This window comes from Acuticoccus yangtzensis, assembly GCF_001927245.1.
Classification (GTDB): Bacteria; Pseudomonadota; Alphaproteobacteria; order Rhizobiales; family Amorphaceae; genus Acuticoccus; species Acuticoccus yangtzensis.
The window spans coordinates 115,343-228,710 of record NZ_MJUX01000005.1 but is presented as its reverse complement, the minus strand read 5'-3'; the positions used below and the strand labels follow the sequence as shown (position 1 = coordinate 228,710).

At 69.0% G+C, this 113,368-nt stretch carries 104 protein-coding genes and 1 tRNA gene (1 of these 105 only partly in view); 32 read left to right on the top strand and 73 right to left on the bottom strand.

Annotation, left to right across the window (positions count from 1 at the left end; all coding sequences use genetic code 11):
* From pqqE to BIX52_RS14415, 7 genes are all read right to left on the bottom strand, one after another.
* Positions 1-65: the 5' portion of a pyrroloquinoline quinone biosynthesis protein PqqE gene (pqqE, locus tag BIX52_RS14445; protein WP_075221783.1), read on the bottom strand. Its footprint begins 1,090 nt before the window's first position; 65 of the gene's 1,155 nt are visible here — the first part of the coding sequence; the start codon lies at positions 63-65; the stop codon falls past the left edge of the window.
* A complete protein-coding gene (locus BIX52_RS14440) occupies positions 43-330 on the bottom strand; it encodes a PqqD family protein (RefSeq protein ID WP_075221782.1) in 288 nt (95 codons plus the stop codon). The genes pqqE and BIX52_RS14440 overlap by 23 nt, the downstream gene beginning before the upstream one ends.
* A gap of 99 nt (positions 331-429) precedes the next feature.
* On the bottom strand, positions 430-513 hold the full coding sequence (gene pqqA, locus BIX52_RS24075; RefSeq protein WP_075221781.1) for a pyrroloquinoline quinone precursor peptide PqqA: 84 nt from the start codon (positions 511-513) through the stop codon (positions 430-432).
* Positions 514-650: 137 nt separating this feature from the next.
* Entirely contained in the window at positions 651-1,694 is a 1,044-nt protein-coding gene (locus BIX52_RS14430; RefSeq protein ID WP_075221780.1) for a LysR family transcriptional regulator, read from the bottom strand.
* 112 nt (positions 1,695-1,806) lie between these two features.
* Positions 1,807-2,460 carry a uracil phosphoribosyltransferase gene (gene upp, locus BIX52_RS14425; RefSeq protein ID WP_075221779.1) on the bottom strand — a complete coding sequence of 218 codons (654 nt, stop codon included), beginning with the start codon at positions 2,458-2,460 and terminating at the stop codon, positions 1,807-1,809.
* 443 nt (positions 2,461-2,903) lie between these two features.
* Positions 2,904-4,163 (bottom strand): DUF1688 family protein, encoded by a 1,260-nt coding sequence (locus BIX52_RS14420; RefSeq protein ID WP_075221778.1) that lies wholly within the window; start codon positions 4,161-4,163, stop codon positions 2,904-2,906.
* Entirely contained in the window at positions 4,156-5,409 is a 1,254-nt protein-coding gene (locus tag BIX52_RS14415; protein ID WP_075221777.1) for a GTP cyclohydrolase II, read from the bottom strand. The genes BIX52_RS14420 and BIX52_RS14415 overlap by 8 nt, the downstream gene beginning before the upstream one ends.
* Before the next feature lie 189 nt (positions 5,410-5,598).
* Here BIX52_RS14415 and glk point away from each other — a divergent pair, with 189 nt between their 5' ends.
* The gene (gene glk / locus BIX52_RS14410; RefSeq protein WP_075221776.1) at positions 5,599-6,624 is read left to right on the top strand and encodes a glucokinase; all 1,026 of its coding nucleotides are present in this window, start codon (positions 5,599-5,601) and stop codon (positions 6,622-6,624) included.
* A 166-nt stretch (positions 6,625-6,790) separates the two neighbouring features.
* A tRNA-Gly gene (locus tag BIX52_RS14405) sits at positions 6,791-6,865 on the top strand.
* A gap of 434 nt (positions 6,866-7,299) precedes the next feature.
* On the opposite strand, the gene BIX52_RS14400 is transcribed toward BIX52_RS14405, so the two are convergent.
* The 10 genes from BIX52_RS14400 to BIX52_RS14355 form a co-directional block, all read right to left on the bottom strand.
* A complete protein-coding gene (locus BIX52_RS14400) occupies positions 7,300-7,749 on the bottom strand; it encodes a MarR family winged helix-turn-helix transcriptional regulator (RefSeq protein ID WP_075221775.1) in 450 nt (149 codons plus the stop codon).
* Positions 7,746-8,447 (bottom strand): ABC transporter ATP-binding protein, encoded by a 702-nt coding sequence (locus BIX52_RS14395; protein WP_075221774.1) that lies wholly within the window; start codon positions 8,445-8,447, stop codon positions 7,746-7,748. Before BIX52_RS14395 ends, BIX52_RS14400 begins: the two co-directional genes overlap by 4 nt.
* Positions 8,448-8,528: 81 nt before the next feature.
* Positions 8,529-9,323: an ABC transporter ATP-binding protein gene (locus tag BIX52_RS14390; RefSeq protein WP_075221773.1), complete on the bottom strand. Its 795-nt coding sequence runs from the start codon at positions 9,321-9,323 to the stop codon at positions 8,529-8,531.
* Positions 9,320-11,161 (bottom strand): ABC transporter permease, encoded by a 1,842-nt coding sequence (locus tag BIX52_RS14385; RefSeq protein WP_075221874.1) that lies wholly within the window; start codon positions 11,159-11,161, stop codon positions 9,320-9,322. Before BIX52_RS14385 ends, BIX52_RS14390 begins: the two co-directional genes overlap by 4 nt.
* A 148-nt stretch (positions 11,162-11,309) precedes the next feature.
* Positions 11,310-12,539, bottom strand: a complete 1,230-nt coding sequence (locus BIX52_RS14380) for an ABC transporter substrate-binding protein (protein WP_075221772.1) — start codon at positions 12,537-12,539, stop codon at positions 11,310-11,312.
* Between the two features lie 143 nt (positions 12,540-12,682).
* The gene (locus BIX52_RS14375) at positions 12,683-12,865 is read right to left on the bottom strand and encodes a hypothetical protein (RefSeq protein ID WP_075221771.1); all 183 of its coding nucleotides are present in this window, start codon (positions 12,863-12,865) and stop codon (positions 12,683-12,685) included.
* Positions 12,862-13,743, bottom strand: coding sequence for a UPF0280 family protein (locus tag BIX52_RS14370; protein WP_075221770.1), 882 nt, complete (start codon positions 13,741-13,743; stop codon positions 12,862-12,864). The genes BIX52_RS14375 and BIX52_RS14370 overlap by 4 nt, the downstream gene beginning before the upstream one ends.
* A complete protein-coding gene (locus BIX52_RS14365; protein ID WP_075221769.1) occupies positions 13,740-15,230 on the bottom strand; it encodes a 6-hydroxynicotinate reductase in 1,491 nt (496 codons plus the stop codon). Before BIX52_RS14365 ends, BIX52_RS14370 begins: the two co-directional genes overlap by 4 nt.
* Positions 15,227-17,977: a molybdopterin-dependent oxidoreductase gene (locus tag BIX52_RS14360; RefSeq protein WP_083660275.1), complete on the bottom strand. Its 2,751-nt coding sequence runs from the start codon at positions 17,975-17,977 to the stop codon at positions 15,227-15,229. The genes BIX52_RS14365 and BIX52_RS14360 overlap by 4 nt, the downstream gene beginning before the upstream one ends.
* The gene (locus BIX52_RS14355; protein WP_075221768.1) at positions 17,974-18,810 is read right to left on the bottom strand and encodes an FAD binding domain-containing protein; all 837 of its coding nucleotides are present in this window, start codon (positions 18,808-18,810) and stop codon (positions 17,974-17,976) included. Before BIX52_RS14355 ends, BIX52_RS14360 begins: the two co-directional genes overlap by 4 nt.
* Positions 18,811-19,045: 235 nt before the next feature.
* Here BIX52_RS14355 and BIX52_RS14350 point away from each other — a divergent pair, with 235 nt between their 5' ends.
* Positions 19,046-20,590 carry an acetolactate synthase large subunit gene (locus tag BIX52_RS14350; protein WP_075221767.1) on the top strand — a complete coding sequence of 515 codons (1,545 nt, stop codon included), beginning with the start codon at positions 19,046-19,048 and terminating at the stop codon, positions 20,588-20,590.
* Positions 20,591-20,624: 34 nt separating this feature from the next.
* On the opposite strand, the gene BIX52_RS14345 is transcribed toward BIX52_RS14350, so the two are convergent.
* Positions 20,625-21,620 carry a KpsF/GutQ family sugar-phosphate isomerase gene (locus tag BIX52_RS14345; RefSeq protein ID WP_075221766.1) on the bottom strand — a complete coding sequence of 332 codons (996 nt, stop codon included), beginning with the start codon at positions 21,618-21,620 and terminating at the stop codon, positions 20,625-20,627.
* A 170-nt stretch (positions 21,621-21,790) separates the two neighbouring features.
* On the opposite strand from BIX52_RS14345, the gene BIX52_RS14340 reads away from it, so the two are divergent.
* The 7 genes from BIX52_RS14340 to BIX52_RS14310 all read left to right on the top strand — a co-directional run bounded on the left by BIX52_RS14340 (position 21,791) and on the right by BIX52_RS14310 (position 31,683).
* Complete coding sequence (locus tag BIX52_RS14340; protein WP_075221765.1) at positions 21,791-23,002, top strand: lytic murein transglycosylase; 1,212 nt, start codon at positions 21,791-21,793, stop codon at positions 23,000-23,002.
* A gap of 165 nt (positions 23,003-23,167) precedes the next feature.
* The gene (locus tag BIX52_RS14335; RefSeq protein ID WP_075221764.1) at positions 23,168-24,691 is read left to right on the top strand and encodes a CAP domain-containing protein; all 1,524 of its coding nucleotides are present in this window, start codon (positions 23,168-23,170) and stop codon (positions 24,689-24,691) included.
* 185 nt (positions 24,692-24,876) lie between these two features.
* Positions 24,877-25,491: a GNAT family N-acetyltransferase gene (locus BIX52_RS14330; RefSeq protein ID WP_083660274.1), complete on the top strand. Its 615-nt coding sequence runs from the start codon at positions 24,877-24,879 to the stop codon at positions 25,489-25,491.
* Between the two features lie 185 nt (positions 25,492-25,676).
* Positions 25,677-27,554: an ABC transporter ATP-binding protein gene (locus BIX52_RS14325; RefSeq protein WP_075221762.1), complete on the top strand. Its 1,878-nt coding sequence runs from the start codon at positions 25,677-25,679 to the stop codon at positions 27,552-27,554.
* Positions 27,551-29,443, top strand: coding sequence for an ABC transporter substrate-binding protein (locus BIX52_RS14320; RefSeq protein ID WP_075221761.1), 1,893 nt, complete (start codon positions 27,551-27,553; stop codon positions 29,441-29,443). Before BIX52_RS14325 ends, BIX52_RS14320 begins: the two co-directional genes overlap by 4 nt.
* 21 nt (positions 29,444-29,464) lie before the next feature.
* Positions 29,465-30,493, top strand: coding sequence for an ABC transporter permease (locus tag BIX52_RS14315; RefSeq protein WP_075221760.1), 1,029 nt, complete (start codon positions 29,465-29,467; stop codon positions 30,491-30,493).
* Complete coding sequence (locus tag BIX52_RS14310; protein ID WP_108676585.1) at positions 30,490-31,683, top strand: ABC transporter permease; 1,194 nt, start codon at positions 30,490-30,492, stop codon at positions 31,681-31,683. The genes BIX52_RS14315 and BIX52_RS14310 overlap by 4 nt, the downstream gene beginning before the upstream one ends.
* 7 nt (positions 31,684-31,690) lie before the next feature.
* On the opposite strand, the gene BIX52_RS14305 is transcribed toward BIX52_RS14310, so the two are convergent.
* Both BIX52_RS14305 and BIX52_RS14300 read right to left on the bottom strand, forming a co-directional pair.
* Complete coding sequence (locus BIX52_RS14305) at positions 31,691-32,215, bottom strand: cupin domain-containing protein (RefSeq protein ID WP_075221759.1); 525 nt, start codon at positions 32,213-32,215, stop codon at positions 31,691-31,693.
* Positions 32,216-32,261: 46 nt separating this feature from the next.
* The gene (locus BIX52_RS14300) at positions 32,262-32,465 is read right to left on the bottom strand and encodes a hypothetical protein (protein ID WP_075221758.1); all 204 of its coding nucleotides are present in this window, start codon (positions 32,463-32,465) and stop codon (positions 32,262-32,264) included.
* 141 nt (positions 32,466-32,606) lie between these two features.
* On the opposite strand from BIX52_RS14300, the gene gatC reads away from it, so the two are divergent.
* Positions 32,607-32,894 (top strand): Asp-tRNA(Asn)/Glu-tRNA(Gln) amidotransferase subunit GatC, encoded by a 288-nt coding sequence (gene gatC, locus BIX52_RS14295; protein ID WP_075221757.1) that lies wholly within the window; start codon positions 32,607-32,609, stop codon positions 32,892-32,894.
* Positions 32,891-34,345 (top strand): Asp-tRNA(Asn)/Glu-tRNA(Gln) amidotransferase subunit GatA, encoded by a 1,455-nt coding sequence (gene gatA, locus BIX52_RS14290; RefSeq protein ID WP_075221756.1) that lies wholly within the window; start codon positions 32,891-32,893, stop codon positions 34,343-34,345. The genes gatC and gatA overlap by 4 nt, the downstream gene beginning before the upstream one ends.
* Before the next feature lie 115 nt (positions 34,346-34,460).
* Here the strand turns inward: gatA and BIX52_RS14285 are convergent, their stop codons facing one another.
* Together BIX52_RS14285 and msrA are read right to left on the bottom strand one after the other, a co-directional pair.
* A complete protein-coding gene (locus tag BIX52_RS14285) occupies positions 34,461-34,934 on the bottom strand; it encodes an SRPBCC family protein (protein ID WP_075221755.1) in 474 nt (157 codons plus the stop codon).
* 119 nt (positions 34,935-35,053) lie between these two features.
* Positions 35,054-35,707 carry a peptide-methionine (S)-S-oxide reductase MsrA gene (gene msrA / locus BIX52_RS14280; RefSeq protein WP_075221754.1) on the bottom strand — a complete coding sequence of 218 codons (654 nt, stop codon included), beginning with the start codon at positions 35,705-35,707 and terminating at the stop codon, positions 35,054-35,056.
* A gap of 216 nt (positions 35,708-35,923) precedes the next feature.
* On the opposite strand from msrA, the gene BIX52_RS14275 reads away from it, so the two are divergent.
* From BIX52_RS14275 to BIX52_RS14265, 3 genes are read left to right on the top strand one after another with little or no spacing between them, the layout of a single operon-like run.
* The gene (locus tag BIX52_RS14275; protein ID WP_075221753.1) at positions 35,924-36,868 is read left to right on the top strand and encodes an ABC transporter ATP-binding protein; all 945 of its coding nucleotides are present in this window, start codon (positions 35,924-35,926) and stop codon (positions 36,866-36,868) included.
* Positions 36,868-37,629, top strand: a complete 762-nt coding sequence (locus tag BIX52_RS14270; RefSeq protein ID WP_075221752.1) for an ABC transporter permease — start codon at positions 36,868-36,870, stop codon at positions 37,627-37,629. Before BIX52_RS14275 ends, BIX52_RS14270 begins: the two co-directional genes overlap by 1 nt.
* A complete protein-coding gene (locus BIX52_RS14265; RefSeq protein ID WP_075221751.1) occupies positions 37,622-38,755 on the top strand; it encodes a glycosyltransferase family 2 protein in 1,134 nt (377 codons plus the stop codon). Before BIX52_RS14270 ends, BIX52_RS14265 begins: the two co-directional genes overlap by 8 nt.
* 9 nt (positions 38,756-38,764) lie before the next feature.
* Here the strand turns inward: BIX52_RS14265 and BIX52_RS14260 are convergent, their stop codons facing one another.
* Positions 38,765-39,328: a dTDP-4-dehydrorhamnose 3,5-epimerase family protein gene (locus tag BIX52_RS14260; RefSeq protein ID WP_075221750.1), complete on the bottom strand. Its 564-nt coding sequence runs from the start codon at positions 39,326-39,328 to the stop codon at positions 38,765-38,767.
* A 115-nt stretch (positions 39,329-39,443) separates the two neighbouring features.
* Here BIX52_RS14260 and BIX52_RS14255 point away from each other — a divergent pair, with 115 nt between their 5' ends.
* Positions 39,444-40,748: a hypothetical protein gene (locus BIX52_RS14255; protein WP_075221749.1), complete on the top strand. Its 1,305-nt coding sequence runs from the start codon at positions 39,444-39,446 to the stop codon at positions 40,746-40,748.
* Between the two features lie 17 nt (positions 40,749-40,765).
* Here the strand turns inward: BIX52_RS14255 and BIX52_RS14250 are convergent, their stop codons facing one another.
* The 19 genes from BIX52_RS14250 to BIX52_RS14160 form a co-directional block, all read right to left on the bottom strand.
* Entirely contained in the window at positions 40,766-41,659 is an 894-nt protein-coding gene (locus BIX52_RS14250) for a hypothetical protein (protein ID WP_108676584.1), read from the bottom strand.
* A gap of 378 nt (positions 41,660-42,037) precedes the next feature.
* Positions 42,038-42,376 (bottom strand): Grx4 family monothiol glutaredoxin, encoded by a 339-nt coding sequence (gene grxD, locus BIX52_RS14245; RefSeq protein ID WP_075221747.1) that lies wholly within the window; start codon positions 42,374-42,376, stop codon positions 42,038-42,040.
* Between the two features lie 274 nt (positions 42,377-42,650).
* Positions 42,651-42,887, bottom strand: a complete 237-nt coding sequence (locus BIX52_RS14240; protein WP_075221746.1) for a BolA family protein — start codon at positions 42,885-42,887, stop codon at positions 42,651-42,653.
* Positions 42,888-42,950: 63 nt separating this feature from the next.
* Positions 42,951-45,131 (bottom strand): phosphoribosylformylglycinamidine synthase subunit PurL, encoded by a 2,181-nt coding sequence (purL, locus tag BIX52_RS14235; protein WP_075221745.1) that lies wholly within the window; start codon positions 45,129-45,131, stop codon positions 42,951-42,953.
* A gap of 134 nt (positions 45,132-45,265) precedes the next feature.
* Positions 45,266-45,874, bottom strand: coding sequence for a cytidine/deoxycytidylate deaminase family protein (locus BIX52_RS14230; RefSeq protein ID WP_075221744.1), 609 nt, complete (start codon positions 45,872-45,874; stop codon positions 45,266-45,268).
* Between the two features lie 206 nt (positions 45,875-46,080).
* Positions 46,081-47,829: a flagellar hook-length control protein FliK gene (gene fliK, locus BIX52_RS14225; protein ID WP_075221743.1), complete on the bottom strand. Its 1,749-nt coding sequence runs from the start codon at positions 47,827-47,829 to the stop codon at positions 46,081-46,083.
* On the bottom strand, positions 47,826-50,753 hold the full coding sequence (locus tag BIX52_RS14220; RefSeq protein WP_157956266.1) for a hypothetical protein: 2,928 nt from the start codon (positions 50,751-50,753) through the stop codon (positions 47,826-47,828). The genes fliK and BIX52_RS14220 overlap by 4 nt, the downstream gene beginning before the upstream one ends.
* Positions 50,750-52,135, bottom strand: coding sequence for a flagellar motor protein MotB (locus BIX52_RS14215; protein ID WP_075221741.1), 1,386 nt, complete (start codon positions 52,133-52,135; stop codon positions 50,750-50,752). The genes BIX52_RS14220 and BIX52_RS14215 overlap by 4 nt, the downstream gene beginning before the upstream one ends.
* The gene (locus BIX52_RS14210) at positions 52,128-53,135 is read right to left on the bottom strand and encodes a hypothetical protein (protein ID WP_075221740.1); all 1,008 of its coding nucleotides are present in this window, start codon (positions 53,133-53,135) and stop codon (positions 52,128-52,130) included. The genes BIX52_RS14215 and BIX52_RS14210 overlap by 8 nt, the downstream gene beginning before the upstream one ends.
* Positions 53,135-54,766: a flagellar basal-body MS-ring/collar protein FliF gene (gene fliF / locus BIX52_RS14205; RefSeq protein ID WP_075221739.1), complete on the bottom strand. Its 1,632-nt coding sequence runs from the start codon at positions 54,764-54,766 to the stop codon at positions 53,135-53,137. The genes BIX52_RS14210 and fliF overlap by 1 nt, the downstream gene beginning before the upstream one ends.
* A gap of 629 nt (positions 54,767-55,395) precedes the next feature.
* Positions 55,396-56,346, bottom strand: coding sequence for a flagellin N-terminal helical domain-containing protein (locus BIX52_RS14200; RefSeq protein ID WP_075221738.1), 951 nt, complete (start codon positions 56,344-56,346; stop codon positions 55,396-55,398).
* 452 nt (positions 56,347-56,798) lie between these two features.
* Entirely contained in the window at positions 56,799-57,797 is a 999-nt protein-coding gene (locus BIX52_RS14195) for a flagellin N-terminal helical domain-containing protein (RefSeq protein ID WP_075221737.1), read from the bottom strand.
* A gap of 366 nt (positions 57,798-58,163) precedes the next feature.
* Positions 58,164-59,168 (bottom strand): flagellin N-terminal helical domain-containing protein, encoded by a 1,005-nt coding sequence (locus BIX52_RS14190; RefSeq protein ID WP_075221736.1) that lies wholly within the window; start codon positions 59,166-59,168, stop codon positions 58,164-58,166.
* 285 nt (positions 59,169-59,453) lie between these two features.
* Positions 59,454-60,386: a flagellin N-terminal helical domain-containing protein gene (locus tag BIX52_RS14185; protein WP_075221735.1), complete on the bottom strand. Its 933-nt coding sequence runs from the start codon at positions 60,384-60,386 to the stop codon at positions 59,454-59,456.
* 298 nt (positions 60,387-60,684) lie between these two features.
* The gene (locus tag BIX52_RS14180; protein WP_075221734.1) at positions 60,685-61,599 is read right to left on the bottom strand and encodes a flagellin N-terminal helical domain-containing protein; all 915 of its coding nucleotides are present in this window, start codon (positions 61,597-61,599) and stop codon (positions 60,685-60,687) included.
* A 71-nt stretch (positions 61,600-61,670) separates the two neighbouring features.
* Positions 61,671-61,928 carry a hypothetical protein gene (locus BIX52_RS14175; RefSeq protein ID WP_075221733.1) on the bottom strand — a complete coding sequence of 86 codons (258 nt, stop codon included), beginning with the start codon at positions 61,926-61,928 and terminating at the stop codon, positions 61,671-61,673.
* A gap of 413 nt (positions 61,929-62,341) precedes the next feature.
* Positions 62,342-62,842, bottom strand: a complete 501-nt coding sequence (locus tag BIX52_RS14170; protein ID WP_075221732.1) for a hypothetical protein — start codon at positions 62,840-62,842, stop codon at positions 62,342-62,344.
* 198 nt (positions 62,843-63,040) lie between these two features.
* On the bottom strand, positions 63,041-63,538 hold the full coding sequence (locus BIX52_RS14165) for a hypothetical protein (protein ID WP_075221731.1): 498 nt from the start codon (positions 63,536-63,538) through the stop codon (positions 63,041-63,043).
* 365 nt (positions 63,539-63,903) lie between these two features.
* Entirely contained in the window at positions 63,904-64,800 is an 897-nt protein-coding gene (locus tag BIX52_RS14160; RefSeq protein ID WP_075221730.1) for a flagellin N-terminal helical domain-containing protein, read from the bottom strand.
* A gap of 373 nt (positions 64,801-65,173) precedes the next feature.
* Between BIX52_RS14160 and budC the strand changes: the two genes are divergently transcribed.
* Positions 65,174-65,938, top strand: coding sequence for a meso-2,3-butanediol dehydrogenase (gene budC / locus BIX52_RS14155; RefSeq protein ID WP_075221729.1), 765 nt, complete (start codon positions 65,174-65,176; stop codon positions 65,936-65,938).
* 41 nt (positions 65,939-65,979) lie between these two features.
* On the opposite strand, the gene fliP is transcribed toward budC, so the two are convergent.
* The 19 genes from fliP to BIX52_RS14060 form a co-directional block, all read right to left on the bottom strand.
* Positions 65,980-66,771 (bottom strand): flagellar type III secretion system pore protein FliP, encoded by a 792-nt coding sequence (gene fliP / locus BIX52_RS14150; protein ID WP_083660273.1) that lies wholly within the window; start codon positions 66,769-66,771, stop codon positions 65,980-65,982.
* A gap of 16 nt (positions 66,772-66,787) precedes the next feature.
* Positions 66,788-67,300, bottom strand: a complete 513-nt coding sequence (locus BIX52_RS14145; protein ID WP_075221728.1) for a flagellar basal body-associated FliL family protein — start codon at positions 67,298-67,300, stop codon at positions 66,788-66,790.
* Entirely contained in the window at positions 67,300-68,010 is a 711-nt protein-coding gene (locus tag BIX52_RS14140) for a flagellar basal body L-ring protein FlgH (protein ID WP_075221727.1), read from the bottom strand. Before BIX52_RS14140 ends, BIX52_RS14145 begins: the two co-directional genes overlap by 1 nt.
* On the bottom strand, positions 68,007-68,513 hold the full coding sequence (locus tag BIX52_RS14135) for a MotE family protein (RefSeq protein ID WP_075221726.1): 507 nt from the start codon (positions 68,511-68,513) through the stop codon (positions 68,007-68,009). The genes BIX52_RS14140 and BIX52_RS14135 overlap by 4 nt, the downstream gene beginning before the upstream one ends.
* A complete protein-coding gene (gene flgI, locus BIX52_RS14130) occupies positions 68,510-69,655 on the bottom strand; it encodes a flagellar basal body P-ring protein FlgI (protein ID WP_075221725.1) in 1,146 nt (381 codons plus the stop codon). The genes BIX52_RS14135 and flgI overlap by 4 nt, the downstream gene beginning before the upstream one ends.
* On the bottom strand, positions 69,652-70,131 hold the full coding sequence (flgA, locus tag BIX52_RS14125) for a flagellar basal body P-ring formation chaperone FlgA (protein ID WP_075221724.1): 480 nt from the start codon (positions 70,129-70,131) through the stop codon (positions 69,652-69,654). Before flgA ends, flgI begins: the two co-directional genes overlap by 4 nt.
* Positions 70,131-70,919, bottom strand: a complete 789-nt coding sequence (gene flgG, locus BIX52_RS14120) for a flagellar basal-body rod protein FlgG (protein ID WP_075221723.1) — start codon at positions 70,917-70,919, stop codon at positions 70,131-70,133. The genes flgA and flgG overlap by 1 nt, the downstream gene beginning before the upstream one ends.
* Positions 70,920-71,115: 196 nt before the next feature.
* Positions 71,116-71,418, bottom strand: coding sequence for a flagellar hook-basal body complex protein FliE (gene fliE / locus BIX52_RS14115; RefSeq protein ID WP_075221722.1), 303 nt, complete (start codon positions 71,416-71,418; stop codon positions 71,116-71,118).
* The gene (gene flgC / locus BIX52_RS14110; protein WP_075221721.1) at positions 71,415-71,843 is read right to left on the bottom strand and encodes a flagellar basal body rod protein FlgC; all 429 of its coding nucleotides are present in this window, start codon (positions 71,841-71,843) and stop codon (positions 71,415-71,417) included. The genes fliE and flgC overlap by 4 nt, the downstream gene beginning before the upstream one ends.
* Positions 71,840-72,259 (bottom strand): flagellar basal body protein, encoded by a 420-nt coding sequence (locus BIX52_RS14105; RefSeq protein WP_075221720.1) that lies wholly within the window; start codon positions 72,257-72,259, stop codon positions 71,840-71,842. Before BIX52_RS14105 ends, flgC begins: the two co-directional genes overlap by 4 nt.
* Before the next feature lie 424 nt (positions 72,260-72,683).
* Positions 72,684-73,778 carry a flagellar biosynthesis protein FlhB gene (gene flhB, locus BIX52_RS14100; protein ID WP_075221719.1) on the bottom strand — a complete coding sequence of 365 codons (1,095 nt, stop codon included), beginning with the start codon at positions 73,776-73,778 and terminating at the stop codon, positions 72,684-72,686.
* Positions 73,779-74,115: 337 nt separating this feature from the next.
* Entirely contained in the window at positions 74,116-75,159 is a 1,044-nt protein-coding gene (locus BIX52_RS14095; RefSeq protein ID WP_075221718.1) for a flagellar motor switch protein FliG, read from the bottom strand.
* A 3-nt stretch (positions 75,160-75,162) separates the two neighbouring features.
* Positions 75,163-75,453, bottom strand: a complete 291-nt coding sequence (gene fliN, locus BIX52_RS14090; RefSeq protein WP_245803206.1) for a flagellar motor switch protein FliN — start codon at positions 75,451-75,453, stop codon at positions 75,163-75,165.
* Between the two features lie 138 nt (positions 75,454-75,591).
* A complete protein-coding gene (locus BIX52_RS23285; RefSeq protein WP_157956265.1) occupies positions 75,592-76,875 on the bottom strand; it encodes a hypothetical protein in 1,284 nt (427 codons plus the stop codon).
* Positions 76,856-77,782, bottom strand: coding sequence for a flagellar motor switch protein FliM (locus BIX52_RS14080; RefSeq protein ID WP_075221716.1), 927 nt, complete (start codon positions 77,780-77,782; stop codon positions 76,856-76,858). The genes BIX52_RS23285 and BIX52_RS14080 overlap by 20 nt, the downstream gene beginning before the upstream one ends.
* Before the next feature lie 8 nt (positions 77,783-77,790).
* On the bottom strand, positions 77,791-78,690 hold the full coding sequence (gene motA, locus BIX52_RS14075) for a flagellar motor stator protein MotA (protein ID WP_075221715.1): 900 nt from the start codon (positions 78,688-78,690) through the stop codon (positions 77,791-77,793).
* Between the two features lie 460 nt (positions 78,691-79,150).
* On the bottom strand, positions 79,151-80,380 hold the full coding sequence (locus tag BIX52_RS14070; protein ID WP_211098184.1) for an MFS transporter: 1,230 nt from the start codon (positions 80,378-80,380) through the stop codon (positions 79,151-79,153).
* 214 nt (positions 80,381-80,594) lie between these two features.
* Entirely contained in the window at positions 80,595-81,497 is a 903-nt protein-coding gene (locus tag BIX52_RS14065; RefSeq protein WP_075221714.1) for a transglutaminase-like domain-containing protein, read from the bottom strand.
* Positions 81,498-81,982: 485 nt separating this feature from the next.
* Positions 81,983-82,528, bottom strand: coding sequence for a MarR family winged helix-turn-helix transcriptional regulator (locus BIX52_RS14060; RefSeq protein WP_157956264.1), 546 nt, complete (start codon positions 82,526-82,528; stop codon positions 81,983-81,985).
* Between the two features lie 205 nt (positions 82,529-82,733).
* Between BIX52_RS14060 and BIX52_RS14055 the strand changes: the two genes are divergently transcribed.
* The 9 genes from BIX52_RS14055 (at position 82,734) to BIX52_RS14015 (ending at position 91,243) form a co-directional block, all read left to right on the top strand.
* Positions 82,734-83,834, top strand: a complete 1,101-nt coding sequence (locus tag BIX52_RS14055) for an ABC transporter substrate-binding protein (protein WP_245803203.1) — start codon at positions 82,734-82,736, stop codon at positions 83,832-83,834.
* A 1-nt stretch (position 83,835) separates the two neighbouring features.
* On the top strand, positions 83,836-84,924 hold the full coding sequence (locus BIX52_RS14050; protein ID WP_075221713.1) for an ABC transporter ATP-binding protein: 1,089 nt from the start codon (positions 83,836-83,838) through the stop codon (positions 84,922-84,924).
* On the top strand, positions 84,921-85,769 hold the full coding sequence (locus BIX52_RS14045) for an ABC transporter permease (protein WP_075221712.1): 849 nt from the start codon (positions 84,921-84,923) through the stop codon (positions 85,767-85,769). The genes BIX52_RS14050 and BIX52_RS14045 overlap by 4 nt, the downstream gene beginning before the upstream one ends.
* On the top strand, positions 85,766-86,551 hold the full coding sequence (locus BIX52_RS14040) for an ABC transporter permease (RefSeq protein WP_075221711.1): 786 nt from the start codon (positions 85,766-85,768) through the stop codon (positions 86,549-86,551). The genes BIX52_RS14045 and BIX52_RS14040 overlap by 4 nt, the downstream gene beginning before the upstream one ends.
* 10 nt (positions 86,552-86,561) lie before the next feature.
* Positions 86,562-87,377, top strand: coding sequence for a polysaccharide deacetylase family protein (locus tag BIX52_RS14035; RefSeq protein WP_075221710.1), 816 nt, complete (start codon positions 86,562-86,564; stop codon positions 87,375-87,377).
* On the top strand, positions 87,374-88,096 hold the full coding sequence (locus BIX52_RS14030; protein WP_075221709.1) for an SDR family NAD(P)-dependent oxidoreductase: 723 nt from the start codon (positions 87,374-87,376) through the stop codon (positions 88,094-88,096). The genes BIX52_RS14035 and BIX52_RS14030 overlap by 4 nt, the downstream gene beginning before the upstream one ends.
* A complete protein-coding gene (locus tag BIX52_RS14025; RefSeq protein ID WP_075221708.1) occupies positions 88,093-88,839 on the top strand; it encodes an SDR family NAD(P)-dependent oxidoreductase in 747 nt (248 codons plus the stop codon). The genes BIX52_RS14030 and BIX52_RS14025 overlap by 4 nt, the downstream gene beginning before the upstream one ends.
* Positions 88,839-90,260: an amidase gene (locus BIX52_RS14020; RefSeq protein ID WP_075221707.1), complete on the top strand. Its 1,422-nt coding sequence runs from the start codon at positions 88,839-88,841 to the stop codon at positions 90,258-90,260. The genes BIX52_RS14025 and BIX52_RS14020 overlap by 1 nt, the downstream gene beginning before the upstream one ends.
* 89 nt (positions 90,261-90,349) lie before the next feature.
* Entirely contained in the window at positions 90,350-91,243 is an 894-nt protein-coding gene (locus tag BIX52_RS14015) for an NAD-dependent epimerase/dehydratase family protein (RefSeq protein ID WP_075221706.1), read from the top strand.
* Between the two features lie 28 nt (positions 91,244-91,271).
* On the opposite strand, the gene BIX52_RS14010 is transcribed toward BIX52_RS14015, so the two are convergent.
* The 6 genes from BIX52_RS14010 to BIX52_RS13985 all read right to left on the bottom strand — a co-directional run bounded on the left by BIX52_RS14010 (position 91,272) and on the right by BIX52_RS13985 (position 98,917).
* Positions 91,272-91,574 (bottom strand): hypothetical protein, encoded by a 303-nt coding sequence (locus tag BIX52_RS14010; protein ID WP_075221705.1) that lies wholly within the window; start codon positions 91,572-91,574, stop codon positions 91,272-91,274.
* 79 nt (positions 91,575-91,653) lie between these two features.
* Complete coding sequence (locus BIX52_RS14005; protein ID WP_075221704.1) at positions 91,654-92,631, bottom strand: ABC transporter ATP-binding protein; 978 nt, start codon at positions 92,629-92,631, stop codon at positions 91,654-91,656.
* Positions 92,628-94,553: a dipeptide/oligopeptide/nickel ABC transporter permease/ATP-binding protein gene (locus BIX52_RS14000; RefSeq protein ID WP_075221703.1), complete on the bottom strand. Its 1,926-nt coding sequence runs from the start codon at positions 94,551-94,553 to the stop codon at positions 92,628-92,630. Before BIX52_RS14000 ends, BIX52_RS14005 begins: the two co-directional genes overlap by 4 nt.
* On the bottom strand, positions 94,553-95,497 hold the full coding sequence (locus BIX52_RS13995; RefSeq protein WP_075221702.1) for an ABC transporter permease: 945 nt from the start codon (positions 95,495-95,497) through the stop codon (positions 94,553-94,555). The genes BIX52_RS14000 and BIX52_RS13995 overlap by 1 nt, the downstream gene beginning before the upstream one ends.
* A gap of 66 nt (positions 95,498-95,563) precedes the next feature.
* The gene (locus BIX52_RS13990; protein ID WP_075221701.1) at positions 95,564-97,135 is read right to left on the bottom strand and encodes an ABC transporter substrate-binding protein; all 1,572 of its coding nucleotides are present in this window, start codon (positions 97,133-97,135) and stop codon (positions 95,564-95,566) included.
* 135 nt (positions 97,136-97,270) lie between these two features.
* Complete coding sequence (locus BIX52_RS13985) at positions 97,271-98,917, bottom strand: hypothetical protein (protein WP_075221700.1); 1,647 nt, start codon at positions 98,915-98,917, stop codon at positions 97,271-97,273.
* Positions 98,918-99,313: 396 nt separating this feature from the next.
* Between BIX52_RS13985 and BIX52_RS13980 the strand changes: the two genes are divergently transcribed.
* Positions 99,314-100,015 carry a Crp/Fnr family transcriptional regulator gene (locus tag BIX52_RS13980; RefSeq protein ID WP_075221699.1) on the top strand — a complete coding sequence of 234 codons (702 nt, stop codon included), beginning with the start codon at positions 99,314-99,316 and terminating at the stop codon, positions 100,013-100,015.
* Between the two features lie 84 nt (positions 100,016-100,099).
* Positions 100,100-102,187 carry a CHASE2 domain-containing protein gene (locus tag BIX52_RS13975; RefSeq protein WP_075221698.1) on the top strand — a complete coding sequence of 696 codons (2,088 nt, stop codon included), beginning with the start codon at positions 100,100-100,102 and terminating at the stop codon, positions 102,185-102,187.
* A gap of 100 nt (positions 102,188-102,287) precedes the next feature.
* On the opposite strand, the gene BIX52_RS13970 is transcribed toward BIX52_RS13975, so the two are convergent.
* Positions 102,288-102,908, bottom strand: coding sequence for a FecR domain-containing protein (locus tag BIX52_RS13970; protein WP_075221697.1), 621 nt, complete (start codon positions 102,906-102,908; stop codon positions 102,288-102,290).
* A 233-nt stretch (positions 102,909-103,141) separates the two neighbouring features.
* On the opposite strand from BIX52_RS13970, the gene BIX52_RS13965 reads away from it, so the two are divergent.
* Entirely contained in the window at positions 103,142-103,744 is a 603-nt protein-coding gene (locus BIX52_RS13965; protein ID WP_075221696.1) for a methyltransferase domain-containing protein, read from the top strand.
* Positions 103,745-103,928: 184 nt separating this feature from the next.
* On the opposite strand, the gene BIX52_RS13960 is transcribed toward BIX52_RS13965, so the two are convergent.
* The 5 genes from BIX52_RS13960 to BIX52_RS13940 all read right to left on the bottom strand — a co-directional run bounded on the left by BIX52_RS13960 (position 103,929) and on the right by BIX52_RS13940 (position 110,599).
* On the bottom strand, positions 103,929-107,024 hold the full coding sequence (locus tag BIX52_RS13960; protein ID WP_211098183.1) for an efflux RND transporter permease subunit: 3,096 nt from the start codon (positions 107,022-107,024) through the stop codon (positions 103,929-103,931).
* Positions 107,024-108,217 (bottom strand): efflux RND transporter periplasmic adaptor subunit, encoded by a 1,194-nt coding sequence (locus tag BIX52_RS13955; RefSeq protein ID WP_075221694.1) that lies wholly within the window; start codon positions 108,215-108,217, stop codon positions 107,024-107,026. Before BIX52_RS13955 ends, BIX52_RS13960 begins: the two co-directional genes overlap by 1 nt.
* A gap of 226 nt (positions 108,218-108,443) precedes the next feature.
* A complete protein-coding gene (locus BIX52_RS13950; protein ID WP_075221693.1) occupies positions 108,444-109,430 on the bottom strand; it encodes an ELM1/GtrOC1 family putative glycosyltransferase in 987 nt (328 codons plus the stop codon).
* The gene (locus BIX52_RS13945) at positions 109,421-110,167 is read right to left on the bottom strand and encodes a hypothetical protein (RefSeq protein ID WP_083660269.1); all 747 of its coding nucleotides are present in this window, start codon (positions 110,165-110,167) and stop codon (positions 109,421-109,423) included. Before BIX52_RS13945 ends, BIX52_RS13950 begins: the two co-directional genes overlap by 10 nt.
* An 81-nt stretch (positions 110,168-110,248) precedes the next feature.
* Entirely contained in the window at positions 110,249-110,599 is a 351-nt protein-coding gene (locus BIX52_RS13940) for a helix-turn-helix domain-containing protein (protein WP_075221692.1), read from the bottom strand.
* A 489-nt stretch (positions 110,600-111,088) separates the two neighbouring features.
* Between BIX52_RS13940 and purB the strand changes: the two genes are divergently transcribed.
* From purB to BIX52_RS13925, 3 genes are all read left to right on the top strand, one after another.
* The gene (gene purB, locus BIX52_RS13935) at positions 111,089-112,393 is read left to right on the top strand and encodes an adenylosuccinate lyase (protein ID WP_075221691.1); all 1,305 of its coding nucleotides are present in this window, start codon (positions 111,089-111,091) and stop codon (positions 112,391-112,393) included.
* A 105-nt stretch (positions 112,394-112,498) separates the two neighbouring features.
* Entirely contained in the window at positions 112,499-112,819 is a 321-nt protein-coding gene (locus BIX52_RS13930; RefSeq protein WP_075221690.1) for a hypothetical protein, read from the top strand.
* 67 nt (positions 112,820-112,886) lie between these two features.
* Positions 112,887-113,210, top strand: a complete 324-nt coding sequence (locus BIX52_RS13925; protein ID WP_075221689.1) for a hypothetical protein — start codon at positions 112,887-112,889, stop codon at positions 113,208-113,210.
* Positions 113,211-113,368 lie beyond the last annotated feature (158 nt).

Sequence of the window (113,368 nt, the reverse complement as noted above, 5' to 3'; positions counted from 1 at the left end):
ACGGGGGTCTCAGCGGCGGGGCGGTCCGTATCGGCCGGGCGCTCAAGCGTCGATGCGTCGGACATAACCTTGCTCCAGAAGGCCGGAGACGAGCGGTGTGAGGTCCGTCTCGATCACGTCGGCCGGCGCGTCATAGTCGGCGGCGAGCGCGTCGATCACGGCGCCGTAAAGGGTGGGGCTTTCCAACCGCTCCAGCACCTCGACGGTGGTGGGGCAGGGGTAAAGCACCTGCTCAGGCACGAGGAGGACCGGGTGGCCGCGGACCTTGCACGCCTTCAGCCGCGCCCAGGAGGGGCGGACGAGGATGTCGTTGCGGGTCAAAGGTTGCATATCGGCTCAGCTCGGCGGCTCGGCGATGGGGGCGTACGGAGGTGCCGCGAAAGGTGGCCTCCGGCGCGGCGCACGGGGCGCGCGCCGGAGGCCTACGCGTTAGAGCGTGGCGGTGATGTAAGCCGTGACTTCCATACCGGCCGGCTTCTGAGCGATCGCGGGCTTGTTCCAGGTCTTCTTCATGTCTTAGCTCCCTATGTCGTCCTGTCGGGGACAGGATCGGTGTCACCTGTCGGGCAGGTGTGAATGAATGTCTCGTCCGCCCCCCTGATCCGCAACCGATAGCGCGCATAGGACGCGCCTATGCTGCAGGCGCACACTCACCCCAGCGCGGTAGGGAATTCATATGGCTCGGCCCCGGACGCGGCACTCTCTTCGAGCCCGCTCGACCTGACGAAGGCCGGGATAGGCCGGGTTTCCAACGGTTCCAGGCTCGCCGCGGCGTCTTTGAGCGCGGCTTCCAGAGCGGCGATGCTGGGCAGGCGCGCGGTCTGAAAGGGCGTCAGGAGGATGGTCTGGCGCGGTGGTAGACCAAGGTCGTACAGCGTGACGTCGAACAGGAGCCTGCCCTTTTGCCGCACGGCGAGCTCCGGGACGATCGCCACCCCCTCGCCCTCCTCGACGAAAGCGAGGGCGCTTTCGAAGGTGCGGCAGCGCAACGTGGCGTCGGACTGCGGCAGAAGCCGCTCGTACCATGCGGTCACCCGTTCGGTGTGGGCCGACCCGAAGGCGTAGCGGGCGGTGCGGTTCATGATGCCGAGCGCATCAGCCGCGAGATCGCGGGCGGGGGATTGGATGTCGCCGAGGTCCGGCAGGGCGCGCGGCACGGCGAGCAACTGGCGGTCCGCCATGATGGGCACCGAGCGCAGCCCCTGGACGGTGCCATCGGCATAATCGGACAGAACTGCAGCGTCGAACAGGCGTCCGTTGAGTTGCTCTCTGGCCTCGCGCGGGGTGACTTCGGCGAGGTCCATCACGTAGCCAGGATGCTCCCGGCGCAGGCGGACGAAGGCGGGCGCGACGATATTGCGGGCGAGCGACGGTAGGGCACCGACGGTGAGCTGGCTCCTGACCCCTTCGAAATATTCGTTGAGGCCGGCGCTGGCGCGGTCGACCGCTTCCAGGATGGCGCCGGTCTCGGCCAGCAGGAACTCGCCCGCGGCGGTGAGGCGCAGCTCGTTGTTCACGTAGCGGATCAGCTTGCCGCCGATCTGATGCTCCATGCGCGAGAGTTGCTGCGAGATGGACGGCTGGCGCACGTCGAGCTGTTTGGCGGCCCGTGTCAGCGAGCGCGATTGGGCGACCGCCCAGAAGATCTGCAACTGGCGCAGGGTGAACTGATGCGATGTGACCTTGGAGTCCATCGCATCAGCATAGTCTGCTCAAATGATGGCCGACAACGGCCGGCTTCGGCGCCACGTCCGGCCGCGGGCCCGACGAAAGCCGGTCTTGACCGGCGGTGCGGGCGCGAGGGGGTTATTTCGTCCCGAACATCCGGTCGCCGGCATCGCCGAGGCCGGGGACGATGTAGCCGTGTTCGTTCAGCCTCTCGTCCACCGCGGCGGCGACGATCGGCACGTCCGGATGGTTGCCGGACAGGTTGTCGACGCCTTCGGGCGCGGCGAGCAGGCAGACGAACTTCATGTCCGTGGCGCCGGCTTCCTTGAGGCGGTCGATGGCGGCGATGGCGCTGTTGGCGGTGGCCAGCATCGGGTCAAGGACGATGACGCGGCGGTTGCCCATGTCCTCGGGCGCCTTGAAATAATATTCCACGGCCGAGAGGGTCTTGGGGTCGCGGTAGAGGCCGACATGGGCGACGCGGGCGGCGGGGACGAGGTCGAGCATACCGTCGAGCAGGCCCTCACCGGCGCGCAGGATGGAGGCGAAGACGAGCTTCTTGCCGGACAGGACGGGCGCCTGCATCGGCTGGATCGGGGTGTCGATTTCGACGTTCTCGATCTCGAGGTCGCGGGTGGCCTCGTAGCACAATAGCATGGCGATTTCGCGCAGGAGCTGGCGGAAGCTGGCGGTGGAGGTATCCCGGCGGCGCATGATCGTCAGCTTGTGCTGGACCAGCGGGTGGTCGATCACGGTGACGTTGGGGTGGAGCTTCGACGGATCGGTGGGCATGGTCGCGAACTGGTCTCCTGGGCGCTGCGGACCGGGACCGGCCGTGCCACGCCGTGAACGATGCGCCCGTTGGGCACGGGAAATGACTTTAGGCGGCCCGCTGCCATGGAGGCAAACGGGGCCACTTCGATCGCCTGACCGCATGCAGGTTAGAGGCCGCGTCACGCCTGCTCGGCGCTGACGAGCCGCCCCGCCGTAGCCTGACCGCTGGAGCCGCCGTCGCCCCAATCCCTTGGCGGGCCCGGTGGAGCCTTGCCAAGGAGCCGGAGGCCGGCTTTAGCCGCTTGTCCTTGGCAAGGTGCCGCCGGGTCTGCCATGCGGTGCAGGGGTGATGGCGGTTCCGGCGGTCAGGCGGGCCCTGACCGTGGGAGGGTCCTGAGCCCGCCGGAGGCTGAGGCGCTGCCCCCGGCGGCGACCTCAGGTAACGGTCTTGCATGACGACCTTAAAACACCGTCCCGTCGCTGATGATGGCGATCGGGGGTGTCTTGTCGGGGCGTTTCTCGGCGGCCAGCAGCCGGCCGGTGGCCCAGGTGCCGCCTTCGAGGACCGAGGCGAGGGGCAGGGTGTCGGGGGTGACGTCGAGCCGCTCGCGCACCATCGGGGCGATCGTGTCCAGCAGCGTCACCGTGGCGGCCCGCCATTCGACGATCAGCGGATGGTCGACGGGGAGCGGTGCAGCGGGAGGCTGCACCAGGGTCAATGCGCCGCCGTCAACGAACAGGCCGCCGTTGCGGTATTCGGCGAGGCCGGGCAGGGCGTCGAGGTCGACGACATCGACACCGCGCACGATCAGGGGCTCGACCAGCGACAGCGAGAGCCATGTCGACAGCTTGTGGAAGGGGACGATGTCGGACCCGATGGTGCCGTCGCCGAGCGCCGGATGGCGCCAGGCGTCGCCGAGGGCGATGCCGCCGAGGGTGAGGCGCGAGGGCCAGATCGGGGCGAGACCCTCCAGCACCATCTCGAGGATGGTGGCGGCGGGAAGACGCCCGTCGACGGCTTCGGCGGCGAGGGCGTCGACGAGGCCGCCCGGCCGCGGATCGTCCTCGGTGGCGAAGAGGTCGGGCGCTGAGCGGGTCGCTTCGGCGAGACGGGCGAGGAGGGCGCGGCGCCCTTCGGCACCGTCGAGCGGGTTGTCCGCTGAAATCTGGAAGCCGGAGGCGAACTCCTCTTCGCCGACGAGTTCCAGCGCGGCGGCGTCGGCCCGCAGCGGATCGGCCGGGACGGCCGAGAAGGAGCCGCCGGCGAACATCGCGAAGGAGGCGAGCGCCAGCCCCTCGGAGCGGCCGGCCACCTCGCCCGTCGCCGCCTCGCGGTAGCGCCATGCGGGACCGGCCCCGGCGTCGAGCAGCACGGAGACGATGGCAAGATCGCCCATCGCCCGCGCGGCCTCCTCGGGGGTCGCCCACTCACGCACGGCGGCGAGGCTGGCGAAGCGGTCGAGGCCGGGGCTCTCGAAATGGCGGAACCGGGCGTGGAGCGGCACGGCGAGGTCCGGATAACGCTCGCGCGTCACCGCGGCGACGCGGTCGGCGAGCGCCGGCATCGCGGCAGAATCGTAGCGGAAATGCTCGGACTTGCCGTCCGCGATCCGCGCGAAGAGGGCCGCCGACCGCTCGCGCACGGCCTTGGCGGTCAGGAGGTCGCGCGCGGCCTCCTGCTCGGGCGTCAGCTCCGGGGCGTCGGTGTCGATGTCACTCATCGATGCCGCGGCCCTTCACCGTCCCGAGGTCCGCCGTCACGCCGCTCTCCGAGTAATAACCGGCCGCCTTCTTGGCCTCGATCTCGACGGCGGCGTCGGCGGGGATCAGCTCGTCGGGGATCGAGATGCGCTCGCCGATCTCGATGCCGGAGCCGGTGATGGCGTCGTACTTCATGTTGCTCATGGAGATGAAGCGGTGGATCTTGGTCACGCCGAGCCAGTGGAGCACGTCCGGCATCAGCTCCTGGAAGCGCGCGTCCTGGACGCCGGCGACGCACTCGGTGCGCTCGAAATAGTCCGCCGCGGTGTCGCCGCCGACCTGGCGCTTGCGGGCATTGTAGACGAGGAACTTCGTCACTTCGCCGAGCGCCCGGCCTTCCTTGCGGTTATAGACCACGAGGCCGACGCCGCCCTTCTGCGCCTCGGCCACGCATTCCTCGATGCCATGAATGAGGTAGGGGCGGCAGGTGCAGATGTCCGAGCCGAACACGTCCGAGCCGTTGCACTCGTCGTGGACGCGGCAGGTGAGGCGACGGGACGGGTCGGCGAGGGCTGCCGGATCACCGAAGATGTAGACGCTGATCGAGCCGATGGGCGGCAGGAAGGCGGCAAGGTCCGGCCGGGTGACGAGCTCGGGATACATGCCGCCCGTCTGCTCGAACAAAACGCGGCGCAGGCGCGTTTCCTCCACGCCGAAGCGTGCGGCGATGCCGGGCAGATACCACACCGGCTCGATGGCGGCTTTCGTCACCGCGACGTCGCCGCCCTGTTTGACGATCGTCCCGTCGACGGGCAGGCGGCCTTTGGCGATCGCGTCGTTCAGCTCGGCCATCGTCAGGTGGGCGCGGGTGACGGCGATCGTCGGGCGGATGTCGACCCCCTCGGCGATCAGCGGCGCGAAGGCGTCGGCGGCGACGTGGCCGAACGGGTCCAGCGAGACGATGCGCGCCGGGTCGGACCACGACGGGTGCGGGCCGATCGGCACGACGGGGGAGGTGTTGTGAAGGTCGGGCCGGCGGATCGGGTTCAGCGAGCCCGAGGTGACGGCGAGGGCACGGTAGAGCGAATAGGACCCGCCGTGCGTCCCGATCGCGTTGCGGTCGCCCGTCTCCGTCACGGTGCCGACGATCGGACCGCGTGTCACCGGGTCCGTCGCGCCCCATGTCAGGGGGAAGCGAAGAGCACGGCCGTTTCCGGGGTGCGAGGTGAGGCGAATGTGAGTGTTGCGATTGGTCTGATCGCCCATGGCGTGCTCCTGGGGCACTTCAAAGCGAGAAAATAGGGTCTCGGCTCCAAAAATGCCCGCCCTTAACGCGAAGGAAGGGCGCCCTTTGCCACATCTTTGTTAAGACTGTCACCACCGGATCGTGCCCTAAATGGTTGAAGGAGCGTGAGCGTGTCGCAAAAAGGGGAAATCAAAATACCCCGTAGAAGAATGGGTGACATACGCCCGCTGTCTTTCCCGGTGCTGATTGCAGATATCGGCGGCACGAATGTGCGGCTTGGGGTTCTGCCCGAAGCGCATAGTCCCGTGCGCAACTTCCCGACCGTGTCGACGAGTGCGTTTCCGGATTTCGTGACTGCGGCCGAGGCCACGGTTTTCGCGCAGACGGCGATGATGCCCCGATCGCTGCTGATCGCGATCGCCGGGCCGATCTCGGGCAGCGCCATCAAGCTCACCAATGCGGACTGGGTGATCGAGCCGCAAACGCTGTGCAAGGCGCTGGGTCTCGACCATCTGATTCTCTTCAACGATTTCGAGGCGCTGGCCCTGTCGCTGCCTTATCTCACCAGCGACCAGGTGTTGCAGGTCGGCGGAGGCGAGGTGTTGCCGCGCTCGCCGCGGGTGGTGATCGGGCCGGGCACCGGGCTCGGTGTCGCCGCGCTTGTCTATGCCGACCGCTGCTTCACGCCGCTGGCCGGTGAAGGCGGCCACGTGACGATGGCGCCGGAGACCGACCGCGACTTTCAGATCTGGCCGCATATCGACCGCTTTCATGGGCGCATCAGCGGGGAGACGCTGCTGTCCGGCCGTGGCCTCGCGCGGCTCTACAGGGCGATCGCGCGGGCGGATGGGAAGGATCCCTGGTGCCGTGAGGGTCGCGACGTCGCCGAGGGGCTGGCGGCAGGTGACGTGGTGGCCGAGGAGGCGGTGGACCTCTTCCTCACCTATCTCGGCCGTTTGGCGGGAGACCTGGCGCTGACGATGCTAGCCAAGGGCGGCGTCTATATCGGCGGGGGCATCGTGCCGCGGTTCGCCGACCGGATCGAAGCGAGCGGCTTCCGCAAGGCGTTCGAGGCGAAGGCGCCGCACACGGCGATCATGGAGCAGATCCCGACCTTCCTGATCACCGACCCCAAGCCCGCGGTGGCGGGGATGGCGAGCTTTGCCACTCTGCCGGAGCGCTTTTCCGTCGACCTCACCGGACGACGCTTCGACGACGGCGGTCTGGCGGGCTGACGGGAAGGGGCTGGGCGGAAAAATGCCCAGCTTCTGCTGGCTTTTGGCGAGAAAATGCACAGCCTGTGGAAAAGCTCGCCAGAAGGGGCTTGCGTTCCCCCCGGCAATCGTTCATATCACCGCCACACGCCGCGGGGCACTACGGAGCGCCGCAGCGGTACGGAGTGCGGGTGTAGCTCAGGGGTAGAGCACAACCTTGCCAAGGTTGGGGTCGTGGGTTCGAATCCCATCGCCCGCTCCAATCAGCCCGCGCTGGTATGGACGACGCCTCCGGTCTTTCCTTCCGATCAAATGTCCGGCGCCAAGTCCACGGCGCATTCGTTCTCATCCTGCTGCGTGATCCGCTGCGGGATTTTTTGCGTTCGGTCATCGGGTTCGTGGGCGGCGAGGCCGCAAATGATGCTGGACCTCTGGTGGCGCTGCGCCCCGACGTGAGGCACGTCGCGCGGTGTGCTGCCGTAGGGTGCGATCTCAGGCGCCGCGAAATTCGATCGACGCCGTACACCCGATGAATGTGTCCGTCTGGAAGGCTTTGGATCGGGGGCACCACCCGCCGACCGAACTTCGGGCCGAACCCGCGCGCGGGAGGCGTCTATAGCGGCGAGACGCCGTCACGCGGCGGAAAAACAGCAAACGCATTATGGGAATGGCGCAGCGGCAGCGGTCGCGCCCGCCTCAGGCCAGCTTGCGCAGCAGCCTGATCACCGTGTCGCGCTCGCGACTCGTCAGCGGCTTCAGCGTTTCGGCGGTGATCGCCCGGCCGCAACGGTGCAGCTCGGGAATGAGCGCCTCGCCCGCCGGCGACAGGGAGACGATGCGCAGCCGCCCGTCCGACGGGTCGGGCGCCAAGGTGACGTATCCCTTTGCGGCAAGCCGATCCACCACACCCTTCACCGTCGCCACGTCCAGCGCGGCGAGGCGGCCGAGATGGTTCTGCGAACTCGGCCCCACCTCGGCCAAGCGGTTGAGAAGGGCGAACTGTGTCGGCGTCAATCCGTCTGACATCCGGTCCTGAAAGATCGCCGTGTGACGCTGCGTCGCCAGGCGCATCAGATAACCGATCTGATCGTCGAGGACGTAGCCGGGGTCGCTGTCGGACCCGGCCTGCGAACGTTCCTCGCTCATAGTGCGAGTGTCTCCCGTGCAATCTCCGGCGCGGCGTCGAGGGCGGCGAAGGTCCCCTCGAAGCGGACCTCGCCCTTCTCGATGATCACCGCGCGGTCCGCCACCAGGCGCGCAAAATGAAGGTTCTGCTCGGACACCATGACCGCGAGGCCACGAGATTTCATCTCGCCGATCACCTGTGCCATCTGCTCCACGATGAGGGGTGAGATCCCCTCGGACGGCTCGTCCAGCAGGATCAGCCGCGGATTGCCCATCAAGGTGCGGGCGATGGTCAGCATCTGCTGCTCGCCGCCCGAAAGGCGCCCGGCGGCCGTCCCGCGCCGCTCGGCAAGGTTGGGGAAGAGGCCGAAGAGCTGATCGACACTCCACGAGGGAGCATCCGGCCGCGCCTCGCGCCGCCCGACCTCGAGGTTTTCGGCCACCGTCAGCTCGCGGAACACACGCCGGTCCTCCGGCACGTAGCCGAGGCCCGCCCGGCACGCCTTGTAGGGTGCAGCGCCCGTCATGTCCGCCCCGGCGAAGGTGACGCGGCCGGAGCGCGGGCGCACCAGCCCCATGACCGAACGCATGGTGGTCGACTTGCCGGCGCCGTTGCGGCCGAGCAGCGCCAGCACCTCGTGCGGGCCGACGGCGAGCGTCACGTCCCGCAGGATGTGCGCGCCGCCATAGAATGTGTTGAGTGCGGTGACCTCAAGCATGGTCCGTCACCTTGCCGGTTGCAGGATAACCAACCACGACGTGCATGGCCTTGCACGTCATTCCTGGCGTTGGACGGGCGCTCATGGCGAAACTCCACCGTTCTGAGGCGGCGTGGCCCCGAACGACGACAAGGTCCCGCCGCCCAGATAGACCGCCTGGACGGTCGCATTCGCCCGGATCTCTTCGCCCGTCCCTTCGGCGATCAGCTCGCCCCGATTGAGGACGAGGACGCGGTGAGCGTGATTGAAGACCACGTCCATGTCATGCTCGGTGAAGAGCACGCTGAGCCCTTCGGCGGCGACGATGTCGGCCACCAGCGCCATCAGCGCCGTGCGCTCGGCCTGGGCCATGCCGGCGGTCGGCTCGTCCATCAGGAGTACGGTGGGGGCGTGGGCGAGCGCCACCGCCAGCTCCAGCCGCTTCAGGTCGCCATAGGCGAGGGCGGTGGCGGCGCGGTCCGCCTCGCCCAGCATGCCGACGCGCGACAGCAGCGCCTCCGCCTCCGCGCGGTAGAGGCGGCTTGCGCGCGAGAACAGGTCCAGCGTGCGCCTGTGGTGGGAGATCAGCGCCATCTGCACGTTCTCCGCCACCGTCATCGAGGCGAAGGTCTGCGTGATCTGGAACGTTCGCCCGACGCCGAGCCGCCACACCGCGCGCGGGGCAAGCCCGGTGATCGGCCGGCCCTTCAGCGCGACGGTGCCGCCGTCCGGCTTGATGTAGCCGTTCAGCATGTTGAAGCAGGTCGTCTTGCCCGCCCCGTTCGGGCCGATGAGTGCCAGAAACTCGCCCGCCTTCAGCGCGAAGGACACGTCCGACACCGCCGTCAGCCCGCCGAACCGTTTGGTCAGCTTGTCGATGGTCAGAACGGCGCTCATGCCGGCCTCCGCAGGCGCAGGAGGGTGAGGAGCCGTCCGACCCCGCCGGCGATCCCGTCCGGCGCCAGAAGCACGATGGCGAGGATGATGACGCCGAAGATGGCCCGCCAATGGTCGAGGCGCATCACCCAATCCTCGATGAGCACGAAGGCGGCCGCGCCGAAGAGGGGGCCGAGCAGCGACTGCACGCCGCCGAGGAGCACCATGATGAGCCCGTCCACCGAGTGGCCGATGGCGAGCGTGTCGGGAAAGACGGAGCCCTTGGAGAAGACGAAGACCGACCCCGCGACCCCCGCCAGCGCGCCCGCCAGGATGAAGCCCAGCCACTGATGCGCCTTCAGGTCGATGCCGATCGCCTCCGCCCGCAGCGCCGAATCGCGGCCGCCGCGCAGGACATAGCCGAAGGGCGAGTGGGCGATCCGGCGGATGATCAAGAGCCCCGCCCCGCACAGCGCGAGGGCGATGTAGAAGTAGACCGCGCGGTCTGACGCCCACCGTGCGGGCCAGACGCCCAGAATGCCGTCGTCACCGCCGGTGACGCTCTGCCACTGGAAGGTGATGCCCCACAGGATTTGCGCCGCCGCCAAGGTCAGCATGGCGAGGTAGACGCCCGACAGGCGCACGCAGAACCAGCCGAACACCATGGCCCCGAACGCGGCCGCGACCGGGCCGAGCAGCATCGCCGGCAGCATCGGCAGGCCGAGCGATTTGACCGCCAGCGCGGCCGCATAGGCGCCGAGGCCGAAGTAGGCTGCGTGGCCGAAGGAGACCATGCCGCCGACACCCATGAGAAGGTGCAGGCTGGCCGCGAAGAGCATGGCGACGAGAAGGTCGATCCCGAGCACCAGAAGAAACCCGTCGTCGGCGAGCGGCAACAGCGCCGCGCCGACCGCGACGATGGCCGCCACGGCGATGCCCGCCGGGGGCATCGCCCGCAGCGGCGCTTCGGGAACGCTCGCCCCATGCGCCGAGGCGGGCGTTCCGAACAGGCCGTATGGCCGCACGATGAGGACAACCGCCATGACGAGGAAGGGCAGGATCAGCGAGATCTGCGGCCACACCAGCACCCCGAAGGCGTTGGCGACGGAGATGATGACGGCCGCCACGAAGGCCCCGGTCACCGAGCCCATGCCGCCGATCACCACCACCACGAAGGCCTGGCCGATGATGTTGAGGTCCATCAACAAGTTGACCGATTCGCGCGGCACCTGCAGCGCCCCGCCGAGCCCGGCGAGAAACGAGCCGACCATGAAGGTGGACGTGAAGAGGACGTGCTGATTGACGCCGAGGGCGCCGACCATCTCGCGGTCCTGCGTTGCGGCGCGTACCAGGATGCCCCACCGTGTGCGCTGGAAGAGCAGCCAGATGAGGCCGAGCACAACCGGCCCGATGACGATGAGGGCGAGGTCGTATTCGGGGATCGGCTCACCGAAGATGCGCACGGCCCGGTCGAGCAGCGGAGCGCGGGGGCCGAGAAGGTCCTCCGAACCCCAGATGGCGAGCGCCGCATCCTGCACGATGAGGACGACGCCGAAGGTGGCGACGAGCTGGAAGAGCTCAGGTGAGTGATAGATGCGCCGCAGGATCAGAATCTCGATCGCCGCGCCGATGAAGGCGGTGGCGACGGCGGCCAGGATGACGCCCGTCCAGAAGCCGAACACCCCCGGCAGGGTCGTCACCAGCGAATAGGCGATGTAGGCGCCCAGCATGTAGAGCGAGCCGTGGGCGAAGTTCACGACGCGCGTCACGCCGAAGATGATCGACAGCCCGGACGCGATGAGGAAGAGCGAGGAGGCGTTGGCAAGCCCGGTGAGGAGCTGGGCGAAATAGAAGCCCATCATGCGGCGGGTCTGGCTCCATGGTTCGGGACGGCGTGGCGGGGGATCGGCGGGCAGGCGGCACGGTCGGCAAAGTGGCGCGGCAGCGGATGGGCCGCGCCGGATAAAGGAACGGCGCGGCCCCGAGGACCGCGCCGTCCGTCTCGGCTTACTGGTTTTCCGGGCGCAGTTTCAGCGCGTCGGCTTCGGAGGGGAGGTAGTCCTCGCCGTCCGCATAGTGCCAGTCGACCATCACCGGGGCGCCGTCGACGATGCCGGTCTTGCCGACCCAGGCGCCCATGGTGGCCTGGTTGTCGACCGGGCGGAACAGGAAGTCGCCCGTCGGCGCGGTGACGCGAAGCCCTTCCATCGTGGTCAGCAGCGTCTCGGTCTCGAGGTTAGGTGCCTTCTCCAGAAGCGCCTTGATGGTCATCATGGAGTTGTAGCCGACGATGGAACCGGTCTTCGGCGCCTCGCCCCACTTGGCCTGGTAGGCCTCGGCGAAGGGCGTGTGCTCGGGCGTGTCGACGTCCATTCCGGGATAGCCGGTGACGATCCAGCCCTCGGGCGCCTCGGCCCCCAGCGGCTCCAGATATTCCGGCTCGCCGGAGAGAAGCGAGACCACGACGCGGTCGTCGAACAGGCCGCGCAGCGAGCCTTCGCGCACGAACTTGGCGAGGTCACCGCCGAAGGTGACGTTGAAGATGCCGTCGGGCTTGGACTGCTCCAGCGCGCGCACGGTGGACCCGGCGTCGATGTTGAAGAGGGGCGGCCACTGCTCCTCGACGAACTTCACGTCCGGCTTCAGCTTGGTCAGCTCGCGCTTGAAGGCCTCCACCGCGTCGGTGCCATAGGCGTAGTTCGGGGCGATGACGGCCCAGGTCATGGCGTCGGTCTTGGCGGCCTGCTCGGCCAGCATGGCGGCCTGCATGTGGGTGCCGGGCCGCAGCCGGTAGGTGTAGCGGTTGCCCGATGCCCAGATCAGCTCGTCCGTCAGCGGCTCGGACGCGATGAACAGCGTCTGGCTCTGGTTGGCGAAGTCCGACACCGCAAGGCCGATATTGGACAGGAAGGTGCCGAAGATCAGCGAGACGTTCTCGCGGTTGACGAGCTCGTCGGCGATGCGGATGGCGGTCGCCGGATCGCCGCCGTCGTCCCGCGACAGCACCTCGATGGGACGGCCTTTGATGCCCCCGGCGGCGTTGATCTCCTCGAGCGCCAGCTCCCAGCCCTTCTTGTAGGGCTCGGTGAAGGCGGCCATGCGCGTGTAGGAGTTGATCTCGCCGACCTTGATCGGCGCGCCGTCCTGAGCCAACGCCGCCGGGGCAAAGGCGGCCGGCGTGACGGCAAGGGCCAGCGCGGCAATGCCGGCCCGGAAAGTTGCGCGTCGCGTGAGCATGTCAGTCCTCTCGTCGTGGCAGCGAAGAGGATCTTCGCCATCGGGTGAAGTCATAACCCGTTAACGGGTCCTCACAAGTCCGGATGTTGCGGCGAAAAGGTCAGATGCGCCGCAGGGATAGGCTGGACGGGGTGAGCCCGCCCTCAGTCGGTGGCCAGGCGGGCGGGCAGATCCGGCCGAATGCGTTCCGGGCCAAGGCGGATGTCGGCCGGGGCGAGGCGGCCGGGCACGGGCGTGTCGGCCGCCTCGCCCCGGCGGCCGAAGCCGGCGATGGCGACCCGCGCCGGGCCGCGTGCGGGGAGCCCGTTCGGGACCGTCTCGCTCACCCTTCGTCCTCGTGATCGTCAGGCAGGGTGTTGCGGCTGATGGAATCGCCCCAGCCGAGCGACCGCGCCTCGCCCTGCAGGTAGAACGCGACGCCGCGGATGGTGCCATCGGCCAGCATCTGCCGCGCCAGGCGGGCGCCCTTGCCGATAGCGATCTTCTTGTCCGCCGTCGTCAGTGTGCCGCAGCCGGTGGTGACGAGGCGCGAGCCGAGGTCCGAATCGGGGTCGATGGTTTCGGCCGGTGCCCGCTCCACCGCGGGATGCCCGGGAAGGTCGACGGCGTTGGCGAGGAGCGTCGCCGCCGCGTCCGCCTCCGCCGCTGAGGCGGCGAGCACCGTCACCGAATCGGCGATCCCCAGCGACAGGCTGCGCCCCGTGCGGCCGGACGTGGCGATGCCGCCGATGCCGTCGCCCGAGCGCAGCCGGACCGTGCCGAGGTGGGTGTTGTCGTGGGCGGCGATGCGCGCATGGGCGGTCTGCCCGCCGGAGAGGTGAACCGCGATATCGCCGCCATTGTTGACGAAGGCGCGGGTCAAGGGGGCGGCCGCGGTCATGGTGTCGAGGATCTCGTCGGCGACAGCGCCCGCGACGGCGGCCATCGGCGTGATGAAGGTGTCGGACGCGAAGGGGCGCACCGCCTTCGTCATGCGTGATGCGACGAGGCCCTGCATCTCGGTATCGGAGCGTGCGGGCAGGCGCAGCTCGGAAAGCTCCTCGACGATCTCGGTCAGCACCGTGGCGAAGCGCCCGGCTGCGGCGGTGAAGGCGGCCTCCACCGCCGTCTCGCTGCCGTCGGCCGAGACGATGACGTCGATCGGCCCGTGTTGCAGGTGAAGGCGGCCGTCGGGAAGAAGTGCTGCGGTCGGGTCGGTCATCATGCGGCCTTTCCTCTTCTGTCACCGGCGCGGGTGGGGCCGCCCGGTACTGTGCGAAGGCCCTTGGCTTCCGCTTCACGAATAACGTCGGCGAGCGGCCGGACCTCGTCCACATGCCCGCCGAGCGCGGCATAGTCCGCCGCGCGCATGGTGAATTCGATCGGCGCCACGAGCGCAGGCGTCGGCACCGAGCCGAAGGCGTTGGTCGGCATCTGGATCACGTCCACCATGAAGGTGATCCCGCCGCCCGGCCAAAGGTAGGCCTGCGCACCGCCGCATGTCACGCGCGTTAAAGCCTCGCGCACCGAACGGGTGAGGGCGATGGGGTTTTCCGTCACCCCTGCACGCAGCGATCCGCCCGCGCCGCCCATGAAAAGTACGGACGCCACCGCCGGCTCACAATTTTCCGCGATCCGCTCCACCACCGCCAACAGGGGACCCGGCAGCGGGGCGGGCCGCGGAACGAGCGCCTCGTCGAGCACGAAATAGGCCGATTGCTCTCCGGTGGTGGAGACCATCAGCAGGGTGAGGCCGGGGCGCGCCTTCTTGGGGTCGAACGCGCCGAGGATGGTGAGCGGGTCGGTGATGTCGGTTCCGCCCCAGGCCGTCCCCGGTCCGGCCACCTGGAAGTAGCGGCCGGGTGTGGAGCGGCGGCCTTTGATGCGAATGCCGCTCGGCGTCAGGTCGAGCATGCGGCCGGACTGGTGCTCGGAGAGGACGCCGGTGATGTGGTCGTCCACCACCACCACCTCGTCGACGAGGCCCACCCACTGCTTGGCGAACATGCCGATGGTGGCCGAGCCACAGCCGACGCGCATCCGCGCCTCTGTCACGCCGTTGACGATCGGCGCCTCGTCGGCGGTGATGACGAGGTCGGCCCCGTCGTCGATCCGCATTTCCACCGGCTCGCGGTTGCACAGGGCCAGCAGCGCGTCGCAGGTGACGCGGCCCTCCTTCTTGGTGCCGCCGGTGAGATGCTCGACCCCGCCCAGCGAGAGCATCTTGGAGCCGTATTCGCCGGTGGTGACGTGGCCGATCGGCTCGCCCGCCACCCGCACCGTCGCCCGCTCGGGGCCGATGTGGCGGTCGGTGTCGATCTTCACCTTGGCGCCGCAATAGCTGAAGATCCCCTCCGTCACGACGGTGACCATGTCTTCGTCGCCCAGCGGCTGGGAGATGATGAAGGGGGCGGGCTTGTAGTCCGGATAGGTGGTACCCGCGCCGATGGCGGTGACGAAGGTGCGCTCGGTGCCCAGAACGTCCCAGTTCTCGGCGTGGCGCGGCAGGAAGGGGACGAGCTTGTCGGTGCCGTTTTCGATCACCGTCAGCGGGTCGAGCCGGACGAGGGTTCCGGCGCGGTTGGCGTAGCGGTCGCAGGCGCCTGTGCGCCCGTCGGCGATGTAGCAGAGCACGGGGCAGGCGTCGCAGCGGATCTTGGCGGCGGGGGCGCCGGGATCCGGCGATGCGGCGGGCGGGATAATCTCGGTCATGGCGTGGCCTTTGCCGCTGGGCTGATGGCGGCGAGAACGCGGGCGGGTGTCGCGGGCACCTCGGTCAGCCGGGCGCCCGTGGCGTGGCGGATGGCGCCGAGGATCGCCGGGGCCGTGGGGATGAGCGCATGCTCGCCGAGGCCCTTGGCGCCGAATGGGCCGTGCGCGTCCGCCTCCTCCACGATGAGGGACTGGATCGGCGGAATGTCGCCGATGGTGGGGATGAGATAATCGTGCAGGTTCTCGGTCCGGCCGGGGATGTACTCTTCCATCAGCGCCATGCCGGCGCCCTGGGCGATGCCGCCGGCGATCTGCCCCTCCACCAGCACGGGGTTGATGGCGCGGCCGACGTCGTGCGCCGCCGTCACCTTCAGGAGCCGCACGGTGCCGAGCTCGGTGTCCACGGTGAGCTCCACCATGTGCGCCGCGTAGCCGTAGACGGCGTAGGGCGCGCCCTGGCCGTTCTCGTCCAGCGGCGCGGTCGGCGGGTCGTAGGTCTCCGCCGCCTCCAGCGCGTAATCGCCCAGCCTGCCGGAGAGGTCCACCACCTGCCGCCGCCCTTGGTCGACCACGGCGAGACCATCCGCGGTGTCGATCACGGCGTCTTCGCCCGCGTTGGCGAGGCGCAGGATGGCGGCGCGCAACGTGAGCGCGGTGAGCCGGGCGGCATTGCCGGACACGAAGGTCTGGCGCGAGGCCGACGTCTTGCCCGCGTCCGGCGTGACCGCGGTGTCCGGGCCGACGATTTCGACCGCCGCCAGTGGCACGCCGAGCGTGGTGGCGAAGATTTGCGCGATGACGGTGTTCGATCCTTGGCCGATGTCGACAGCGCCCTGGTGGAGGACGATCGTCCCGTCCGCCCGCACCCCGGCGCGGATCGTCGACGGGTTGGGCATCGACGTGTTGCCGCAGCCGTACCAGCCGGCCGCGATGCCGACGCCGCGCTTCACCGTTCCCGCCTGCGCCGCTTCGGCCTCGGCGGTGGCGCGCGCCCAGTGCGGCGCCAGCGCGTCGAGACAGGCGCCGATGCCGACGCCCTGGGCGAACACCTGGCCGCAGACGGTGGGGGCGCCGTTGGTGAGAGCGTTGCGGCGGCGGAAGGCGAGCCGGTCCATGCCGAGCGCCAGGGCGAGATCGTCGAACAGCACTTCCTGGGCGATGGCGGACTGGGGCACGCCGAAGCCGCGGAAGGCGCCCGCGGGCGGGTTGTTGGTGTGCACCGCGCGGCTCGTCGCCCGGTAGTCGGCGATGCTGTAGGGGCCGGAGGCGTGGACGGGCACGCGGTTGGCGACCGTCGGGCCCCAACTGGCGTAGGCGCCGGTGTCGAAGGTGCCGGCGAAGTCGAAGCCGCACAGGGTGCCGTCCGCGGTCGCACCCACCGTCAGCGTGATGTCGGAGGGGTGGCGCTTGGTGGTCGACTGCATCGATTCGGCGCGGCTATAGGCGGCGCGCACGGGGCGGCCGGTGACGAGCGCCGCCAGCGCCAGGAAGGGCTGGATGGAAAGGTCCAGCTTGGAGCCGAAGCCGCCGCCGCACGCGGTGGGCACGATGCGCACCTTGTCCGGCGCGAGGTCCAGGATCTCGGCGAGGCTGTCGCGGTCCATGATCGGCGCCTGGGTTGAGGCGTGGACCTCGAGCGTTCCGTCCACCAGCGCCGCGTAACCGGCCTCGGGCTCGATGTAGGCGTGCTCCACGAAGGGCGACCTGAAGCGGCCCGTGGCGGTGACGGCGGCGCGGGCGAGGGCGGCCGCAGCGTCGCCCCGCACCACGCGCCCTTCGCACATCAGGTTGCCGGGGCGCCCCTCGTGCAGCGGAGGCGCGTCGGCGGCTTCCTCCGGTGTCATGGCGGCGGGTAGGGCGGTGAAGGCGATGGGCACGGCAGAAAGGTCCAGCGCCGCTATCGCGTCCGCCTCGCCGACGATGGCGGCCACGGCCTCGCCCCGGTGCCGCGTCTCCCCGGCGGCGAACACCGGCTGATCGGCGAAGGCGGGGATGACGCCGAAGCGGTTCGCGCCCGGAATGTCGGCGGCGGTGAGGACGGTGGTGACGCCCGGCGTCGTCGCGGCGAATGCGGCGAGCTCGCCAAGGGTAACCGCCGCGCGGGCGAAGGGGGAGCGCACAACGCGCAGCGCGAGCGCGCCCGCCGGGGCCACGTCGTCGCCGAAGCGCTCGGCGCCGGTCACCTTGGCGCGGCCGTCGATACGCGGGACGGCGGCGCCGACACTGTCCTCAGCGGGGGAGGGGCGGAGCGCACCCATCACGGCGTCGATGATCGCCCGGTAGCCGGTGCAGCGGCACAGGACGCCGCCGAGCGCGTCCTTCACCTCGGCCTCGGTCGGGGTCTTGGTGCGGGCGAGGAGGGCAGCGGCGCTCACCATCATCCCCGGCGTGCAGATGCCGCACTGGGCGGCGTTCAGGCGGTGGAAGGCGTCCGCCAGGCGCTGGACGGCGGGGTCGCCGAGGAGGCCGGTGAGCGTCGTCACCGTGCGGCCGTCAGCCTGCGTGGCGCCGACGAGGCAGGCGCACACGGGGTCGCCGTCCAGAAGCACGGTGCAGGCGCCGCAGTCGCCCGCGTTGCAGCCGACCTTCACGTCGAGCGCGCCGAGGCGGCGGAGCGCGTCGGAGAGGCGCTCCCCGTCGCGGGCGTCCAGCGCCACGCTGGCGCCGTTGAGGATCAGCGTGTCGTCGTCTCCGGCGAGAAGCGTGGCGCGGGGTGTTTCGGCGCGGGTATCGGCGGTGAGGCTCATGGCGCCAGCCTTCCGGCCGCCTCGGCCAAGGCGCGGCGCACCAGGACGAGCGCGGCCTCGCGCCGATAGGAGGCGGTGGCGCGCACGTCGTCGATCGGGCTGAGCGGGACGAGATCGTCCGCCTCGGCGCAGGCGGCCGCGAGCTCCAACGGTGCGCCGACGAGCTTCGCCTCCAGCCCCGCCAGCCGCATCGCCACGGGCGAGCAGGCGCCGACGGCGATCCGCGCGTCGGTGATCCGGCCGCCCTCCGCCGCCAGCATCACCGCCACCATGGCGATGGAGATCACGAGATAATGCCGCGCTCCAAGCTTGTGGAACACTGCGGCGGCGCCCTCCGGCTGGGGCGGGACCAGGATCGCCGTCACCATTTCGCCCGGTTGCAGCGCGGTGCGGCGCGGGCCGAGGATGAAGTCGGCGAGCGGCAGGCGGCGGCGCCGTCCGGCCGCGGCCACCTCGACCGCGGCGTTCAGAGCGAGGAGGGCGGGCACACCGTCCGCGGCGGGCGAGGCGTTGCACAGGTTGCCGGCGAGGGTCGCGCGGTTCTGGATCTGCACCGAGCCGACCTCCGCGGCGGCGGCCTTCAGGGCGTCGAACGCAGAGGGAAGCGGGGCGGCGCGAAGGGCCGACCAGGTGACGCCGGCGCCGATGCGCCAGCCGTCCGCCCCCGCCTCGATCGTCGACAGGCCGGCGACGCGCGACAGGTCCACCACCGGTCCCGCAAGGCGCGGCCCCGCGGCGGCGTAAACGTCGGTCCCGCCTGCCAAGAGCTTGCCCGGCCCGGCCGCCAGCGCGGCCAGGGCATCGTCGATCGTCACCGGGCGGAGCGTTGCCATACGCGAAACCCACCTGTCGTTGATGCATCGCGACGGGACGCATCGTTGGTATGCGAACGGTATCGCGCCTGCCGTCAATGTCAATTCTTTGGGCGTGCCTGCGTTTTGTGCTGGTCTGCTCTGCAGTTAAACCGCGCTGTTGCCAAAGTCTCCGCGGCTTGGAAGGATCGGCCCCGCGCGCCGCTCCCGGTCGCGACCGCCGACACCCGGCGGCAGTCCAAGCCATGGAGTGGCCATGAACGGCGCTGAAAGCCTCGTACGAACACTGTCCGGCGGCGGGGTCGACGTCTGCTTCGCCAACCCCGGCACGTCCGAAATGCAGTTCGTCGACGCGCTCGACCGCACGCGCCTCATGCGCTGTATTCTCGGCCTCTTCGAAGGCGTCGTCACCGGTGCGGCCGACGGCTATGCGCGGATGTCCGGCCGGCCTGCCGCAACGCTGCTTCACCTCGCCCCCGGTTTAGCCAACGCCTCGGCCAACCTGCACAACGCCAAGAAGGCGCGGGTGCCGATCGTCAACATCGTCGGCGACCATGCGCTGCGCCACCAGGCCTACGACGCGCCGCTGTCGGCCGACGTGGAGGGGGCAGCGCTCCCGTTCAGCGACTTCGTGCGCATCACCCGTTCCGCCGCCGAGATCGGCGCCGACGGGGCCGAGACGCTGGCCGCCGCGAAGAGTGCGCCCGGCCGCATCGCCACCCTCATCGCCCCCTCCGACACGGGGTGGGACGAGGGCGGCGTCGTCGCCGAGCCGCGCCGCCCGCAGGGTCCGGCGCGGATCGATTCCAGCGCGCTCGACCAGGCGGTGGCGGCCCTCGCCTTCGGCAAGGAGACGATGATTCTGGCCGGCGATTCGATCCTTGAGCAGGACGAGACGCTGGCGCTGCTGGCCGGGATCGCCGAGAAGACCGGCTGCCGGGTGGCGCTCCCCTCGGCCAACCGGCGCATCGAGCGCGGTCGCGGCCGGGCGAATTTCCCGAAGATCCCGTTCGCCGTGGACCTCGCGCTCGAGATGCTGAAGGACGTGCGCCACGTCATCCTGATCATGGCGCGTCAGCCGGTCGCCTTCTTCGCCTATCCGGGGAAGCCCTCGACGCTGCTGCCCGACGCCTGCAGCCGCCTGACCCTTGCCGACATGCACGAGGACGGCCCCGACGCGGTGCGCCAGCTCGCCGACCGCGTCGGTGCGCGGCCGGCCAAGGTGAAGGATGCACCGCGCCCGGTCGATCCGCAGGCGATCCCGATCGACTATCTGGCGCTGGAGGCGGCCATCGCCGCAGCCCTTCCCGAGAACGCCATCGTGGTGGACGAGGGGCTGACGTCGGGCCGCGGCATCTACGACGCGACGCCGGGCGCGGCGCCGATGAGCTGGATCGCCATCACCGGCGGCTCCATCGGCATCGGCCCGCCGATGGCGCTGGGGGCGGCGATCGCCTGTCCCGACCGCCCGGTGGTGGCGCTGCAGGCGGACGGCTCGGCGATGTACACGATTCAGGCGCTGTGGAGCCAGGCGCGCGAGGGCGCCAACGTCACCACGGTGATCTTCGCCAACGGCACCTACGAGATTTTGAAGCAGGAGCTCTTCCGCGTCGGCGCCAATCCCGGCCGCAGCGCGCTCGACATGCTGGAGATCAACCGTCCGGCGCTCGACTTCGTGTCGATCGCCAAGGGGATGGGTGTGCCGGGCGTGCGCGTGTCGGACGCGGCGGCGCTGGTGCGGGCGATCCGCGACAGCGTCCGCGAGCCGGGCCCGAAGCTGATCGAGGCGACGATCGTCTGACGCGCCGCCTGGCGGGTGCGGGCGCGTGCGCCGTTCAGGCGACGCCGGCGCGCAGCAGGTCGTGCATGTGGAGGAGGCCGACGAGCTTGCCGCCGTCGGTGACGAACAGGGACGAGATCTTCGCCGAGTTCATCGTCTCCAGCGCGACGCCGACGAGGACGTCCTTCTCCACCGTCTTTGGCGCCTTGCTCATGACGTATTCCACCGGCTGGCGGAGGATCTCGTCGTTGAGGTGACGGCGCAGGTCGCCGTCGGTGATGACGCCGACGAGGCGGTCACCGTCCACCACGCCCACCGCGCCGAAGCCCTTGGCGCTCATGGTGATGATGGCCTCGCTCATCGGCGTGCCCACGGCGGCCAGCGGCACCCGCTCGCCGGTGTGCATCAGCCCCGCCACGAATTGCAGGCGGGCGCCCAGCTTGCCGCCGGGGTGGAAGGTGTGGAACTGCGTCGGCGTGAGGCCGCGGCGTTCCAAGAGGGCGACGGCGAGCGCGTCCGCCATGGCGAGCTGCGCCACCGCCGAGGATGTGGGGGCGAGGCCGAGCGGGCAGGCCTCCGCGCCCACCGGCAGGGCGAGCGCCACGTCCGCCGCGCGGCCCAGCGTGGAGGCCGCGTTGGACGTGATGGCGATCACCGTCACCTTGAAGCGCTTGGCATAGGTGAGGATGGAGGCGAGCTCCTTCGTCTCGCCGGACCAGGAGAGGGCGAGCACCACGTCGGACGCGGTGATCATGCCGAGGTCGCCGTGGCTCGCCTCGGCCGGGTGGACGAACTGGGCCGGTGTGCCGGTGGAGGCGAGCGTCGCCGCAGCCTTTGCGGCAATGTGTCCCGACTTTCCCATTCCGGTGACGATGATGCGTCCCTGGCAGGCGGCCATCAGGTCCACGGCGCGCGCCACATCGCGGCCCAGGTTGCCGGACAGCGCGTCGGCGAGGAGGGCCATGGCGCTGATCTCGGTGCGGATCGTGCGCTCGGCCGAGGCCTTGACGTCGGCCTCGTTCGGGCTCCCTCTCAACTCAACGACGGACATCGTCACCTTCCTTACGCAGCATCACATCTTCGCGGCCAAGGGTCCGCGATTACGCTTAAGCGGCCGGTCAGACAAGCCGGGAGGGTTGCCAGACAAGGTGAGGATGGCCTTAACGGTTTGAGAGCGATCGTCAGATAGAGGCCCTTACACGAGTTCTGGAGTTGGGACCCATGCCCCGAGCCATCACCCTTTGCCGCGCCTTCACCTTTGCCGCCATTGCCGCGGCGTCCCTCGCCGTGCCGCAGACGGCGCGGGCGGACGCCTTCACCTCGTGTGTCGCCTCCAAGTGGCCGGCCGCCCGGTCCGCCGGCGTCACCCGCGCCACGTTCGATGCGGCGACGCGCGGGATGCGGCCCGATCCCGACACGGTGCGCCTGTCCAACAACCAGTCGGAGTTCGTGAAGCCGATCTGGGAATATCTGGAGACGGCGGTTTCCGACAAGCGCGTGCGGGACGGGCGGGCGATGCTCGCCCGCTACCGCACCACGCTGGAGGCGGTGGGCGAGCGCTATAGCGTGGACCCCGAGGTCGTGCTCGCGATCTGGGGCATGGAGACGAGCTACGGCTCCTATATGGGCGACCACAACGCCGTGCGCGCCGCGGCGACACTCGCTTGCAACGGCCGCCGCCGCTCGGACTTCTGGACCCAGCAGTTCGCCGCCGCGCTGAAGATCGCCCAGGACGGCCACGTGCCGCTCGACCAGATGAAATCGTCCTGGGGCGCTGCGATGGGCCACACCCAGTTCATTCCGACGAGCTGGCAGGCCTACGCCGCGGACTTCGACGGTGACGGCAAGCGCGACGTGTGGCGCTCCATCCCCGACGCCTTCGCCTCCACCGCCAACTACCTGCACAAGCACGGCTGGAACTATCACGAGACGTGGGGTTACGAGGTCGTCGTCCCGCGCAACTTCGACCACAAGCGCGCTGACGGGAAGCAGAAGCGCACGCTCGCCCAGTGGGAGGCGCTCGGGATCACCCGCGCCGGCGGTGGCTCCTGGCCCCGGCCGGACGATCAGGCCTATCTGCTTTACCCCGCAGGCGCGAACGGCCCGGCCTTTCTGATGCTGCGCAATTTCGACGTCATCAAGCGCTACAACAATGCCGATGCCTATGCTCTGGCGGTGGGGCATCTGGCGGACCGGATCATCGGCGGCGGCGACTTCATTCAGAGCTGGCCGACCAACGAGCGGCCCCTGACGCGCACCCAGGTGAAGGAGATGCAATCGCTGTTGACCCGCCGCGGGTTCTCCACCGGCGGTATCGACGGGCAGGTCGGGCCGATGACGCGCGAGGCGATCCGCGGCTTCCAGACGGCGAGCGGCAAGGTGCCGGACGGCTATGCCTCCACCCAGCTCCTTCAGGACCTTCAGCGCCGCTGACCTGAGCGGGATTGGATATTTGCAAAGCTCTGCGTCTTCAAGTGGGTGGCGCTTTTGCATTTTTGGAATGGGGTGCCACAACGAAAAGTGATGGTCCGAACACAGCCGTGCTTGCTATAGCGGGCGTCCGCATGTGCTGGATTGGACCAAGGAGAAGCTGAGGTCATGGCCACAGTCACCGCATTTGAGCAATATCTGGTCGAACTCATCAACCGTGCCCGCAGCGATCCGGCGGGGGAGGCGGCCCGTTACGGGATTTCGCTCAATGACGGCCTGCCCGCCGGCACCCTCTCGCCGACCCCGCTGGCGCCGCTCGCGGTGATGCCGACATTGTCGGACTCGGCCGACGCTCATTCGGCCGACATGCTGGCCAACAGCTACTTTTCCCACACCGGCCTCAACGGGTCATCGGCGACCGAGCGTATGCTGGCGGCCGGTTGGGCGCCTGAACCTGGCGTCGGCTGGGCGACGGGCGAGAACATCTCCTACCGCTCGAAATATCCGGCCACGGTCTCGCAGGCGACGATCGACAGCCACCACGAGGGGCTGTTCCGCTCGTCCGGCCACCGCACCAACATCCTGTCCGACCTGTTCAGCGAGCTGGGTGTCGGCCAGGCGATCGGCGCCTACGGGACCAACGGTTACGAATCCTACGTGACGCAGAACTTCGCCGAGGGCGGGCGCACCTACATCACCGGCGTCGCGCTCGACGATGCGGACGATGACGGGTTCTACGATGTCGGCGAGGGGCTGGGCGGCGTCACGGTCGCCTATAGCGGAGACGGCGGTTCGGGTACCGCGGTGACCTTCGCCGGCGGCGGATATGCCTTCGAGGTGGCCCCTGGCACCTATGAGGTGACATTTTCGGGGCCGGGCCTGGACGGAACGGTGACACGGTCCGTCACCGTGGGGTCCGACAACGTGAAGCTTGACGCATTCGCCGATGATGCCGTGTCGTCCGGCGGCGGCGGCGGCGGCGGTGGCGGCACGACCGACCCTGACCCCGAGCCCGAGCCCGACGTCGTGGTCGTCGAGGCGCGGCTCGCCGGTAACAGAGACCCCAACCGCCTCGTCGGCGAAGGGACGAACGACGAGATCGTGGGGGGCGGCGGCAACGACACGCTGATCGGCAACGGCGGCCGGGACCTGATGAACGGCGGGCCGGGCGACGATCGCATCAACGGCGGCGCGGCCGCAGACACCCTGCAAGGCGCAGGCGGCGCGGACACCCTGAACGGCAGCACCGGAGCGGACGAACTCTACGGCGGCGGCGCCAACGATTTCCTCGTCGGCGACAATGGCGGCGACTCGCTCTACGGCGGTGGCGGCGCCGACCGGCTGAACGGCAACAACGGTCATGACAGGCTGTTCGGCCAGAACGGTGCCGACGCGCTTTATGGTGGCGGCGGGATCGATACGCTCTCCGGCGGCGGCGGCAACGACTTCATGGACGGTGGCGGCGGCGCGGACCTCTATATGTTCGACGGCGGCGTGGACACGATCCGCATCACCGGCGCCGATCGAATCGATCTCGGCCGCTTCGATTTCACCGATTTCGACACCGATATCGCCCCCAATCTCACGAACCGGGCCAACGGGACGACCTACCTCGACCTGCCGGGACAGCACGCCATCATCTTTGAGACGATTCCCAAAGGCGGCTTCGACGCGGGGGATTTCATCCTATAATCTCAGTCACTTGACGCCGGGACCACGGCACGTTTCGTGGTCCGCGGCGGCATGGTTGGCTGTTGACATATCCGTTATGAGTCAGGGGGTTGGGAGGGTTCCAGCAGGGCAGCTCTGCACAATGCCACATGGCTGAAATCGGCCATGTGCTCCATCTTTCTTTTCCTTGAGCAAAGGAAGGCGAGATGGCGCCAGTCAGTATGAGTGCGGTGTCACCGTTTCGGTCGGTGGTGGTTCGGCGGTTGCGCCGGTCCGAGACGAGGCTCGTCGCCGAGCATCTGTTGAGGCTCGACGAGGAAAGCCGTCGCCGGCGCTTCTGCCGTCCCGTGAACGACGCTTATCTCAGAGCTTACGCGATGGGTGAGAAGGACCGCTCCGGTCATATCGAGGGCGTGTTCGTGAACGGCGTTCTGCGCGGTATCGCCGAGCTTCGTCCGCTGGGCGGCGACTATCGCGGCCATGCCGAAGCGGCCTTCAGTGTCGAATACGAGTTTCAGCGCCGCGGGCTCGGGGCGCGGCTGTTCGAGCACCTGGTGCTGAGGGCCCGTAACACGGGCATCCACACCCTCACCATGTCGTGTCTGCCGGAGAACCGGGCGATGCAACGTCTGGCGCGCCGTCTCGGCGGATCGCTCGTCCGCTGGCCGGGCGAGATGCACTCCACCGTGATGGAGGATCCGCCGACTTTCTTCTCCATCGCGCGCGAAGCTGCCGTGGACATGGCCGGCAGCGCTTATGCGACAATGGATTGGTGGGCTCGCAATGAAGTGACCGGGCTCTTCTCACGCCGCGCAGCCTGATCCTCGCCGCAGGGGACCGCCGTCTCGATGACGCCGCGGCAGGGTGACGCAGAGGGCTAATGCGCCCCGTCCCTGCCGCACTGTTAACAAAACCTGTCGAGCGGGTTTGAATTTTCCGAATTTTGTCGTCACGGTGTCGTCTGGCATGACCACAGGTGTGGTCGTGTGGATCGACGAGAGGCCCCGTGACCGTCCTCGACGTGCGTAACCTTGTGGTGGAGTACCATGCGGACGGCCTCGTTCGTGCGGTGGACGATGTGTCGTTCTCGATCCCCGAGGGCAAGACCGTCGCCGTCGTCGGCGAATCGGGCTCCGGCAAGTCGACGATCAGCCAAGCCGTCATGGGTCTGCTTCCGCCGCCTGCGCGGATCGCCGGCGGCTCGCTTTATTTTCGCGACAACCGGCCCGCTGCGGACGGTGAGGCGGCAACGGCCGGGACGGTGGATCTCGCCGCACTGCCGCGTGACAGCGCCGCGATGCGTGACATTCGCGGCAACCGCATCGCGATGATCTTTCAGGAGCCGATGACGAGCCTGTCACCGCTCCACACCATCGGCGATCAGATCGGCGAGGCCGGGCGCCTGCACCGCGGCATGGACGCCGCCGCCGCCCGCGAGGCGACGCGCGACATGCTGCGTCTCGTGCGCTTCCCCGACCCGGACCGCGCGCTCGACGCCTATCCGTTCGAGCTCTCCGGCGGCCTCAGGCAGCGCGCGATGATCGCCATGGCGATGATGTGCCGCCCCGCGCTCCTCATCGCCGACGAACCGACAACCGCACTCGACGTCACCATCCAGGCCGAGATCCTGAAGCTCTTGCGCGACGTCCAGGGCGAACTCGGCATGTCGATCCTGCTCATCACCCACGATTTCGGCGTGGTGGCGAACATGGCGGACGAGATCGTCGTCGTTTACCACGGCCGCGTGGTGGAGCGCGGATCGGCGCGCGAGATCTTCACCAAGCCCGAACACCCTTACCTGAAGGCGCTGCTCCACGCGGTGCCGACCTTCGACATGAAGGAGCGTCTCTCGCCCATCCGGCCGATCACGCCGAAGCTGGACGGGTTCGGCGAGCGCTGCGGCGGCACACCGGGCGAACCGCTGATCAAGGTCGACAGCGTGGTGAAGAGTTTCCGGCTGAAGAAGCGCGGTCTGTTCGCGCCGCCCAAATCCGTCCGCGCCATCGACCAGGTGTCCTTCACCATCAACACCGGCGAGTGTCTCGGCCTCGTCGGCGAATCGGGGTCGGGCAAGACGACGATGGCGATGGCCATCATGCGCGCCTTCGCCCCCACCTCCGGCACGGTGAGCGTGCGTGAGGGGGAGGGCTGGCGCGATCTCGCCACGCTCTCCGGCGCCGATCTTCTCGCCTACCGCCGCCGCGTTCAGCTCGTCTTCCAGGACCCGTTCTCCTCGCTCAATCCGCGCATGTCGGTGAACGAGCTGATCGGCGAGCCGATGGTGATCCACGACGCCGGCACCAAGGGGAGCCGCGCGGCACGGGTGCGCGACCTGATGGAGCTCGTCGGTCTCGACCCGAAGTTCCTGCGCCGCTATCCGCACTCGCTGTCCGGCGGGCAGCGCCAGCGGGTCGGCATCGCCCGCGCTCTTGCGCTGCGGCCGGACCTTCTGGTGTGCGACGAGCCGGTGTCCGCGCTCGACGTTTCGGTTCAGGCGCAGGTGCTGAACCTTCTCGCCGATCTCCAGCGCGAGCTGAACCTCACCTACCTCTTCGTCAGCCACAATCTGGCGGTCGTCGACTATCTCGCCACCCGCATCGCGGTGATGTGCCATGGCCGGCTCGTCGAGCTGGGACCGACGCGCGCGGTGATCGACAATCCGCTTCATCCCTACACCCAGGCGCTCTTGACCGCGGTGCCCGATGCCAATCTGGATCGCCCGCTGGACTTTGCGCGTTTGTCGGCAGGGCGTGCCTCGGATCCGTCGGCGTGGCCCGAACCCTACCGGCTGGAGCCGGGGGCGGTGCCCGTGATGGTCGAGCCCGAACCGGGACATTTTGTCTGTGCGCCGCAGATGGCGCGCGTTGTGAAGGACGCTGCATGATCCGTACGCTTGCCGCATTGGCCATGATGGCGCTCATCGGCGGGCCGGCTCTGGGACAGAGCCCGGCCTTGGTCGAGACCGAGACCCTGGCGCGCACCCACAGCGACCTTCCGCCGGTCGCCGAGCGTGTGCCGTCCGAGCCGCTGGTGGTGGACCTTTCCGCGAAGGGACGAACCGAGGGGCGCCATGGCGGCGACCTCTCCACCCTCATCGGCCGGTCCAAGGATGTTCGGCTGATCAACGTGTGGGGATATGCCCGTCTGGTCGGATATGACGAGCACTATGCGCTGCAGCCCGACATTCTGAAGGCGGTCGACGACGAGGAGGGGAGGATCTTCACCTTCCACCTGCGCCCCGGCCACAAATGGTCGGACGGCGAGCCCTTCACCGCCGAAGATTTCCGCTACTGGTTCGAGGACATCCTCACCAACACGGACCTGACGCCGACGCCGGACCCCTTCATGCTGGTGGAGGGCAAGCTTCCCACATTCGAGGTGATCGACGAGACCACGGTCCGCTTCACCTGGGACGGGCCGAACCCGCGTTTCCTTCCGACGCTGGCGCAGGCGCGTCCGCCCTTCATGTACCGCCCCGCCCACTACATGAAGCAGTTCAACCCGAAATATGGCGACGAGACCGAGATCGCCCGGTTGGTGGAGGAAGCACGCGTGCGCTCCTGGGCGCCGCTCCACAACCTGAAGGACGAGATGTACGACGCGACGAACCCGGACCTGCCCTCGCTGCAGCCCTGGGTTCCCTCGGCCGAATCGGACGACCGCCGTGCGGTCATGGTGCGCAACCCCTTCTTCCACCGCGTGACCAGCGAGGGGCATCAGCTTCCCTTCATCGACCGGGTGGTGATGAGCGTGGTGGACGGCGGGCTGATCGCCACCAAGGTGCAGGCCGGTGACGCGGACCTTCAGGCGCGCGGCCTCGCCTTCAGCGATCTTCCGGTTCTGAAGCGCGGCGAGAAGAACCGGGGCTACACCGCCGCCCTGTGGCCGCAGGCGAACGCGTCGGCCATCGCGATCTACCCGAACCTCACCGTCGCCGATCCCGTTTTGCGCACGCTCTTCCGCGACCGGCGCTTCCGTGAGGCGCTGTCGCTCGCCTGCGACCGCACCCTCATCAACCGCGTCCTCTATTTCGGGCTCGGTCAGCCCTCCGCCAACATCGTCCTGCCATCGAGCCCGCTCTACACCGAGGCGACCGCCGGCGCGCTGCCCTTCGACCCCGCCAAGGCGAACGCGCTTCTGGACGAGGTGGGCCTCACGAAGCGCAACGGTGAGGGCATCCGCCTTCTGCCAGACGGGCGGCCGCTCGAGCTGATCGTCGAGACCGCGGGCGAGGACCCGATCGAGATCGACGCGCTGGAGCTGATCAAGGACGGGTGGAAGGATATCGGCGTGGCCCTGTTCCCGCGCCCGTCTCAGCGTGATGTTCTGCGCAACCGCGCCTTCTCCGGCGAGCTCGCGATGAGTGTGTGGCTCGGCTACGACAACGGCATTCCGTCGGCCGACATGCCGCCGGACGAGCGCGTGCCGACCTCCGAGCAGTTTCTGACCGGCCCGGCCTGGGGCGCCTGGTTCACCTCCGGCGGCACCACGGGGGAGAAGCCGGACTACGAGCCGATCGTGCAGGTGATGGACGCTTACGACGCGTGGATGCATTCCGAATCGGGGGCCGAGCGCGAGGCGGCGTGGACCGAGATCCTGAAGGTCCACAGCGAGGAGGTGCTGACGATCGGCACCGTGGAGGGCGTGGTGCAGCCTGTCGTGATCTCGGACCGACTGAAGAACGTCCCGCTGAAGGCGACCTATGGTTGGGACCCCGGCGCACAGTTCGGCCTGTACCGTCCGGACGAATTCTACTTCGCCGACGGCCAATAAGACGGAACTCGAGGGACGACCATGCTCGCCTACATCTTACGCCGCATGGCGGGCATGGTCCCGACGCTGCTGATCATTTCCATCCTGATCTTCTTCATCATCGAGCTTCCGCCCGGTGATTATCTCTCCAATCAGATCGACCAGCTCCGGGCGCAGGGCGAGTCGGCCTCCATCGCCCAGCTCGAGTTCCTGCGCCGCGAGTTCGCGCTGGATGCGCCCTTCTGGGAGCGGTATGCGGTCTGGGTCGGGCTGTGGCCGGGGCCGAGCGGGCATCTGAACGGCATCCTTCAAGGCAATTACGGCTGGTCGTTCGAGTATTCCAAGCCGGTCGATCAGGTGGTGTCGGGCACGCTGCTTTTGACGGTGGTTCTCAACTTCGCCACCATCCTCTTCGTCTACATCGTGTCCTTCCCGATCGGCATTTATTCGGCCACGCGGCAATATTCGTGGGGGGACTACGGCTTCACCTTCCTCGGCTATATCGGCCTCGCTACGCCGAACTTCCTGCTCGGCCTCATCCTCCTCTTCCTGATGAACGAATATTTCGGCGTATCCATCGGCGGGCTGATGGCGCCGCAGTTCGTCGGCCAGCCGCTCAGTGTCGACAAGATGCTCTCCGTTCTCGCCCATCTCGTCGTGCCCACCATCGTCATCGGCACGGCGGGCACAGCGGCGATGATCCGCCGCCTGCGCGCCAACCTGCTGGACGAGCTGCACCGCCAATACGTCACCACCGCGCGGGCCAAGGGCCTGTCCGAGCGCAAGGTGATCCTGAAATATCCGCTGCGCATGGCGCTGAACCCGTTCATCGCCGATATCGGCAATCTCATCCCGTCGCTGGTGTCCGGATCGGTCATCGTCTCGGTGGTGCTCAACCTGCCCACGGTGGGGCCGGTTCTCCTCGGCGCGCTCCAGTCTCAGGACCAATATCTTGCCGGTTTCATCCTGCTCTTCGTCGCCGTGCTGACGCTCATCGGCATGCTGGTGTCGGACATCCTGCTGGCGATGCTCGACCCGCGCATCCGGCTCGGCCAGGAGACCGCGTCGTGAGGGAGCGCGAGCGCGTCGACCCGTTCCGCAACGTCGAGCCGCTGCCGGATCGCTTCACCGATGCCGCGCCGTTCGACCCCAGCGACGTCGAGCGGCTGACACCGGAGCAGGAGCGCTATTTTCAGGCCTCGCAGTGGCGCATCATCTGGTGGCGTTTCCGCCGCCACAAGATCGCCGTCGCCTCGTTGGTGGTGCTGGCGCTCTTCTACCTGTGCGTTCCGTTCGCCGAGCCGATCGCGCCGTACGACCCCAACGGGCGCAACGCCGAATATCTGTTCGCGCCGCCGCAGATGCCCCGCGTGCTGCACGAGGGTGGGATCCGCGCCCCGTTCGTCTATCCGCTGACGGCCGAACTGAACCTCGAAACGCTCACCTGGGAGTACGTCGAGGACCGCACGGACCCGCGGCCGATCCGCTTCCTGTGCCTGGGCGACGCCTACACCCTGTGGGGCGTCCTGTCGGGGCGCTTCCACCTCATCTGCCCGCCGGAGGGGGCGACGATGTTCTTCGCCGGCACGGACCGGCTGGGGCGCGACGTCTTTTCCGGGCTGATCCACGGGGCGCGCATCTCGTTGACGGTGGGCCTCGTCGGCATCGCCATCTCGATCGTGCTCGGCATGTTCTTCGGCGGCATCGCGGGCTATTTCGGCGGCATCGTCGACACGCTGATCATGCGGCTGATCGAGATCCTGCGCTCGCTGCCGGAGCTTCCTTTGTGGATGGCGCTGTCGGCGGCGCTGCCGGTGACGTGGCCGCCGCTCTGGATCTATTTCGGCATCACGATCATCCTGGGCCTGCTCGACTGGCCGGGCCTGGCGCGCGCCGTCCGGTCGAAGCTCCTGTCGCTTCGCGAAGAGGACTACGCCAAGGCGGCGGTGCTGATGGGCGCGTCGCCCAAGCGTATCATCGGCCGGCATCTGCTGCCGGGCTTCTCGAGCCATCTCATCGCCTCGGCCACGCTGTCGATCCCGACCATGATCCTCGGCGAGACGGCGCTCTCGTTCCTGAACCTCGGCTTGCAGCGGCCGGCGATTTCGTGGGGCGTGCTCCTCAACGAGGCGCAGAACATCACCGTGGTGACGATCTATCCCTGGCTGATGGCGCCGGTTATCCCGATCATCATCGTCGTGCTCGCCTTCAACTTCCTCGGCGACGGGCTGCGCGACGCGGCGGACCCTTACAAGGCCTGACCGGCGCTCACCGGGCGAGGCCCCAGGCGGCGGCGAGCGGACCGCCGGCGCCGAAGACGGGGTCCATCCGGGGGAGGGGCACGGCGGCGATGCGGCGGGCGGCCTCGTCCAGCGGCAGCTCGCCCGCGCGGCAGGTGGAATAGTCCTCCTGACCGGCGGGATAGGCGCCGCAGACGCTGAAATCGTCGCTCGAGGTGATGCGGCAATGGCCGTAACCGGCGGGCAGAACCATCACGTCGCCGGCCTCCACGGCCACCGTGTCCCCCGCGGGGCCGCCCAGCATCACCTCGGCGTTGCCGGCGACGCAGGCCAAGGCCTCGTGCGCATCGGGATGATAGTGGTGGTAACGGAAGATGCTCCACTGCCACATGCCGCCCCAACCGTGCGCCGCGAAGAGGCGACGCAGCGCGGCTGGAGACGGCTCGGCCGCGCCACGCATGACGACGGCGGGGAGGGCGGGGTTGTTCGGCACCCCCTCGGCGGCGGGGGCACTGAGGCGGACGATCTCCGCCGGGGCCGGTTGGTCCTGCATCGCGCGGCTCCTTCGAGGTTCCGTCGCGGTGAAGATGGGGCCGCGGTCAGGGTTGGCGAGGCGCGGTCAGGGCCAACATCTTGCGCGCGACGACGATCGACAACGGCAGCGACAGCACAGCCCCAGCCACGGCGCCCGTGATGATCCAGAACCCGGTGCCATAACCCGGCACGACCAGCGCGACGACGATGAGAAGCCCCATCACCGTCGGCGCGACGATGGTATGGACGATGGCGGTGAGACGGAACATCGGTCGATCCTTCCGGCTTTTGCGGCGAGTGTGGACCGGGCCTCCGGCGCGCGCCTTGACCCAGCGCAAGAGCGCCCGCGCTCGCCCGTTGCGCGCCGCGCGCAAGCGGTGCTAGGCGATCGGGCGAGTGTTGGAGCCGCCATGTCAGTCGATACCCAAACCGTGCGCCGCGTGGCGCATCTCGCACGCCTCAAGATGGACGAGGCGGAGATCGAGCGCCTCAAAGGCGACATGAATCAGATCCTCGGCTTCGTCGAGCAACTGGCCGAAGTGAACGTCGACGGTGTGGAGCCGATGACCTCCGTGGTCGACGCCGTCTTGAAGCAGCGCGACGACGTGATCACCGACGGCGGCTATCCCGACCGCGTTCTCGCCAATGCGCCCGAGGCGGCGGACGGTTTCTTCCTGGTGCCGAGGGTGGTCGAATGAGCCTCACCGATCTGACGCTGGCCGAAGCGCGCGACAAGCTCGCCGCCAAGGAGATCCGCTCGGCCGAGCTGACCGAGGCCTATATCGGCGCGATCGAGGCCACCCGGTCGCTGAACGCCTACATTTTGCCGACGCCGGACAAGGCGCGGGAGATGGCCAAGGCGTCGGACGCCAAGCTCGAGACGGGCAAGGGCGGCCCCCTGGAGGGCGTGCCGCTCGGCATCAAGGACCTCTTCTGCACCGAGGGCGTGCGTACGACCGCCTGCTCCAAGATCCTGGGCGAGTTCATCCCGCCCTACGAGTCCACCGTGACCCGCAATCTGTGGGATGCGGGCGCCGTCTGCCTCGGCAAGCTCAACCTCGACGAGTTCGCCATGGGCTCCTCCAACGAGACGAGCGCCTTCGGCCCGGTGATGAACCCCTGGGGGTCGGACAACCAGCGCCTGACGCCGGGCGGCTCGTCGGGCGGCTCGTCCGCTGCGGTGGCGGCGCACCTGTGCGTGGCGGCGACGGGGACGGACACCGGCGGCTCCATCCGCCAGCCGGCCGCGCTCACCGGCACGGTGGGGCTGAAGCCGACCTATGGACGTTGCTCGCGCTGGGGCATCGTCGCTTTCGCCTCGTCGCTGGACCAGGCCGGGCCGATCACCCGCACCGTGCGGGACGCTGCGATCATGCTCACCCACATGGCCTCTGTGGACGACAAGGATTCCACGTCCGTCGACGTGCCGGTGGAGGATTACGAGGCGGCGCTGGAACGCGGCGTGAAGGGCAAGAAGATCGGCATTCCGAAGGAATATAGCGTCGATCCGATGCCCGAGGCGCTCGCCGCCTTCTGGAAGCAGGGCGAGGAATGGCTTCGCGACGCGGGGGCGGAGATCGTCCACGTCTCGCTGCCGCACACCAAGTACGCGCTGGCGGCCTACTACATCGTTGCGCCGGCGGAGGCGTCCTCCAACCTCGCGCGCTATGACGGCGTGCGCTACGGCGCGCGTGTGCCGGGCGACGACATCATCGACATGTACGAGGCGACCCGCGCGGCCGGCTTCGGCGACGAGGTGAAGCGGCGCATCATGATCGGCACCTACGTGCTGTCGGCGGGGTACTATGACGCCTACTACCTCCGCGCCCAGAAGGTCCGCACGCTGATCAAGCGCGACTTCGAGAACGTCTTCGCCCAAGGCGTGGACGCGCTGCTGACGCCGACCACGCCCGGCCCGGCGTTCGAGCTCGGCGGCAAGCAGGACCCGGTGGAGATGTACCTGAACGACATCTTCACCGTCCCGGTGAACATGGCGGGTCTGCCGGGCATCTCCGTGCCTGCGGGCCTTGCGAACGGGCTGCCGCTGGGCCTGCAGCTCATCGGCAAACCGTTCGACGAGGCGGGGCTCATGTCCATCGCCCGCACGCTGGAAGAGGCCGCCGGAAGCTTCGCTCCGCCCGCCCGCTGAGGCCGCGACGCGGGCCGGGCGCCCCGCGCGCAGGCGATGGCCTCACGCGGGCGGACACCCGCCCGCTGGTGACAGCGTTGCGCAGGCGGATATCCGCCCGCGCGAGGCGCGACTTTTACTGGCCCGCCGCCTCGGCGATCCCGGTCAGGCCGGCATCGTAGACGCCTTGCATGACGCCGACGGCATCGCCCTCGCTCATGCCCTTGGGGTCGAAGGTGCCGGTCCAATCCACCCGCGCCCCGTCCGCCGTCGAGGTGACCTTGATGGTCGACTCGTAGTTGTCGACCGGCAGCGGGCTCTCGATGATGCGGTAGGTGTAGGCCATGTCCGCGTCGTCCCAGGCGACGAGGTCTTCAACGATCGTGCTGCCGTCGCCCAGCGTCAGCGTGCGCCGCTTGGTGCCGCCGTGGTCTTCCATGCTGCAGGCGGTCACCGCCGGGTGCCACGCTTCGATGCCGCAGAAGTCGCCGAGAGCCGCCCACGCGGCCTTCGCGTCGGCGGTGGTGGTGACGGTGCCGGACACGTCGGCCGCGAAAGCGTAGCCCGGCAGGGCGAGCAGCGCTGCGATCGCGAGGGTCGTTGTTTTCATGATTTGTCCTCCCAACGGCGCGCCGGACAACTGCCGCGCGCTCATCAGGCCGGACTATCCTCCCGCTGCGGCCGCCCCCACAACCGAGGCTTTAGGAGGACCGCGGCGACGCAAGCGGCTCAGGACGCCGATTTGGCGGCGCCCCAAAGCTCTTTGACCCGCGCATCACGCCCGCAGCTCCAGCGGTAGTACTGATACTTCAGCGGGTTCTTCTCGTAATAATCCTGGTGGTAGGTCTCGGCCTTGTAGAACGGCGCGGCGTCCAGCACCGGGGTGACGATCGGCTGGCCCAGCGCCTCGCCCGCGGCGGTCTTGGCCGCTTCGGCCTCCGCCTTCTCCTCGGCGCTGTGGGTGAAGATCGCGGTGCGGTAGCTCTCGCCCCGGTCGCAGAACTGGCCGCCTGCGTCCACCGGGTCCACCGTGCGGAAGAAGTGGTCCACCAGCATCCGGTAGCTCACCTTGGCGGGGTCGTAGGTCACCTCGACCGCTTCATAATGGCCGGTGTCCTCGCGCACCACGTCCTCGTAGGTCGGGTTGGCGAGGTGGCCGCCTGTGTAGCCGGACACGGTGGAGAGGACGCCGTCCACCTTGTCGAAGTCGGCCTCCACGCACCAGAAGCAGCCGCCGGCGAAGATCGCCGTCGCGGTCGCGGCCGGGGCGGCGACGGGCGGGCCGGAATTCTCGGCCGCCGCATCGCGGCTGGTGAGGATGCCGATGGTCAGTCCCGTGACCAGCGCGAGGACCGTAATAAAGGCTCGGGCAATCGTGGTCATACGCGGCGCTCCATCATGGCCGTCCACATGGTGACGGTTCAGCAGCAACGAAAGCTTTTTGTACGATATTGTGTCGAATTCACGCGGTATATTCCCGGAGCGTGATCAAAAACCCGCGAGGTCCGACCATTCCGGTCCGGGGGCTGGCCATCGGTCACCGGGATGTCCATGTAGCGGCTCGGGCCGGTGCCGCACGCCGGCACCAGCGGAGAGACCATGGACACCATCCTATCGGTCGAGGGGCTCGGCAAGACCTACGCCTCCGGCCACACCGCCCTGGAATCGGTGTCGCTCGACATCAAGCGCGGCGAAATCCTCGCCCTTCTCGGACCCAACGGCGCGGGCAAGACCACGCTGATCTCGGTCATCTGCGGCCTCGTCACGCCGACGGCAGGGCGCGTCACCGTCGACGGCGCGGACATCGTGCAGGACTACCGGCGCGCGCGCAGCCTCATCGGCCTGGTGCCGCAGGAGGTGGTGCTGGAGCCGTTCGAGAAGGTGGCGAACGATGTCGCCTTCTCGCGCGGCCTCTACGGCAAGCGCACCGACCCGGCCTTCATGGAAAAGCTCTTGCGCACCCTGTCGCTGTGGGACAAGCGCGACGCGCCCATCCTCACCCTGTCGGGCGGGATGAAGCGCCGCGTCCTCATCGCCAAGGCGCTGGCGCACGAGCCGCGCATCCTGTTCCTGGACGAGCCGACCGCCGGCGTCGACGTGGAGCTGCGCAAGGAGATGTGGGAGACCGTGGCGGAGCTGAAGCGCCAGGGCGTCACCATCATCCTCACCACGCACTACATCGAGGAGGCGGAGGCGATCGCCGACCGCATCGGCATCATCTCGGGCGGCGAACTGCTGCTGGTGGAGGAGAAGGCGGCGCTGATGGCGCGCATGGGCCGCCGCCAGCTCACCTTGACGCTGGCCGAGCCCGTGGCGCGCTTGCCGGCGAGCCTCGCGCCCTACGATCTGGCGCTGGAGGACGAGGGGCGCTCCCTGGTCTGGAGCGAGGGGGGCGACGTCATGGCGGGTGACGTCCTCGCCGCCGTCGCCAAGGCGGGGCTGAGCGTGCGCGACGTCGCCACCCACCAGCGCTCGCTGGAGGAGATTTTCGTGGCGCTGGTCGCCGAAGACGGGCAGGCCCGCAAGAACCGTGAGGCCGCCTGATGAACACCTACGCCATCTGGGCCATCTACCGTCACGAAATGGCCCGCGCCTTCCGCACCACGCTGCAATCGCTCATCGCCCCGGTGATCACGACCTCGCTCTATTTCGTGGTCTTCGGCGGGGCCATCGGCTCGCGGATCGCCGAGGTCGAGGGGGTCTCCTATGCCTCGTTCATCGTCCCAGGCCTCATCATGCTGACGGTGTTGACCCAGTCGGTCACCAACGCCGCCTTCGGGATCTTCTTCCCCAAATTCATCGGCTCGATCTACGAGTATCTCACAGCGCCGATCTCGTTCTACGAGCTCGTCATCGGCTTCGTCGGCGCGGCGGCCACCAAGTCGTTTCTGATCGGCCTCATCATCCTCGCGACGGCGACCTTGTTCGTCGACGTGTCGGTGGCGCACCCGGCGGCGATGGTGCTCCTTCTTCTGGTGACGTGCATCGTCTTCGCGCTGTTCGGGTTCATCATCGGCATCTGGTCGAAGAACTTCGAGCAGTTGCAGCTCGTGCCGCTCCTCATCATCACCCCGCTCGTCTTCCTGGGGGGCAGCTTCTACTCGGTGTCGATGCTGCCGGACACGTGGCAGACGGTGACGCTGTTCAATCCGGTCGTCTATCTCGTCTCGGCCTTCCGGTGGAGCTTCTTCGGCGCGGCGGATGTGAACCTCGCCTTCTCGCTCGCCATGATCGGGCTGTTCGCGGCGGTCTGCCTCGCGATCATCGGGTGGATGTTCCGCACGGGGTATCGCCTGCGTGCCTGAGGCGGCGGGGCAGGCGGCGGGAGGACCGTCGACGCTGATCCTGTGCCCGACGCACGATCATGCCGACGCGCTCTTGATGTCCATCGCCTCGGTGCGGGCGCAGAGCGTGACGGACTGGCGCATGGTCGTCATCTGCGACGGGGCGCCCGCGCGCACGGTGGAGATCCTGCAGGCGATCGAGGCGGACGACCCGCGCGTCACCCACCGCGTGTTTCCGAAGGGCGCACGCTATGGCGAGGCCTACCGCGACATCGTGCTGAGGGAGGCGGACGAGGACATCGTCTGCCACCTCAGCGACGACGACCTGTGGACGGCGGGCCACCTTGGCGCCATGCACCGCCTGCTGGCCCCAGACCGCCACGGCCAACAGGCGGACTGGGGCCGGCAGGGGGTGATGGCGCTGCCCGCCGGGGCGGATGTGATGCGCTGGCGCTTCGCCAACGTGGGTACCGCCGCCGCCCGGCGGGTGGTGGCCGACATGGGGCCGCTGGCGTCCGGCCTCAACAACGTTGCCTACCGCCGCGCGGCCTATCTGGCGCTGCCGGAGGGGTGGACGGATGCGCCCGAGCCGCGACCGTCCGATGTCTTCATGTGGGCGAAATTCTTCCGCGCGGAGGGGCTGCGCGTGGCCGCCACCGCCGAGGCGACGGCACTGAAGCTGCCGAGCCGCGGCAAGCGCGAAACGCTGACGCCGACGGAGCGCGCGGCAACGCTGGGGCCGTGGCTGGCGCGGATCAACGCTCCGGGGATGGTGGCCGAGGAGGTGCGCAAGGCGGAAGTCGTGCGCGGTCTCGTCGCCCTGTTCGCCTTCAGCCCCATCGCTGAGGCGAGAGGGGTCGACGAAGCGCTGGCCCTGTGCGGTCTCGCCCCGGCCGGGCCGGACGCCCCGTTCGACGTCGCCCTGGACGGTGCGGCCATGACCGTTCCCATGACGCGGCGGCAGCGGCGCCAGACGGAGGCCGCCTTCCTCGCGGTAAAGGCCGCCGTCACGCTGGATGCCGCGGCCGTCGCCGCCTGCCGCGCCTTCGCCGAGGAGAACGGCAAGCTCACCCGCCGCGCGCTACGGGACCTTGCGACGCTGCCGCCGCCCTTTCCTGAACGAGCCGCGCGGGTGCTGGGCGGCTGAGGCGCCGGGTCAGCCGCCGCGCCAGCGCCGCACGGCCGGGTGATCGGGGAACTGGTCACTGAGGCGGGCGAGGCCTTGGTCCGCGGCGGAGAGCATCGGCGAGCGATCCGGCCACTCGACACCGAGGAACGGGTCGTCCCAGGCGAAGCCGCCGCGTGTCCTGGGGTTGAACTCCTCGGAGACGTCGTTGGCGTAGTCCACGGGGGTGAAGGTATAGAAGGCGTTGCCGCAGCCGGCCGGGACGAACACGCGGTCGCGCCGCCCCGGCGGGTCGCCGAGCTCGATCGCGACGTGGGCGCCGAAGGTGGGACTGTCCGCCCGCCCGTCCGCCACCACGATCAAGGCGCGCCCGGAGTAGACCGCGACCAGCTTGTCCCACGGCTCGGCATGGAAGCCGCGCAGCACCCCGGCGCGCGAGCGCGAGTGGTTGCCCTGGGCGAAGCGGTGCGGCCGTCCCAGCGCCTCGGTCAACGCCGATTGCTTATAGGTTTCTAGGAAGAAGCCGCGCTCATCTTCAAGAACCCGCGTTCGGACGATCACGCACCCGTCGACCGCAGTCTTTTCGATCTGCATCAGAAACTCTCAAGCTCTCGTTACGGACGGACCGACGCAGGCGGCGTTCAAAGGGTTGAGTTCCCCCGCCATTCGCCGCAGTCTGGTATTTCACGGATCAACCGCGGGACTGTGGATGCGCCTTCCTGGGTTCGTCACTCTGGCCTTTCTAACCGCGATGGTAACGTTTGCCCATGCGGCGGAGATCCGTGTCGACCAGTCCGCCACGGACGCGAAGGGGGAGCGCCCGCGCGTCTTCGTGACCGGCGAGATCGAGCTGGGCGATGCCGCACGCTTCCGCAGCGCCACCTACGGCCTTCCCCCCGCGATCATCTATCTCGATGGGCCGGGCGGCAAACTCATCGACGCACTCACCATCGGCGACCGCCTGCGCGAGCGCGGGGATTTCACAGCCGTCGCGTCGAACGCACATTGCACCTCGGCGTGCGCGCTCATCTGGGTCGCGGGGGTGGAACGCTCGTGGCAGGACGGCGGGGCCATAGGCTTCCACGCCGCCGCCGCCCGCCAGGGGGACGAGGTGCGCATGACCGCCAGCGGCAACGCCATCGTCGGCGCCTATCTCACACGGCTCGGTTATCCGCTCAGCGTGGTGGTCATGGCGACGGAGGCCGATCACACGTCGATGTCCTATCTCACCGCCGATCTCGCCGCGCGCTCCGGCCTCGGCTACAGGCGTGTGCCGCGGGGGACGGACGAGATTGCGGTGGCGAGCGCGGCGCGCACGGCCCACCGTTCGGCAGAGGGCCAGACCGGCAGCTTGCGCCACCGCATGGCCCGTCAGCGGACCGAGAGCCGCCGGTCCGAGCCGCGCGGGGAGGCGGTCCGCCAGGCGCGCCAGTTCATCGACTTCTATTTCGCCAGCGCCAACGCCTCGCCGGAGGCGCTGCGCACCTTGGCCGGGCGCGTTTATGCCGACGAGGTGGATTCGTTCGGCGACCGGGTGAGCCGGGCCGAGCTGATCCGCCGCCGCGCCGCCTATGCCGAGCGTTGGCCAGACTACGCACTGCGCAAAGCGGGTCAGCCGGCGATCACCTGCACCACGGCGGGCGAGGCGTGCACCGTCGTCGGCGAGGCGGATGTGGACGCGGCGAACCCCGCCACCGGCGCCACCCTGAAGGGCACGCTGCAATATACGGTCAAGCTGGCGCGCGAGGGCGCAGGCTACCGCGTCTTCCACGAGGAGTCGGCCGTGGTGGCGAGCCGGGAGACGGCATTGACACGGCAGATCCAGGCGGCCCTGAGCGCGGCGGGCTGCGCGCCGGGGCCGATCGACGGTCTGTGGGGCAGGCGCACGCAGTCCGCCCTGTCGCGCTACATGACGGCGGGCGGCCTCGTCGTCGACACTGCGCGCCCCAGTTATGATGCGCTGGCGCTCATCGTCGTCGCGGGTGGACGCGGCTGCCGCCCCGGCCAGGCCTGACGGCGCGGCGCTGCGGCTCAGGCCGGATGGACGGGGGCGGTTCCGGCGCGGTCGGTCGCTGCGCCAGACGTCGCGGTTTCGCCCAGCATCCACGCATGGGGCGTATCCGCGAGGGCGTTCGCGACGTCGTCGAAATTGCGAAGCGTTCGGCTGAGAGGCGCCGTGTTGATGCGCTGATAAGCCGGCGTGACGGCAAGCGCGGGCCGGCCCAGGAAGTGGCAGACCCTCTCGAAGGCGACGCGCGGATCGCTCTCGATATGGTCCTCGTAGGTCAGCTCGAGCACGGTGTAGCCGCGCGACTCCAGCTCTGCGTGCAACGTCCGGTAACCGTTCGCGATCGTGTCGATGAGGTCGACCAGTCCGAACGTGGCGTGGCCGAGCGTCAATCCGCTGAGGGGCAGCGTGATCTCGGGCAGCTCGACCGTGCTGCCGCGCTGATCGAAGAAGCGACCGCGACGCACGGCGATCTGTGTGGAGACGATGCGGCGCAGGATATTGCGCCGGCTGAGTACGATGGCCCGCTCGGTTCCGAACTGGTGCTCGGTGAAATCGAGATAGCCCGGAAGACCCGTCCCGAAGTGCGCCATGTCGAGGGAGGGCAGAAACTTGACCTCGTAGACATAGGGAACGCCCTCGCCGAGGCCCTGCGTCTGCCGCGTGATGCGCGACGTCGTGAACGCTTCGGCCGCCGCTGTGGGGTCGCCGGCGGGGGCGCTTTCGCCGGTGGCCGCCGCCTGCTCGCGGGTGTGGATGCCGTAGATCTCGGTGTCGGCGAAGACGCTGCCCGATTTCAGCAACATGGTCTGCAAGACGGTGCTGCCACAGCGGCCGACGTGGAACATGGGGCACACGTGGATGCCTCGGCGGGACAGATCGTCCCGCAGCGGGGAGGGCGGCCAGGAATGCGTCAACGCGGAGTCTCGTGCGATCGGCACCGCTCGGCCGGTGCCGACGGGCGCAGCACCAGGCGGCCAGCGCCGCGGTTGAAGGGCACCGGCGAGCGGTGCGCGGTTGAAAAGGCGGCCAGGCGATGCCGGGCTAGAGGTTCAGAATGGGCGCCGGCCCGGGGCGCAGACCAGCAGCCGGATCATTCGTCCGAACCCAACGCTGCCGAACGGCCGGACCCGGCGCGCCGGGACGCAGCGGGCCGGCGGACGACCGTCGGCCGCTCTGCACCGGCGTCACCGCATCCCGCCGAGCGGCACGCGTCCGCCCGACCGGCAGTCACGGATGATGCGCAGGTGCGCTTCCGGCCCGTCCCCCCGCGCCGCGTCGTCGGACGCGCGGCCTCAGGCGGCCGTGTCGCGCAGGGCGATGCCGTTCTCGCTCATGTGCGTCTGCAACTCGCCCGCCTGGAACATCTCGCGGATGATGTCGCAGCCGCCGATGAACTCACCCTTCACATAAAGCTGGGGGATGGTCGGCCAGTTGGAATAATCCTTGATGCCGTTGCGGATGGCGTCGTCTTCCAGAACGTTCATCGTGGTGTATTCGACGCCGAGATAGTCGAGGATCTGCACGACCTGGCCGGAGAACCCGCACTGCGGGAACTGCTTGGTGCCCTTCATGAAGAGCATCACGTCGTTGGACTTCACGGCGTTGTCGATCGTCGTCTTTGCGTCGCTCATAGGTTCATCCTGTCGCGTGTGGGGGTGAAAACCACCGGGTTGCCGGGCCGTCCCTGGCGGACTGGCCGCAATTTATCATCCCGAAACGTGTGGTAGCAAACGTCTTGCGAGGCGGCTGCGCCGCGGGCAAGCGCGGCGTCGTGCCAGGTCCTGGGCCGGCTCCGAGTCTGCAGTCAGGTAAGTGGCCGCGGCGCTGGTGCAATATGCAAACTGCACCAGCAGGGCGGCGCGCCAGCCGGGCGATGCGCTCGGTGGTGGGATCGCGCGCAGGGCGTCAGGTCTGCGGGGCGGAGGTCTGCAAAGCGAGGGCGTGAAGCTCGCCCCCCATGCGGCCCTTCAGGGCGTCGTAGACGATCTTGTGCTGCATCACGCGCGTCTTGCCGCGGAAGGATTCGGAGACCACAACCGCCGCATAATGATCGCCGTCGCCGGCGAGATCGCGGATCTCCACCGTCGCGTCGGGCAACGCCTCGCGGATGAGGCGTTCGATCTCGTGGGCGTCCATCGCCATATTGGTTCTCCGTCGCTTGGCCGTCCACGATAAAGCCCCGCGGCGGCCGAGACAAATGCCGCGTCAGGGGTGCGCCATCAGCGCCGGAAGCGTCGCCTCGTGCGCCTCTTTCAAGGCGGCGACGCTGAGCGAGAGGCGTCCGGGAACCTCCAGCATGTCGCCGCCGGCGATGCCGATCGGCGCGATCGCGATGCCGGCATTGGCGGCGGCCAGGATGAGCGCATCGGTCTTGCGGGTGGCGAGAACGTAGCGGCCCTGGTCCTCGGCGAAGAGGTGGACGTGGAGCGGGTCCGGGATGTCGAGCCGGGCGCCGATGCCGGACGCCATCGCCATCTCGGCCAGCGCCGCGCCGAGGCCGCCGGACGACACGTCGTGGCAAGCCGTCACGATGCCGTCCTCGATCGCCTTGCGCACCACGGCGCCGTGGGCCTTTTCGCGGGCGAGGTCCACCGGCGGCGGCGCGCCGACGCGCCGGCCCAGAATCACGTCGAGGTACAGCGACTGGCCGAGGTGGTCGCCATGGCCGCCGACGAGGAAGAGCGTGTCGCCCGAGGTCCACGCCACCGTGGCGCGGCGGTTGACGTCGCTGAGCTTACCGACGCCGCCGATCGCCGGGGTCGGCAGGATCGAGACGCCGTCCGTCTGGTTGTAGAGCGACACGTTGCCGGAGACGACGGGGAAGTCGAGCGCGCGCGCCGCCTCGCCGATCCCGTGGATCGCGCGGACGAACTGGCCCATGATCTCGGGGTTCGTGGCGGCGCCGAAGTTGAGGTTGTCGGTCAGCGCCAAGGGCGTCGCGCCGACGGCGGTGAGGTTGCGCCAGGCTTCGGCGACGGCCTGTTTGCCGCCCTCGAACGGGTCGGCCTGGCAGTAGCGCGGCGACACGTCGACGGTCATGGCGAGCGCCTTCGGACCGTCGCCGATGCGCACCACCGCCGAATCGCCGCCGGGGCCGCCGACGACGTTGCCGGAAATCACGTGGTCATACTGCTCCCACACCCAGCGGCGCGAACAGCCGTTGGGGCTGGCGATCAGCGCCGTCAGCGCGGCGCCGACGTCGGCCGGGGCCGCAAGATCGGCGTCGGTCAGCGGGGCGGGGGCGGGGCTTTCCACCCAAGGGCGGTCGTAGATCGGCGCCTCGTCGCCCAGCTCCTTGATCGGCAGGTTCGCCTCTTCCACGCCCTTGTGCCAGACGCGGAACCTGAGGTCGTCCGTGGTCTCGCCGACGATGGCCGATTCCAGCTCCCACTTGTCGAAGATCGCCCGCGCCTCGTCCCAATGGTCGGGGTTCAGCACCATGAGCATGCGCTCCTGGCTTTCCGACAGCATCATCTCGTAGGCGGTCATGCCGGTTTCGCGGCAGGGCACGTTGTCGAGGTCGAGGCGGATGCCGAGGTTGCCCTTGGCGCCCATCTCCACGGCGGAGGAGGTCAGCCCCGCCGCGCCCATGTCCTGGATGGCGATGACGGCGCCGGTCTTCATCAGCTCCAGGCACGCTTCCAGGAGGCGCTTTTCGGCATAGGGGTCGCCGACCTGCACGGTGGAGCGTTCGGACTGGTCGTCGCTGTCGAACGAGGCCGAGGCCATGGTGGCGCCGTGGATGCCGTCGCGCCCGGTCTTGGAGCCGAGATAGACGATCGGCCGGCCGACGCCCTCGGCCTTGGAGAGGAAGATGCCGTCGTGCCGGGCAAGGCCCACCGCCATGGCGTTGACCAGCGGATTGCCGTTGTAGGACGGGTCGAACTCCACTTCGCCGCCCACGGTCGGGACGCCGAAGGCGTTGCCGTAGCCGCCGATGCCGGCGACGACGCCGGACACCAAATGGCGCGTCTTCGGATGGTCAGGTGCGCCGAAGCGGATTGCGTTGAGGCAGGCGATGGGACGCGCGCCCATGGTGAACACGTCGCGCAGGATGCCGCCGACGCCCGTCGTCGCGCCCTGGTAGGGCTCGATGTAGGACGGGTGGTTGTGGCTCTCCATCTTGAACACAACGGCCATGCCGTCGCCGATGTCGACCACGCCGGCATTTTCGCCGGGGCCGTGGATGACGTTCTCGCCGGTGGTGGGCATGGTGCGCAGATGGATGCGCGAGGACTTGTAGGAGCAGTGCTCGTTCCACATGGCCGAGACGATGCCGAGCTCGGTCAGGGTCGGCGTGCGGCCGATGAGGTCGCAGAAGCGCTCATATTCGTCCGCCGTCAGCCCGTGCTTCGCCACGAGTTCCGGCGTGATGTCGACGGCCATTCTGTCCCCCATTTGGCACCCGGCCGCCCCTAGGCCGCAGCGCACGGCCCGTCAAGTCCGGGGCGCGCGGTGGCAGGGTCGCGCGCGCCGATCCGTGCCGCTTGTCCCGCCAAAAGGGGCGGCCGCTGGGCGCTTCAGGCGAGCGGGATCGCGTTGCCGGATTTGTTCGCCTGGTACTGGTCCGACAGGGCGGCGTAGCGGGTGCGGATCGCCTCGGCCTCGGCCTCCAGCGCCTGCGCCTCGGGCACGGCGGCGGCGAGGTCCATGATGCTGCGGGCGCTCCAGAAGGCGTTGTCCTGGCGGTAGGCGCCGTCCGCTACGCCGAACACCTCGGCCATGATCTTGAGATCGTGCGGGATGGAAAAGGCGTCGCGGCTGTCTTCGTAGGTGAAGAAATAGGTGATGGTGTCGTAGCCGGCCCATGTGATCGCGGCGAGGCACATGGGGCACGGCTCGTGCGTCGACAGGAACACGAAGTCGGTCGGCGCACGACGCGACAGCACCGGGTCTTCGCGCACGGTTTTGAGGAGATGCACCTCGCCGTGCCAGAGCGGGTTCTCGATCTCGTTGTTCGTGGCGACGAAGGCAGTGGAGAGATCCGCCTTTTCGAGGAGCGCGGCGCCGAAGATCTTGTTGCCGGCGGCGACGCTCTTCTCGGTCATCGGCAGGACGTCATGTGCCAGGCAGGCGAGGCAGCGCCCCGGAAGGCGCGGATCGGCGAGGAGGGCGGCGCGGTCGGTCATGATGTCAGCCGTGGGTCGGGAGGTCAGCGATTGGCCGGGCCGATGGCCGGCCGGTCGGCGCGGCGTCATGCTCGCACGGTGCATGCCCGCCGCCTACCCGTCTTCGCGCCGTCGTCCCCGGCGTGCCGTTACCCGCCCGGCCTTCACCTGCGTCCACTGCGGCCGCCGCCTCGCCCCATCGGCCCGCGACCGGTGGCGCCGTCCGATCAGACGTTGACGCTGCGGCTGGTGCGCGTCTCGGTCACCGTCCCGCGTGGCGGGGCGGGCTCGTCGTCCGGCGTGTAGAAGAAGCCGCCGCGACGACCGCCGCCGCCAGTCGAGGCGTCGCCTTCGCCCTCACCGCCACCGCTGGGTGCACTCGCCGCCTCGACGGTGATTTCGCTCGCCTCGTATCCGGCGCGCCGGATGAGCTGCGTCAACTCGGAGCGGTCTTCGCTGAGGCGGGCCGCGGTCTCCTTCACGCTCGCCACGACGCTGACTTTGAGCCCGGACCCGGAGAGGCGCATCGTCACCGTGAGACTGCCGAGCGCTGCGGGCTGAAGCTGGATCTCAACCACCCGCACAGGCCCGGCCGATTGCGGCGGCTGAGCCTTGGCGACCTGGCTGGCGGCCTGCATCTGCGACGGTGCGCGCCCGTCCAGCGCCGCCCGCAGCTCGGGCAGGGTCCGCTCGATCAGGCGGCCGAGCTGGTCCGTCGCCAAGCGCCCATCGGCCGGAGTGCCGCCGCTGTCGTCCATCGGCGGGGCAGTGTCGATGCCGATCGACTGGCCCAACGGCAGGCCGCCGGAGCGCTGCGGCATCATGACGGGAGCGAAATGTGTCTCGCGCCGGGTCACGGTGGTGTTGAGCTGCTCGGACGCGGCGTGGCGCTCTTCGGCGCGGAAGGCGGGCATGCGGCGGCGCTGCTCGGCGGCGAGGTCGTCGGCAGCGTAGGGGGTCACGTTGCCGATCATCTCGGCGCGGCTCAGATGCGGCCGGCCGGGCGCATCGTGAGACGCGCCCCGTTCCGCCTGCTGTCGCGGTTCGGCCTTCGCCGCGGGCGACGCGGTTTCGGCCTCAGCCGCCACCGGCCCGGCCCTCAGCGCCTGGTCGACGGCGCGCACACTCGCCATCGTGCGAAGGCGCATGTCGGCGGTGAGCGGCCCGTCCTTCGCGGCGGCGCGGCCTTCTGCGCCGGGCATCGTGGCCTCACCGGGGCCGGTCAGCGTTCGTGCGTCATTGGCGGCGCTGCCGGTCATGGTCCGCAAGCGCTCCCGCACGGTGGTGCGCGCCTCCTGCACCGGGTCCAGACGCGGTGCGGCGGCGCGGGCGGCAGTCTCGGCCGATGCGGCCGCGGCCGCGGCGGCGCCAGCGACGTTCGGCGTCTCGGCGGCGCGCATCTCCCTTGCGCGTTCCGCCGGCCGCTCCAACGCCTGCGGAGAGGGGGCGCGGCCGGGCGTGCGGGGCTGATCGCCGCCCGCCACCGCGTCCGGGTCGCCGTCGAACGGGCCGAACGCACCGTGATGAACGTCGGCTCGTGACGGGTCGGCCGCCTCGCGTCCGTCGCGGATGCGGCTCAGCGTGCCGTAACGTTCATCGAGCCGCGCCGTGATCTTGGCGAGGGCGTCCACCGCATTCGCGCGCGGCGTTCGCTCGCCCGTCTCACCGGTGGCCGCGCGGCGCGGGGTGAGCAGCAGGTCCGAGATGTCGATGCGCGAACCGGCTTCTCCGGCGCGCTTGGCCTCCGCTTCCAGGTGCGTGGCCTTGCCCGGCTCACCGCGCCCCTTGCGACCGGCACCCAGTGCCGGATCCGGCTCGGCATCGGCCGCCGGACCGGCGCCGGCGGCCAGCTCCTCGCCGAGGGCGGCGGCGATCGCCTGCTGGAAGGCGAGCGAGAAACCCGGCCCGGCCTGGTCCTGACGCTGCGGACCGAGGTGCGGGGCCGAGAGAGACGACTCTGCGCCAATCCGGGTCATTGCGAATTCTCCAATAGGGCATCAATCGAGGAGACGGCGTCGGCAACGCGCCGTTCGACATCCAGGGGCGGCCCGAGCGGATCGTCCGGGTCAGCCGCCTCGTCGGGAGAGACGGCCGCGGCGGCGGTGGACGGCACCACGCCTCCACCATCCGCGCCCGCCGGGCCGCCGGCGCTCATCGCCCCGCCGGTCGTCCCGTCCAGCGCTCCGGCCAGCGGATCATCCGCGCCGGAGACGTCCGCCGGGGCGGTATCCGCCGAAGTGTGGCCGCTCAGCATCGGGGCGGCCATGTCGTCGTCGTAAGCGGGGCCGGGCAGGGTGGCCACGCTCTTCGACAAGGTCAGCGCGGCGGCCAGGATGGCGCGGTCGTCTTCCGGCAACTCGGCCGCCTTGCTGAGGCGCTCCAGCTCTTTGGTGGCGTCCTCCAGCTTGCCGGTGTCCACCACCTCCGCCGCCGCGCGGTAGAGCTCGGCCCTGTTATAGTCGAGCGAGCCTTCCCCGGCGGTGTCGAGTACGCGGGTCGCGGCGGTCTGCGCCGCCTTGTGGCTGCCGTTCTCGATCGCCGCGCGGGCGATCAGCAGGTAGAGTTCCTGCCGTCCGCCAGCGGTCATCGGCTCGAACAGCGGCGCCAGACGCTCGATCGCGCTTGGATCGTTGATGAAGCTCATGTGCGTCAGCGCCGAGGCGAGGCGGCGGCGGAAGTTGCCGGCATAGACCGATCCGCGGAACTTGCGCAGATAGCGGCTCACCATGCTCTGGAAGGCCGGAAAATCGTCACTCTCGGCGGCGAGGAGGATGGCGCGGCGCAGCGCGGCCTCTTCGACCAGCGTTCCCGGCGCGCTCATCCGCGCATCGTCGAGATAGTCCATCGTCTTGGCGCGGTCCTTGCCGACGGCGAGTGCCGCTTGGGCCAGCCGGACCGAGCCGAAGACCGAATGGGCGATGTCGCTGTCCGGCACGGCTGCGAAGTGGCGCGCGGCGTCGTCGACGCGGCCTTCCATGAAGGCGAGGGCGCCTGCGGCGAGGCTCATGTAGGTCTCGGTCAGCCAGGCGTCGGCCAGCACGTCGCGCACCACGCTGGGGTCACCGCCCGACAGCCCGTAGGTGACGAGGGCGCGACCGTTCGCAGGGTCCTCCCACTCGCGCGGGGCGGAGGCGCGGAAGCGCTCCCCGATGCGGCGGGAGAGGACGCGCTGCGCCTGCAGCGCGGTGGAGGAGCCGCGGGCGATGTCGTCCTGCAATGCCGTCATCATGCGCACGAGCTGGAACGGCGTCGGCCCCGGCGGGATCGGCGTGGTGTCGACCCGTTGGGGCGCCTCTTCGCCTTCGCTTTCGCCATCGGCGCTTTCGGCGTGCTCGTCTCCTCCGTCGCCGTCGCCGTCACCGTCGGCATGGTCGTCGCCGCTCCCCGCGGCCGCCGCCTCGGCGGCGTGGGCCGACCCGGCGTCGGCCGCCGCGGGAGGGGGACCGCCCGCACCGCCGGCGTCATCTTGCGGCGTCCCGGCCGGGCTTGCCGCGGACGCAGCTCCGCTCGCGCGGTCAGCGGCATCCGCGCCGGTGCTGCCGTGCGCATCAGAAGGCGCCGCGCCGGTCCGGTGGCTCGCCTCATCGCCAAGATGAGCGGACCCGCCACCGGGCGCAGCCGCCGCGTGTTGCGCCGCTCCATCGTCCGCCGCAGCGTTCGTGTCAGCGCCCGCGCCGTGTGGCGCGCCGGTACCGGAAGGCCCGGCCCCGCTCGCGGTGTCGCCCGCAGCAGCCGCGTCAGTGTCCGCCGGATCATACGGCTCTGCCGCGGGGCGGTAAGGCGCCTGCGAACGATCCTCTTGCGCGCCATCGGCCGAACCCTCCTGTGCTGATGCGCTCCCTGTGGACGTGGCGGAGCCGCCGTTGTGGGCGGCGAGGGCGGTGACGGGGGTGGACCCGGCCTGATCCTGCGTCCCGGCCGCGTCGGCGTCGATCACGACCACCTCGGGCAGCGCGTCGGCGAAGGGCAAGACGGCGGTCGTCTGAGCGCGGCGCGGATTGAGGCGCGGCACGTCGGGCCGCAGCGGCAGCATTGCGGCCTCCGCGTCCAGCGTGACGGTCGCGGCAGCCGGGGCGGCAGCGGCCGCGACCGTTGTCGCGGTCGGCGTGGCGCGCCGCGGCGCGGGCGGCGGCACGGGAACCGCGCGGCCCGCGACCGTGCGGCCCGGCGCGGCATCGCCAGGCGCCGCGGTGCCGTTGGCCCCCGCCACGCCGCTGCGGCCCACGCCGGAGCGCCCTGCGGTCGAGACCGCGTCGCGCGCTGCGGACGGACCGTCCGCGACACGGCCCGGCACAGTGCCGGCGCCCGGCACGACGCGCACGCCCGCCGCGCCGAGGGGCGAACCCTCCGCGCCGCGTGAACCGGTGGGCTCCGACGTCTCGTAACGCGGCCGGTTCGACCGGGCGCGAATGTTGAAGCTCGGCTTGAACTGAACACGGTCCCGGCGCTTGGGCTTGGGCGGCTCATCCGTCAGGAGCTGGGCGAGCTCGGTGCGCAGCCCATGGCTGTCCGCCGTCCCGATGATGCGCGGACGGGCCGCCTGCTGCGCGGTCCGCTCGGCCGCCGAGGCGACGCCGAATGAAGGCGTGGTGCGCGTGTCCGCAGCGTCCGCCGCGTCTGCCGGGCGCGGCTCGCCCGGAGTGCGATCTGCGACCTGACCCGCGACCTGACCCGCGATCGCGCGGACGAGGGCGCCGGGGCGAAGGTCCAGCGGTGCGCCGGGCTTGGCGCCGGTCTCGGCGCGTCTGGACGCGTCGGACCCGCCGTTGCCCGTTCCCCACGACATGTGCCCCGGATGCGTGACCATCAGGTTCAGCCGCTCCGAATCCGCCGCGACGGGCGCGGCGGACACGAGCGCGATGGCCGTGGTGAGGGCCAGACGATACGTCAAACGGTTCACTGAGACACCTCGGCGGGCTCATAGAGGATTTCGATGCGGCGATTTTCGTCCGCAAATGGGTCGCCCGGGTTGGACGGCTCGCGGTCGGCAAGACCCTCCACGCGGGCGATCCGGTTTTCAGCCACCCCGTTGGCCACGAGGGCCTGCTTGGTGGCGTGGGCCCGCTCGAACGAAAGCATCCAGTTGTCCGACGCGCCCGACGAGAAGGGCCGTGCATCCGTGTGGCCGCGCACCACGATGTTGCCGTCGAGCGTGGCGAGCGCCTGCGCCACACGGGCGAACAGCGCCTCGGTCTGCCCGTTCGGCCGCGCCGAGCCGACGGCGAACATCGAGAAGGGACCGTCGTCCGTCAGCGAGATGAGGACGCTGGTCTCGCCCGCCGTCACGCCGATGTCGGCACCGCTGCCGGAGAGCGCCTCGGCAATCCCCTCCGCCGCTGCGGCGAGGGCCTGCGCGCGCGGGTCGGCTTCGTCGACCGGCTGGTCCTGCACGGCGGGCTGCTGGCCTTGAGAGGCCGGCGCAGCGGCGGCGTCCCCAGGCGCGGGCGGATCGCCATAGATCGCCAGCACCGCCTCGGCGAGCGAGGAGCGCGGACCCACGGACGGGCGAGGCCGAGGCGCCGAATGGGCCGCGAGTGCCGTCTGGGACGGGTCCGCCGGGGCCCCGTCGTTCGGCTCGTCGCTGGCGGCGTCCTCGTCGGTCGGCGTGCGGTCGGCGGCGTCGATCTGGCGCTGGTTGGGCACCGCGCCGGGTGTGTCCCGTTCGCCCGGCCGCAGCGAACGTGCCGGGTTCGGCGACGTCGTCTGCCAATAGGCCGGGTCGAACGGATCGCGCGGGCTGTCGTCCATCGAGGTTTCGCCCGTGTCGCCGATGTTGGACTGCGGCACGTCCACCGCGACCGGATCCTCGGGCGCGATCTCGGCCGCGGCCGAGGTCATCACCGCATAGGGGTCGTGGAAGGCGGCGCCGGCGCTCTCGCTGTTGACACCGGAGGAGTCCATGCGGTTCTCGTTGCCGACCTCGACATTGCCGCCGCCCTGTGCCGACCCGCCTTCACCGGGCGAAGCCGATCCCATCGGCCGGTTGCCCGCGGGCTGGCCGTTTTCGTCGCCGGCGGTGGGAGGGCTGACATCCTTCGTCGGATCCTCGATGCCGCGCATGTCCGTCGGCGCGGCCATCAAGTTCATCGGGTTGAAGTAGTTGGCGATGGACTTCTTGATTTCCTCGTCCGTGGCGTTGACGAGCCACATGATGAGGAAGAAGGCCATCATGGCGGTCATGAAGTCGGCGTGCGCCACCTTCCAGGCCCCGCCCTTCTTGACCTCCGCCTCGTCCTCGACTCGCTTGAGGATGATGAGTTCCTGAGTGACTTTATCAGACATCGTCCCCACCGATTGCGCGTTGCAGCGTGTCCGCCCAGGCTGCGATGGTCGTCTGGAGGGTCGTCTCGTCGACGGTGACGGTGAGTTCGGTCTCGCCCTCCACCTCCTCGAATGCGATGCCGTTGTCGCCCGAGGCTTGCCGCAAGGCGTCGATCAGCTGGGCCGGACCTTTGACGGTGATGGCCGCACCCTCGGCGGACGGGCCGACAAGATCGTCCAGGACGGCAGCGAAACGGCGCACCGCCGCATCACGGATCGCCGCTTGGGCGATCGGCGCGAGCGCCTGGCCGAAGGCATCGGACAGCTTCTGATGCAGAGCGTCGAAGGCGTCGGCCGTTCGCGCGGCGAACGCGGTGCCTTCCTCGTCACACCATTTCTTGCGCGCGTCGGCCACCGCACGGGCGGCCACGTCACGCTCGACCTTGCGGGCGAATTCGACGGCGGCGGTCTTTTCCGCCTCCGCCTCCCGCCTGGCATCGGCGACGGCGGCCCCGATCTGCGCCTCGATCGACATCTTCCCCCCCGCGCTGGACGCGGAGGTGACGAAGGGGGGTACGACCTGGGCCGCGCTGCGCGTCGCGGGTCGGGCCATCGCGCGGCGGCTCGGGTCGGCGGCCGGGTCGGTCGAGGTTCCGCCGACTGCGGGTGTGCCGACACCGGGGGCGCCGGCTGCGGGGGCGGCACCGGCCATCGGCTCGGCAGCGCCGTTCGTCTGGGCCGATCCGTCGGTGCCGGGCACCTCGTCGCCCTCCGCCTCGCCCTGGCGCTTCAGGAGAGCGCGGCGGATCTCGGCGACGCTCGGCTCGTCCGCAGCCGCCAAGCCTCCGGCACGATCGTCATCGCCCTCCGCCTCGGCGTTCCGGCGGTTCGGCAGCGCCGAGGCCTTCTTCAGAAGCAGCGGATTGAAGCGCCCGTTCTCCTTCATGATCGACGGCGGCGGGGGCGTCGGAGACGCTCCGGTGCTGCGGAGCGTCGGCAGGGTATCGGCAATCGAACGCATCAGACGACCTCAGGCTGTGTGAGCCACTGTTTCAGGAGCTTCGCCGTCTTCTCGGAGTCGTACTCGACGACCTGCTCGAGCCGGTACTGGGGCGAACGGTGCGCACTCTTCTTCAGGTCCTCGATGAAGTTGCGCTCGTCCTCGCTTTCCTCCGAGCCGCTCTGCAGCTTGCCGTCGCCGTCGGCCGCCGTCGTCTGGGCCTCCAGGAGCGTGGCCATGGGCTGCTCGTCCGGGCGGGCGGTCAGGGCACGGATCGCCGGGCGCAGACCGAACCAGATCAGGAGAATGGCGACCACGAGGATGATGCCGGCGTTGATGATCGTCCCGAGCTGGCGGCTGAGGATCGCCACGAAGCCTTCAGCTTCCAACGGCTCCAGGAGATCGTTTTCCGGCGCGAAGGGGATCGTCGCCACCTTCAGCTCGTCGCCGCGGTCGGTCGAAAGGCCCGCCGCCGTCGCCACCAGAGCCTGAATGTCGGCGATCTGCGCCTCCACGGTCGGCCCGTTCGGAGCCTCGGCGTTGGCCGCGATCCGGTCCGCATTCACGAGCACCGCAACCGACAGTTTTTCGATGGCGAACCCGTCCCGCACCCGCTCCACGCGGCGTGAGGAGATCTCGTAGTTCGTCAGCTCCTCGCGGCGGTTGGAGTCCTCCGTCGAGTCGGCCCCGCCCGCGGTCGGCAGCTCTTCCTGGGGAATGTTCTGCTGCACCGTGACCGGCTGGCTGGTGTTGCTGTTCTTGGCGGATTGCTCCTCCTTGACGGTCCGCACCGACCGCTCCACCCGGCTCTCCGGGTCGTAGATCGTTTCCGCCTCGGTGGTCTTGTCGATGTTCAGCTGCGAGGTGACGCTGACCGTGAAGTTCTGAACGCCGAGGAACGGCACCAGCGTCTTGCGGATCTGCTCCTCGAGGCCGGAGTTCGTCTCCTTCTGGAGCCGGGCGAGGCGGCCGGTCGATTGGTTGGCCGGATCGTCGCCCGAGGCGAGCACCGCGCCGCGCGTGTCGAGCACGGTCACCGAGCCGATCTCCATCGACGGTATCGCCCCCGCCACGAGATGGCGGATCGCGTCGGCGGAGGCGTCGCCCTTGGCGCCATCCGTGCGGATGACGACGGACGCGGACGCCGGCCTCTGCTGGCGGCGGAAAGAACCGCGATCGCTCATCACGAGGTGGACGCGGGCGGCGGAGATGCCCTGCATTTCCTGGATGGTGCGCGCCAGCTCTCCTTCGAGCGCCCGAACCCGCGTCACCTCCTGCATGAAGGAGGTGAGGCCGAAGGAACTCATGTCGTCGAAGAGCTCGTAGCCCGCGTTGGGCGAACGCGGCAGGCCGTTCTCGGCCAGCAGCATCCGCGCCGTCGACGTGTCGGCGAAGTTGACCAGAACGGCGTTGCCTTCGGGCGAGACGTCGTAGCTGATGTTGGCGTCGGACAAGACGTTGCCGATGCGCGTAATGTCTTCCCGGTCAAGCCCGGTATAGAGGACTTCGCGCGCCGGCTTTGCGAGATAACTCGCCCCCACACCCACGACGACCAAGGTCGCGATGGCGATGGCGGTGAGCGCTGCAAGGCGACGGGGGCCCAACTCCCGCATATTCGTTAGGACCCGCTCGACGTGTTCGCGGCCGGTCATCGGCCCTCCTCATGGCGATAACAGATTGCTGAACGTGGCGGCCGGAGTGGAAAATCCGCGCAATCCCGGCCGTAACGGGATCAATGTGGCTGATATGCCTTGGCCCTATCTTGCGCCCGGCCCGAGGACCCGTTCGGGCGCCGCCGCCGCCCGCTCCCCTTGTTGCGGCGGTGCACCAGGCGAAAGGCGGTGCAATGAGCGGCCGGCCCGCCGCAGCGGGGCGTTCGGCACCGACGGCGGGGCGCAAGCCGGGGGCTCGGGTCTCACCAGCGATCAGGGAGCCGCCTGATCGCCGGATCCGCCCTCGCACCCGCCCTCTGGCGCAGGCCCGGATTCGCCGCAAGGACAAGCCGCCTTCGGCGGGCCTGCGGCTCCTTGCAACGGACCCGGCCCCGCGCCCTTCAGTTGGTGCGAGGGCGGCTCCAGCGATCAGGCGAACCGGACCCGCAATGCGTTCGCACCTCTGAGGGGGCGGCGGGGGGTGGCGACGTGAGCCGGGGGAGGAGGGCACCGCAGGCATCGCGGCGGCCGGTGCGAGGTGCGGTGCAAACGAAAACGGGCCGCGTGATGATCACGCGGCCCGTCCTTGTGTGTCAGCGGCCCGTCAGGCCGCGTCGGCGCGAAAGCTCTTAGCGGAAGAGCTGAAGAACGTTCTGCGCCGAAGCGTTGGCGATGGAGAGGGACTCCACCGAGAGCTGCTGCTGGGTCTGCAGCGCGCGCAACTTGGTGGACTCTTCTTCCATGTTCGCGTCGATCAGCGAGCCGACCGCGCGCTCGTTGGCGTCCATCAGCGCGTGCACGAAGGTGAGCTGGCTCTCGGCGCGGGCAAGGTTCACACCCACCGAGTTCTGCGCCGAAATCACGTCCACCATCGCATCGTCGACGAGCTGGATGAACTGTTCCAGACGGCCGAGGTCGTCCGCGCTGTCCGTCAGCGCCGAGATGTCGACGTCGAGCACGGTCACCGTGGCGTCAGCGGCCAGGGCGCCCGACACGGCAACGCCGCGGGCCTGGTCGAGGATGCCGATCTTGGAGGCCGCCGTCGCATGCGCGTCGGTCAGCGTCAGGTTGGAGATGTCGAGCTCGATGTGCGAGATCGAGATACCGGAGGCCGAACGCTCGAAGGAGGCGACGATGGCCTTCGTGGCGTTCCAGTCCGCCGCCGAGGAATCAACGGCCAGGAAGTTCTGCTCGTTGATGACCGAGGCGCCGGCCTTGTTCTGCATGTCGGTCAGCAGGCCGTCGATTTCGACCTGCACATTGGTCCGGTCGACGCCCGGCTGGCGAGCGGAGACCAGGAGCTCTTTCATCTTCTGGAGCGACTCGCGGGTCGACTCCAGGCCGTTATACATGACGTCGAGGGTCGACTGGCCGATGGCCAGCGCGTCCTGGACGGCACCCAGCGCGCCGTTGTCGGAGGCGGTGGTCGTCGCGATCGCCCAATAGGCGGCCGAGTCGGACGCTTTGCCGATGCGCAGACCCGTCGACACGCGGTTGTTGGTCGTGTTGAGGTCGGAGTTGATCGCGTTGAGGGTCTGGAGGGCGACCATCGCGGCGGTGTTCGTGAGAAGGCTCGTCATCGTCTTTCCTTATGGAGCTTGAGAAAGACATGCCGACGATCGGCTGGAGCAGGGCGGGTACATCCCTTTGGTAAAGGCGGCGCCTCGCGCCATATGCGGGCGAGACACGCGCCCGACCAACCTGCAGCCACGACCTGTTTACCCCCCTGCGCTTTGGCGAAGCTGACCGGATTTTCATATCGGCATCCCCGTGCCGAGAACCTCGGCGGCGACGCTCCGAAGGCCGTGTGGCCGGGCGAAGAGCGGCAGCCGGAGAGACTGGGCACCGGCCGAAACCGTCCGCGATGGTGCCCGAAGGACGGATCTTGGCCGCAGCGGAGGCAAAGCGCGGTGCGGCAGCCGTCCGTTGAAGAGGCCCGGCCGCGTGAACGCGAAAAAGCCGCGCCCCCGAGGGAGCGCGGCTTGATCGAACGGGCCAGGCGGGATCAACGGTCCCGCCCGGACGATCAGGATTAGCGGAAGAGCTGCAGGACGTTCTGCGCCGACGCGTTGGCGATGGAGAGGGACTCCACGGAAAGCTGCTGCTGGGTCTGCAGCGCGCGCAGCTTGGTGGACTCTTCTTCCATGTTCGCGTCGATCAGCGAGCCGACAGCGCGCTCATTGGCGTCCATCAGCGCGGCGACGAAGACCTTCTGCGAGGTCGCACGCGCCAGGTTCACGCCGATGGTGTTCTGCGCGGAAATCACCTCGGTCAGCGCCTCGTCCACCGCGCCGATGAAGCCTTCCAGGATCGTCAGATCGGCGGCAGAGTCGGCGAGGTCGCCCACCGGGGAGGCGATCGTCGTCGGATCGGCGTCGTTGGTGTCGTAGGTGGCGAGCGCCATGATGCCGTCGAGCGTCGTGCCGCCTTCAACGGTCACCTGGGCGATCGTGGCACCGGCATTGGCCCGCGCCTTGTCGAGGATGCCGGTCTGACCGCCGGTGTCGACCAGGAACACCGAGGTGATATCAAGCTCGATGTGCGACAGGGAGATCCCGGTCGAGGACCGCTCGAAGGAGGCGACCACCGCCTTGGTGGCATTGTAGTCGAGCGCAGTGGTGTCGACGGACAGGAAGTTCTGCTCGTTGATGACCGAGGCACCCGCCTTGTTCACCATGTCGGTGATGAGGCCGTTGATTTCGGTCTGCACGTTGGCGCGGTTCACGCCCGGCTGACGGGCAGACACCAGAAGCTCTTTGATCTTCTGCAGCGACTCGCGGGTCGTCTCCAGACCGCCATAGGCGACGTCCAGCGTGGACTCGCCGATCGACAGCGCATCGGTGACGGCACCCAGCGCGCCGTTGTCGGAGGCGGTGGTGGTCGCGATCGCCCAATAGGCAGCGGAGTCGGCAGCCTTGTTGATCCGCAAACCCGTCGACACGCGGTTGTTCGTCGTGTTCAGATCGGAGTTGATGGCGTTGAGCGTCTGAAGCGCGACCATCGCCGCGGTATTGGTAAGAAGGCTCGTCATCGTCTTTCCTTTGGAATACTGAGAAAGACATGCCGATGGTCGGCGAGGGCAGGGCGGCCTCATACCTTTGGGACGGGCGCTGCTCATTGTGGCGCGCTGAACCAACCTGCTGCGTCAGGAGTGGTACACGCCGTTCCTGGGCCGAGCCTGGGCGCCGCCGCCATCCGCCACCCCGGCGAACCACCGCGACTGGCAGCATGGCGCACACCTTGCCGAAGAGGCCTTCGCACCGTGCGCGGTGCTCCGAAGGCGGCGCGGATGGTGCCGTCCTCGCAACGCGAAGAGGCCGCGCCTCCCAAGGGAGCGCGGCCCGGTCGATGCAAGGCGGATGGCGCGGGATCATGGATCCCGCCCGGACGACCCGTCTTAACGGAAGAGCTGCAGGACGTTCTGCGCCGACGCGTTGGCGATGGAGAGGGACTCCACGGAAAGCTGCTGCTGGGTCTGCAGCGCGCGCAGCTTGGTGGACTCTTCTTCCATGTTGGCATCGATCAGTGAGCCGACGGCGCGCGAATTGGCATCCATCAGCGCGTCGACGAAGGTGAGCTGGCTGTCGGCGCGGGCAAGGTTCACACCCACGGTGTTCTGGGCCGAGATCACGTCCATCAACACCGCGTCGACGCCCTGGATGAAGCCTTCCAGGATGGCGAGATCGGCCGCCGAGTCGGTGAGATCACCCACCGGGGACGCGAGCGTCGTCGGGTCGGCGTCGTTGGTGTCGTAGGTCATCAGAGCGAGGATGCCGTCACGCGTCTCGCCGCCCTCGATGGTCACCTGGGCAATGCCCTCGGCGGTGCGATCCTTGTCCAGCAGACCATCGTGGCCGTCGACGGCGCTGTCGGCGTCGACCAGGATGATGCTGGTGATGTCGAGGTCGATGGTCGACAGGGCGATGCCGGAGGCCGAACGCTCGAACGAGGCGACGACGGCCTTCATGGCGTTGAAGGCGGCATCGTCGGTGTCGACGGAGAGGAAATTCTGCTCGTTGATGACCGAGGCGCCGGCCTTGTTCACCATGTCGGTGATGAGGCCGTTGATTTCGACCTGGACGTTCATGCGGTTCACACCCGGCTGACGGGCGGAGACCAGAAGCTCTTTGATCTTCTGCAGCGACTCGCGGGTCGTCTCCAGACCATTATACACCACGTCGAGCGTGGACTTGCCGATGGCCAGGGCGTCCTGCACGGTGCCGAGGGCGCCATTGTCGGAGGCGGTTGTCGTCGCGATCGCCCAGTAAGCGGCCGAATCAGACGCCTGAGCGATCCGCAGACCCGTCGACACGCGGTTGTTCGTCGTGTTCAGGTCGGAGTTGATGCTGTTGAGGGTCTGAAGCGCGACCATCGCCGCGGTGTTGGTGAGAAGGCTCGTCATCGTCTTTCCTATGGGGCTCGAGAAAGACATGCCGACGGTCGGCTGGGGCAGGGCGGCTTCATGCCTTTGGTGATCGCGGCGCGCCGAAGCTGCGGCGCGGCCGTCCAACCTGCTGCGGCTTGATTTCTAATATCGCGTGCTGGGCCGAACCTTGGCGTGCAACCCTGCGCACCATCTGGACGGGCCGGCACCGGCGCCCGCCTGTGCCGGATAAGCAGAAAGGCCGCGTCCCGGTGAGGACGCGGCCTTTCGTTCGGTGGAAGCTTGGGTCGCTCCGGTGAAGGCTTATCGGAAGAGGGCCAGCACGTTCTGCGCCGCGGCGTTGGCGATGGCGAGGGATTCCACGGAGAGCTGCTGCTGGGTCTGGAGTGCCCGCAGCTTGGTGGACTCTTCTTCCATATTGGCATCGATCAGCGCGCCCACCGCGCGGGTGTTGGCATCCATCAGCGCATCGACGAAGATCTCCTGGCTCTCCGCACGGGCGAGATTGACGCCGATCGTGTTCTGGGCCGAGATGACTTCCGTCAGCGCGTCGTCCACCGCCTGGATCATGTTCTCCAACAGGCCGAGATCATCGGCCGAGTCGGTGATCGCGCTGAGCGCACCACCGGCGATGTCGATGATCGAGCCAACCCACTGCTGCGGCCCGGCCGCACCCACCGTGCGCGACTGGTCGAGGATGCCGGCATTGGCGCCGGTGTCGACCAGGATGACGCTGGCGATGTCGAGCTCGATGTGGGAGATCGCGATACCGGCGGACGAACGCTCGAACGAGGCGACGACGGCCTTGATCGTGTTGCCGGTGGAGTCGGCCTCCAGGAAGTTCTGCTCGTTGATGACCGACGCGCCGGCCTTGTTCTGCATGTCGGTGATCAGACCGTCGAGCTCGGTCTGGACATTGGCGCGGTTGACGCCTGGCTGGCGGGCCGAAACCAGCAGCTCTTTCATCTTCTGGAGCGACTCGCGGGTCGTCTCCAGGCCGTTATAGGCGACGTCCAGCGTGGATTTGCCGATGGCGAGCGCGTCGCGAACCGCGCCCAGCGCGCCATTGTCGGAATCGGTGGTCGTCGCGATGGCCCAGTACGCCGCCGAGTCGGACGCCTTGTTGATCCGCAAGCCCGTCGACACGCGATTGTTGGTCGTGTTGAGGGACTGGTTGATCTGGTTGAGGGTCTGCAACGCGACCATGGCCGCGTGGTTTGTCAGAAGGCTCGTCATCGTCTTTCCCAATCAAGAATGTCGAAAAGACATGCCGGCGACGGCGGGGCAGGGCGGCCTCATGCCTCTGGCCAGGGCCTGGACGAACGCCCAGGCGGGGGTTCGCCCGGCCAACCTGCTTGCACTTAACGGTATTCTGCTTGGCTTGCGTGGAGCTTGGAACGCCAGAAGGCGAGCGTCGACCGTCTGGCGCGACACTCGCACAGCTGTGTGATCCGAGGCTGGCACGTAAGACGATGTGCCGGAATTTTGGCGGATGTAAAACCCGGCGCGGGGTCGGCCGCGCCGGGCGCGCCGACTACTCGAACAGGCGCAAGATCGTCGCCAGGTTGGTGTTGGCGATGGACAGGGCCTCGATCGCGAGCTGCTGTCGCACCACGAGCGCGTCCTTCTGGGCGGCCTCCTCCTCGAGGTTGGCGTCGACCAGCGTCGACAGCGCCTGCTGACGGGCCGCCGTCATCGTGTCGAGCAGCGAGGCCTGGGACTGGACGCGGCTGATCGCGGAGCCGACCAGGGTTTCGGCGCTGGCGATTTCGGTCAGCGCGGCGTCCACCATCGAGATGAAGTCGTCGATGATCTGAATGTCACCGGCCGCGTCGGTCAACGCCGAGACGTCGAGGGTCAGGACGGTTGAGGTGGTGGCGTTGACGGTGCGTGACTCGTCGAGGATCCCCTCGTCGGCATTGGCGTTGACGAGGGCGACGCCACGCACGTCGAAATCGAAGTCGGAGACGCTGGTGCCGCTGCCGCCGCGCACCACGTCGATGGTGAAGGTCTTCACCGGGTTGTAGCTGCCGGACGCGCTTTGGCTCAGGATCTCCACGTTGCCGACCTTGGCGCCCGTGGCGGCGGATTGAAGGGCATATTGCAGCCCGTCGATTTGGGTTTGGATGGACGCGCGATCCGCCCCGCCGGCGCGGGCGAGAACGAGCTGGTCTCTGAGGTCGCCAAGCGCGGTCGCCGCGGTGCTGAGGCCGGTCGCCGCCGCGCCGAAGGTCGCCTCCACGACGGCGAGCTGGTCCGACATCGTCCCGGCCAGCGAGATGTCGCCTTCCAGCGAGCGGGCGATGGCCCAGATCGCGGCGCCGTCCTTGGCGGTCGAGATGCGGCGGCCCGAGGCGATCCGCTCGGCGCTGGCGGCAAGCTCCCGGTTGATGGAGTTGACTTCACGCAGCGCGGAAAGGGCTGCACTGCTGGAATAGATGGTTGTCATAACCTTGAATCCCTACTTCGACCTAGTCCCTGAATGGTCCGTCCAGGCTCGTCAGAGCCCCTTGCCGCCGCCTACCGGAATTCGGCGAGCGTCTCCGTCAACGCGTCCCTGCCATCGGCGAGGCTCCTGAGGGCCTCGGCGTAGCGGGCGCGATGCGCGATGAGGGTGCGGATTTCGTCCAGCGCGCCGGGCGGCACTTCTACGGCGGTTCCGCACAACCGCGTGCCGCGCCGGGCGAGGGGCGTCAGGTCGCGGCTGGAGGCGGTGGCGCCGTTGTCGTTGGACGCGCACAGGGCCTGGAACGGGCTGGGAGGATGAGTGCGTCTCATCGCAGGTGGTCCTCTACTCAATACACAGGAGGTTCACCGACGCGGCGGACGCGGCGGCAAGGGGACGCTCCGAACCTGGAGCGGACCGGCATGCATCTTCATGATGCACGTGAGGGAGCTAGCGGCAGGTCCGGTGGTGGTGGACCGCCTCCCCAGACATAACGCGCGAACCCTCATTCGAGCCTGCCTGCAGAATGAAATTCGGCCCGATCCGCCTTGCTTTCAGCTTTTGTGAAGCATGGCGGGTGCCGCCGTTCCCGGCCGCGTTCCGGACCGACCGGAGCGTCAGGCGGCGACCCGAGCACAGTCATGCGCCGGCCGATGAGTGGTCCTGGCGGTCGCATGGTTCCGGCCGGTGCGTAGTCCCGGCCGGTTCACGACAGCGGGGGCGCTCCGCCGGACACGTGGCGCCGTCACACGTTGTAGGAGTGGCGGTGCGGGTGGTCCGCAGCGCCGGTGCCTGGCTCTCCCTCGCGCTCTCCCTCGCCGGGCGCCGCGGCCGCCTCCACGGCCACCGCGGGTTCTTCACGCGGTGCGACTGCCTCCACCTCGGCCAAGAACGCGCTGACGAAGGCGGATATGGCCCGCTTCGCGGCGACCAGCGCGGCGCCTGCGGGCGGATCCCCCGTAGACCCCGCACCGGCATAGGCACCGGAGTCGGCATGGGCATGGTTATCGCCGGGGGCGGTGTCGCAGCCCGGCAAATCCGCCGCCTCGAAGTGCGCATCGACGATGGTCCGCTGGCGGGGCGCATCATCTTCTGCCGCACCCCGCGCCGGGGCCTCCTCGAGGAACGGCATCGTGCCATAGCCGCTCATGTTGACGGTGCGATAGGTTTCCGCGGCGTTCCCTGCCCGGCGGATGTCGCGCGGTGCGGCGGGCAGGGTTGCCGTATGGTCCTCGGTCTCGGGCATCACTTCGATCTCCGGCGTGGTCTCGGCGGCATGCGCAGCGCCTGCGGTGGGCGTAGCGGTGGCGACCGTCTGCGGTCAGGCGACGTCAAAGGGGGCGTGACAGCCTCACGGCCTGCGATCGCTGTCGCGGCATGCGAAACGTTGCTCCGCAGCCCGGCCTGGGGCGGGGCGTCGACCATGGCGGCCACGCCGGGCGCGTCAGAAGGCTGGTCCGCGGCGCCCGCCGCGCTCGGGATCACCCGTGACGGCATCACCCGCGACGGAGGCGGCCGGAACGCCGGCGTGGATCGCGGTGATCGCCACCACCGTGTCGGAGGCGCGCCGCGCCGCGGCCTCGACCTTGGCCGCCACCGTGGCGATCGCCCTGTCCGTGATCTCGCGCACCCCGTCATAGGTCTCCGGTCCGACCGGCTCCACGCCGTCGATCTCGACCGCCGCGAGCGCCATGTCGCTCCCGGTCGCCACGGTGCCGATGCGCACCTGCGTCAAATCATGGGAGAGAATGCCGTCGGCTTGCAGGTCGGCGATCTGACGGGAGACGGCCTCTTCCCTCGCCGTCTTCTGCGCGGGTTCGGCGGTCGCATACGCATCGAGCACCACCTTCAAAGCCGACAGCTTGGCGAGCGTGCCCTCCGCGTCCGATGCGTCGCCATACGGCCGCATGGCCGTCACGGCGCTGCGCAGCAGACGTCCCATCCTCGTGCGAGATCCGGCCCGCCGTCCGGCCGAATACGGCGTGGAGCGGTTCGCAGACGTCCAAGGCCCGTGCGTGGGAGAGTGGAAGGAAGAGGACGCAACACTCGTCATACACCCGCTCCAAACTTGGCGAACCACCCTGATGGATGGGCGGTCCCGCGTGCGCCGGAAATGTCTGGCGCATCCTATGAACCAAGAACGGAGCAACCGGAGATTGGTGCCCACCCGAAGGAGCGAAACTGGGGCGTCGCGGGGGATACCAGCTTCACTCAACCGCGCCGGAACGGGCAACGTGCCCCGCGGTGCGCCGAAACGAAAAAAGGGCCGCCCGAAGGCGGCCCTTTCCCGAGGTGGAGGCGCGAGCCTTAGCGGAAGAGGCCCAGGATCGACGCGCTCTGCGTGTTCGCAATCGACAGCGCCTCAACGGCGAGCTGCTGCTGCGTCTGCAGGGCGCGAAGCTTCGTGGACTCTTCCTCCATGTTCGCATCCACAAGCTCACCGACAGCCGCGGTGCGGGCGTCGATGATCGTGTTGAGGTAATTCTCGGCCGACTCCATCGCGGTCACGGCAGAGCCAGCGGTCTGCGCACCGTCGGTGGCAGCAGCGATGGCAGTGTCAATGGCCGCGATCCAGGCGTCGAGGTTACCCACGGTCGCATCGGTGATGGCACTCACCGTCGTGCCGTCCAGCCCGGTGATCAGGTTACCCGCCGTCCCATCGAGGATGCCGTTGTTGTTACCGCCGGAGTCGACCAGGACGAAATCGTCCGTCGCGACCGTGATCGTACCGGCGGTCACCGTCGCACCGTGGTTCAGCGACGTGACGTAGGTCAGGTCGTTGTTGCCGGTGGGATCGTCGGTGAACAGGGTGACACCATCCATGGGCTGCGTGGCAGCCAGAGACTCGAGCCGAAGGACAACGGCATCAACTTCCTTCTGGATCGCAGCGCGGTCGGCGCCGGTCTGGCGGGCCGAAGTCACGAGGGACTGCAGCTCCTCCAGATCATCGACGACGGCGGTCATCATAGCCGACACGGTGCCCATGAGGGCTTTGCCGGTCGCCAGGGAGTCCCGCAGCGCCTTGTCCGAAGAGTTGTGCGACTCAAGCTTCGTTGCGACCGCCCAGAGGCTCGGGTTGTCGGACGCCTTGTTGACGGCCTTGCCCGAAGCAATACGCTCGTTGGTGGTTTCGAGCGCACTGTTGACGTTCTGGAGGTTGCGCAGAGCAGAGATCGCGGCAACGTTGGTGTTGATGCTGGTCATTGTTTCGTCCTCTACGAAATACAAGGTGAGTCGAAACATGCCTTACAAGGCTCGCAGGGTGGACGTCATGTCTTTGGCGGGGGATCATCATGTTGCCCGCCAACCTGCGCACCACAGGGTTTTAAGTCAGGTGACTTGCTCCTGGCTGGGATAAATTAGCGCTTGTCTTCAGTCTATCTGTGTTGCCTGTTGCAGCCCACGCCCTGACGCCGACACCCCGCCGCCGAGCCCCGCCGCCGACGTCTCGCAGCCGCTCCAAAGCTGGGCAGCAGGGTCCATGCAAAGGCGCACCCTCACGACCTATGTGAGCCAGCAACGACCGCCGGCGAGCCGTATGGACGGCCCGCCGCGTCCCACTACGCAAGGAGCTCGCATGTCACGATTTGAAGGCAAGACCGTGGTCGTCACCGGGGCCGGGTCCGGTATCGGAGCCGCCACAGCCATCCGCTTCGCCAGCGAGGGGGCGAACGTCGTCCTCGCCGGGCGCACCCGCTCCAAGCTGGAGGAAACCGCCGCGGCGATCGGCAACGACCGCACCCTCGTCGTTGCCGCCGACGTCGCCCAGTGGGACGAGGCGCAGGCGCTCGCCGCCGCCGCGCTGGAGCGGTTCGGCGCGGTCGACGTCCTCGTCAACAATGCCGGGACCGCCGATATGGGCCTCGTCGACGAGATCGAGATCGACGCCTGGCACAAGGTCATCGAAACCAACGTGGACGGCGTCTTCCTCGTCACCCGCGCCTTCTGGGACGCGCTGAAACAGTCCAAGGGCAACGTCGTGAACCTGTCGTCCGTCTCCGGCATCGGCGGCGACTGGGAGATGTTCGCCTACAACGCCTCGAAAGGCGCCGTCTCCAACATGACGCGGGCGCTGGCACTCGACATCCGCAAGACCGGCGTGCGCGTCAACGCCGTCGCCCCGTCGCTGACGGCGACCGACATGGCGTCCGGCGTACTCGGCAAAGAGGAGACGAAGGCCAAGTTCTTCGAGCGCATCCCCATGGGCCGCGCGGCCGAACCGGCGGAGATCGCGGCCGCCATCGCCTTCCTCGCGTCGGACGATGCGGGGTTCGTCAACGGCGTGGTGCTGCCGGTGGACGGCGGCGTCTCCGCCTCCAACGGCCAGCCGCCGCTGCGCTGACGGGTACGGGCCGGGGCGGGACCACCGCACCCGGCCCGGCCTCAATAGAACGAGCGGACCAGCGAGCCGACGATGAGGTTCCATCCGTCGATCAACACGAAGAACAGAACCTTGAAGGGCAGCGCGATCACCGTCGGCGGCATCATCATCATGCCCATGGACATGATGAGCGTCGCCACGATGAGGTCGATCACCAGGAACGGGAGCAGCACCAGGAAGCCGATCTCGAACCCACGCCGCAGCTCGGAGATCATGAAGGCCGGCACCAGGGTGCGCATCTCCGTCACCTGCTCGGACGACGGGGCGATCCCGGCGAGGTCGGCGAACAGCTCCAGGTCGCGCGGGCGCACATGCTGCAGCATGAACTCGCGGAACGGGTCGGTGATGCGGGTGTAGGCTTCCTCTTCGGAAATCTCGTTCTGCGTCAGCGGGCGGACCCCGTCCTCCCACGCCTTATCGAACACCGGCCCCATGACGTAGAATGTCATGAAGAGGCTGAGCGAAATCACCACGATGTTGGCCGGCGTCGTCTGCAGGCCGAGGCCGGTGCGCAGGAAGGACAGCGCCACGATCATCCGCGTGAAGCACGTCACCATGATGAGGAGCCCCGGCGCCAGCGACAGCACCGTGATGAGCGCCACGAACTGGATGATGCGCCCTGACGCCGAGCCCGTGCCCGCGGGCAGAAGCTGCGACAGGTCGAGCTCTTGCGCCACGGCGGTTCCGGCGACGAACAGGAACGGCGCGGCGGCCAGTGCGCAGGCGCCCGCACGGCGAATCGCGGGGGGAATTGCGGGGCGGATGCCCCCATCGCCCAAGAAACGGAAAGTCATTTTCCGGACCAATCTCTTACTGGAGGACCATCGTTTCGATGAGCAGCTCGTTCACGGTGCCGGACGAGGCCACGCGCACCCGCTCGTTGAGGTCGTCGCGAAGGTGGTTGAAGGCCGATGCGCCGACGAGTTCGCCCATCGACACCGTGCGCAGGAAGGCGATGATGTCGGTCGACAAGGTCGCCTTCATCCGCTCCACGTCCTCGACGGCCTCGGTGTTGAACACCATCGCCGTTTCGAGGCGGATGCGTGCGCCGGAAGGGGCGGCGAGGTTGGTGACCATCGGCTGAAGCCGGGTCACCGCGGTGGCCGGATCCCACGCCAGCGCCGTCTTTTCCACGGGCGCCTCGTTGGCGCGCTTGGTGGCGATGGTGGCGATCGTCTCCGCCTGCATCATCCCCAAGCCCGCCCCCGCGGCGCCGCCCATCAGGGTGACGACGATGGCGGCGATGATCGTCCCCATCGCGCCGCCCTTCTTCTTGCCGTCGTCGTCTTTCGCCAGTTCATCTGCCGTGACGTCGTCTTCCATCAGAACGGTACCACCCTGTCGTAGATCTGCTGGCCCCAGTTGGGGGATTGGATCTCGCTCATGCGGCCGCGTCCGCCGTAGGAGATGCGGGCCTCGGCGATACGCCCATATTCGACGTTGTTGAGGCGGTCGACGTCGAGCGGGTTGACGATGCCGGCGACGGTGAGGACGCGGACCTCGTCGTTGACGCGGATTTCCTGGCTGCCGGTGATGAAGAGGTTGCCGTTGGGCAGCACCTCCTTGACCACCGCCGCCACGCGCAGCGAGAGCTTTTCGGAACGGTCGATCGCGCCCGTTCCCTTGTAGTTGGATGTCGAGCCGACGCCGCCGGAGAGCTCCGACTCGGCCGATCCTTCCGGCCCGTCGAAACCGCGCCCGCGGGCGAAGATGTTGAAGTCGAGGTTGGCGTCCGACTTCTTCTTGCGCTCCGACTCGTTGTCGAACTGGGCGCGGTCGTCGAGCTGGATCACCACGGTGAGCGTGTCGCCGACGTTGCCGGCGCGCACGTCCGTCAAAAGCTCGCGCGTGGCACGGCCATAGAGGGACGACGGGTCGCCGTCGGCCGCCACCTCGATCACCGTCGACATCGGTTGGCGCTCGGTGACGAGGCCGGAACCGACCGGCGACAGCGGCGGCTCGACGAGGAGCTGGGTGTTGGAGCAGCCCGCCACCAGGATCGCGGTCGAACCGATCAGAAGTGCGAGCCTCACGATGGCATATCCTTGATGTCGTCGCGCGACAGGCCGGCCATGATGGCGGCGATGCGTGCGGCCTTCTTCGTCTCCATCTCGTTGAGGATGGAGCTCGCGGTCCGCGGCGCGACCTTGGCGATCAGCGCCGCGGCCTGAAGCTCGGGCATCGCGGCGAGCTGGGCGGACGCCGCGTCGGGCCGCATGCCGGAATAGATCGCCACGAGATTGTCCTCGGCGAGCTTCAGGAACTTCTCGCGCCGGCTCAGCCAGTCCTCGTATTCCTGGCGCTTGGTTTCGAGCGCGGCGAGGCTGTCGTTCACCTTCGTCTCGGCCTCCTGGAGGCGGGCGAGCTTGCGGGCGAAACGGGCGTCGCCGGCCTCGTCGGCGAGGTTGGTGCAGTAGGCGGCGGCGCTGGCGTTGGGTTCCTGCGCCCACACCGCCGTCACCGGCAGCGCGTGGCAGGAGAGGATGGCCGCCGCGAACAGGGCCGCACCGGCTTTTCGGGTCAGTCGTTCGGTCATTGGACAATCAGCTCCGCTTGCAGGGCGCCCGCAGTCTTGATGGTCTGCAGGATCGAGATGATGTCGGTCGGCTTCAGGCCGATCCGGTTGAGACCATGGACCAGCGTCTGCAGGTCGGTCCCGTCGACCATGGCGATCTTGCCGCCGGCCTCTTCGGCCGAAACGAAGGTGTTCGGCTCCACCGCCGTCTCGCCGAGCGAGAAGGGGTCGGGCTGGATGACCGTGGGGCTCTCGGTCACGCGCAGGGTGAGGTTGCCGTGGGCGAGCGCCACCTGCGACACGCGCACATTGGCGCCGATGACCACCGTGCCCGTCGCCTGGTCGATGACGACGCGGGCCGGGGCGTCGGTCTCCACCTCGAGCTGGCCGATCTCGGCCAGGAAGCGCGCCGCGCCGACGCTGGCGGGCTTGTTCATCACCACGGTGCGCAGGTCGCGCTCGGCGGCGATGCGGCTGCCCCAGCGGCGCTCGGCATAGGCGTTGACCACGTCGGCGATCTTGGCCGCGGTGCGGTAGTCGGGGTTGTTCAGCTCCAGCACCAGCTTGTCGACGCCTTGCAGCGAGCCCGGAACCTTGCGCTCCACCAGGGCACCGTTGGGGACGCGCCCGGCGGTGGCGATGCCTTGCGTCAGCTCGGCCGCCTGGCCCTGCACGTTGACGCCCGACACCTGCACCTGGCCCTGCGCCACCGCGTAGACCTGCCCGTCGCCGCCGGTGAGCGGGGTGACGACCAGAGTGCCGCCGCGCAGCGACGTGGCATCGCCGATGGAGGACACCGAGACGTCGATCTTCGAGCCGACGCCGACGAAGGGCGGCAAGGTCGCCGTCACCGTGACGGCGGCGACGTTCTGGGCGCGCAGCGGCACGCCGCGCACGGCAACGCCCATGCGGTCGAGCATCGACTTCAACGCCTGCTCCGTGAAGGGGGCGTTGCGCAGCGTGTCGCCCGTCCCCTGCAGGCCGATGACGAGGCCGTAGCCGATGAGCTGGTTGTCGCGCACGCCCTGGACGGTGGTGATGTCCTTGACGCGCGATGCGGTCTGCGCCTGGGGCGCCGCCGCGCTCAGGACGAGCGCCAGCGCCGCCGCACCGGCGGTGAGGAGGCGGCCGAGCGTGGTTCGCGGGAATGAGGCATGGATCATGGCGCGCTCACCTCGATGGAGCCGTCCATGCCGACGATGCCGGACACCAGACGGTTGGAATCGAGGTTGCGGGCCTGGACGATATCGCCCACGCCGCCGTCCGCCTGCGGCAGCACGGTGGTGGTGATCGTCAGGTTGCCCATGCGAAAGCGCGCTTCGGTGGGCTTGCCGCGGAACACCACCTTGGCCGCCTGGAAGGCGTTGAGGGGGATCGGCTTGCCGGGGTGCAGCGTGCGCCGCGCCTGCCGGCCGATCGCCGCCGAGGGATCGGTCATGACCGACAAGGGCCGGTCCGGATCGTAGTAGAAATGCTTCTCGGTGAGCATGTCGGCCGAGACGACGTCGCCGCGGTTGATGGTGACCGCCGGGACGGGCAGGAGCCCGCCCGATGTGTCGACCGCGTGGCCGGCGACGGCGGACAGGACGAGCGCCAGCGCGGCGCCGCCGATGGGGGTGAGCGACCGCGCCGACGGCATTAGCGGATGCCCTTGGCGGTGGTCGAGGCCATCTCGTCGGCCGCCTGGATCACCTTGGAGTTCATCTCATAGGCGCGCTGGGCGGATATGAGTTCAGTGATCTCCTTCACCGGGTCCACGTTGGAGGCTTCCAGATAGCCCTGGTGGATCGTGCCGAAGCCCGGATCACCGGCCACACCGCCGACCGGCTGACCGGACGAGGGCGACTCGCGGAACAGGTTGTCGCCGATCGCCTCGAGGCCGGCGTCGTTCGGGAAGGTCGACAGGGTCAACTGGCCCAGAAGCTGCGGATCCACCTGGTTGGGAAGCTGCGCATAGATCTCGCCAGACTGGTTGACGATGATGTGCAGCGTATCGGCCGGGACGGCGAAACCGGGGTCGACCTGGTAGCCGTCGAGGGTGATGATCTCGCCGTTCGGGCCGAGGTTGAAGCCGCCGGCGCGGGTGTAGAGCGTCTCGCCGTCGGGCCCGGTGATGTTGAAATAACCGCGCCCGTTGATGGCGAGGTCGAGCGGATTGGACGTCGTCTGCAGCGAGCCCTGCTCGTGCAGATTGCGCACCGCGACGGTGCGCACGCCGAGGCCGATGCGCGTGCCTTCGGGAACCGGCAGCTCGCCGCCGCGGTTGGGCACGCCCGCCGCGCGGTTCGTTTGGTAGAGAAGGTCGGCGAACTCGGCACGCGAGCGCTTGAAGCCTGTCGTGTTGATGTTCGCCACGTTGTTGGCGATCACCTCGAGGTTCGTCTGCTGTGCGCTCATGCCGGTCGCGGCGATGGCGAGAGCCTTCATGGCGGCGCTCCTTTGAAACGTGTGGCGAAAAGGGTGTGAGCCGCCGGCAGGTCCGGCGACGAAACGGGCGATCGGGCGATCGGCGATGGAGCCTGGACGATCGAACCGGGACGATCGAATTGGGAACGATCGAACCGGGAGGATCGAACGGAGGCGATCGGGAAAGGGACGCGCGGGAGGCGATCCGGCCGCCGGGCTAGATCTGCATCCGCGCGATTTCCTGGTAGGCGGCGACGACACGGTCACGCACGGCGACGGCCGCCCTCAGGTGTTCTTCGGCGGTGATCAGCGACTGGACGACGTCCTGCACGCTGGATGTGCCTTGAACGCCCGAGATCGCGGCGGCTTCACCGGCGCGCAGCGCGTCGCGGGCGTTGCCGGCGACCTTGGCGAACATGGCTTCGAAGCTGTCGCCGATGGTGGCCGCGTCCGCAGCCGCCGCCGGGTCGATGGGGCGGACGCCGAACTCGGCACCGCCGACGGGGGAGACGTTCATCATGATCCGCTCCTCAGGAGGTCAATGGTTTGGGCAATCATCGAGCGGGCACGCTTCATCATCTGGAGGTTGGCCTCGTAGGAGAGGTTGGCCTCGCGCATGTCCGCCATTTCGGTCAGCAGATTGACGTTCGGGCGCTTGACGTTGCCCGCGGCGTCGGCGGCCGCGTGGCCGGGATCGTGGTCGACGATGAAGGGCGCATCGTCGAGCGCGGTGCGTTTCACCTTCACCGACAGGGCGCCGATGTCGCGGTCCAACTCGGCGCCGAAGATGATCGTCTTGCGCTGATAGGGGTCCGAGCCCGGCGTCGCGCCCGTGGACTGGGCGTTGGCGATGTTCTCCGACACGATGCGCAGCCGGTAGGACTGCGCCTCGAGGCCGGCGCCCGACAGGCGGGACACCATGGCCAGCGGATCGGCCCCGGTCATCGGAAGCTCACCGAGGTGAGGAGCATGCGATGGAAGGTGCCCATCACCTGCAGCGACAGCTGGTGGTCGCGGGCGGTCTCGTCCGCTTTCATCAACTGCTCGTCGAGCGACACGTTGTTGTCGGAGTGCTTCATGTCCCAGCCGCTCGACTGGTCGATGTCTCCGGCGCGGATCTGCGACGTCGTCAGGGACAGATGGTCGGGCCGTGTGGCGACCATCTGCAGTTGCGTCTTGTCGCCGTTGAGGGCGAAGGCCTCGATATCGCGGGCGCGGTATCCGGGCGTGTTGGCATTCGCGATGTTGCCGGCGATGGCAGCTTGCCGGGTGGCGGCCCACGCGGCTTTGCGCCCGGCGAGCTCCATCACGTGAAGCGGGCCGAGGCCCGCAGACGTTTGGGGAATAGCTCCAACGGTCATGGCTGGATTGGCGCTCCGTTCGTCTTGAACGGTGGCAATCTAGGGATAGCTGCTTGTGCGGGGCTGTGAGGGCGCTAGCAGCTATGCCGAGAGCGTCGCGGCGGGTGCTGTTGGAAGGCGGCAACGAAACAGCCACCGAATCCGGCAGCCGAACTCTCTTCGTGTCGATGGAGGATGACGAATAACGTCACCAAAGCGGCCGCGTTGGATCCGTTGAGACGCACCGCGGTGTAGTCGAGCCGGGTCGGCGGCCGATCGAGTGAACGGCGCGTAGGAGAGGACGCAGAGATGCGCCGCGGGGATCCGGACGAGGACCGAGCGCGGCGCGGCATTCACGCGGCGGGGTTCTCATTCGTCAGCCTGTAGGCGACGACACCGCCTCATGCCGCGATAGGACATAGAGGCCGAGGTCGGGCGCGTGCCATCAGAACGCCGGCCGCTGGCGCGCCGCCGCAGCGTCGTCCTTCGCGTAGATGAAGTAGAGGACCTGCGCGACCGCACGGTAGAAGTCTTCCGGAATGAAGCGGTCGACCTCCACCGCATAATAGAGCGCGCGGGCGAGCGGCGGGTTCTCCACCACAGGCACGTCCGCACCCTCGGCGAGGGAGCGGATCTTCAGCGCCACCGCGTCGACCCCCTTGGCCACCACCTTGGGCGCTCCGCCGACGGAACGGTGATAGGCGAGCGCCACGGCATAGTGGGTCGGGTTGGCGATCACCACCGTTGCCTGCGGCACCGACGTCAGCATGCGCCGGCGCGAGCGGTCCTTCTGCATCGAGCGCATGCGCGCTTTCAGGATCGGATCGCCTTCGGACTGCTTGATCTCGTCTTTCACCTCGCGCCGCGTCATGCGCAGGTCCTTGCGCCACTTCAGCCGCGTCCACGTGAGGTCCGCCGCGACGAGAATGATCGTCGCCGCGCAGATGGTCGACACCAGGCGGATGGCAATGGTCAGGATCTGGTTGGGCAGCAAGGTCGGGTCGACGAAGACGGCGCGGATGGTGGTGGGCACCTCGTTGCGCAGGAGCAGCACCGCGATGGTGCCGATCACGGCGAACTTGAACAGCGAGCGGAGAAATTCCACGACACCCTGGCTCCCGAAGATGCGTTTCATGCCGGCTTTCGGCGAGATGCGCTCCAGCTTGGGCCGGATGCGCTCGCCGACGAGGCGCGGAGACGATTGGGCAAATCCGGCCGCCAGACCGAAACCGGCCAGAAGCAGCACGATCGGAATGACGAAGATTGCGGCGGTCTTGTAGACATGCAGCAACAGGGCGGTGACGTCGGCGCCCTCGGCGAGGTCGAAGGTCGCGGCATTGTCCATCAGGCGCGACAGGGCGGCCGACAGATCGCGCGTCTGCTCCGGTGCCAGGACGCCAAGGACGGTGAGGATGCCGAGGAGGGAGGCGAACGCCGGCGCCTCCTTGGAAAACGGCGTCTGGCCCTTCTTGAGCGAGTCCTCGATCTTTTTCGGGGTCGCTTCTTCTGTCTTTTCGGAACTGTCGGGTTGATCCGCCATTCCTCGAGCTCCCGGACGGGGGCGTGGGAACCGCCCTCATGACGGGCCCAGGCACCGGACGACACAGCGCGGCGCGGCCGGTGCGGCGCGCCCCGCAAGGGGGGGTGAGTGGAGGGGACAGGGACGACGCGCGCTCCCGCGCTCCAGTACCGCGCTCCCGCATGGCGGCCGGAACGAGGGATCGCGCGCGGTCGCTCCATCTCCGGCGCCGCCCGGCTGGACCGGCCCGACGCTCGCGGCGGCACGCACGAGGCACCCGACGCACGCCGCGGGACGCACGATGCGCCCCGATATTCCCGGCGGGACGCACAAGGCGCCCCGCTGGGCCGCGCCGGCGTTATTGCAACAGACCGCCGTCGTCGTCGCCGGTCGACAGGTCGATCTCGCCGCGCTGTCCCATGGCGAGCGCCAGATCGGTGATCTTGCGCCGCGCCTCGTTGACCTCGCGTGCCGGGGCCGCCTCGCCGGAGGCCAGCTCCTGCTCCACCATGCGCCTCGTACGGGCGGCCAGGCAGGACAGCACCTGCGTGCGGAAGCCCTGCTCGGTGCCCTTGAGCGCCATGACGAGATCGGAGTTGTCGATCGCGTCGAACAGGGTCGTGAGCGCCTTCGGGGCCAGCTTGACGATGTCGTCGAAGGTGAAGAGCAGCGAGCGCAGAATCTCCGCCGACTTCGGATGCGTGTTGGCGAGGCCGTCGAGGACGCCTTCCATCTGCTCCCGGTCCATCTTGTTGATGATGTCGGCCATCCTGGCATGGCTGTCTCCGCCGCCCGACAGCGACAGGTTCACCATGAAGTCCTCGTAGAGCGCCTTCTCGACCAGCTTCAGCGACTCCTCCACCACGGCCTTCGTCGACAGCATGCGCCGGGCGACACCGTCGCGAAGCTCCTTGGGGAACTCGCTCATGACCTTCGCCGCGGTGGGCGGGGCCAGCTTGGTCAAAATGAGCGCCGCTGTCTGCGGATGCTCGTTGAGGAGGTAGGGGACGAGCGAGCCTTCGGAGAGCCCGCTCATCTTGTCCCAGATGGACTGATTAACGCGCCCTTCCATCTCGGAAATGATGTCGGCGATCTGCTCGGGCGGCAGGATGCCTTCCAGCATCTTCTGCACCATGGCCGAATCGCCGACAACGTTGGTGCCGATGCCGAACTGGGTGAGGAACTCTTCGACGAGCTCCTCGATCTGGTGCACCGGAACGGGCCGAAGCTCGGCCATGGCGTGGGTGACCGTCCTCAATTCCGGCGGTTCGAGGTGTTTCATCACCTCGCCCGCGGCCGTCTGGCCCATGGTCATGAGGATGGTGGCCACCTTCTCGACATTGCTGAGCGGCCGCGTCGGCAATTTCGGCGGCGCTGTGGTGGCGACGGCGGCGGCGGGCATGGATTATCCCTCGCCGCCGGCGGGGCCGACGATCTCGGTGAGCGACACGCCGAAGCGTGAGGAATCATCGTCGACCACGACCACCTCGCCGCGGGCGATCACGCGCCCGTTGACGACGATGTCGACCGGCTCGCCGACGCGGTGGTCGAGTGCGACCACCTGGCCGCGGCCGAGCTTCATGAGGTTGGAGACCGGCATGGTGGCCGAGCCGAGGACCACCTGCATGTTCACCGGGATGCGGAGGATCGTGTCGATGGAGGCTTCGTTTCCGCTGCCTTGCGCCGTGTTCGTCATGGTGGGCTTGCTCTCGCCGTCAGACATCATTGTCCTCGTTCAGAAAAGTCATGGCGTCCGCGGGCTCATAGAAGCCCTCTCAACCGGCCGCCTTCGGTCCATCTCGTCGGTGTCGGGCGGCGCGCGGGGCGCCGCGGGTCAGGCGCTGCGCTGGGCCGCGCTCGCAAGCTCCGACCAGGTGACATTGCGTCCGTTCATGGCCGCCATCACCGCGTCGAACTCGGGGCTGGTCTCTGCCGCGTTGCCGTCGTCGAGGTCGTCGGTACCGGCCGCGCCGATTTGCTCGGCCATCCCGACGTCGGTGTTGACGGGGGCGGCCCCCGCCGGCTTGACGAGCATGCGGATCGCCTCGCTGTTTGAAGGCCCGGCCGCTGCGGGGCCGGCCGTCGCCGCGCCGGGCCAGGGCGCCGCCGCGCTGGAGAGCGCCGCCTCGCCGTGGTCCGCCGCATCGCTGGTTGCGGGGGCGGTACCTATGTCCGCGGCCGGGATGGCCGAGGCGGCGGTGCGCAGGCCGTCATCCGGTGTGCGCAGCGCCGCGGATTGCGGCAGGACCGGGCCGATGACGGCGCCCGCGGGATCTTCGGCGAACGTCTGTCCGGGGACGGCGCCAGCCGCCGCAGCCACAGTGGCCGGGGCTTGGGCGTGGGCCTGGGCAGGGGCCTCGCCCTGTGCCGGGGCGTGAAGGTGGGCCGGAGCCGGCAGCGCGACACGCGATGTGGTCGCTGCCAGAGCGGCCCGCGCCTCGACCCCCGCGAGGGCTGCCTGAAGCGGACGGGGCGCCCGCGGCCCCTCCGGCCGCGCGTCGTGCGCGGCCGCAGCCTTCTTGCGCGCCTCGGCAATGCGGGCGCGGGCGGCATCGCGAATGCGGATCGCGGCCGGGATCGTGCGCGGCTGCTCTGCCGCCACGTCGGCCCCGTCGTCGATCACCTCGATCCCCGCAGGATGCACATGGGCGGGGCTCGGCCCGGCCGGCGCACCGTGTCCGGGCTGGGGAGCGGTCGGCGGACCTGCCACCGGCACCGTTGCCGTCGCCGTCGTCGCCGCCGTCGCAGCCGAACCGGCGTCCTGGCGGGACACCACCGCGGGCTCGGGGCGGGCCACCGGCGGGCGGCTCAGTTCGAACTCGGCGATCTCGACATAGGCGCCGCGGGTGCGGGTGGTGGCCTCCTCGATCTCGTTCATCATCACCCGCGCCTCGTTGAGGCGACCGGCGAGGGTCAGCGCCATCTTACCGCCGTCGTCCGAAAGGCGGGTCATCGCCTCCCGCGCCCGGTCCAGCGCTTCGGACGAGCGGGCGAACTCCTTCGCCGCCGCGTTCTGCAACGCATCGAACCGCTGCAACCGGCGGTACATCAACAGCACCGCACCGGATGTTCCGGCGAGAGCGGCAAGCAGAATGAAATCAACTATTGAGGAGATCACCGATAAACTCCTGTTCCGGGTCGAACACATCATCGACGCGCAGTTTGTAGAGGCCGTCCGCCTGTCCGAGCTGACACCAGAACAGCGCCTGGTTGTTGGCCTCCAGCTTGATCGGCGACTTCGGCGTCGCGGAGAGCTGGATGAGATCGCCGCGCTTCAGTTGGGTGATCTCGCCGAGCGTGATCGGCTTCTCGTCGAGGATCGCGCGCAACTTCACGTCGGCGCGGGTGACGCCCTGCTGCATCTGGCGCGACCAGTCCGGATCGCGCGCGCCGCCGACATCGGTCGCCGATGCGTTGGAGAGTGCGCGGCGAACCATCTGCAGGCCCGCATAGGGCAGGATGATGAACATCTCGCCGCCGCGATTGATCGCCTGGACCAGGAACTTGGCCGCAGCCGCCTGCGCCGTGCGCCGGCCGATCACCGCGAAATGCATGCGGGTCTCCATCCGCTCCACCCGGAAGGTCGCCTTGGTGACCATCGAGAAGGATTGGGTGAGCACGTCGCACACGATCTCGGCGAGCCGCGAGCAGATCTTCATTTCGATGTTGGAGAAGGTGCGCCCGTCCTCCTCCGGCATCTCGTGGCCATCGGCCCCGAACATCACCTCCACGATGGTGAAGATGAAGTCGCGGTCGAAGCCCAGCACGACCTCCGTGTCCCACTCGGGCACTTCGAGGATCGCGGTGACGGCATTGGCCTCGTAAGGCTCCAGCATTTCGCCGATGCGGCCCTGCTCGATGTCGAGCACCGAGAAGTAGCAGGGCGAGGCGGCGACCGCGCGCATCTGTTCGGCGCAGGCGTTGGCGACCCGGTCGAAGATGACCGGCAGCATCGGGAGCTTGTCGATCTGGATGCCGGCCGCGTCGAGCAACCGGTCCGAGACCTCTGTGGAAACATTGGTCATCGTTGCCCTCACGCCGCCTTATCGGAAGCTCTGCGGTTCTGATCGTCGTTGGACGCACCACCGCCCAGGGCCTCGGCCTCCACCTCGTCGATGGTCGGGCGGGACGAGTTGTCGATGGTCTTGCGCCCGTGCTCCAGGGCGATCTGAGGCATCGCGCCGTTGATGTAGGCGAGCAGCGCCTGCTTGGTGATGAGATAAGGCTTCATCTGCATCTCCGAGACGGTTTTGATCTTCGAGCTCATCGGCGCGAAGAACGCGTAGGAGGAGAGAATCCCGAGGAAGGTGCCGACGAGTGCCGCCGCGATGAGGCCGCCCAGGATTTCCGGCGACTGGTCGATCGCGCCCATCGCCTTCACGATGCCCAGAACGGCGGCGACGATGCCGATGGCCGGCAGTGCGTCGGCGATTTCGCTCAGCGCCAGGGCGGGCTTCAGCTTGCCTTTGCGGATGGTGGCGATTTCCTGATCCATCAAGGCTTCGATCTCGAAGCCGCGGGCATTGCCGATGAGGATCAGACGCACGTAGTCGCAGATGAAGTTGAGAAGAAGTTTGTCCTTCATGATGCTCGGAAACTTCTTGAACAGTTCCGAGTCTTCCGGATTGTCGACGTGGGTTTCCACCTCGTTGCGCGGTTTGGCCTTGAGGTCGCGCATGAGCGCGAAGAGGCAGCCGAGCAGTTCCAGCAGTTCTTTGCGCTTGGGAGATTTTCCTGACGCCGACTGCATGATCGCCGTGCCGGTCTTTTTCATCGTCGCCACCGGGTTGGCGATGATGAAGATACCCGCCGCAAGGCCGAAGATGATGAGCACTTCGAACGGCTGCCACAGCACGCCGACCTTTCCGCCCATCGCCATATAGCCGCCCAGCATCGAGCCGATGCCGACGACGAGACCGATAATGACTGACAAGAGTTCATCTCCCGTGGTTGCACGCTCAAGGCGTATGCCTGTTATCTGGCGCGGGGCTGGGACGAGGATGGTGCCGCCGAAACCCCAGAGATTCCGAAGCCTTCGTGCAGAAGATGCGATGGTCGGAATGCCGGGAAAGGATAGGTCCGCGGCCATGGGGTGAGGCTTGCGCGCGCATCCGACGAGGGCGGCCGCCGCAGGGGCACGGACCGAGGCAGAGTCAGGGGGACGGGGCAGGGACTGGCGCTGAAAACGGGGAGGGCGGCCGGAGGCGGTCGGCCTGCGCAACGATGGTTTGGGCGACGACGGCCAGCGCGACGAGGGCCGGAGCGAAGGCCGAGGAGGTCGGGCCGGGTGACCGTCACCCGTGGCGGACAAGGCGCGCGTGGGATCCGGTCACCCGCGGCACCGCCTCGGCGGCACCGCGTTCAGCGTGGGCGCGGGAGCCGCGCGGGACGGCTCAGGCGAGGGCGAGGCGCGGCTGGCGCGTGCGGCCCAGGATGAACAGCATGATCGACATGTTGACGAGGTTGAAGGCGATACCGTTGGCGAAGGCCATGGTGTAGCTGCCGGTCAGGTCGCGGATATAGCCGGACATCCAGCCGCCGAGCGCCATGCCGACGATGGTCGCCATCAGCACGAGGCCGATGGACGATCCCGCCTCGCGCGGCGGGAAATATTCGCGAATGATCATCGCATAGGACGGCACGATCCCGCCTTGGGCGAGGCCGAAGATCAGGCTGACGACGAAGAGCCCCGTCACCGCCCCGTCGAACGGGAGATAAAGGGCCAACGCGAAACACTGTAGCGCGGCGCCGATGAGCTGGGTCTTCACCCCTCCCAGCTTGTCGGCCACGAAGCCGAAGCCGATGCGCGAGACGACGCCGCCCAACAGCATGACGGAGAGGATCTGCGCCCCGACGATCGGCGCACAGCCGATGTCGATGGCGAGCGCCACCATGTGGACCTGCGGCATCGCCATCGCCACGCAGCAGCTGATACCGGCCAGCGCCAGAAGGAGGCGCATGGTGCCGAGCGAGAGGCCGATGGAACTGCGCCGGGCGAGCGATGCGGCCTCGGCATGGGCCATCGCCGCCGCCGGGACGCGGGCGCGCAGGGCAAGCGACAACGGCACCAGCGCCGCGACGACGATCACCGCGAGCGCCAGGTAGACGGTGCGCCAGCCGTGCGATTCCAGAATGCCGCTGAGGACCAGCGGCCAGACCGCGCCTGCCGCGTAGTTTCCGCTCGCCACCAGCGCGACGGCGATGCCGCGCCGCTTCCAGAACCAGTGCGAGATGTCGGCCATCAGCGGGCCGAAACACGCGCCGGTTCCAAGCCCGATGACGACGTGGAAGAGATTGACCATGGCGAACCCGCCGGCGATGCCCGTCGCCGCGTAGGCCGCGCCCATCAGCCCCGTCGCGATCCACAGCGCGGCGGCGATGCCGACGCGGTCCACAACCCGGCCGACCACGACGTTGCCGACGGCAAATCCGGCCATGGTCGCCATGTAGGGGAGCGACGCGCCGGCCCGGTCGACGCCGAACTCGGCCTGAAGCGCCGGCATCACCACCACCACGCACCACAGGCCGACATTGCCGACCATGGCGACCATCAAGGTCGCGGTCAGGCGGAGCCAGGCGGCGCGGCTGTCGAGGATGCCCTCCGTCTGCGGCGGGCGCATCATGGGAGGAGGGTGAGCGGGGCAAGCCCCGCGGGGCATCGCGGCGAGGTCATGATGTCGTGGGTTCACTTCAGCAGTCGGCGGCTAGGCCGCGGCGAGGTCGGCGGCGCCGATCCTGCCGTCCCGTACGCCCGGCGGCGGGGCAGGCACAAGGCCGAGCGTCTTCAAATCGGCATGACCGCGCTGGTCGGGCCGTCGATCAGCGCGGCGGGGACGCTTATTCGGCCGCGATCGTCCACGCGGTGCGGGTGTCGACCAGCGCCTCGGTCCGCGGGCGCACGGCGAGAAGGGCGAGGCGGTCGGCATCGGTGCCGGCGGCGCTGATCTCGTCCGTCCACACATGGAAGCGCGTCAGCTCGTAGGCGCCGAAGGAGGTGATCATCGCGACATCCGCCGCGTCGCGCCCGCGCACCATCAGGATACGACCGATCCGCGGCGTGTTGTAGCGCGCGTCGAACGTGTACCAGCGGCCGCCGAGATAGACTTCGAACCAGGCGCAGAAGTCGCCCGGGCCGCTGTAGGGTACGCCGATGTCTCCGAGATAGCCGCTGGCATAGCGCGCCGGGATGTTCATGGCGCGGCAGAGGGCCACCGAGAGTTGGGCGAAGTCGCGGCAGACGCCGGTCTGCTCGGTCAAGGCGTCGAGCGCGGTCTTGGTGGGGCGGCCGAAGTTGTAGCCGAAGGTCAGGTGATTGTGCACCCACCCGACGATCGCCTGAACCCGCGCCCAGCCCGGCGCGGTGTGGCCAAATAGCGCCCACGCGCGCGCCACCAGCTCGTCCACCTCGCAGTAGCGGCTGGCCGTGAGGAAGCGCAGCGTGTCGGCCGGCAGGTCGGCGATTTCGTGCTGCGCCGCGGTCCAGTCGACCGGGTCCGGCGCGCCGCTGTCCTCGGCGATGAAGTCCGACCAGAGGGTCAGGTCGCCGGCCGGCGCGGTGAGGCGGGTCCGCTGGTTGCCGAACTCGTCGATGAAGTCTTCGGTATGGACGTGAGGTGCGGTGTGGATCCGCGGATCGCCCAGGATGCGGTTCGGATAGGCCGAATGCGGGCTGAGCGCCAGGAGAAGCGGTGTTTCGTTCTTTGACCGAATCGAGATTTCAAACCCGGCGCGGATAAACATCGCTCGCAGATCCTTCAACCTTCGCATGACCAACAACGTCGCGTCCGCGCGCGTAGTATGACGCATCCGCCGGACGTTCCGCGGCCCGAGCGCGCCCTCGCCGGACGCGCGATCGGCCGCAAGATCAGCGGATGACGGGGCGCCCCAGCAGCGAAACACTTCAGAGCGCTCTGTAGACCCGGCCTCATTCGGACATAAAAGCTGCCATGTCCATGCTCAACTTGCGCTTTAGGCGATGTTTCACCGCATTGGAGACATTCCGCCCGACCACCTCAGGCGCTCAAGGCGCAAGAGGCGACCGAACACCGGCCGACGCTCAAGAGGAACCGGGATCTGGATCATCGGTCGAACCGCGTCGTCTTCGTTCTGGACTTAACGCATGGCGCAAGCATCCGGTTCGCACTGCCTAAAATCAAAGCGTGGCGCGGGCGTGGGCGGGAACGACTTGCCGTGCGGGTCGGGAAACCTGTGATGAAAGGCGCCCATCAGCCGCCGCTGCGCAGGAGCGTCGTCAGCAGACCTTCGAGGGCGGACCGCTCGGGCCCCGAGAGACAGGCGATGAGGTCCCGATCCGTCGCGACCTGCACCGGCATGGTCCGGTCGGCAAGCGCACGGCCCTCGGCGGTCAGCGACACGGTGACGCCGCGCCCGTCATGGGCGGCGGCGGTGCGGCTGACGAGGCCACGTTCGGCCAGCCGCCGCAGCAGGTTGGAGAGGCCGCCGGAGGTGAACAGCATCGTCTGGCTGAGCTCGGTCGGTGACATGGGTAGGTCCGAGCCGCGGGCGCGCAGCGTCGCCAGCACCGCATATTCGGTATATTTCAGGCCGAAGGGGGCGAGGGCGGCATTGTAGCGCCGCGTGATGCGGTCCTGCAGGGCGATGATGCGACCCAGGATCGCCTTGCCCTGGGTGTCGAGCTCCGGCTTCTCGGCGTTCCACCAGCGGATACCGCTGGCGACGACGTCATCGTCCGCAAGCCGGGGCGTCGGCTGCGTCAGTGGCGCGTCCGGCTCGTCAGATCGCTGTGCCATCCGCTCTCGCTGTGCCGTTCCTTCTCGTGCCATGCGCGCTCGCCGTGCCCTCTCGCATCTCGTTCAGTGCCGCATCATTCTTTCGCGTCGCGCTCTCTGGCGCAACAATGAGCATAAACCTTTCTTGAAAGGTATATGCTCATTGGCTAGGCTCACACTGTTGCGTCATCGTCATCCGCCACGCCCGCCAGCCGAGAGGTTCCTCATGGCCCCCCGTCACCCGGCCACCCGTCACCCGGCCCACCAGAGCCGGGCCCGCCGCATCCCGGCCCGCCAGCCCCACCGGGCTTTGCTCGCCACCGTCTCGGCCCTGTCGCTGATGATGGTCGCCGCCGCCCCGTCCGCCAGCGCCGAGGAGCTCGTCGTGGCGACCTTCGGCGGCTCCTTCCTCACCGAGTCCGAGACCTGCCACTTCGCCCCCTTCACCGAGGCGACCGGCGCCGAGGTCGACGCGGTCGTCGGCAACACGACCCAGCACGCCGCCTCCATCCGCGCCATGATGGGATCCAGCGAATACGACATCGTCTATCTCGACGATTCGGCCGCCCAGCAGCTCAAGAACGAGGGCCTGCTCTCCGTCATCGACAAGGACGCGCTGACCGCCGCCGCCGACATCGACCCCCGCGCTTTCGACGCGGACGGCGCCTACGTCGTCTTCATGACCGGCGCTACGGCGATCGCCTACAATACCGACCTCGTCGATACGCCGCCGACCTCCTGGGCCGACCTCTTCGACGAGAAATGGTCCGGCCAGATCGCCATCGGCGACGTCACCGGCACCTCCGGCTGGCAGTTCCTCCTCGCCGTCAACAAGATGAACGGCGGCACGCTGGACGACGTCACGCCGGGCATCGAGGCGATCAAGCCTCTCGCCCAGGACAGCGTTACCCTCTACACCCAGGCCGACCAACTCATCGCCCTCTTCGAGCGCGGCGAGATCGCCATGGCGCCGTGGTATCCGGACCGCGCCGGATCCGCCGCCGACCAGGGCCTCCCCATCGCCATCGCCTATCCGAGCGAGGGTGCCGTCGGCATCCGCCCGACCCTCGTCATCCCCAAAGGTGCGCCGCACCCGGAGCTGGCGCTGAAGTACATCGACACCGTTCTGTCGAAGTCCGGCCAGGAGTGCTTTGCCGAGAAGAAATATGCCGGCCCGGTGAACCTCACCGTCGAACTCTCCGACAAGGCGGCCGCCATCGTTCCCTACGGCCCGACGCTGCAGGACCTGTGGTTCCTCAACCCCGAGGAGACGGCCGCGAACCTGCCCACCTGGATCGACCGCTGGCAGCGTGAGGTCACCCGCTAAGATGTCGTCCCTCTCCCTCCAGGCGCTCACCAAACGCTTCGGCGAGACCCCTGTCGTCGACGGCGCGACGCTCGACGTCGCGGAGGGGGAGTTCGTCTCGCTGCTCGGGCCGTCCGGCTGCGGCAAGACGACGATCCTGCGGATGGTGGCGGGCCTTCTCGCCCCCACCTCCGGCACCATCATGATCGGCCCGCGCGACGTGACGCGTGTCGCCACCCACAAGCGGCGCATCGGCCTCGTCTTCCAGTCCTACGCGCTGTTCCCGCACCTCACCGTGTTCGACAACGTGGCCTTCGGGCTGAAGCGGCAGGGGGTGAAGGACGTCGCCCCGCGCGTCGCCGAGGCGCTCGCCATGGTGCAGCTCGGCCACCTCGGCGCGCGTTTCCCCAAAGAGCTGTCGGGCGGCCAGCAGCAGCGCATCGCGCTCGCGCGCGCGCTCGCCCCGCGCCCCTCGCTGCTGCTTCTGGACGAGCCGCTCTCCAACCTCGACGCCCAGCTGCGCGACGACATGCAGATCCAGCTGAAGCGCCTGCAGCGCGACCTCGGCATCACCAGCCTCTTCGTCACGCACGACCAGTCCGAGGCGCTGTCTCTGTCGGACCGCATCTGCATCCTGGCGCACGGCAAGATCCAGCAATATGCCTCGCCCGAGGAGGTCTATCGCCGCCCGGCCAACGGCTTCGTGGCCCGCTTCATCGGCAAGCCCAACGCGCTGACCGGCAGCCTCAGCGGCGACCGGGTCGACATCGGCGTCCCGCTCGCCTTCGCCCCCACCGTGGCGCTCCCCGCGTCCGGTCCGGTGGAGGTCGTGGTGCGCCACAGCGACGTCGCCCTGTCGCGCACGCCCGTGACCGCCCCCAACGCCTTCGCCGCTACGGTGCGCCTGCGCTCCTTCGTCGGCGCGCGCATCCAATATGTCGTCGGCATCGAGGGCGGGCCTGAGATCATCGCCGAGGTGGACGCCAACGAGCCCGCCGGCGCGCTCAATGTCGGCGACAGCGTCACCGCCGTGATCGATCCCGCGGCGGTCTACGTGTCGCCGGCACCCGCCGGCGCATCCGGCGGCACGACGGGACAGGCCGCGGCATGAGGCGGCTGTCGGGCGCGGCGCTCGTCACGCCGCTCGTCCTGGTGCTGGTCGGTGTCTTCGTCGGCCCGCTCCTCGTCATGCTGCCGACGAGCTTCCATCCCTACGTGCCGGGGCAGGGCATCGGCACCTCCTGGACGCTGGAAAACTACACCGTCGCCTTCACCGACGGCTACTACCGCGAGGTGATTGGTCGGACGCTCTGGATGGGCTTCCTCGTCACCTTCATCGCCCTCGTCATCGGCTATCCGCTGGCCTACTTCATGGCCCGCACCACGCGCACCTGGCGCGCCGTCGCGACGCTTCTGGTGATGTTCCCGCTGTTTCTCAACCTCGTCGTGCGCTCCTTCGGGTGGATCGCGCTGCTCTCCAACCGCGGCGTCATCAACACGCTGCTGATGGACCTCGGCCTGACCACCAAGCCCATCCGCATGATGTTCGACATGACCGGCCTCGTCATCGGCATGGTGCACATCTACCTGCCGTTCATGGTGTTCATGCTGCTGTCGTCCATCAGCCGCGTCCCGCGCGACGTGGAGGACGCCGCGTCCACGCTCTCCGCCAGCCCGTCACGCGTCTTCTGGTTCGTGACGCTGCCTTTGACTGCGCCCGGCATCCTCGCCGGCTGCACGCTGGTCTTCGTCCTCACCATCTCCGCACTCGTCACGCCGCGCCTCCTCGGCGGGCCGACCTTCAAGGTCATGTCAACGCTGATCTACGATGAGTTCCTCGTGAAGCTCGACTGGCCGTCCGGCACCGCCTTCGCCTTCATCCTCACCGCGATCGCGCTCCTCGTCATCTGGGGCGCCAACAGGGTGGCGCGCCGCGTCGCGGGAGGGGCGGCGTGAAGGGCCCGCCGATCTGGGTGACCGCCGTCGCGGTCCTGGTGCTCGTCTTCCTGCAGCTTCCGGTCATCGTCGTGGCGATGGCGTCCGTCTCCACCACGTCCTACCTCACCGTCCCCCCGGTCGGCTTCACGCTCGACTGGTTCGTGGAGGTGCTGACGGACAAGGACTATCTCGAGGCGATCCAGACCTCGTTCCTGCTCGCCTTCGCGGCCACGGCGGGGGCGCTGGTGCTCGGCACCGCCGCCGCCTACGCGCTGCATCACCGCATGGTGCCGTGGGCCGATGCGCTGGCCTCCTTCTTCATGGCGCCGCTCATCTTCCCCGCCGTCGTCATCGGCGTGGCGCTCCTGCAATATTATGCGTTGATCGGGCTGCGCTGGTCCTTCTGGGGCCTGCTTCTGGCGCACATCGCCATCACCGTGCCCTACGTCATCCGCGCCTGCCTCACCTCGCTGGCGGGGGTGAAGGGCGAGCTCGAAGAGGCGGCGCGGGTGCTCGGCGCGTCCGGCTTCACCGCCTTCCGCCTCGTCACCTTGCCGCTGCTCAAACCCGGCCTCGTCGCGGGCGCCTTCTTCGCCTTCATCACCTCGCTCGACAACGTGCCGGTGACGATCTTCCTGCTCGGCCCGCGCCAGTCGACGCTGCCGGTGAAGATCTTCACCTCCATCGAGCACGGCGGCGTGGACCCCGGCCTTGCCGCGATCTCCACCCTTCTCATCCTCGTCACCGGATTGGCGCTCGTCATCGCCGAACGGTGGGTCGGTTTCTCCCGCTTCGTCTAAGGCGCCATTCATGTCCTTCACCAGCCGCGGCTTTCCGCTCTTCCTCACCTTCGACGTCGACTGCGAGACGCTTTGGACCGCGCGCGATCCGAACAACGCCAACCGGCCGATCGTCATGTCCCAGGGCCGCTACGGCTGGAAGCGGGGCATCTGGCGGGTGCTGGACCTTCTCGCCAAGTACGACCTGAAGACCACCTTCTTCGTCCCCGGCGTGGTGGTGGAACAGCAGCCGGCGATGATCGAGGCGATCCTGAAGGGCGGGCACGAGATCGCCCACCACAGCCACACCCACAAGTGGATCCTCAATTGCACCCACGCCGAGGAGCACGAGGAGATGCAGAAGGGCATCGAGGCGATCGAGAAGGCGGCCGGCTACAAGCCGCGCGGCTGGCGCTCCCCCGCGGCGGAATTCTCCGACATCACGCTGGGGCTGATCAAGCAATACGGGTTCGATTATTCCTCGAACTTCTTCGACGACGACGAGCCCTACCTCCTCGAAATCGACGGCGCGCGGACCGACATCGTGGAGCTTCCCTTCCGTTGGGTGCTCGATGACGCGCCCTTCTTCAACTATTCCATCACGCTGCCCGGCCGCACGATGCAGGCCCCCTCGGCGCTCTTGGAAGCCTGGATCGCCGAGTTCGACTGCCTCCACGCCGAGGGCCGCATGATGATGGTGGGCATGCACCCGCAGATCATCGGCCAGCCCTCGCGCCTCCTGGTGCTGGAAGGGCTGATCGAGCACGCGCTGAAGACCGGCGGCACCTGGATGGGCCGGTGCGACGAGATGACGGACGACATCCGCCCGCGCCTGAAGGCCGCGTGAGCGCGCGGGGGCGGCTCGCCGGCCGCCGCATCCTGATCACCGGCGGAGCGAGCGGGATCGGCGCCGCCACCGCCCGCCTGTTTCGCGAGGAGGGCGCCTCGGTCTCCGTCATCGACCTTGCCGGCGAAAACGTCCACGTCGCCGACCTGACGGACGCCGCCGCCACCGCCGCCGCCGTCACCGCCGCTGCCGCCGCGATGGGCGGGATCGACGGTGTGGTGAACGCCGCCGGCATCGACCTCCTGAGCGATTTCGCCGAGCAGGACGACGCCGCGTGGGAGAGGGTCCTCGCCGTAAACCTCACCGGGCCGATGCGGGTGTGCCGTCTGGCGCTGCCGCATCTGGCTGAGCGCGGCGGCACCATCGTCAACGTCGCGTCCGGGGCGGGGCTGGTGCCTCTCGCCCGGCGCGCGGCCTATTGTTCCTCCAAGGCGGGGCTCGTCATGCTGTCCAAATCGCTGGCGATGGAGCTGGCGCCGCAGAAGATCCGCGTCAACACGGTGGCGCCCGGCGCGGTCGACACGCCGCTCTTCCGCACCTCCTACGAGACCGCGGCCGACCCGGCCGCCGCGCTGGAGGCGATCCGCGACCGCTACGCCCTGAAGCGCGTGGCCGAGCCCGCCGAACTCGCCGAGGCGATCCTCTACCTCACCTCCGATGCGTCTAGCTACGTCACCGGATCCACGCTCGCCGTCGACGGCGGCCGGGTGTTCCATTGAGCGCCGCACAGGGCAGCGGCCGTCTTGCCGGACGCACCGCTTTGGTGACGGCGGGGGGCGGGGGCATCGGCGCCGCCACCGTCCGCCGCTTCCTGGCCGAGGGCGCGAAGGTCGCCACCATCGACCTCGACGTGTCGGCGCTGTCCGGCACCGGCGCACTCGCCATCGCCGGTGACGGCACCGACCGCGCCACGCTGGAGGCGTTCGTGGCCGAGGCAGAGGCGGCGCACGGCCCGGCCGACATTCTCTTCAACAATCTCGGCCAGAGCGCGCGCGAGAAGGGCGGCCCCTTCCTCACTTCCAATGAAGAGACGTGGCGCTTCGTCCTCGAAATTTCGCTGCTGTCGGCCATGCGCATGTGCCGCCTCGTGGCGCCGGGCATGGCCGAGCGCGGGCGCGGGCGCATCGTCAACATGTCCACGGACGCCGCCTTCGTGGGCGACGCGGGCCTTGCCGACTATGCCAGCGCCAAGATGGGCGTCGTCGGCCTCACCCGTTCCTTGGCGCGCGAGGTCGCGGGGCGCGGCGTCACCGTCAACGCGGTCGCGCCCGGCGCCATCGCCACCGCCGCGCATCAGCGATTGTCGCGCGAGGTGCTGGACCGCATTGTGGCCGCCACCCCCGCGGGCTTCATCGCCGAGCCCGAGGACGTTGCAGCCGCCGTCACCTTCCTCGCCACCGACGAGGCCCGTTTCATCACCGGACAGACGCTGCTGATCGATGGCGGCCGCTGGATGACCTAATGACCGACACACCCACCGACCTCGCCGACCTCACCGCCACCGAGCTGCGCGCAGGCTACCGCGCCGGCAGCTTCTCGCCCGTGGAGGTGGTCGACGCCGCGCTCGCCCGCATCGAGGCGCGGGCCGACCTCAACGCCTTCGTCACCGTCACCGCCGAGGAGGCCCGCGCCGCAGCGCGCGAGGCCGAGGCGGCAATGGGGGGCGGCGACCTGCCGCCGCTCTTCGGCCTGCCATACTCCGTCAAGGACCTGACGCTGACGAAGGGCGTGCGCACCACCTTCGGCTCGAAAGCCTTCGCGGACTTCGTGCCGGACGAGGACGCGGTCGCGGTCGGCCGCGCCAAGGCGGCCGGCGCCATCCTCATCGGCAAGACGACGACGCCGGAGTTCGGCCACAAGATCCACACCTCCGCCCCGCTGTTCGGCCGCACGCTGAACCCGCACAGCCCCGACGTAACGCCCGGCGGCTCCTCCGGCGGCGCGGCGGTGGCGGTGGCGGCGGGCATGGGGCCGATCGCGCTGGGGACGGACGGCGGCGGCTCGGTGCGCATCCCGTCCGCCTGCTGCGGCACGGTGGGGCTGAAGTCGACGCTGGGTGCCATCACCAACCTGCAGGCGGGCGACCTCTTCTCGGCCAACGTCCACGTGGCGCCGATGGCCCGCACGGTCGCCGACACCGCGCTCCTGTTCGAGGCGGTCGCCGGGTTCGACAGGCGCGACCCCTACGGCCAGGCCGCCCTCCCGCACCCGATGCGGTTCGAGGAGATGGCGGGCCTGCGTGTCGCCTGGCTTCCCACCGCCGGCAACCGGATCGACAGCGAGATCGCCGACATCACCGGCCGCGTCGTGGCGCAGATGGCGGACGCGGGCGCCATCGTCACCGAGATCGACCTCGATTTCGCGGCGCTGGAAGAGACGTTCATGGTGGTGCTCGAAACCTTGCTCGCCTCGCGCGCGGGACCGGTTCTGGCGGCGCACCGGGACGACCTCGACCCGACGCTTCTCGTCCACGTCGACAACGGCTTCAAACATTCAGCACTGGCGCTGACCGGGGCAGGGGCCGCCCGCACGCGCGCGTTCAAAGAGGTGCAGGCGGTGTTCGAGTGGGCCGACGTGATCGCCTCGCCGACGCTTTCCGCCCCGCCGCTGCCGCACGGCCAGGACCCGCACGGGCCGATCCTGATCAACGGCGAGCCGGCCGGGAGGGTGCGTCACTCCTGGTACCCTTATACCTTGGCGTTCAACCTCACCGGCCACCCCGCCATCTCCTTCCCGTGCGGGTGGACGGCGTCGGGCCTGCCGGTCGGCTTCCACCTCGCCGCGCCGTGGTACCAGGAGCGGTTCCTGCTGAAGGTGGCGGCCGACCTCGAAGCGCGCCTCGCCGTTCCCGCGACGGCTCCCGCCCGCACCCCGGCAGTGTGACGTCGCCCTTCGCCCGCCGATAGTTTAAGACCTCTCTGAAACGACCTCCGGCGGCCACGCCGACTGGGGGCAACGAGCGGGGGGACGGCATGAAGGTTCTGGTCACGGGCGGCGGCGGCTTCATCGGCGCGTGGATGCTGCGCGCACTCACCGCCGAGGGTTACGACCCCGTGGTGTTCGACCTGCGCGACGATCGGCGCAAGATTGCCGAGATCTGCGGCGCGGCCTTCGCGGAGCGCGTCAACTTCATCGCCGGGGACATCGGCGACACGGAGGCTGTGGTGGCCGCCATGGCGGGCTGCGAGGGCGTCGTACATCTCGCCGGCATCCTCACCCCCGCGTGTCAGGCGGATCCGTTGATGGGCGTTCACGTCAACCTCGTCGGAACGCTCAACGTGTTCATGGCGGCGCGGCGGCACGGCATCGGCTTCGTCACCTATATGAGCAGCGCCGGGGTCTACGGTCCCACCGCCGCCGACGAGCCGCGCCCGACCACGCACTACGGCGCCTTCAAGCTGGCGGGAGAGGGGTCTGCGCGGGCCTTCCTGGCCGACGATGGGATCGCCAGCATCGGTTTCCGCCCATTCGTGGTCTATGGCGGCGGGCGGGACGTCGGCGGCTCGGCGGGCCCCAGCATCGCCTGCCGCGAGGCGGCGCAAGGCCGGCCCTACACCATCCCCTTCACCGGCGCGTTCGACATGATCCACGCGGGCGACGTCGCGAGCTGCTTCATGACCGCACTCGCCGAGAAGCCGGCCGGGGCACACGTCGTCAACATGGTCGGGCTGCCGACCGATCCCGCCGACGTCGCCGCCAAGATCCGCGCCGTTGTGCCGGACGCGGAGATCGACGCCGCCGGGCCGCCGCTCCCCGTCGTCTGCCCCGACCATGACGAGACGCTGGCCCGGCTCTTCCCCGCCTGGCGCCAAAGGAGCCTCGCCGATGGGATCGCCGAAACGGTGGACTTCTACCGCGCCGGGTAAATCGCCTGAGCGGGCACGCGCGGCGGGATCACAGCGGGCGCAGACCCGCCGCGCCGCGCGCCTGAGTGATGAGGCGCATGCATGTCGCGTCGTCGCCCCTGAGGCCGGCCGCTCCGGCCTGGGCGAGAAGGGTCTGGAAATGGCCGCCGCGGCTGTTGCCGCCGGTCAGGCGCGGGCTTCCGCTGGCGTCGCTCTGAGTCTGCCGGACCGCAGCGCTACAGGACATGGATTGAGCTTTCGCCGGCGCGGTCGCCACCACCAGCGCGCCCACGGTCAAAGCCAGCGCCAAGCTCGTCTCGAGCGTGCGCACGATACGGGTGCCGTGTTGCATTGTCGGATCCCTCCTGGGCGGAGCCTCACGCCGCGCCCGAGGGTTAGCTAATACATATGCCGCCGTTTGCGCCTGGCACTTATTGACGCGATCCGCCCTGACGCGCACCAGCCCCGTGCGAAATGGGAAAGTGGCAGGCGCTTTGGTGATCCGGCGCGCCGCCGTGCGCTGCGAGCGGCGGCATCGCTTCGCGGCAGACGGCCTCGGCGCGCGGGCAGCGTGCGGCGAAGGCGCATCCGGGCGGCGGGTCGTAGGGGTCGGGCAGCGTACCGTCGTCCTCGTCCGGCGGGTCCAGCGGGCGCCCCGGCGCGGGGGCGGAGGCGAGGAGCAGCGCCGTATAGGGGTGTTGCGGCGCGGCATAGACCGCCCGCGCAGGGCCGATCTCCGCCAGCTTGCCGAAATAGAGGATCGCCACCCTGTCGCTGACCGATTCGATCACCGAAAGATCGTGGCTGATGAACACGTAAGTGAGGCCGAGCCGCGCCTTCAGGTCGGCCAGAAGCTCCAGCACCTGCGCCTGCATCGAGACGTCGAGTGCGGACACCGGCTCGTCCAGCACCAGGAGGTCGGGCTCGGCGGCCAGTGCGCGGGCAATGCCGATGCGCTGCGCCTGCCCGCCGGAAAGCTCGTGCGGGTAGCGGTCGAGGAAGGCGGGGTCGAGGTTCACCGTCTCCATCAACTCGGCGAGTCGCGCCTCACGCGCTTTCCCGCGCAGCCCGGCGAGCTTGGTGAGCGGCACCGAGAGCGCCTGGCGAACGCGTTTGCGCGGGTTGAGCGAGGCGGCGCAGTCCTGGAAGACATATTGCACCGAAGCGCGCCGGTCGGCGTTTCCCGCCAAGCGGATGGTGCCGTCGCTCGGATGGTCGAGCCCCACCACCATGCGCGCCAGGGTGGACTTGCCGCACCCCGATTCGCCGACGATGCCGACAGTCTCCCCCCGCGCCACGGTGAGCGAGATGCCGCGCACCGCGTGCACCGTGGGTTTGGCGCCGCCGAACAGGGTGCGCCCGCCGCCGAAGCGCCGCGCGACGTCGTCGAGCTGAAGGATCGCGCTCATGCGGCCTCTGCGGTGAGGGGGTGGAGGCAGCGCACCGCACGCGAACCGCTGCCGGCGAGCGGGACGGGTCCGGCGCGGCAGTCGTCCTGCGCCCGCTCGCACCGGGCGGCGAAGGCGCAGCCCTTCGGCAAGTCCACCAAGGCGGGCGGACGGCCGGGGATCGGCTTCACCGCGCGGTCCGGCTCGCCCAGCACAGGGACGCAGGCGATCAGCCGCGCGGTGTAGGGATGGGCGGGCGCCGACAGAAGCGCCGCCGTGGGGCCGGTCTCCACGATTTCGCCGGCATACATCACCGCCACCCGGTCGGTGACGGCGGAGACGACGCCGAAGTCGTGGGTGATGAAGATCACCGCCACTCCCGTCTCGCGGCGCAGGACGTTGATGAGCTTCAGGATCTGCGCCTGCACCGTCACGTCGAGCGCGGTGGTGGGTTCGTCCGCCACCAGCACCGCCGCGTCGTTGGCGAGCGCCATGGCGATGCCGACGCGCTGGCGCATGCCGCCGGACAGCTCGTGAGGATACGCGTCCAGCCGCCGCGCGGGGTTGGGGATGCGCACCTTGGCGAGCAGCGCCTCCGCCCGCCGCCGCGCCTCCTTGCGGCCCACCGGGGCGTGAACGCGGATCGCCTCCATGAGCTGCTGGCCGATGGTGAATTGCGGGTGCAGCGTCGACAGCGGGTCCTGGAACACGTAGGCGACGGCGGATCCGCGCAGCGCCGTCAGCGCTCCGTCCGGCAGGGCGAACAGATCGTCGCCGCGGAAGAAGGCCGCACCGTCCGCGATCACGCCGGGAGGCGAGGGCACCAGCCCCATCACCGACATGCCGGTGACCGACTTGCCCGACCCCGATTCGCCGACGATGCCGAGACACTCTCCCTCCGCCACGGCGAGATCCACGCCGCGCACCGCTTCCACCGTGCTGCGGCCGACGCGAAAATGCGTCTTCAGTCCCGCGACCTCCAGCAGCGCGCCAGGCGCGGCCGGGGCAGGGGCGGCCGTGCGGGCGATCTTGGTGCGCGCGCCGGGCCGGGCGAGGGCGCCGGACTTCAGCCGCGGGTCCAGCACGTCGCGGATGCCGTCGCCCAAAAGGTTGATGCTCATCACCAGAACGAAGATGGCGACACCCGGAATGATCGCCACATGCGGCGCGGTGAAGAGAACGGCGCGTCCGTCCCCCAGCATCGAGCCGAGGTCGGCCTGGGGAGGCTGCGCGCCGAGGCCGAGGAAGGAGAGGCCCGCCGTCTCCAGGATCATCCACCCCACCGTGGTGGACATGGTGATGACGATCACCGGCAGAACGTTGGGCAGCACCTCGCGCATGAGGATCTCGGCGCTGCCCTGGCCGGACAGGCGCGCCGCGTCGACGAACTCGCGCCGTGAGAGGCCAAGCGCCAGGCCCCTGACGTTGCGCGCGAAGAAAGGGATGTTGACCACCGCGATGGCGTAGAGCGCGTTGACGAGCCCCGGCCCCAGCACGGCGACGATGGCGAGTGCGAGCAGGATGTAGGGGAAGGCCAGCACCATGTCGACGCCGCGCATCAGCACCGCGTCCACCCGCCCGCCGGCGAACCCGGCGACGAGGCCGATGAGTGACCCCGCCACCGCCGCGATCGCCGTGGCCGACAGCCCCACCGCGAGGCTGACCCTGAGGCCCCAGACGAGGCGGGCGAGAATGTCGCGGCCGAGCGCGTCGGTGCCGAGGAGATAGCCGTCCGTCAGCGGCGGCGTGAGACGGGCGGCGGGGGCGGTGGCGTTGGGATCGGCCAGCGGTAGCACGGGCGCCGCCAGCGCCACGAGGACGACGAGGGTGATGACGATAAGCCCCGCCGTCGCCAGCGTGTTGGCGAAGAGGAGCTGCCAGGCACCGGGCCGCGCGGGCTGCGCCGCCGGGGTGACGGGGGCGGCGATGTCGGTGACGGCCATCAGCGCAGCCTCGGGTCGATCGCCATCTGCAGAACGTCCGCGGCGAGGTTGAAGAGGACATAGGCCGCCGCGACGACGAGGACGCCGCCCTGCACCAGCAGGATGTCGCGGGTGGAGATCGCCGTGACCAACATGGAGCCGATGCCCGGCCATTGGAACACCGTCTCCACATAGACCGCGCCGCCGAGCACGAAGCCGGCCTGGATGCCGATCACCGGGATCACCGACACCAGCGCCGCCTTGAAGGCGTGGCGGGCGATCACCCGGCGCTCCGGCACGCCCTTGGCGCGGGCGGTGCGGATGAAATCCTGGCGCAGCACCTCCAGCATCGCGGTGCGGGTGAGGCGAGCGATGACGCCTGTCGCCACCACGGCCAGGGTGAGGGCGGGAAGGACGAGGTGGTGGGCGATGTCGCCCGGCCCGCCGCCGCCGTAGATCGCCGTCATCCCGCTGGCCGGAAACCACCGCAGCTTGACCGCGAAGAGCAGGATGAGGAGGAGGCCGAGGAAGAAGGCGGGCATGGAGATGCCGATCAGCACCATCAAGGTGAGCGCCTTGTCCGCCAGCCCATATTGGCGCACCGCCGAGACGACGCCCGCGGCAAGCCCGGCGATGGTGGCGAGCACCAGTGCGGTGCCGGCCAGCAGCATCGTTGCCGAGAGGCGCTCGAGGACCTCGTCGATGACCGGGCGGTTGAGCGACAGGGAGCGGCCGAAGTCGCCCTGCAGGATGTTGCCGATCCAGATGAAGTATTGCTCCGGCAGGCTGCGGTCGAGACCGAGCTGCCGGTTCAGCCGCTCGACATTCTCCGGCGTCGCGTAGGAGCCCAGAATAGCCGTCGCCGGATCGCCGGGGATCATCGCCATGATCGCGAAGACGATCACCGAAAGGCCGATGAGGACGGGTATGGCGGTCAGGAGCCGCCAGAGGATCGTCGATGCCATCGGATGCCTCGCGTCGGATGACGTCAACGGGGGCCGCGGGTGTGCGCCGGCCCCCGTTGCGCGGGGTCAGTTCTTCGCCACGCCCTGGAGCATGAGGAAGAAGGAGGGCTGGAGGGCGAAGCCGTCCACCCGCGCGCTCGTCACCGCGTTCTGCTTCCAGTTGGCGATGAAGGCCCACGGGGCGTCGTCATGAACGATGGCCTGCATCTCCTTGTAGAGCCGGGCGCGTTCGTCCTGATCGGTGGCGGTGCGGGCCTCTTCCAGCAGCGTGTCCACCTCCGGGTTGGAGTAGTAGCCGGAGTTGAAGCCGCCATTCTCCGGCATCGCCTCGGTGCGCAGGGCCAGGAAGGGGAGCGTGTCGGGGTCGTTGGTCATCCACGCCATTTCGGCCATGTCGGCCTTCCCCGCCAGCCCCGGATTCACGTTGGCGAGGAAGGTGTTCCACTCGTAGGTTTCGATCGTGGTCGGCATCCCCACCGCTTCCAGATCGGCCTGGATGGCCGTGCCCATCGCCACCGGGTCCAGCATGCCGGACCCGCCTTCGGTCACGTAGAAGGTCAGCTCGGCCCCGTCATATCCGGCCTCTTCCAGCAGCGCCTTGGCCTTCTCCGGGTCGTGCGGATAGGGCTCCAGCTCTTCGTTGTAGGCCCAGGCGAAGGCGGGCGGGGTCGGCCCCGCGGCGACTTCGGCGGTGCCTTGGAGGATGGAGTCCACCAGCGCCGTCTTGTCGATGGCGTAGTTCACCGCCTGGCGCACCAGCTTGTTTGCGAACGGGCCTTCCTTGGTGTTGAGGATCAGGAACCACAAATGCGGCCCGGCCTGTTCGTGCACGGTGAAGTTCGCGTCGCCGGTGAATTGGGCGAGCGCGTCCGGCGGGGTCTCGACCATCACGTCGATCCCGCCGGACAGCATCTCGGCAAGGCGGGTGTTGCCGTCGGTGATAGGCCGGAAGACGATCGCCTGAAGTGCCGGCTCGCCGCCCCACCAGTCGGCGTTCTTCTCCACAACCACGCGCGAATTGGACTGCCACTCGGCGAACTTGAACGCCCCCGTGCCGGACGGATGGCGGCCGAAATCCTCGCCATATTCCTCCACCGCGGCGGGCGACACGATCAGCCCTGTCGGATAGGCGAGGTTGGACAGGAACGGCGCGTAAGGCTCCTTCAGGGTGAAGGTGACCGTGGCGGCGTCCGTCGCCTCCACGCTGTCGACCGCCGAGAAGAAGAAGGAGAGCGGGAACGGTCCGGTGTCGTGGAAGGGGTGGTCTTCGTTCAGCATCCGCTCGAAGTTGAACACCACGGCGTCGGCATCGAACGGTGTGCCGTCGTGGAACTCCACGCCGTCCCGCAGGTGGAATGTGTAGGTCAGCCCGTCGTCCGACACCTCGTAGCGTTCGGCGAGCGCGGGCTCGACGTCGAGCGTGCCGTCGGCGAACCGGACCAGCCCGTCGTACATGTTGACGAGGATGCGGAAGTCGTTGACCGCGGTCACCGCGTGGGGGTCGAGCGATTTGGGCTCGGCCACCTGGCCGACGACGAGGACGCCGGGCGGGGTCTGCGCGGCGGCGGGGCCCGCCGTCCAGGTTGCGATAGGCGCGGCGACCAGCGCGGCCACCAACACGGCGAGGATGCGATACATGCAGGGCTCCTCTCCCTTTGGTTCATTCGCAACAAACCATGCATGGACCTATGTCACAACCGCGCCGCGCCAAGGCGCCGCCGCCCGGGCGCGGATCGTCCGCAGCGCCGGGGGGGGGGACCGCCGGACGGGGCCTCAGGCCGGCCGCAGAACGATCCGCGCGATGGCCACACCCAGCATGCGCCCGTCCGCACCGCCCTCCGCCACGCGCTCGGCGAGGGTGAGGCCGAGGCTGTCCGCCCCCGCCACCCCCGCGAAGGTGAACGTCTTCGTCAGCCGCCCATCCGCGCTCGCCTCCACCTTTACCGCCGTGGCCGCGGTGCCGCCGAGTGTGAGGGCGAGACCGTCCACCGCGCGCTGGCTGATGGCGAGCGGCATCTCCACCACGGCAGAGACGCGCTCCGGCAGCGGGGCGGCGAGGGCGTGGGTGGCGGCTTCCTCGCGGCCCATCCAGCGGAAGGCGGCGCCGGAGGGATGGAGCTCCAGATCGTAGAAGGCGGGAGCGGTCAGGTCCGCGGCGGTAATCTCCACCGTGCCGGGCCCGGTGTCGCCCTGGATCTGCCACACGTCGATCTTGTGGATGCCGACGGCCAGCGCTCGGGGATCGCCGCGCGATGTGAGGTCCGTCTTGGCGGCGATGTGCAGTCCGACGCGGGTGAGGGCCAGCGGATCGGGCGCCGCGGGCGGGGCGAAGGTGCTGGAATGGCGCCAGCTCCCATCGTCGAGCCGCACCACCTCCACGCTGAGCGGCGCCTTGCCGTCGACGCTGACGGAGAACCCTTTCAGCGCCGCCTGGCTGATCGTCACGGCGATCTCCACGTCGACGCGCACGGGGCGGGTGCGGCTGATATCGGTGGCGACGACGGCGTCGTCCTCGCGGCCGATCCAGCGCAGAGGGCGACCATCCGCCGGGCGGCGCTCGGGCGGGTAGAAGGCGGGGTGGGTGAGGCCGTCCTCGGCATAGATGGTCTGGTGCTGCAAGGTGGCGCTGTCGAAGATCGCGGCGCCCACGGCCTCCTGCAGCGGAACGATCTGTTCCACCAGCAGCGCGATTTGCGCCTCCGCCTCGGCCAGCCGGTGGGCGAGCGCGGCGTGGACCACCGGGTCGACGACGCCGCCGTGCCCCGTGCCCGCCGCGAGGGTGGCGTGGGTGGCGAGCGCATCGCCGATGCCGGCGGCCGGCGGCGCGCTCCACAGGGGGAGGACGCGCGGCGCCAAGGCGGCGGCGAGCTTGCCCACCTCCGGCGTCTCCATCACCGCGAGGCGGCAGAGATAGCGCGTGACGGCCGCGGATGCGTCCTCGTCGCGCGAGCGCGCGGGCGGCGTCGCATCGCCTGTCAGGGTCAGGCCGAGATGGGCGCCGAGGCTGTCGGCCAGACGGTCGTCGTCCAGAACGCCGTGCGGGTCCAGCACGGTGAGGCGGGCGATGCGAGCGCACTGGGCGAGGAGCCCGGCGGTGTGGTGCGTCCAATCGGCGATGGCGGCGGCGGGCGGTGTCCCGCGGCGCGCGGCGGCTGCGGTGTAGTCCTCGGCGGACGGGTGGAGGATGAGGCCGTGGACGGGCACGGCACCAGGTGCGGGCCAGATCGCCGCATCGAGGCGCACGGGCTCCATCGTCTCCGCCGCAACGTCCGCCTCGGTGAAGAGCGCGGTGAGGCGGGCGAGCGCTGCGGTGCAGTCATACCACTGCGGCGCGGCCAGCAGGATGCGGCCCGGCACGGCCACAGCGTCCGGCACATGCGCGAGCGTGCGCGCAGCGGGGGCGGCGGTGCGGTCAGACATCGCGTGTCCGGCAGAGGCCGCGCCGGCCGAGGGACGGCGCCCGGCAGGGGGAGGGCATTCGGCACAGGTCGGGCGACCGGCCAAGGGGGTGCATCGGGCTGAGCGGGCGGCACCGCGCGGCGGTCGGCACGGGGCGGAACGGGGCAGGCGGCAGCGGTCTCTCCTCGCAGGCGGCGGGCGGCAGAGGGCGCCGCCACCGCCCTGTTTGCGGCAAGCCGGGCCGCCCCGGCAAGGCCTCGTCGCCCCTCGTCCGCCGCGGGGCGCACCCGAAAGACTCGATTTTTGCCGATGCCACGGCCTCGTCGTGGCATAAGGTGACCTCTGGACGGCTTGATGTGTGCCTTGGTTCCGCCGGCCACGACACCGACAGCAAGGTTTCGCACGGGAGAAAATTCCATGTCGACCACCGTCCGATCCAGCCCGGTGCGGGCATTCCTGGCCGCCAACACCTTCATCGGCGCCATGGAGGACAGCGCCATCGACCGCGTGGTGATGCACGGCCGCGCCATCCGCTATGCCCGCGGCGAGCGCATCTTCCAGCGCGACGACGCGGGTGATGCGCTCCACGTCGTCATCAGCGGCACGGTGAAGGTGCACAACACGTCCGCCGCCGGGCGCGAGGTGGTGCTGAACTTCCTGCGCAGCGGCGACCTGGTGGGCGAGATCGCGGTCCTGGACGGCGGGCCGCGCACCGCCTCGGCCACCATGCTGGAGCCGGGCGAGATCTTCCGCATCGGCCGGCGCGACCTGTTGCCGGTCTTGCGCGAATCGCCGGACGCGCTGACCGAGATCATCTCCATCCTGTGCGAGAAGCTGCGTGCCACGTCGGACATCGTGGAGACCAACATGCGCAAGCTGGATGCGCGCTTCGCCGGCGGGCTGATGCGCATGTGCGAGGCCTATGGGCGCAACAGCCCCGCCGGCATCGTCATCGACCTCTCCGCCAACCAGACCGACCTCGGCGCCTATCTCGGCCTGTCGCGGGAGAATGCGAGCCGGCAGATCGCCAAGCTCGCCCGGTCCGGCATCCTGCGGGCGGAGGGGACCACCCTCGTCGTGCTCGACGAAACCGCCCTTGCCCAGCTTGCGGACGAATGACGGCCTCGGGCGGCATGCGGGCCGCAATACGGGCCGCCTCAAGGGCCACCCCACGGACAACCTCACGGACGGGGGAGTGACGGCGTGAAGGATTGGCGCCGAATCGCGCGGGCCCGCGCCTCGACCGAGCTCGGCCTCCTCACCATCGCCGTCGCCGTGGCGCTCGCCTTGACCGGCCTGTCGGAGACGGGCGGTGGGCGCACCTTGCGCGCGCGCATCTTCGACCAGCTCACCGCCTATGCCGACGTCGGCGCCGCGCCTCAGCCGGTCGTCGTCGACATCGAGCGGCGCACGCTGGACCTGGTGGGGCCGTGGCCGTGGGGGCGCTCGGACATGGCCCGGCTCGTCGGCGCCATCGCCGATGCCGGGGCAAAGGTGCTCGCCGTCGACATCCTGCTGGACGGGCCGGACGACCGCTCCGCCGCCGCGCTCGCCCGGCGGCTCGCCGCGGCCGGGGTGGCACTGCCGGTGGACCCCTCCAGCCTGACGGACGGGGACGAGGAGCTGGCCGCCGCGCTGTCGCGGGTGCCGGCGGTTCTCGGCGTTGCGCTGGCGCCGGAGATGGGCGCGCCCGTGCCGCCGCCGCCGGTGATGGTGCGCGGCACCTTCGTGGCCGACGGGCTGTGGCTGACGGGCGGTCTCCACGGGCCGATCCCCGTGCTCGCCGAGGCGGCGGCGGGGTTCGGCGCGCTGTCCCTTCCGGGAAGCGTCGACGGCACCATTCGCGAGGTGCCGCTGCTGGCGATCGCCGGCCGTCAGCCGGTGCCGGGCCTCGCGCTGGAGGTGCATCGGATCGCCGGTGGCGGTGCCCCCATCATCATCGACCCGGCCGCCGGGACGCTCCAGGCCGGCCCCCATGTGATCCCGCTCGGCGAAGGGGGGCTGATGCGGCTCATTCCCGTCCCCGCGGCCGAGAGGCTGGCGCGGCGCGTCGCGGCGGCGGACATCCTGTCCGGCGACCCCGCCGCGCTCTCCCGGCTCGAAGGCGCCGTCGTCCTCCTCGGCTCATCGGCGGCGGAGACGGGCGGCCTCAGGACCGGCGCGGACGGAACTCTCGTCCCCAGCGTGGACCTTCAGGCCGACGCCGTGGCGCAGATTGCCGCCGGTGCATTCCCGGTGCGCGCCCCGCATGCCGGGTGGGTGGAGAGCGCGGCCATCATGCTGGGCGCGGTCGCTGGGCTGCTCGCCGCGCGCTTCGCATCGCCTGCGGGCGGGGCGGTCGTCGTCGGGGCGGCGGCGCTCGCATGGGTGTCGGGTGCGGCGATCCTCTCCGCCTCGCACCTGTGGCTGATCGACCCTGTGATGCCCGCCGCCAGTGCCGCGCTCACCTTCGGGCTCGGCTCCATCCTCGTCTCGGCGCGGGCGCGGCGGCAGGCCCGGCGCGTGCAGTCGGCGTTCGAGCAGCATCTGTCGCCCGCCGTGGTGCGCCGCATCGCCTCCAGCCCCGACACGATCCGCTTGAAGGGCGAAGCGCGCGAGGTGACGGCCCTCTTCACCGACATCGAGGGCTTCTCTGCAATGACAGCGGCGGCCGAGCCGGAAGCCCTGATCGCCCTGCTGGACGCCTATTATGACGCCATCACCAGCGTCGCCGTCGCCCATGACGGGATGGTTGCCAAATTGATCGGCGACAGCATGAACGCGCTCTTCAACGTGCCGTTCGACCTGCCTGCGCATCCGCAGCGGGCGCTCGATTGTGCGATCGCGCTCGTTGCCGCCAGCGAGGCTTTCGAGCAGACCCCCGCCGCCCGCGCGCTGGGGCTGGGGCGCACCCGAATCGGCCTCGACACCGGCCATGCGATCGTCGGCGACGTCGGCGGGTCACGCAAGCTGGACTATACGGCGCACGGGGCGGCGGTGAACGCCGCATCGCGTTTCGAGCAGGCGAACAAGAATCTGGGGACGTCCATCGTCGTCGGGCCGGGGGCGGCGGCGCGGCTGTCGTGCGACCTGCGCCCGCTCGGCCTCTTCACCGTGCGCGGCTTTCCGGAGCCTCTCAGCCTCTTCACCGTGTGGGAGCCGGATGTCGGCGCGGCCGAGCGGCAGGAGATCGAACGGACCGTCGCATCGTTCTCCGCAACGCCGATCGCGCTGGATGCGCTCACCCCGGCGGACTACCGCGCATTGTTCCCGCCGCGCTGCCAGCCACAGCCTGCGAGCCGCGCCGGGTGAGGGTGCCGGCCTGATCCCGCCCCGCGGCGCCCTGTACCGCACCCGCCGACGTGGCCGCGCAGGGGGCGAGAGGGCGCCGGGCAGCAGAGCGCGGCGGGCTTTACTGCACGCTCGCCAGCGCTTCGTCGATGCGGGCCTGGCCCCAGGCGACCGGATCCGTCGGCGCCGCGCCCGGCACCTCGATGTTCGTGCCTTCCCCGGCCGCGACCCGCACGGTCACGCCGCCGCCGGTGACGTCCACCGCGCCCGTCTCCACGAAGACGCCGAAGACGCCGCGGCTCGGCCCGGCGAAAAAGGTCGTTCCGCGCACGACGATGAGCCCGTAGTCCGAGCTGATCGTCAGGGCACTGTCGGCCGGCGGCCCGTCCCGGTCGAACAGGATGGCGCCGCTGCCGAGGGTGAACTCGCCCCCGGCGTCGACCACATAGCGCTCGAGCTTCACCTGCGTCGCCGCGCCGAGCCGCAACACCGTGCGCTCACCCAGCGCCAGCACCGCGCGCGCCCCCGGTCCCGTGCGCACCATTTCCGCGATGTGCACCGGATCGCTGACCGCGAGCGCCCGTTCCGCGGAACCCGACGCCGACGCCGTGGCACTCCCCGTGAGATCGGCGACGGCGCCGGCCGTTTCTGCCGCTGCGGCCGCGGACCCGGCACCGAGCGCGGCCGCCATGCCCCCGGCGGCGAGGCCGAGCATGATGCGGCGATCAATCAAAAGGCTCATCGCATTGAACTCCTGTCCTGACATGATGACCCGTCGATGGGCGCGTGATCTATGATGCTATGCGAGATGGCGCTGTGTTGGCGAGCAATGGTGGCCGCAATGGGGCCGGCCGGGCGGGATCTCGCCGCGAAACGCCGGGGAACACGCCGGGGAGTGCCGGCAATAAACGTGTCCCAAGACGTGCGGATCGGTGTACGGGTGAGCGCGATCGGAATTTGACCACGGGAGCCGGGATGGAGACGCGCAACGTCGAAGCCTATGCGCAGATGCACCGCGACCAGTCCTACGGGACGACGGCGGTGAAGATGCGCCGCTATATCGAGCCGTGGGTGCAGCTTTCGGCGCCGAGGACGCTGCTCGACTATGGCGCGGGGCAGGGGCGTTTCGGCGCGATCATCGACGTCCCCAGCGTCACCGAGCGGCACCTTTTCGACCCCGCCATCCCCGAGATCGCGGCGCTTCAGAAGGAGCGCTACGACTATGTCATCTGCATCGACGTTCTGGAGCACCTGGAGCCGGACGAGGTGGACGGCGTGCTGGCCGACATCGCGCGGCTGACCGACCGGGCGCTGATCATCGTCACCACCGCCCCGGCCCAGGCGATCCTGCCGGACGGGCGCAACGCGCATACGACGATCCGCCCCGGCCCGTGGTGGGGCGAACGGATCCGCGCCGCCTTCGGCACGGCGGTGAAGATCCCCGTGTGGCGCAAGAACCGTGCGGGATTCAAGACATACACGTCGCCGCCTGGTGAGTGGGTGGCGTTCGCGGGCAAACTGGCCGCGGCGCAGGCGAGGCACCACCGCGCCAAAGCGGCGGTGAAGCGGGCCGGCTGAGGCCCCGCAGCCACCTCGGCGCGTTCGCGAGCGGGCGGCCCCGCGAGGTGCTCCCTCGCGCTCCTGCTGAAGTCGCGCGTTGCCGAGTTCAGCATCTAACATGCCCACCAGGCTAGGGCTTTTCGCCGATGGGAAGGTTTGCAGGTGGAGGGACCTGCAAACCGCCCGTGCAATCGGTCGCGGCTCACTCCGCCGGGGCGGGGCCGCGGGGCTTGTCGATCTGCGACAGTTCCGCCTCGAGCGCCTTGTCGACGGCCGAGCGCGGCTTGGTGAGGCGGGCGAGGAGATCGTAGAGCACCGGCGTCACGACCAGGGTGAGAAGGCCGGAAACCACCAGCCCGCCGATGATCACCGTGCCGATGGCGATCCGGCTTTCCGCGCCCGCACCCGTCGCGATGATGAGGGGCACCGCGCCCAGGACCGTGGACACGATCGTCATGACGATCGGCCGGAGACGCAGAACGGTGGCCTCCAACACGGCATCGCGCACCGACAGCCCCTCGTCGCGAAGCTGATTGGCGAATTCGACGATGAGGATGCCGTTCTTCGCCATCAGCCCGATGAGCAGGATGATGCCGATCTGGCTGTAGATGTTGAACGTCAGTCCCGTCAGCGCCATCGAGAACACGGCGCCGGCGACGCCCAGCGGCACGGTGAGCATGATCGTCAGCGGGTGGATGAAGCTCTCGAACTGGGCTGCCAGCACCAGGAAGACGATGAGAAGGGCGAGGCCGAAGGTGAAGGCCGCCCCGCTCGACGTCTCCTCGAACTGCTGCGACTGGCCGCGCAGGCTGATTCGCGCTTCCGGCGGCAGAAGCCGGGCGGCCTCCGCCTGCATGAAGGTGATCGCCTCGCCCAGCGTGTAGTCGTCCGCCGTGGTGCCCTCCACGGTGATCGACGGCAGACGGTCGTAGCGGCGCAGCTCGGCCGCGGCGGCCCCCTCGCGGATCGTCACCAGAGTGGAGAGCGGGACGAGCTGGGTGCCGTCGCCGGAGCGCACGAAGATGAAGTCGATGTCGGAGGGTGACGAGCGGTCGTCCGCCTCCGCCTGCATCAGCACCGGATATTCCCGGCCGCGGTCGACGAAGTTGGTCACCTCGCGCGAGGCGAGCAGGGTCTGCAGCGATTGGGCGATGGTTTCGATCGAGACGCCGAGATCGTCGGCCCGCTGCCGGTCGACGGAGATGTAGAGCTGCGGCTGATTCTCCTCGTAGTCCATCTCCATGTTGGCGAGGCGCGGATTGGCCTTCGCGGCCTCCAGCAGGGTGGCCGCCCACTGCTGCACGCTCGGGAAGTCGGGGCCGGAGACCACGATCTGCAGCGGTGTGCGCCCGCCGCGCAGGCCGAGGCCGGACGGGGTGATCGGGAAGCCGCGCGCCGCCGTCACGTTGGACATGCCGGGCCGCAGCGCGTTGGCGATCTCCTGGGCGGACATGTCGCGGTCCTTCCAGTCGGCGAGGCGGAAGACCACGAAGGCGCGGTTGGTGCGGCCCCACGAGCCGGACAGGGTGAAGATGGAGGCGATGTCACCCTCCCGGCGCAGCGGCGCGGCGATCTCCTCCACCTGCCGTGCCGCCTGGTCGGTGAACCCGACCGTTGCCCCTTCGGGAGCGGCGAGCGGCACGAAGGCGACGCCCCGGTCCTCGCGCGGCGTCAGCTCGGAGGGGATCGTCGTATAGACAACCGCGCCGACACCGGCGATGCCGGCCGCCGCCACCAGGACGATGAGCGGGGCCGCCAGCGCCGCCCCCACCACCGCGCGGAAGCCGCGCATGAGCGCGCCCTCGGGCTTCTCGGCGACGCCGGTGTGGCGGCTCAGCACCTTGGAGGCGAGCGCCGGGCACGCCGTCAGCGCCACGAAGGTGGAGATCATCACCGCGCTCGCCATGACGAAGCCGAACTCGGTGAAGAGCCGCCCCACCTGCCCGCCGAGGAAGGAGATGGGAACGAACACGGCGATGAGGGTCAGCGAGGTGGCGATGACCGCGAAGGTCACCTGGCGCGAGCCGAGCACGGAGGCGACGAGCACCGATTCGCCGTTGTCGATCCGCCGCTGGATATTCTCCAGCACCACGATGGCGTCGTCGACGACGAGGCCGATGGCGAGGAGCATCGCGAGAAGCGTCAGAACGTTGATGGAGAAGCCCAGCGCGCCGACGAAGACGAACGTCCCGATGAGCGCGATCGGGATGGTGATGGCCGGGATCAACGTCGCCCGCCACGAGCGCAGGAACACCAGGATCACCGCCACCACCAGGACGAGCGACATGGCGAGCGCCGTCACCACCTCCTTGATCGAGGCGCCGACGAAGATCGCATCGTCCGAGCCGACGGAGATTTCCATGCCGTCCGGGAGGGTGGACGACATCGCCGCGATCTCGTCCCGCACGCCCTGGCTGATGGCGAGCGTGTTCGATTGGCTCTGGCGGATGACGTTGAGGCCGATCGCCGGCCGCCCGTCCGAGCGCACGACGGTGGTGTCGTCCGACACGCCGGGGATGACGCGGGCGACGTCGGACAGGCGGATCGGATAGCCGCCGACCTGGGAGATCACGACGTTGGCGAAAGCCTCGACGTCCGGCAGGCGGCTGTCGAGGCGCACGGTGAGCTGGCGGGTGGTCGATTCGATCTCGCCGGCCGGAAGCTCGACGTTCGCCCGCTGCAGCGCGCTCGAAATGTCGGCCACCGTGAGATTGCGCGCCGCCATGGCCCGACGGTCCAGCCAGATCCGCACCGCGAAGGGTCTGTCGCCGTAGAGGTCGACCGAGGCGACGCCGTTGACGGTGGCGAGACGGTCGACGACGTAGCGATCCACATAGTCGGTGATCTCGGCCGGGGTCATCCTCGTGGAGGTGACGGCGAGGCGCATGACCGGGTCACCGTCCGCGTCGGACTTCACCACCTGCGGCTCGTCCACGTCGTCGGGAAGGTCGCCGCGGACACGGGCGACGGCATCGCGCACGTCGTTGGCCGCCTCGTCGATGTCGCGGCCGATCTCGAACTCGATGGTGATGGAGGAGCGGCCGCGGCGCGACTGCGAGGAGAGCGTCTTGATGCCGGAGATGCCGGAGATGGACGCTTCCAGGATCTCGGTGATGTCGGTGTCGACGATTTCCGGCGAGGCGCCGGTATAGGTGGTGCGCACGGTCACGACGGCGGTGTCGATGTCCGGCAGCTCGCGGATGGGGAGGCCCGTGAGCGCGCCCGCCCCGAAGACGATGATGAGGAGGCTGACGACCGCCGCCAGCACCGGGCGGCGAATGGCGAGATCGGACAGCATCAGGTGCGGCTCCCTGCCGGTGACGCGGCAGCTTCAGGCCGGCCGGGCGTGATGGCCGCGGCCGGGACCGCAGGCGTCTCCACCTCGGTCGGCGTTCCGGGGAGCGGGGTGCGGCCGATCACCCTGACCGGCCCTCCGTCGCGCACGGACTGGATGCCGCGGCTGACGACGAGGTCACCTGCGCCCACACCTTCGAGAACCTCGACGACGCCGTTGCGGCGCAGGCCGGTGCGGATTTCGCGCCGGACCGCCGTGTCGTTCTGAACCAGGTAGATCTGCGAGGTGCCGCCCTCGACGACGAGCGCTTCCTCCGGCACCACCACGGCGCGGCGGTCGTCGAGCGCAAGGTCGAGGCGCATGAACATACCGACGGGGAGGGCGCGGTCGTCGTTCGGCAGGCGGGCGCGCACGCGGAAGGCGCGGCTCACCGAATCGATCCGGCTGTCCACCGCGGCCACCGTGCCGACGAAGGTCCGGCTGGGGAAGGCGGCGCTCTGCGCATGGATCCGCTGGCCCTGGTGAATTTGCCCATAGACGGTTTCGGGCAGGCGGAATTCGATCTCCACTTCGGACAGGTCGTCCAAGGTGGTGAGAACGGTGGACGTTTCGACCCGCGCCCCGAGGTCGACGGAGGAGATACCGAGGACGCCTGAGAAGGGAGCCCGCACGGTCCGGTTCGAGAGGTTGTAGCGCGCCCGCTCCACGGCGGCTTCGGCGACCGAGAGTTCGGCCCGCAGCGTTTCGACCGCAGCCTGGCTGACGGTGGAGGCGTTGGACTGGCGCAGCGTCATGGACCGGTCGAGCGCAGCCCGGCGCTCCTCGGCCTGCGCCTCGTACTCGTTCAAGGTCGCCTGCTCGATCATCGGATCCAGCCGGGCGATGATGTCGCCCTCGTCGATCTGCATGCCGGGGGTGATGTTGAGCTCGACGATGCGCCCGTCGTCCAGCGGGACGATGTCGACCGACTGGAGGGCGCGGGTGGTGCCGACCGCCTCCACGCGGCGTTCCAGAACCCGTTCGGCGGCGACCGCAGCCTCGACCGCGACGGCCCGTGCTCCGCTTCCTCCGGCGGCGGCCGGGGAGGGCGCGGCGGCGGTGTCCTCGCTCGCCGGGCGTTCCAGGTAGACGAGGTAGCCGAGGCCCCCCACCGCTGCGAGAAAAACGAGCAGAACGAGTTGGCGTGTCAGGCTCATAGATGTCTCCAGGCCGAGGGCGATCGGTGCCCAGCAGCCTTTGGGCATGGGACTATTGCGCCAGCGATGAGGTCCGGCAACGGGCTTTCACAGCATTCACTGCGCCAAATCAGCCAAACCTGACGTGAATAAAGGGGGTGCGCGACATTCAGCCGCCAAATCGCGTCACGCCGGCCCGATGCGAGGCGACCTCCCCCGGCGGCAGCGCGGAGGAGGACGTCAGTCGCTAGAGGCCGCGCGCCTTCAGAAGCGCACTGAGGGCCTCCGGCTGGGAGGTGGAGGGCGGGTGCGGCAGCGATTGGAGGCTCATCCGCGTCAGCGCGCCGAAGGTGGTGCGGGCCACCAGCCGCTGGGCGATCAAGGCATCGATTTCGTTGAGGTCGCGCCGCGGGCCGGTATAGGCGTCGGCGGCGATCACGAGGGTCGGCCGCGCCGAGGCGACGGCCTCGGTGACCATGGACAGGCTGTCCGCGGTGACGAGGATCAGGTCGGTCTCGAACGCCTCGGCATTGGACGCGAGCCCGGCCTGCGCATAACGCACATAGCGCACGCGGCCATCCATGGTGCCGAGCGCGCCGGAGAAGGTGTCGAACAAGGCGTGGGCGGTGCGCCGCGAATCATAGGCGATCAGCGTCCACTCCGGCTCGCTTTCGAGGATGGAGCGCAGTGCACGGGCGAGGGTGAGCATGTCCCGCTCGGTATAGGCGTAGTGCTTCGATTCGCCGCCCATCATCACGGCGATCGTATGCGGCCCCGGCTCGCGCACCGGCACAGGCGGGCGCAGCCTCGCCGCGTCGATGTCGGTCGGGCGCGGGGCGAGGATGGCACAGCGCGCGCCGGACGGCACCGGCGTCAACAGCGCGGTGACGCCGAATTGCGGGCGCTTGGGGAAACCGCAATAGATGTTCTTGGCCCCCAGCGCGCGGGCGATGGCGATGTTGGCCGCCGCTGTGGAAGGGCCTGTGGACACGACGATGTCCGCCGACGCGGGGAGCGTGCCGGAGATCTCGACGTTGCCGGCGATCCAGCGGCGGGCGGGCATGAAGGCGGCGGTGATCCTGTGCAGGCGGCGCGACAAGGGCCGGCGCTCGCGCATCCTCACCCATGTCGTCTCGAGGGTGCGGTGCTGCGCGAGGGCGGCCAAGACGCCTGACGAGGTGCGGTCATGGCCGGCCACCCCGTCGGTAAGGACGACGACCCGCGCTACCGCCAATTCTGCGCAATCCACGGTGTCGGCCGGACGTGCTTGCGGATGCGCTTGTACCACGTCTTTTCGGGCCACACCCCGTCGCGGGCATGGTCGGGGTTGGGATAGCCGGTGAAGCAGACCACCTTGGCGTCGTCCGGCAGCCGCGCCGTCATCACGTAGTTGAGCGGGAAGGGCGGCATCAGCGAATGTTTGAAGGAGACGCACCAGGGCGCGGGCCAATAGGTCTTCGATGCGATGGTGCGCGATTTGAAGGTCTGGCTGTTGGGGTGCTTGGCGACGGTCCCGGCGGGGTCGGCCATCAGCGTGCGGTAGACCTCGGTATGGGCGCCTGCGGTGAGGCGGAAGACCGACGTGTTGCCGATGCCGGACCCCTTCTGCGTCCAGTTCTCGATCACGCAGTAGGTGGCCTCGGGCGCGAAGTCGAAGAAGTCGTCGATGCCGCCGGTGACGACGACGTCGAGGTCGAGGAACAGGAAGTTGCCGGTGAGGCCGCCGACGCCGTCCTGGGTCAGCGCGATCTTGCGCCAGGCCTTGTTGATGTGGCTCGGCGGCAGGTCGATGTGCGGCAGCGGCATCGTCTCGATCGCGGGATCGAGGCCGGTGGTGTCATCGGTAAAGCAGATGAAGCGGAGCGGGCGGGTCGTGTGGCGCCGCACCATGTTGAAGAGGGTGTTGGCATAGTCGGAGCCGTATACGGTGCCCCATTTCATGCACACGACGGTTTGTGGCGCGGCGGTCATGATTCCTCTTCAGGCCGCCGGTCTTTGGAAGGCGATGTGTGACGGCGGCCCGGCAACCGATGGGCCGAACCGGCGTGGAATTCAAGCGTCGATCGCGTTGGAGCGGGCCGCGAGGTCTCGCATGATGCACATGACCGCCGTGCGTCGCTCGGGCGTCATCGCGGTGTAGAGGGAGAGACATTCTGTGGCTTCCGGCCCCATGTCGACGCCGTCGACCAAATAGGTGACCGTCGTCTGCAGGACGTGCGCGAGTTTCTGCAGGTTGTCGATGCGCGGGGTGGCGCCTTTTTGTTCGAGGATCTGCGTCAGGTAGGCGGGATTGAGCCCCGCCTCGCTGCACACTTGTGACCGAGTCTTTCCACTGGCCACGAGGCAACTGCGCAGGCGCGAGCGCCAGTCGCTGATCTCGATGGGGCTATATTGCTGTTGCACGGGGACGTCCTTGAAATCGGTTCAGCCGATGTGCCGATCCCACCAGGGAACGAAAGCCTGTATCGTGAATAGTTATGCCGCAGATTGTAATCATACGCAAATTTGCAGGCAACCTCTGACCGGCATAGAAACAGGATAAAAATCGGACGTTGCGGCGCTGCTTCGCCTTATGGCCTGAAAGCGCTCGGCAATTGAATGCCATAACATTGTCAGGGCGTTAGGCACATGGCGCGCCCGGTCTTCCGGAATATTTCCCTCTCGCCTTAGAATTTTTTTGCGGCAGTTCGTCCTATCCTCATGGATGATCCCACACGCCATAGGACACACCGATGGCTTCACGGCTGCGCACCGGCGATCAAAACTTCGCGGCACCGGGGGAATCTGCTCGGGCGGCCGGGTCAATGGCGCGTCGCCTCTTGTCCTTCGCCGCTCCGTCCTCTTTGTGGGGCCATCGACTGCCCATTCCAACGGGGCGGACAAGGAGAGCCCATGATCCCACGCTATAGCCGCCCCGAGATGGCCAACATCTGGTCGCCGGAATCGAAATTCCGCATCTGGTTCGAAATCGAGTCCCACGCTGCCGATGCGATGGCCGAACTCGGCGCGATCCCCGCCGAGGCCGCCCGCATCATCCGCGAGAAGGGCGGCGCTGCGACCTTCGACGTCGACCGCATCGACGAGATCGAGCGTGAGACGAAGCACGACGTCATCGCCTTCCTGACGCATCTTGCCGAGATCGTCGGCCCCGAGGCGCGCTTCGTCCACCAGGGCATGACCTCATCGGACGTGCTGGACACCACCCTGGCGGTGCAGCTCACCCGCGCGACCGACCTTCTGATCACCGACGTCGAGGCGCTGTTGGCTGCGATCAAGCGCCGGGCGATGGAGCACAAGCTGACGCCGACCATCGGCCGCAGCCACGGCATCCACGCCGAGCCGACCACCTTCGGCCTGAAGCTCGCCCAGGCCTACGCCGAGTTCGATCGCTGCCGCACCCGCCTCATCGCGGCCCGCGCGGAAGTCGCCACCTGCGCCATCTCCGGTGCGGTCGGCACCTTCGCCCACATCGATCCGCGGGTCGAAGCCCATGTGGCCGCGCAGATGGGCCTCACCGTGGAGCCGATTTCCACCCAGGTGATCCCGCGCGACCGGCACGCGGCCTATTTCGCCGCGCTCGGCGTGGTCGCCTCCTCGGTGGAGCGCCTGGCGACGGAAATCCGCCACCTGCAGCGCACCGAGGTGGGTGAGGCGGAAGAAGCGTTCGGCAAGGGCCAGAAGGGCTCGTCGGCGATGCCGCACAAGAAGAACCCCGTCCTGACCGAGAACCTGACCGGCCTTGCCCGGATGGTGCGCGCCTACGCCCTGCCGGCGATGGAGAACGTCGCCCTGTGGCACGAGCGGGACATCTCGCACTCCTCGGTCGAGCGTTATATCGGCCCCGACGCGACTGTGACGCTGGACTTCGCGCTGGCCCGCTTGACCGGGGTGATCGACGGTCTGGTGGTGAAGAGCGACAAGATGGCGGCGAACCTTGCCATGCTGGGCGGGCTCTTCCATTCGCAGCAGATCCTGCTGTCGCTCACCGTGGCCGGGGTCGCGCGTGAGGAGGCCTATCGCTGGGTCCAGCGCAACGCCATGCGCGCCCATGCCGGCGACGGTGCGTTCCGCGACCTCATCGAGGCGGACCCCGACATTTCCGCGACGTTGAGCGCCGAGACGCTGGCGAAGGCGTTCGACGATGCCGCCCATACGCGCCACGTGGAGACGATCTTCTCGCGCGTCTTCGGCGCGTAGCCCTGACGGGATGACGTGATGGGGCCGGCCCTTTCCCTTCGGGCGGGGCCGATCCATCCTCCGAGGGCCGCCGCGTCACCTGCGGGCGAACCTCAAGGAGGGCCTATGTCTCATGGTTGGACGGCGATCGCCGCGGCGGCCGCCGTACTGGCGTTCAGCGCATCGCTGCGGCCGGCTCTGGCGCAGAACGTCATCTCGCCCTACCAGATCCAGGAGATCCGCCGCAGCGTGCCGGACTGCCGCCGCAATCCGCAGCTCGCCTGGCGCGGGGACGTGTCGGGCCGCGCCGAATTTCCCAACGGGGGGTTCGTAGTGGTGGCCTTTTCCGGCTGCTTCGACACCGAATCGGCGTGCACCCGCTGGGTGAACCGCACCACGAGCGCCTTCAGCGGGCCGATCTACGCCTTGCATTGCAGGCGGCGGTAAAACGCGCCACCGTGCCGGTCGGCCGGGGCGGCGACCTTTGCAGCGCCGGCGGCGGGAGGACAAGACGATGGCGATGAAGATGATGGCAGCGGCGGGACTGCTGGCGCTGGGGACGTTGGGCGCGGTGAGCGGCGCGTCCGCGCAGGCGGCTCTGTCCGAGGCCGATATCCAGCGCATTCGTGAGAGCGCGCCGAAATGCGAGGCGCACCCGTCCCATACATGGGAGGGCCGCGTTTCGGGCGATACCGAGAACCTGATCGGCGCGACGATCCCGGTGTCCTTCGTCGGTTGTTTTCCGACAGAGGCGGAGTGCAACACCTGGAAAGACCACACCAGCGGCTACATTACCGGGCGCATCATCCAGTTCAGCTGCGCACAGCGCGGCGGGTGAACGCACCGGAGACGCGGGCCAGCCGTCGGCCTCGAAGCTCCAGAATTCACACACGAAAAAGGCGGCGGACCGGTGCACGGTCCGCCGCCTTTTTCGTTCCGGGGCCTGACCCTGCCCGTCAGCGGGCGGGGCGGCGGTTCGTACCGCCGGACCCGATG

Excerpts from the sequence above, each read along its gene's own strand:
- BIX52_RS14440 (WP_075221782.1), bottom strand. The coding sequence starts at position 330 with ATGCAACCTTTGACCCGCAACGACATCCTCGTCCGCCCCTCCTGGGCG.
- pqqA (WP_075221781.1), bottom strand. The coding sequence starts at position 513 with ATGAAGAAGACCTGGAACAAGCCCGCGATCGCTCAGAAGCCGGCCGGT.
- BIX52_RS14430 (WP_075221780.1), bottom strand. The coding sequence starts at position 1,694 with ATGGACTCCAAGGTCACATCGCATCAGTTCACCCTGCGCCAGTTGCAG.
- upp (WP_075221779.1), bottom strand. The coding sequence starts at position 2,460 with ATGCCCACCGATCCGTCGAAGCTCCACCCCAACGTCACCGTGATCGAC.
- BIX52_RS14420 (WP_075221778.1), bottom strand. The coding sequence starts at position 4,163 with ATGAGTGACATCGACACCGACGCCCCGGAGCTGACGCCCGAGCAGGAG.
- BIX52_RS14415 (WP_075221777.1), bottom strand. The coding sequence starts at position 5,409 with ATGGGCGATCAGACCAATCGCAACACTCACATTCGCCTCACCTCGCAC.
- glk (WP_075221776.1), top strand. The coding sequence starts at position 5,599 with ATGGGTGACATACGCCCGCTGTCTTTCCCGGTGCTGATTGCAGATATC.
- BIX52_RS14400 (WP_075221775.1), bottom strand. The coding sequence starts at position 7,749 with ATGAGCGAGGAACGTTCGCAGGCCGGGTCCGACAGCGACCCCGGCTAC.
- BIX52_RS14395 (WP_075221774.1), bottom strand. The coding sequence starts at position 8,447 with ATGCTTGAGGTCACCGCACTCAACACATTCTATGGCGGCGCGCACATC.
- BIX52_RS14390 (WP_075221773.1), bottom strand. The coding sequence starts at position 9,323 with ATGAGCGCCGTTCTGACCATCGACAAGCTGACCAAACGGTTCGGCGGG.
- BIX52_RS14385 (WP_075221874.1), bottom strand. The coding sequence starts at position 11,161 with ATGGGCTTCTATTTCGCCCAGCTCCTCACCGGGCTTGCCAACGCCTCC.
- BIX52_RS14380 (WP_075221772.1), bottom strand. The coding sequence starts at position 12,539 with ATGCTCACGCGACGCGCAACTTTCCGGGCCGGCATTGCCGCGCTGGCC.
- BIX52_RS14370 (WP_075221770.1), bottom strand. The coding sequence starts at position 13,743 with ATGATGACCGACCCGACCGCAGCACTTCTTCCCGACGGCCGCCTTCAC.
- BIX52_RS14365 (WP_075221769.1), bottom strand. The coding sequence starts at position 15,230 with ATGACCGAGATTATCCCGCCCGCCGCATCGCCGGATCCCGGCGCCCCC.
- BIX52_RS14360 (WP_083660275.1), bottom strand. The coding sequence starts at position 17,977 with ATGAGCCTCACCGCCGATACCCGCGCCGAAACACCCCGCGCCACGCTT.
- BIX52_RS14355 (WP_075221768.1), bottom strand. The coding sequence starts at position 18,810 with ATGGCAACGCTCCGCCCGGTGACGATCGACGATGCCCTGGCCGCGCTG.
- BIX52_RS14350 (WP_075221767.1), top strand. The coding sequence starts at position 19,046 with ATGAACGGCGCTGAAAGCCTCGTACGAACACTGTCCGGCGGCGGGGTC.
- BIX52_RS14345 (WP_075221766.1), bottom strand. The coding sequence starts at position 21,620 with ATGTCCGTCGTTGAGTTGAGAGGGAGCCCGAACGAGGCCGACGTCAAG.
- BIX52_RS14340 (WP_075221765.1), top strand. The coding sequence starts at position 21,791 with ATGCCCCGAGCCATCACCCTTTGCCGCGCCTTCACCTTTGCCGCCATT.
- BIX52_RS14335 (WP_075221764.1), top strand. The coding sequence starts at position 23,168 with ATGGCCACAGTCACCGCATTTGAGCAATATCTGGTCGAACTCATCAAC.
- BIX52_RS14330 (WP_083660274.1), top strand. The coding sequence starts at position 24,877 with ATGGCGCCAGTCAGTATGAGTGCGGTGTCACCGTTTCGGTCGGTGGTG.
- BIX52_RS14320 (WP_075221761.1), top strand. The coding sequence starts at position 27,551 with ATGATCCGTACGCTTGCCGCATTGGCCATGATGGCGCTCATCGGCGGG.
- BIX52_RS14315 (WP_075221760.1), top strand. The coding sequence starts at position 29,465 with ATGCTCGCCTACATCTTACGCCGCATGGCGGGCATGGTCCCGACGCTG.
- BIX52_RS14305 (WP_075221759.1), bottom strand. The coding sequence starts at position 32,215 with ATGCAGGACCAACCGGCCCCGGCGGAGATCGTCCGCCTCAGTGCCCCC.
- BIX52_RS14300 (WP_075221758.1), bottom strand. The coding sequence starts at position 32,465 with ATGTTCCGTCTCACCGCCATCGTCCATACCATCGTCGCGCCGACGGTG.
- gatC (WP_075221757.1), top strand. The coding sequence starts at position 32,607 with ATGTCAGTCGATACCCAAACCGTGCGCCGCGTGGCGCATCTCGCACGC.
- gatA (WP_075221756.1), top strand. The coding sequence starts at position 32,891 with ATGAGCCTCACCGATCTGACGCTGGCCGAAGCGCGCGACAAGCTCGCC.
- BIX52_RS14285 (WP_075221755.1), bottom strand. The coding sequence starts at position 34,934 with ATGAAAACAACGACCCTCGCGATCGCAGCGCTGCTCGCCCTGCCGGGC.
- msrA (WP_075221754.1), bottom strand. The coding sequence starts at position 35,707 with ATGACCACGATTGCCCGAGCCTTTATTACGGTCCTCGCGCTGGTCACG.
- BIX52_RS14275 (WP_075221753.1), top strand. The coding sequence starts at position 35,924 with ATGGACACCATCCTATCGGTCGAGGGGCTCGGCAAGACCTACGCCTCC.
- BIX52_RS14270 (WP_075221752.1), top strand. The coding sequence starts at position 36,868 with ATGAACACCTACGCCATCTGGGCCATCTACCGTCACGAAATGGCCCGC.
- BIX52_RS14260 (WP_075221750.1), bottom strand. The coding sequence starts at position 39,328 with ATGCAGATCGAAAAGACTGCGGTCGACGGGTGCGTGATCGTCCGAACG.
- BIX52_RS14255 (WP_075221749.1), top strand. The coding sequence starts at position 39,444 with ATGCGCCTTCCTGGGTTCGTCACTCTGGCCTTTCTAACCGCGATGGTA.
- grxD (WP_075221747.1), bottom strand. The coding sequence starts at position 42,376 with ATGAGCGACGCAAAGACGACGATCGACAACGCCGTGAAGTCCAACGAC.
- BIX52_RS14240 (WP_075221746.1), bottom strand. The coding sequence starts at position 42,887 with ATGGCGATGGACGCCCACGAGATCGAACGCCTCATCCGCGAGGCGTTG.
- purL (WP_075221745.1), bottom strand. The coding sequence starts at position 45,131 with ATGGCCGTCGACATCACGCCGGAACTCGTGGCGAAGCACGGGCTGACG.
- BIX52_RS14230 (WP_075221744.1), bottom strand. The coding sequence starts at position 45,874 with ATGACCGACCGCGCCGCCCTCCTCGCCGATCCGCGCCTTCCGGGGCGC.
- fliK (WP_075221743.1), bottom strand. The coding sequence starts at position 47,829 with ATGACCCGGATTGGCGCAGAGTCGTCTCTCTCGGCCCCGCACCTCGGT.
- BIX52_RS14215 (WP_075221741.1), bottom strand. The coding sequence starts at position 52,135 with ATGTCTGATAAAGTCACTCAGGAACTCATCATCCTCAAGCGAGTCGAG.
- BIX52_RS14210 (WP_075221740.1), bottom strand. The coding sequence starts at position 53,135 with ATGCGTTCGATTGCCGATACCCTGCCGACGCTCCGCAGCACCGGAGCG.
- fliF (WP_075221739.1), bottom strand. The coding sequence starts at position 54,766 with ATGACCGGCCGCGAACACGTCGAGCGGGTCCTAACGAATATGCGGGAG.
- BIX52_RS14200 (WP_075221738.1), bottom strand. The coding sequence starts at position 56,346 with ATGACGAGCCTTCTCACGAACACCGCCGCGATGGTCGCCCTCCAGACC.
- BIX52_RS14195 (WP_075221737.1), bottom strand. The coding sequence starts at position 57,797 with ATGACGAGCCTTCTTACCAATACCGCGGCGATGGTCGCGCTTCAGACG.
- BIX52_RS14190 (WP_075221736.1), bottom strand. The coding sequence starts at position 59,168 with ATGACGAGCCTTCTCACCAACACCGCGGCGATGGTCGCGCTTCAGACC.
- BIX52_RS14185 (WP_075221735.1), bottom strand. The coding sequence starts at position 60,386 with ATGACGAGCCTTCTGACAAACCACGCGGCCATGGTCGCGTTGCAGACC.
- BIX52_RS14180 (WP_075221734.1), bottom strand. The coding sequence starts at position 61,599 with ATGACAACCATCTATTCCAGCAGTGCAGCCCTTTCCGCGCTGCGTGAA.
- BIX52_RS14175 (WP_075221733.1), bottom strand. The coding sequence starts at position 61,928 with ATGAGACGCACTCATCCTCCCAGCCCGTTCCAGGCCCTGTGCGCGTCC.
- BIX52_RS14170 (WP_075221732.1), bottom strand. The coding sequence starts at position 62,842 with ATGCCCGAGACCGAGGACCATACGGCAACCCTGCCCGCCGCACCGCGC.
- BIX52_RS14165 (WP_075221731.1), bottom strand. The coding sequence starts at position 63,538 with ATGGGACGTCTGCTGCGCAGCGCCGTGACGGCCATGCGGCCGTATGGC.
- BIX52_RS14160 (WP_075221730.1), bottom strand. The coding sequence starts at position 64,800 with ATGACCAGCATCAACACCAACGTTGCCGCGATCTCTGCTCTGCGCAAC.
- budC (WP_075221729.1), top strand. The coding sequence starts at position 65,174 with ATGTCACGATTTGAAGGCAAGACCGTGGTCGTCACCGGGGCCGGGTCC.
- fliP (WP_083660273.1), bottom strand. The coding sequence starts at position 66,771 with ATGACTTTCCGTTTCTTGGGCGATGGGGGCATCCGCCCCGCAATTCCC.
- BIX52_RS14145 (WP_075221728.1), bottom strand. The coding sequence starts at position 67,300 with ATGGAAGACGACGTCACGGCAGATGAACTGGCGAAAGACGACGACGGC.
- BIX52_RS14135 (WP_075221726.1), bottom strand. The coding sequence starts at position 68,513 with ATGACCGAACGACTGACCCGAAAAGCCGGTGCGGCCCTGTTCGCGGCG.
- flgI (WP_075221725.1), bottom strand. The coding sequence starts at position 69,655 with ATGATCCATGCCTCATTCCCGCGAACCACGCTCGGCCGCCTCCTCACC.
- flgA (WP_075221724.1), bottom strand. The coding sequence starts at position 70,131 with ATGCCGTCGGCGCGGTCGCTCACCCCCATCGGCGGCGCCGCGCTGGCG.
- flgG (WP_075221723.1), bottom strand. The coding sequence starts at position 70,919 with ATGAAGGCTCTCGCCATCGCCGCGACCGGCATGAGCGCACAGCAGACG.
- fliE (WP_075221722.1), bottom strand. The coding sequence starts at position 71,418 with ATGATGAACGTCTCCCCCGTCGGCGGTGCCGAGTTCGGCGTCCGCCCC.
- flgC (WP_075221721.1), bottom strand. The coding sequence starts at position 71,843 with ATGACCGGGGCCGATCCGCTGGCCATGGTGTCCCGCCTGTCGGGCGCC.
- BIX52_RS14105 (WP_075221720.1), bottom strand. The coding sequence starts at position 72,259 with ATGACCGTTGGAGCTATTCCCCAAACGTCTGCGGGCCTCGGCCCGCTT.
- flhB (WP_075221719.1), bottom strand. The coding sequence starts at position 73,778 with ATGGCGGATCAACCCGACAGTTCCGAAAAGACAGAAGAAGCGACCCCG.
- BIX52_RS14095 (WP_075221718.1), bottom strand. The coding sequence starts at position 75,159 with ATGCCCGCCGCCGCCGTCGCCACCACAGCGCCGCCGAAATTGCCGACG.
- fliN (WP_245803206.1), bottom strand. The coding sequence starts at position 75,453 with ATGACGAACACGGCGCAAGGCAGCGGAAACGAAGCCTCCATCGACACG.
- BIX52_RS14080 (WP_075221716.1), bottom strand. The coding sequence starts at position 77,782 with ATGACCAATGTTTCCACAGAGGTCTCGGACCGGTTGCTCGACGCGGCC.
- BIX52_RS14070 (WP_211098184.1), bottom strand. The coding sequence starts at position 80,380 with ATGATGCGCCCGCCGCAGACGGAGGGCATCCTCGACAGCCGCGCCGCC.
- BIX52_RS14065 (WP_075221714.1), bottom strand. The coding sequence starts at position 81,497 with ATGTTTATCCGCGCCGGGTTTGAAATCTCGATTCGGTCAAAGAACGAA.
- BIX52_RS14060 (WP_157956264.1), bottom strand. The coding sequence starts at position 82,528 with ATGGCACAGCGATCTGACGAGCCGGACGCGCCACTGACGCAGCCGACG.
- BIX52_RS14055 (WP_245803203.1), top strand. The coding sequence starts at position 82,734 with ATGGCCCCCCGTCACCCGGCCACCCGTCACCCGGCCCACCAGAGCCGG.
- BIX52_RS14050 (WP_075221713.1), top strand. The coding sequence starts at position 83,836 with ATGTCGTCCCTCTCCCTCCAGGCGCTCACCAAACGCTTCGGCGAGACC.
- BIX52_RS14045 (WP_075221712.1), top strand. The coding sequence starts at position 84,921 with ATGAGGCGGCTGTCGGGCGCGGCGCTCGTCACGCCGCTCGTCCTGGTG.
- BIX52_RS14035 (WP_075221710.1), top strand. The coding sequence starts at position 86,562 with ATGTCCTTCACCAGCCGCGGCTTTCCGCTCTTCCTCACCTTCGACGTC.
- BIX52_RS14020 (WP_075221707.1), top strand. The coding sequence starts at position 88,839 with ATGACCGACACACCCACCGACCTCGCCGACCTCACCGCCACCGAGCTG.
- BIX52_RS14015 (WP_075221706.1), top strand. The coding sequence starts at position 90,350 with ATGAAGGTTCTGGTCACGGGCGGCGGCGGCTTCATCGGCGCGTGGATG.
- BIX52_RS14010 (WP_075221705.1), bottom strand. The coding sequence starts at position 91,574 with ATGCAACACGGCACCCGTATCGTGCGCACGCTCGAGACGAGCTTGGCG.
- BIX52_RS14005 (WP_075221704.1), bottom strand. The coding sequence starts at position 92,631 with ATGAGCGCGATCCTTCAGCTCGACGACGTCGCGCGGCGCTTCGGCGGC.
- BIX52_RS14000 (WP_075221703.1), bottom strand. The coding sequence starts at position 94,553 with ATGGCCGTCACCGACATCGCCGCCCCCGTCACCCCGGCGGCGCAGCCC.
- BIX52_RS13995 (WP_075221702.1), bottom strand. The coding sequence starts at position 95,497 with ATGGCATCGACGATCCTCTGGCGGCTCCTGACCGCCATACCCGTCCTC.
- BIX52_RS13990 (WP_075221701.1), bottom strand. The coding sequence starts at position 97,135 with ATGTATCGCATCCTCGCCGTGTTGGTGGCCGCGCTGGTCGCCGCGCCT.
- BIX52_RS13985 (WP_075221700.1), bottom strand. The coding sequence starts at position 98,917 with ATGTCTGACCGCACCGCCGCCCCCGCTGCGCGCACGCTCGCGCATGTG.
- BIX52_RS13980 (WP_075221699.1), top strand. The coding sequence starts at position 99,314 with ATGTCGACCACCGTCCGATCCAGCCCGGTGCGGGCATTCCTGGCCGCC.
- BIX52_RS13970 (WP_075221697.1), bottom strand. The coding sequence starts at position 102,908 with ATGAGCCTTTTGATTGATCGCCGCATCATGCTCGGCCTCGCCGCCGGG.
- BIX52_RS13965 (WP_075221696.1), top strand. The coding sequence starts at position 103,142 with ATGGAGACGCGCAACGTCGAAGCCTATGCGCAGATGCACCGCGACCAG.
- BIX52_RS13960 (WP_211098183.1), bottom strand. The coding sequence starts at position 107,024 with ATGCTGTCCGATCTCGCCATTCGCCGCCCGGTGCTGGCGGCGGTCGTC.
- BIX52_RS13955 (WP_075221694.1), bottom strand. The coding sequence starts at position 108,217 with ATGAGCCTGACACGCCAACTCGTTCTGCTCGTTTTTCTCGCAGCGGTG.
- BIX52_RS13945 (WP_083660269.1), bottom strand. The coding sequence starts at position 110,167 with ATGACCGCCGCGCCACAAACCGTCGTGTGCATGAAATGGGGCACCGTA.
- purB (WP_075221691.1), top strand. The coding sequence starts at position 111,089 with ATGATCCCACGCTATAGCCGCCCCGAGATGGCCAACATCTGGTCGCCG.
- BIX52_RS13930 (WP_075221690.1), top strand. The coding sequence starts at position 112,499 with ATGTCTCATGGTTGGACGGCGATCGCCGCGGCGGCCGCCGTACTGGCG.
- BIX52_RS13925 (WP_075221689.1), top strand. The coding sequence starts at position 112,887 with ATGGCGATGAAGATGATGGCAGCGGCGGGACTGCTGGCGCTGGGGACG.